We start from the raw sequence: 115,343 nt of genomic DNA on the forward strand, positions 1-115,343 counted from the left end.
CGCTCTACACGCTGATGCTCGATCCGGCCCTGCAGCTGCTGCAGCTCTCGTCGCCGTGGTGGTGGGTGCTCGCGGGAGTCGTGTCGATCTCTCCGATCCTCGCCTGCCTCTTCCCGAGCTCACGCCGATGAGTCATCCCCGGAAGGACATCGATGCGCTCATCCACTCACCCGTGCGCTTCTCCCTGCTCGCGGCCCTCCGCAATCTCGAAGATGTCGACTTCCGCTTCCTCGCCGATCTGCTCGAGGTGAGCGATTCGACGCTGTCGCAGACGCTCACCGTGCTCGCCGACGCGGGTCTGGTCGCGGTGCGGAAAGAAGCGGTCGGCCGGCGCACGCGCACGTGGGTCGGCATCACGGACGCCGGTCGCGAGGCGTTCGCCCGCCACCTGGCGACGCTGCAGGCGATCGTCGAATCCGGCTCCGTGACCCCACCGGCACCGGCGCCCGAACCGGCGCCCGAACACAAGGACATCCCCGCATGACACCTCATCTCCGACTCGCCGCCGAGAACGAACTGGATGCCGCCGCCGACGCGCTCGCGGCGGCGTTCGAGCACTACCCGTGGACGCGCCACGTCATCCCCGACGATGACTACGCGTGGCGACTCCGCGAGCTGCAGCTCGTCTACCTGCGGCACGCCCATGTCCACGGTTTCGTCGCGCTGGCGGGCCCGGCCGACGGCGTGATCGCCGTCTTGCCGCCCGATGCGTCCGAGCCGGAGCCTGCCGCCGTCGACCGCATCGTCCAGCTGCACGGCGACCGGCTCGGGCGGCTCGGCGACTCCGAGGGCGCGTCGCCCGAGCCCGGGTCATGGCGCATCGAGACTGTCGGCGTGCTGCCGGCACGCCAGGGGCGCGGTCTCGCGTCCGAGCTCATCCGATTCGCGCTCGCCGAGGGTGCGCGGCGGGGAGCCGGCCGATTCGCCCTCGACACGTCCGACGAGCGCAACGTGCGGCTGTACGAACGACACGGCTTCACGGTCGTCTCACGGGTCGACCCGCCGGACGGGCCGCCGGTGTGGGGGATGAGCGCCGTCGTCGCCGACGCCGCTCCCGCGAACGGGAGGACCCGGGCGTGACGGCATCCGAGACTCTCGCGCGCTACATCGCCGCGACGAACACGCACGACTTCGACGAGGTGCAGCAGCTGCTCGACGCGAGCGCCGTCTACTACTTCGGCGATGCCACCTGCGCCGGGCTCGCGGCCGTGCGCGCCTACTTCGAGCGGACCTGGGCACTGATCCCCGACGAGGATTACGGCGCGGAGGACATCACGTGGGTCGTGGATGCCGCCGACGCAGCGGTGGCCGTCTACACGTACCGCTGGAGCGGACACATCGACGGACAGACCCGCAGCGGTTCCGGTCGGGCGACCAACGTCTTCCACCGGACCGACTCGGGTTGGCGCCTGGTGCACGAGCACCTGAGCGCGGGCTCCGCGGAGGAGGCTGGCGCAGGCAGCGACGGCGATGACATATGTCACTCCGATCGATGACAGTCGCCTCTCCCGTGGAACTCGGCGCCCTGGTCGACTGAGGGGACACGCCGGGCGCACTCGCCCGGCGGTCCCGTCATCGAGGAAGTCCCGTGAAGAGATCGACCAAGCTCGCCATCATCCTCCCGCCCGTGCTGCTCGTCGCCGCTCTCGCCGGGGCCCTCGCGACGACCGCGACGGTCAACGCCGTCGCCACGCGAGACGAGGCCGGCCGGATCGAGCCGTACGGGCAGCGTGTGCCGGTCGGCGGGCGTGAGCTGAACGTCGTCGTGAGCGGCGACCACGGGCAGACGATCGTGCTCCTCCCCGGGCTCGGAACGGCGGCACCCGGCCTCGACTTCGCCCCGCTCATCGATGAGCTCGACGACACCTACCGCGTCGTCGCGGTCGAGCCGTTCGGGACGGGACTGAGCGATCAGACCGACGTGCCGCGCACCGCTGAGAACATCGCCGCCGAGGTGCACGAGGCGCTGCAGCAGCTGGGCATCGAGCGGTACGTGCTGGCGGGGCACTCGATCTCGGGTGTGTACGCCCTGTCGTACGTCGAGGACTACCGCGACGAGGTGGTCGCCTTCGTCGGGATCGACAGCAGCGTTCCCGGCCAGCCAGGCGCCGATGAGCCCATCGCGACCGACGCCGTCGTGCTGCTGCGAGACCTCGGGATCAGCCGACTTCTGCGGGGCCTCGCTGACGATCCCTACGACGTCGAGGCCTACGACGACACGACGCGGGAGCAGATCCGCATGCTCGAAGCTCGGAACACCGCGGCCCCCACGATGATCGACGAGATGGGACGCGCGGCGGACAACTTCGCCGCGGCGACCGGACGGACCTTCCCGGCGGACCTCCCGGTGCTCCTGTTCGTCGTGGCCGATGATTCCGACGTCGAGGGCTGGGTTGAGCTGCACGAGGCGCAGGCGGCTTCGGTATCGCGGGGTGTGGTGGTCCGGATGGCCGGGGAGCACTACCTGCACCGGACTCTGTCGGCGGAACTCGCCGACGGCATCCGGGCATTCCTCGCAGGGGAGAGCGTGCCGGGCGCCGCGGAGTGACAGCCGCCGTCAGGGAACGAGTGGCTCGGGGGCGGGCTCGGCGGCGACCGCCGGTGCTTCGGTGATCGCCGCAACGTCGGCCGCGAGGCGATCGGCGAGATACGCATGCCCCGCCGTCGAGGGATGGTCGCGGCCCGTGGCGCTGGTGTCGATGACGTCGCCGTAGTTGGCGTCGGTGATCCAGTCCTCCGCAATGGGGGAGAGATACCACCAGCCCCGGGCACCGGCGAGCTCGGCGAGATCCCGGTCGATGCGGGCCGTCTCGGCCTCCACCGGCAGCACCTGCGGTGCGGGCCCGAGCACGACGATGCGCGCGTCGGGATAGATCGCCGCGAGGTCATCCCATGCCGCGTTCACAGCGTCGCGGTATCCGGCCGCGCCTTGCTTGCGATCGTTGATCGATCCTTGCACGATCACGAGGTCGGGGTCGAGCGCGGGGTCGAGAGCGGCGATGCGGTCGCCGAACGAGGGGCCGTCGATACCGGGCTTGAGATACCCGCTGCCCCGAACGCCGTCGACGATCGTCGTCCAGCCGGTTCGCTGTGCGACGACGTACGCGTAGCCGAGCGCCGGATCGAATGCCGCGGAGCCGTAGGTCCACGAGTCGCCGAAGATCAGGACGCGCGCCCCCGTCGGAAGCGAGAGGGGCGGCGCCTCGACGCTGGCGACCGGTCCGTCCGCAGCCGCCACCGGAGCGGCTGTCGGAGCCGACCAGGGGCGCAGGACGGCCGTGAGCGCCAGCGCGACGACCGCAGCCGTGATCGCCGAGACAGCCCACACGGTCCTGCGGCGGGGGCGGGCGCTTCGGGTCTGCACACGCTGAGGGTACGTCATCGGATCGGGTGTGCGGGACGTCCGCGTGGTGACGCGATCCGGTCCCGACGCGCCGGCTCAGTCGCGGACGGCGGCGACCGCTTCGATCTCGACGAGCTGGTCGTCGTACCCCAGCACCGTCACGCCCAGCAGCGTGCTCGGCACGTCATGGTCTCCGAAGGCATCGCGCACGACCTCCCAGGCCGTCACGAGGTCGGCCTGCGAGCTCGAGGCGACGAGCACGCGGGTGCTGATGACGTCCTCGATGCTCGCTCCGGCCGCGCTCAGCGCCACCGTCATGTTCTCGATGCAGGATGCCGCCTGCGCGGCGTAGTCGCCGACGCCGACCGTCGATCCGTCCGCGGCGAGCGGGCAGGACCCGGCGAGGAAGATGAGGCGTGCATCCGCGGGGGCGGTGGCGGCGTACGCGTATTCGGCGGCATCCGAGAGGGACGACGCGCGGATGAGGGTGACGGTCTTCGACATGAGGGCTCCTCGTTTCGTGGCCGAGCACCAGCCTGCCATCGCGTCCGATCCGATCACATCCGTGAGCGGCCCGTCGCCGCTTCGCCGCGTGCGAGGATTACCCGGTGCAGCGCATCCTGACGGCCGAACTCGACCTCCAGCTGACCGGTCCCGTCGATGTCATCCTGCAGATCGCCGCGTCGCGGGCGGCATCCTTTCGCGACGAAGAACTGAGCGTCACGCTCGCCGGCCGCGCGCTCTCCGTCTCCGAGATCGTCGACCCTCCGGCGTCTCCCGCGGGCACCCGCATCCACCGCGTCGCGGGCGACGCGGGGACGATCGCGATCCGTTACCGCGCTGTCGTCGAGGGTGTCGCCACCCCGTCGCCGACGAGCGAGCTCGAGACCATCGCCTACCTGCGGCCGAGTCGCTACGCGCAGTCCGACGAGGTGTTCGCGCACGCGCGCCGACAGTTCCGGGGCCTGCAGGGCCGCGAGCTGGTCTCGGCCGTCAGCGACTTCGTCGCCACCAGCACGACGTATGCGCCGGGACTCAGCCTCGGCACCGACTCGGCGGTCACGACCCTCGCGAGCGGTCAGGGTGTGTGCCGCGACTACGCGCACCTCGTCATCGCGCTGCTGCGCGCGATGGACGTCCCCGCGCGCTACGCCGCCTGCTACGCGCCGGGCCTTCGTCCCATGGATTTCCACGCCGTCGCCGAGGCGTACGTCGACGGCGCATGGCACGTCATCGACGCGACCCGGCTGTCGAACCGGCGCGGTCTCGTCCGTATCGCGACCGGTCGGGATGCCGCCGACTGCGCATTCCTGAGCTACTACGGCGGCAACGTCGCGCTCACGCATCTGCGAGTCGACGCGGAGGTCGACGGGGGAGCCCCCGCCGTCGACGACCCCGCCAGCGACGACCACGAGGCCTGGGTCGTCCTCGCCTGACGCCGGCGGGAGGCGTTCAGCATCGGCGCTGCGGCGCCCGCCTAGAATCGGAGGGCTATGAATCCCGATGCTCTCGCCGAAGCCCTCCTGTCCGTCGTCGCCCCGCTCGCCGAGGCGCGACGCCCCGGGTCGAGCGACGGACTCACCGCCGCCGACTTCGTGTTCGAGCGCCCCAAGAACCGTGACCACGGCGACTGGGCGTCCAACGCGGCGATGAAGCTGGCCAAGCGCGTCGGCGCGAACCCGCGTGAGTTCGCCGCCGAGATCGCGGCAGCGCTCGCCGAGACGCCCGGCGTGGCGTCCGTCGAGGTCGCCGGCCCCGGGTTCATCAACATCCGTCTGGATGCCGCGGCCGCCGGCGCCCTCGCCCGCGAGATCGTCGAGGCGGGCGCTGCCTTCGGCCGCAACGACAGCCAGGCGGGCAACTCGATCAACCTCGAGTTCGTCAGCGCGAACCCCACCGGGCCGATGCACATCGGCCACACGCGGTGGGCGGCCCTCGGCGACGCGATCGCCCGGCTGCTGCTCGCGAGCGGCGCAGAGCTCGTCCGCGAGTTCTACATCAACGACGCCGGCGCGCAGATGCAGCGGTTCGGTCGCTCGGTGCTCGCCAGCGCCAAGGGCGAGCCCACGCCCGAAGACGGCTACCCGGGCGCGTACATCGATGACCTCGCCCAGCGCGTGCTGGCGGCGCGCCCCGACCTGCTGGCCCTCGCCCCCGACGAGCAGGAGCAGGTCGCGCTCGACCTTGGCTACGAGCTTCAGATGGCGGATCTGAAGGACTCGCTCGAGAAGTTCAACGTGCACTTCGACGTCTTCTTCAGCGAGCGGCTGCTGCACGCGACCCCCGCCGACGGTGGGCCGAGCCTCGTCGACCAGGCGGTCGACCGGCTGCGCGCGCAGGGGCACGTCTTCGATCAGGACGATGCCGTCTGGGTGCGGACGACGGATTTCGGCGACGACAAAGACCGGGTCATCCGCCGTTCCAACGGCGAGTACACCTACTTCGCCGCCGATGCCGCCTACTACCTGAACAAGGGCGACCGCGGTTTCGCGCACAAGATCTATCTGCTGGGAGCCGATCACCACGGCTACGTCCACCGTCTGAAGGCCCTCGCGGGCGCAGCCGGCGACGATCCCGAGAAGGACATCGAAGTGCTGATCGGACAGCTCGTCTCGATCAACGGCGCTCGCCTATCCAAGCGCGCGGGCAACATCATCGAGCTCGACGACCTGCGCGACTGGCTCGGCACCGACGCGCTCCGATACTCGCTCGCGCGTTACCCCGCCGACTCGCCGCTGACCCTCGACCCCGAGATCCTGCAGAAGCGCACGAACGACAACCCCGTGTTCTACGTGCAGTACGCGCACGCCCGCACGCACAACGTCGCGCGCAACGCCGCGGACTCGGGCGTCACCCGCGACGCATTCGCCCCCGAGCTGCTCGACCACGAGACCGAATCGGCTCTCCTCGGCGCACTCCAGGAGTTCCCGCGGATCGTGGCGTTCGCCGCCGAACTGCGCGAGCCGCACCGCGTCGCCCGGTACCTCGAAGAGCTCGCGAGCCTCTACCACCGCTGGTACGACACGTGCCGGGTCACGCCGCTCGGCGACGAGGAGGTCACCGACCTTCACCGCACGCGCCTCTGGCTCAACGACGCCACGGGACAGGTGCTGCGCAACGGGCTCGACCTCCTGGGTGTCAGCGCCCCCGAACGGATGTGACCGACGTGAGCGGTGCCACGCAGCCCACCCTCCCGCTCTTCGAGGCGACCGCGGTCCCGCCGAAGCGGCGACGTCGGGCGCTGCCGTGGATCATCGCTCTCGTGGTGGTCGTCGGTCTCGCGGTCGCCGCCTGGTTCGTCGCCGAGAGCATCACGCGCAGCATCCTCACGAACACCGTGCGCGAGCAGGTCATCACCCGGCTCGCGCTGCCCGAGGACCAGCAGATCGACGTCGGATTCGACGAGCCGGTGCTGCCCCAGGTCATCGGCGGGCGGCTCGACCGTCTCGACGTCGCGAGCGACGGCATCCCGCTCGGCGACGTCCTGGCCGATGTGTCCGTGCGCGCGACGGATGTTCCCATTCGCGCCGACGGGGGTGACATCGGATCGGCGGAGGCGACGGTGGTCTTCGCGGAGGACCAGCTCGAGACCCTGCTCTCGCAGGTTTCGGGCGTCTCGGGCGCCGGCGTGCAGCTGGATCCGCCGAACGTGACGGTCGAGGTCGAGATGCCGCTGTTCGCGCTGTCGGTGCCGCTCGGACTGGATCTGACTCCGAGCGCCGTAGACGGCGACATCGTCCTGACGCCCACGGCCGTGCGGCTCGGGGGTGCGGCGCTGACCGGAGACGACCTCCGGCAGCGGTTCGGCTCCGCCGCCGACGGCGTGCTGCGGGACTACTCGATCTGCATCCGCGACCGGTTGCCTGCCGGGCTGACGCTGCGCGAGGTGCGCGTCGAACGCGGTGCGCTGGTGGCCGAGGTCGACGTCGACGGGGCGATCGTCCGCGATCCGGCGCTTCAGGCCGACGGCACCTGCGCCTGAACCCGCCCGCCCGGGGCTCAGTGGCCGTGGGCGAGGAGCAGCGCAACGGCGACCACGGCGACCAGCCCGAGCAGCAGTGCCGATGCAACGAGACGCTGCAACGCGGTCAAGCCCGTGCGCGCGCTGGCGAGAAGCACGACGCCCACCAGCACGGCGGCGTCGGCGATGATCCCGATGATCAGCGCCGTATCGAGGTCGATGAGGTCGAACAGGGCGACAACGAGCGCGAGCAGGGGGAGAGACGCGGTTCCGAGGGCGACCGTGGCCGTCCGCGCCATCACGGCCAGCTCCCGTCCGCTCGGGAACTGACGATGACCGATCTGATGCGCGATGACCTCGGCGACGAAGCCGGCGGCAGCGATCGCGAAGATGCCGACCGCGAGCGCGAAGATCGACTCACCGACCGTGACGTGCTCGGCGGTGAAGAGCCCCGCGAGGATCGCGAGTCCGGTCACCGTCGCGTAGATGCGTTCTTTCAGCGCTCCGATGCGTTCGTCGAGTCCTGCCGACTCGTGCGTGACATTGCCCATGATCGCCTCCTGCGCCAGGCTACAAGCGTGGAGTGCTCATGACTGCCGGCGATGAAGGTCCGGCTCTTCTCGTGGTCGCCGACGCCGTCGCCTGGCGGGCCTGGCTCGATTCGCACGAATCCGACTCCGACGGTGTGAGGTTGGTGCTCGCGAAGAAGAACGTCACCGAGCCGACATCGCTCACCTACGCCCAAGCACTCGATGAGGCGCTGTGCAGCGGCTGGATCGACGGTCGGCGGAACTCGCGGGACGAGACCACGTTCGTGCAGCTGTTCACGCCACGACGAGCGCGCTCGATCTGGTCACAGCGCAACGTGGGGATCATCGAACGGCTGACGGGCGAAGGCCGCATGCGCGAGAGGGGCTGGATCGAAGTCGAGCGTGCGCGCGCGGACGGGCGCTGGGAACGGGCCTATGCCGGACAAGCGGGAGCTGCGGTCCCGGCCGATCTCGAGGCAGCGTTCTCGGCCTCACCCGCGGCAGCCCGCCGATTCGCAGCTCTGCGTGCCGCCGAGCGGTACTCCGTCCTGCACCCGGTGCTCAGCGCTCCCTCGGAGGCCGCACGGGCAGCGCGTATCCGCCGCGTCGTGGCGCGTCTCGAGGGCGATGACGAGGTCTCGTCGTCTCCGTGAGGAGGGTGACGGTGCGGGCCGTCGCCCGCGGTCACACGGGCGGGGCGCGCGCGGCTGGTGTCCTAGACTGGCGGCACCGTCGCGGCCCCGTCTGCCTGACGGTCAGCGTCTCTCCCGATTGGTGTTCCCGTGTCCGCGTCCGACGTCCGCCCCGCCGTGCCGGAATGGCTGCTCCCTCCCGCTGACGTCAACGCGCTGGTCGAAGCCGTCTGGCCGCCCCGCGCCGAGCGCGACGACGACGGCGCGGTGTCGATCGGCGGCATCGCGGCCACCGACCTGGCCGCGCAGTTCGGCACGCCCCTGTACGTCCTCGACCAGGATGCCGTCGTGGCACAGGCGCGACGGGTTCGCGAGGCGTTCGACGGCGCCGCGGCGCGCCACGGCACGACGGCGCGCGTGTACTACGCCTCGAAAGCGTTCTTGAGCACGGAGATCGTGCGCTGGGTGACGGCGGAAGGTCTCGCGATCGACGTCGCAACCGGCGGCGAGCTCGCGGTCGCCCTGGCTGCGGGGGCGGATCCGGCTCGCATCGGGTTGCACGGCAACAACAAGTCGCCGCTCGAGCTGGCGCGCGCCGTCGAGCTGGGGGTGGGGTCCGTCATCGTCGACAGTCTCATCGAGATCGACCGACTCGCCGAGATCGCGGCTGCGCGCGGGGCCGTTCAGCCCGTGCTCGTGCGGGTGAACAGCGGCGTGCACGCCGAGACCCATGACTTCCTGGCCACCGCCCACGAGGACCAGAAGTTCGGATTCGCGCTGACGGATGCCGAAGCCGTGGTCGCTCGGGTCCGCGAGCTGCCGTCACTGCGTTTCGTCGGGCTGCACTGCCACATCGGCTCCCAGATCTTCGGCACCGCGGGCTTCGCCGAGTCGGCGTCGCGGCTCGTCGCCGTCCACGCGCGCCTGCTCGACGACGGCGACGTGCCGGTGCTCAACCTCGGGGGCGGTTTCGGCATCGCTTACACGAGTGTCGACGACCCGACCCCGATCGAGGAGCTGGCCGACGGCATCGTCGCCGCTGTCGCGCGCGAGTGCGCCGCGCACGGCGTCCCGGTCCCGACCCTGGCCTTCGAGCCCGGTCGGGCCATCGTCGGCCGCGCCGGCGTCACCCTGTACGAGATCGGTACCACCAAGCCCGTCCGCGTCAGCGACGAGCTCGAGCGCCTCTACGTGAGTGTCGACGGGGGCATGAGCGACAACGCCCGCCCAGCCCTCTACGGCGCGGCCTATTCGGCGCGGGTGGCCAACCGTCGCAGCGACGCTCCCGCCGCGCTCGCCCGCGTCGTCGGGCGACACTGCGAATCAGGTGACGTCGTCGTCGACGCCGAGTACCTGCCGGCCGACGTCGCGCCGGGCGACCTGCTGGCCGTTGCCGCGACGGGCGCCTACTGCTTCTCGCTCGCCAGCAACTACAACTACGTCCCGCGTCCGCCCGTCGTCGCCGTCTCGAACGGCCTGGCCCGGGTGATCGTTCGCGGAGAGACGATCGACGACCTGCTCGCCCGTGATGCAGGCATCCCCACAGAAGGAGCCGAATGACGGACTACCGCCGCCTGCGTGTGGCCCTGCTCGGAGCCGGCGCCGTCGGCTCGCAGGTCGCCGCCCTGTTGCTCAAGCACGGAGACGAACTGGCCGATCGGGCCGGCGCCGCCCTCGACCTCGTCGGCATCTCGGTGCGCGACATCGATGCGCCGCGTGACGTCGAGCTTCCGCGCGAGCTGCTGACGACCGACCCCGAGCCGCTCCTCGTCGGCTCCGACATCGTCATCGAGCTCATGGGCGGGATCGAGCCGGCCCGGACGAGCATCCTGAAGGCGATCGGTGCCGGTGCCGACATCGTGACAGCGAACAAGGCGTTGCTGGCGACGCACGGCCCCGAGCTGTTCGAGGCGGCCGACCAGGTCGGTGCCTCGATCTATTACGAGGCCGCCGCCGCCGGCGCCATCCCGATCATCCGCCCGTTGCGCGACTCGCTCGCCGGCGACCGGGTGCAGCGCATCATGGGCATCGTCAACGGCACGACGAACTACATCCTCGACCGCATGGACCGCGAGGGGTCCGACTTCGCCGACGTGCTGGCCGACGCGCAGGCGCTCGGCTACGCCGAGGCCGACCCGACAGCCGACATCGAGGGATACGACGCGGCGCAGAAGGCAGCGATCCTCGCCTCTCTCGCGTTCCACACCGCCGTGCCGCTGAACGCCGTCCACCGCGAGGGCATCACGCAGATCGACGCCGACATGATGGATGCCGCCCGCAAGGCCGGCTTCGTCATCAAGCTCCTCGCCGTGTGCGAGCGTCTCGCCGACGCCGAGGTGTCGCCCTCCGGCGAGACGATCTCGGTGCGCGTGTACCCCGCCCTCGTTCCTCGCGAGCATCCGCTCGCGAGCGTGCACGGAGCGAACAACGCCGTCTTCGTCCAGGCGGAGGCTGCGGGCGACCTCATGTTCTACGGTGCGGGCGCGGGCGGTGTGCAGACCGCCTCGGCCGTCCTGGGCGATGTCGTCTCGGCGGCCCGCCGCCACATCGCCGGCGGCGTCGGGGTGGGCGAGTCGACGCGCGCGAATCTGCCGGTCGTCCCGATCGGCCATGTGACGACGCGGTATCAGATCACCCTTGAGGTCGACGACCGCTCCGGCGTCCTCGCCGCGGTGGCGGGGCTGCTCAGCGACGGCAACGTCTCGGTGGCGACGCTCGAGCAGACGATCGTCGCCGACGGCGACGTCCAGACCGCCCGCCTGGTCATCGGCACCCACACCGCGCGCGAGCAGGACCTCAGCGACGCGGTCGCGTCGCTCGGCGAGAGCGGCGTCGTCAAGCGCGTCGTCTCGGTGCTGCGGGTGGAGGGGGACTGACATGGCACACGTGTGGCAGGGAGTGCTCCGCGAGTTCGCCGACCGCCTCGACGTCACCGACTCCTCGACGGTGGTCACCCTGGGCGAGGGCGGTACGCCGCTCGTCCCCGCTCGCGAGCTCTCGCACCGCACGGGCGCTGACGTCTGGGTGAAGTTCGAAGGAATGAACCCGACGGGTTCGTTCAAGGACCGCGGCATGACGGTCGCTCTCTCGCGTGCCGTCGAGCACGGCGCGAAGGCCGTCATCTGCGCCTCGACGGGCAACACGTCGGCGTCCGCGGCGGCCTACGCCGCGCACGCCGGCATCACCGCCGCCGTTCTCGTCCCCGAAGGCAAGATCGCGATGGGCAAGCTGAGCCAGGCCGTCGCCCACGGCGGTCGCCTCATCCAGATCCGGGGCAACTTCGACGACTGCCTCGAGATCGCGCGGGAACTGGCCGACCACTATCCGGTGCACCTGGTCAACTCGGTCAATCCCGATCGCATCGACGGTCAGAAGACCGCGGCGTACGAGATCGTCTCGCAGCTGGGCGACGCCCCGCACTTCCACTTCGTTCCCGTCGGCAACGCCGGCAACTACACGGCGCACGCACGCGGGTACCGCGAGGAAGCGGCCCGTGGGGCTGCGACGCGGGTCCCGCGGATGTTCGGCTTCCAGGCCGCCGGGTCGGCGCCGCTGGTCCGCGGTGAGGTCGTGAAGGATCCCGACACGATCGCGACGGCGATCCGCATCGGCAACCCGGCGTCGTGGCACCTCGCTCTCGAGGCGCGCGACGCGACCCGGGGCTGGTTCGGTGCCATCGACGACGACCGTATCCTCGCGGCGCAGAAGCTCCTCGCGAGCACGGCGGGCGTGTTCGTCGAGCCGGCATCCGCGATCACCGTCGCCGGTCTGCTCGATCGCGCCGAGGCGGGCGTCATCCCCGCGGGCTCGAGAGTCGTCCTGACCGTCACCGGTCACGGGCTCAAGGACCCGCAGTGGGCCCTCCGCAACGCGGACGGCACACAGGCAGAACCGGTCGTCGTCGACGCTTCGACCGCCGAGGTGGCATCCGTGCTCGACCTCGCGCCGGAGGCGACGGCATGACCCGCTCGGTCCAGGTGCGCGTCCCCGCGACCAGCGCCAATCTCGGTCCCGGCTTCGACACCCTGGGGCTCGCGCTCAGCGTCTACGACGAGCTGATCGTCACCGAGCTGCCCGGCCCCGGCCTCGAGATCACCGTCTCGGGCGAGGGGGCCGCCGACGTCCCGACCGACGCGTCGCACCTCGTGGTGCGGGCGATGGCCTACGCCTACGAGGCGTTCGGGCGGACCATGCCCGGCGTGCGTCTCGAGGCGGTCAACGCGATTCCGCACGGGCGCGGGATGGGATCGTCGGGCGCCGCGGTCGTGTCCGGATTGCTGGCGGCGAAGGGGCTCCTCGCGGGCGACGTGGAGATCGGCGCCGACGCGCTGCTCCGACTCGCCACCGAGCTCGAGGGCCACCCCGACAACGTCGCGCCCGCTCTGTTCGGCGGCCTCACCATCGCGTGGGTCGACGAGCACGGGCCGCAGCACAAGAAGCTGCTCGTCCACCGCGGTGTCGCGCCGCTGGTGTTCGTACCCGACTTCACGATGTCGACGTCGGTCGCGCGCGGGTTCGACCCGTTGCAGGTCACGCGCGAGGACGCGATCTTCAATCTCTCGCGGTCGGCGCTGCTGGTCGCGGCCCTCACGCAGAGCCCCGACCTGCTGCTGGCCGCCACCGAAGACAAACTCCATCAGTCGTACCGCGCCCAGGCGATGGTCGAGACCGACAAACTCGTCCGTGCCCTGCGTGCCGAAGGCTTCGCGGCGGTCGTGTCGGGCGCCGGCCCCAGCGTGCTCGTGCTCGCAGACGGTCCGGGCCAGCGTCTGGCAGCCGTCGAGGTCGCCGCGCGTACCACAGACACCCCGTGGGATGCACGGATGCTGGCGGTCGATGTACGCGGTGGTATGGTGAGGGACCATACGGAGGGTTCCACACCCTTGTGATCTGAGCCTCCGTCGCAATTCTGCGAATCACCGCGAACACCCCTGATCCATACCCCGTGCCGTCGGCCGGACGCGTGTGGCAGGTGGATGGCGCCCGCCGTGGACGGCGCTGGACGCGGTTCTGTCATATCCACCGTTTAAGAGGAGCACTCGTGGAGTCCAACTCCGAGAACCTGACGATCGACGAGACTGTCGACGCACCGAACGAAGAGACGCCTGCGCAGCCGGATGCCGTCGTCGAGACCCCCGCCGAGGACGTGCCCGCCGAGGAGGCCTCGCCCGAGGTCGCCCCCGCTGCGGAGGAGGCTGCCGCGCCTGCCGTCGTGGCCGAGCCCGAGGAGAAGCCCGCGAAGGCTCCGCGCAAGCGTGCGCCCCGCCGGGCCAAGAGCACGGATGTCGCGCCCGCCGCCACCGACGAGACCCCGGCTGTCGCCGAGGCTCCTGCCGAGACGCCGGTCACCGATGCGCCGACGAGCACGGATGCGGGCGCCGAGCCTGCTGCTGAGGCGGTTTCGGCCGACGTCGCGGCTGCTGCTGACGAGAGCGCACCCGCTGCCGCTGACGCGGCTGTTGATGAGCCCGCCGATGCCGAGCCCGCCGAGGCACCGAAGAAGCCGGCCCGCGGCCGTGGGCGCGGCCGCAACGCGAAGAAGGATGCCGAGGCCGAGGCCACCCCGAGCCCCGACGCCGCGGCCGAGCCCGGCGACGCTCCGGCGGCCGACAGCGCCGCCGAGACTCCGGCAGAGCAGGCGCCGGAGACGGACGCCTCGTCCGACGAGTCGTCGAAGTCCGACTCCGGTGAGGGCGACGGCGAGTCGTCCGGTCGCTCGCGGAGCCGTTCACGCAACCGCAACCGCAACCGCAACAAGGACAACGCCCAGGGCAACCCGGGCCAGGCCGGCCAGAACCAGGGCGGCAACCAGAACCAGGGCGGCAACCAGAACCAGGCCGGCAATAACGGCCCCGACGACGATGACGCCTCGGGCCAGAACGGCCGTGGCCGCCAGCGCAACAAGCGCCGCGGTCAGGGCGGCGGTGGCGACGAGTTCGAGACCGAGATCAACGAGGACGACATCCTCATCCCGATCGCCGGTGTGCTCGATGTCCTCGACAACTACGCGTTCGTCCGCACGACCGGCTACCTGCCGGGTACTCAGGACGTCTACGTCTCGCTCGGACAGGTCAAGAAGTACAACCTGCGCAAGGGCGACGCCGTCGTCGGCGCGATCAAGCAGCCGCGTGAGGGCGAGCAGTCGAGCCGCCAGAAGTACAACGCGCTCGTCAAGGTCGACTCCATCAACGGCCTGTCGGTCGAGGACGCCGCCGACCGCGTCGAGTTCGGCAAGCTCACGCCGCTGTACCCGCAGGAGCGTCTGCGCCTCGAGACCGGCCCCGAGAAGCTGACCCAGCGGATCATCGATCTCGTGGCTCCGATCGGAAAGGGACAGCGCGGTCTCATCGTCGCGCCGCCCAAGGCCGGCAAGACGATCGTGCTGCAGCAGATCGCGGGCGCGATCGCGCAGAACAACCCCGAGGTCCACCTCATGGTCGTGCTCGTCGACGAGCGGCCCGAAGAGGTCACCGACATGCAGCGCACCGTCAAGGGCGAGGTCATCGCCTCGACCTTCGACCGTCCCGCAGAGGACCACACGACGGTCGCCGAGCTCGCGATCGAGCGTGCCAAGCGTCTGGTCGAGCTCGGCCGCGACGTCGTCGTGCTGCTCGACTCGATCACGCGCCTCGGCCGCGCGTACAACCTGTCGGCCCCGACGTCGGGCCGTGTCCTCACCGGTGGCGTCGACGCGTCGGCGCTGTACCCGCCGAAGCGCTTCTTCGGTGCGGCACGCAACATCGAGAACGGCGGCTCGCTGACGATCCTCGCCACGGCGCTGGTCGAGACCGGTTCCAAGATGGACGAGGTCATCTTCGAGGAGTTCAAGGGCACGGGCAACAGCGAGCTGCGCCTGTCGCGTCAGCTGGCCGACAAGCGCATCTTCCCCGCCGTCGATGTCAACGCTTCCTCGACGCGTCGTGAAGAGATGCTGCTCTCCTCCGACGAGGTCAAGATCACGTGGAAGCTGCGTCGCGCCCTCGCCGGCCTCGACCAGCAGCACGCGCTCGGCGTCATCCTCGACAAGCTCAAGGAGACGCAGTCCAACGTCGAGTTCCTCGTTCAGATGCAGAAGTCGATCCCGGCGCCGACCACGCACTCCGGCGGGCACGACAACAGCATCCGCTGATCGTGTTCGAGTCGGTCCGAGGGCTGCTCGACGAGCACCGCGCGGTTCAGGAGGAGCTCTCCGACCCCGCGGTGCACGCCGACGCCGCGCGCGCCAAGCGCGTGAACCGGCGCTACGCCGAACTGTCGCGGATCGTCGCGGCCCACGATGCGTGGGTCGCGGCATCCGACGACCTCGCTGCGGCGCGTGAACTCGCCCGCGAGGACGACGCGTTCGCGGCGGAGGTCCCGGCTCTCGAGGAGGGGCTGCGTGAGGCGCAGGAGCGGCTCCGGCGCCTGCTCATCCCGCGTGACCCCGACGACGCCCGCGACGTCATCATGGAGATCAAGCAGGGTGAGGGGGGAGCGGAGTCCGCTCTCTTCGCCGCCGATCTGCTGCGGATGTACATGCAGTACGCCGCGTCGCGCGGGTGGAAGACCGAGCTGCTCGAACGCAACGAGTCCGACCTCGGCGGCTACAAAGACGTGCAGGTCGCGATCAAGGGATCGTCGACCGACCCTTCACAGGGCGTGTGGGCGCACCTCAAGTACGAGGGCGGGGTGCACCGCGTGCAGCGCGTGCCCGCGACCGAGTCGCAGGGCCGCATCCACACCTCCACGACGGGCGTGCTCGTGTTCCCCGAGGTCGACGAGCCCGAAGAGATCACGATCGATCCGAACGACCTGAAGATCGACGTCTTCCGTTCGTCCGGGCCGGGTGGACAGTCGGTCAACACGACCGACTCCGCCGTGCGGATCACGCATGTGCCGACGGGCATCGTCGTCTCGATGCAGAACGAGAAGAGCCAGCTGCAGAACCGTGAGGCCGGCATGCGCGTGCTTCGGGCCCGCCTGCTCGCGAAGCAGCAGGAGGAGCGGGATGCCGCGGCATCCGACGCCCGCCGTTCGCAGATCCGGGGCATGGACCGCTCCGAGCGCATCCGCACGTACAACTTCCCCGAGAACCGCATCGCCGACCATCGGACGGGCTACAAGGCATACAACCTCGACCAGGTGATGGACGGCGCCCTCGCGCCGGTCATCGAGAGCTGTATCGCCGCCGACGAAGAGGCGCGCCTAGCCGCTCTGGCCGACGACTGACCCAGCCCCTTCTCGCTTCGGTCCTTCGACTCGCCAAGATCTGCGGGTCCGGCGGGCCTGGCACCCGCCGTTCCTGGCGAGCCGACGGGGGCGTCGGGGGAGTAGTCAGATGTGGTACTCGGGAGCGGTGAGCACCGCGCGGGTGTCCTCGCCCTCGCGGCGGGCACGCGGCCGGGCGGGGACACCGACCAGCACCGAGTCGGCGGGCGCATCCTTGGTGACCACGGCGTTGGCGCCGACGACGCTGCCGGCGCCGATCGTGATCGGACCCAGGATCTTCGCGCCGGCGCCGACCGCGACCCCGTCTTCGAGAGTGGGATGCCGCTTGCCGGCGTGACGGGTGCGGCCGCCGAGCGTCACGCCGTGGTACAGCATGACGTCGTCGCCGATGACGGCGGTCTCGCCGATCACGACGCCCATGCCGTGGTCGATGAAGAACCGCCGGCCGATCCGCGCTCCCGGGTGGATCTCGATGCCCGTGAGCCAGCGGGTCAGCTGCGACCCGGCGCGCGCGAGGAACCGCGCACGCCGGAGCCACAGCCGGTGCATGATGCGATACGACCAGACCGCGTGCAGCCCCGGGTACAGCAACGCGATCTCCAGGCCGCTGCGAGCCGCGGGGTCGCGGAGCTTCGCGGCGGCCAGATCCTCGCGGATGCGTGCGCGGAGCGTTCCCATCAGTCTTCGCGCAGGTCCTCGAACAGCGGGGTCGACAGGTAGCGCTCTCCGAACGAAGGGATGATCACGACGATATTCTTGCCCTCGGATTCGGGGCGTGCCGCCACCTGGAGTGCGGCCCAGACGGCCGCTCCCGACGAGATCCCGACGAGGATGCCCTCCTTCTGCGCCACCTCGCGCGCGACGCGGATCGCGTCGTCGAACGTGACGTCCTGCACCTCGTCGATGACGCCCTGATCGAGGATCGGCGGAATGAAGTTCGGCCCGATGCCCTGGATCTTGTGGGGTCCGGGCTTGCCCTCGGTCAGCAGGGGGGAGTCCTTCGGCTCGACCGCGACGACCTTCACATCGGCGACGCGTTCCTTCAGCACCTGACCGACCCCCGTGATCGTGCCGCCCGTGCCGATGCCGGCGACGAAGTAGCCGACCTGGCCATCGGTGTCGCGGAGGATCTCCTCGGCGGTCGTGCGACGGTGGATGTCGGGGTTGGCTTCGTTGGCGAACTGCTTCGCCAGAACGGCGCCGGGAGTCTCGGCGGCGATCTTCTCCGCCTCGGACACGGCGCCCTTCATGCCCAGCGAGGGGTCGGTCAGCACGAGCTCGGCGCCGTATGCCTTGAGCAGCAGGCGGCGCTCCATCGACATCGACGAGGGCATGGTGAGGATGACGCGGTATCCGCGCGCAGCACCGACCATCGCCAGAGCGATCCCGGTGTTGCCGCTGGTGCCTTCGACGATCGTGCCGCCGGGCTGGAGGGCGCCGGCCTTCTCGGCGGCGTCGACGATGGCGATGCCGAGACGGTCCTTCACGGACGACGCGGGGTTGTAGAACTCGAGCTTGGCGAGCACGGTGCCCGGCAGACCCTCGCTGACGCGGTTCAATCGCACGAGAGGCGTGTTGCCGTACGCGGTGGTGATGTCGGGGTGGATGCCGTGGGTGACCGGGTCGGACATGTCTGCCTTTCAGGTTTTCGAGCGGATGCCGCGTCGCGGCGGGATCGTCGCCCCAGCCTATTGTCGTGCTCCGATGAGGGAGCCGAATGTGACGAATCCGCGAGCGTGATTAGGCTTGTCGGCGCCATGAGCACCGCGTCCCTCCCTGCACCGACCCTGACCGAGGTCCTGCGTGCCGCGACCGCCGAGCTCGAGACCGCCTTCGTGCCGACTCCACAGGTCGATGCCGAGCTCCTCGCCGCGCACGTGCTGGGCATCGGGCGCGGCGAGCTGTCGGCCGCGGTCTTCCGCGGCGATGCGATCGGCTCCGAGGATGCCGCGCGACTGGCCGAACTGGTCGCGCGTCGCGCGGCCCGCGAGCCCCTGCAGCATCTCACCGGGGTCGCGCCCTTCCGTCACCTCGAACTCCGCGTCGGTCCCGGTGTCTTCGTGCCGCGTCCCGAGACGGAGTCGGTCGCCCAGATCGCGATCGACCTGCTGCGCGCGGCCGCCGGCCCCGAGCCCGTCGCGGTCGACCTCGGCACGGGCTCGGGAGCGATCGCCCTGGCGCTGGCGACGGAGGTGCCGCACGCGCGGGTGCACGCGGCGGAGAACTCGGTCGACGCCTTCATCTGGACGAAGGAGAACTTCGCCCTCGTGGGTGCGCCGAACGCGCGCCTCGCCTTCATCGACCTCGAGCACGCGTTCCCGGAACTCGACGGCACCGTGTCAGTGCTCGTCTCCAACCCGCCCTACGTGCCCGATGACGCCATTCCACGTGACCCCGAGGTGCGACTGTGGGACCCGCCGGCGGCGCTGTACGGCGGCGCCGACGGGCTGGACGTCGTCCGCACCCTCTCACGCGTCGGGCTCCGCCTGGTGCACCCGGGGGGCAGCATCGTCATCGAGCACGGCGAGCTGCAGGGGGCCGCCATCCGCGGCATCCTCGCCGCCGACGGATGGTCTGCGACCGCCACGCATCCCGACCTCACGATGCGCGACCGCACCACGACGGCCGTCCGCTCCTGAGAGCGGACGGCCTCCGCCGTACACTGGAGCGGTCATGTCTCCCGTTTTCGACTGCCGCGACGAGACCCAGGTCCTCCCCGGCATGCGCCAGGCGCGCCAGGCCATCGGTCGCGGCGATCTCATCGTCCTGCCCACCGACACCGTCTACGGTGTCGCCGCCGACGCCTTCAGCGCCGCGGCCGTCACCAAGCTGCTCGCCGCGAAGGGGCGGGGTCGCCAGTCGCCGCCCCCGGTGCTGGTCGCCGGCATCGCGACGATGCGCGCGCTCGTGGCCGAGGTGCCCGAGCCCGTCGAGCGGCTCGTCGAAGCGTTCTGGCCGGGAGGTCTGACGATCGTCCTGCCCGCGCAACCTTCACTGTCGTGGGACCTGGGCGAGACCCGGGGAACCGTCGCGGTGCGCATGCCCGCCGACAGGTTCGCCCTCGAGCTCTTGGAGGAGTGCGGGCCCCTGGCGGTCTCGAGCGCCAATCTCACGAAGATGAACGCTGCCGTCACGATCGACGACGCGATACGGATGCTGGGCGACAGTGTCTCGGTCTACCTCGACGGCGGCCCTGCCGCGACCGGTGTGGCCTCGACGATCGTCGACGCGACGACCTTGGTGGGCTCAGACCCGGCCCCGGTGCGCGTACTCCGCGAGGGTGCCGTCAGCCGCGAGGCACTGCGCGACGTGCTCGGCGACCTGCTCGAACCCGACCCCGAGCCCGAGCACGCCGAGGCGGCGAACCGCACCCCCATGGAGCCCGGCTCCGGGGGCGGCACCGGCGAGACCGCCGGCGGCAGCGTCGCGTGAGGCTCTACCTGGCCACCTTCGTGGTCACGGCCCTCGTCACCTTCGGGTTGACGTGGCTCGTCCTCAAGGTGAGTCTGCGGTACAAGCTCTACCCCGAGATCCGCGACCGCGACGTCCACCGGACGCCGACGCCGAGACTCGGCGGCGTCGGGATGTTCCTCGGTGCCACCGCGGTCATCCTGGCCTCGTCGCAGATCCCGTTCTTCGCGATCTTCTGGGCCAAGCCCGAACCGATCTGGGCCATCCTCGCGGCGACCGCGCTCATCGTCGTCGTCGGCGTCGCTGACGATCTGTGGGACCTCGACTGGCTCATCAAGCTCGGTGCGCAGTTCGCCGCCGCGGCCATCGTCGTGGGTTTCGGGGGAGTGCAGATGTACACGATCCCGCTCGGGGGCCAGACGGTGGTCTCGAGCGCCGCGAGCTTCACGATCACGGTGTTCTCGATCGTCGTGGTGATGAACGCCGTCAACTTCATCGACGGCCTCGACGGCCTCGTGGCGGGGGTGGCCCTGATCGCGAACGGCGTGTTCTTCACGTACACCTATCTGCTCGGGCGCGACTTCGGCGCGAGCAGCTACGCGAACCTGGCATCCTTCCTGGCCGTCGTCCTCCTCGGGGTCTGCGCCGGCTTCCTGCCGCTGAACTGGAACCCCGCGAAGCTGTTCATGGGCGACTCGGGAGCCCTCATGATCGGGCTGCTCATGAGCTGCTCGGCGATCCTCGTGACCGGCACCCTCGTCCCGGCCACGGGAGACAACGACGTGTTCGGCCGCTCGCAGCTGCTGGGTGCGTTCATCCCGATCCTGCTGCCGGTCGTCGTCGTCCTCCTGCCGCTGCTCGACTTCGGCATGGCGGTGATCCGCCGCATGTCCCGCGGTAAGTCGCCGTTCTCGCCCGACCGCAAGCACCTGCACCACCGCATGCTCGACATGGGCCACAGCGATCGCGACGCCGTCCTCGTCTTCTATGCCTGGACGACGGTCGTGAGCCTCTCGGTGCTGCTGATGTACATCGGCACGACCGCGGCCTGGCCCGGCGACTACCTCTTCGGACTCGGCTTCCTCGTGCTCGGCGTCGCCGCGTGCCTCGTCGTGACCTTCATCCCCGCGCGCCCTCAGCGCCCGACCACCCTCGTGAAAGAGCCCTCCTCGTGACTGCGAACACCCCCGATCCCACCGCTCGCCGCCGCATCTCCAGCACACCCGTCCTGCGTGCCGCGCTCACGTGGGGGCTGCTCGTCGGCGTCGTCGTCGCGGCAGTCCTCGCGCTCGTCGGCGGGCTCGTCGCGGGGGCGGACGGCGCCTGGAGCGGCGTGCTGGGCGCGCTGGTCGGCATCGTCTTCCCCGCGTTCACCGCCCTCAGCATCCTGATCGGCAACCATTGGTACGGTCACCCGCAGTGGCTCCAGATCTTCTTCGCCGTCGTGCTGGGCGGCTGGCTGCTGAAGTTCGTCCTCGTGATCGTCGCGCTGCTTCTGCTGTTCCAGGTGGAGTGGCTCGAGCGCGGGATCTTCGCCCTCGCTGTCATCGTCGCGGCGGTCGCGTCGCTGGTGGTCGACCTGATCGTCCTGAGCCGGATGCGGCTCTCCGGTGCATCGGATGTCGAACTTCCGACGTCCGACACGATCCAGGATTAGGTCGAGCCGTAACCTTTGGTAGTGTGGGACTACACTCTGCGGCCGGTGTGCAGTGGCGACACTGAGGCCCCGCTGGAGTCGTTCCCCTTCTAAACCCTCACCGAGCTAGTCCTGGCTGGCCCGAGAAGCTGGAGCCAATACGTTGACTCAAGCGACGACGATTGTCGCAGCGGCGGCATCGGACAACGAGTTCCACCCGCCGTCCATCTCCGACTTCTTCCCGCCGGCTCTGCTGTTCGAAGGCACGCCCTTCGAATTCACCCGGATCAGCATGGTCCAGGTCATCGCGACCGTGGCGCTGGTGATCTTCCTGGTGGTCGGCACGCGCCGCCTCTCAGTGGTCCCCGGCCGGTTCCAGAGCGTGGTCGAGTTCGGCTTCGGCTTCGTCCGCGACCAGGTCGTGTACCAGGTCCTGGGCGAGAAGGACGGCCGCCGCTTCCTCCCGCTGCTGACCGCGATGTTCTTCACGATCCTGTTCATGAACCTGACGGGCGTCATCCCCGGCATGAACATCGCAGGAACCTCGGTGGCCGGTGCGCCGCTGGTGTTCGCGCTCGTGGCGTACGTCATGTTCATCTACGCGGGCATCCGCAAGCACGGGGTCGGACACTTCCTCAAGAACTCGCTCGTCCCCAGCGGCGTGCCGGTCTACCTGCTGCCGATCATCGCGCTCGTCGAGCTCATCTCGACCTTCATCGCGCGCCCGGTGTCGCTGTTCCTGCGACTTCTCCTGAACATGATGGTCGGCCACCTCATGCTCGTGCTGTTCTTCGCGGCGACCCAGTTCTTCCTGCTGGGCCTCAACGCCTTCACGCCGCTCGCGGCGGGCACGCTCGCGATGGGCTTCGCCTTCACCCTCTTCGAGATCTTCGTCTCGATCCTCCAGGCCTACGTCTTCACGATCCTCACCGCGGTCTACATCCAGCTCGCGGTCGCGGAAGAGCACTGACGAGCAGCTGACCGGCTGCTCGCCCTACGAAAGGAAAACACCAGTGGACGCAACGACGGTTCTCGCCCAGGTCACCGGCAACATCGCGACCGTGGGTTACGGCCTCGCGGCCATCGGCCCGGCCATCGGCCTCGGCATCATGATCGGCAAGACCATCGAGTCGACCGCCCGTCAGCCCGAGCTCGCCGGCCGCCTGCAGAGCACCATGTTCATCGGTGTCGCGTTCATCGAGATCCTCGCGCTGATCGGCATCGTCACGCCGTTCATCTTCAACGCGCTCTGATCCCGACGCGACCCACAGATAAGGAGACAGGATGCTGAACGCTCTTGTCACGCTTGCGGCGGAGGAGGGATCCAACCAGGTCCCCATCCTCCCGGCGGTCTACGACATCATCTGGTCGGCTGTCTGCTTCCTCGTCATCATCTTCGTGGTGGTGCGCTACGCGATGCCGCGCCTGAACACGGTGCTCGACGCGCGCAGCGCGGCCATCGAGGGCAACATCGCCAAGGCCGATGAAGCCCAGCGCAAGGCCGAGGCGGCGCTCGAGGAGTACACCGCTCAGCTGGCCGAGGCCCGCAAGGAAGCCGGCGAGATCCGCGACGCCGCTCGCGAGGACGGTCGCAAGATCGTCAGCGAGGCGAAGCAGAACGCTTCGGCCGAGGCCGAACGCCTCACCGCAGCCGCGCACACGCAGATCGAGGCCGAGCGCCAGGCGGCCGCCGTATCGCTGCGCAGCGAGGTCGGCACGCTGGCTCTCGACCTCGCCGGCGGCGTCATCGGCGAGACCCTGTCCGACGACCAGAAGGCTCAGGCTGTCGTCGACCGCTTCCTCAGCGAGCTCGAGGCCTCAGAGAAGGCGTCGAACTGATGGGCAGCGCGACCACTCAGGCACTCGTCGCGACGACGTCGGCCATCGCCGAGACCCCCGGGCTCACGCTCGAGGTGTCCGGTGAGCTGTTCGCCGCCGCGCGGGCTCTGGCGGACTCGCCGCAGCTGAGCGGCGCGCTGACGGACAACGCGGCTTCGTCGCAGATTCGCGACAAGGTCGTCGGCGACGTGTTCGGTCCGGCGTTCGCGCCGCAGACCGTGTCGTTGCTGCGCACGGCCGTCGCGCAGCGCTGGTCCTCTGTCGACGACTTCGTCGACGCCGTCGAGGAGCTGGCGATCCGCGCCGCCGCCGTCGCCGATCAGGGCGATCTCGAGAACGAGCTGTTCGGTGTGCTGCACACCGTGTCGGCGAACCCCGAGCTCGAACTCGCTCTCGGCAGCCGGCTGGGGGAGGCCTCGGCCAAGGGGGCTCTCATCGAGCGCCTTCTCGACGGACGCTTCGGCGCCGGTACGCGCCTCATCGCGTCGTCGATCGTGCAGCGTCCGCGTGAACGTCGCGTGCGTCAGCTGCTCGAGCGAGCCATCCGCATCGTCTCGAACCAGCGTGGTCGCGTGGTCGCGAGCGTCCGCACGGCGACCCCGCTCAACGATCAGCAGCGTGCCCGTCTCGCCGAGACCCTCTCGAACCGATACGGCACCGCCGTCGCGCTCAACCTCGTCGTCGACCCCGGGGTCGTCGGGGGTCTGCGCATCGAGATCGGCGACGACGTGATCGACGCCACCGTCGCCTCCCGCCTCTCCGATCTCCGCCAGCGACTGGCGGGCTGACCCACCTCACCGCCCGCAGGGGCGCACCGGCCGGATGCATCCGGACCCTCAGACTCAGGACCGAAGGAACACCATGGCAGAACTGTCCATCAGCCCGGATGTCATCCGTGACGCGCTGAAAGACTTCGTCGCCGCGTACGAGCCCACCGGGGCCGCCGCGACCGAGGTCGGCACCGTCGTCGACGCGGCCGACGGCATCGCCCACGTCGAGGGTCTGCCCGGCGTCATGGCGAACGAGCTCGTCCGTTTCGAGAACGGAATCGAGGGCCTCGCGCAGAACCTCGACGAGCACGAGATCGGTGTCGTCGTCCTCGGCGACTTCGCCGGGATCCAGGCGGGCCAGAAGGTCACGCGAACCGGCGAGGTGCTCTCGGTCGGTGTCGGCGAGGGTTACCTCGGCCGCGTCGTCGACCCGCTCGGCAACCCGATCGACGGCCTCGGCGAGATCGCCACGACCGGCCGACGCGCCCTCGAGCTGCAGGCGCCCGGCGTCATGCAGCGCAAGTCGGTCCACGAGCCGATGCAGACCGGTATCAAGGCCATCGACGCCATGATCCCCGTCGGCCGCGGTCAGCGTCAGCTGATCATCGGCGACCGCCAGACCGGTAAGACGGCCATCGCGATCGACACGATCATCAACCAGAAGGCCAACTGGGAGTCGGGCGACGTCAACAAGCAGGTTCGCTGCATCTACGTCGCCATCGGCCAGAAGGGCTCGACCATCGCTTCGGTGAAGGGCGCGCTCGAGGACGCCGGTGCCATGGAGTACACGACGATCGTCGCGGCTCCGGCATCCGACCCCGCCGGCTTCAAGTACCTCGCCCCCTACACGGGCTCGGCCATCGGCCAGCACTGGATGTACGAGGGCAAGCACGTCCTGATCATCTTCGACGACCTGTCGAAGCAGGCCGAGGCCTACCGTGCCGTGTCGCTGCTGCTGCGTCGTCCGCCGGGCCGCGAGGCATACCCCGGTGACGTCTTCTACCTGCACTCGCGCCTGCTCGAGCGTTGCGCGAAGCTCTCCGACGAGCTGGGCGCGGGCTCGATGACGGGTCTGCCGATCATCGAGACCAAGGCCAACGACGTCTCGGCCTACATCCCGACCAACGTGATCTCGATCACCGACGGCCAGATCTTCCTGCAGTCCGACCTGTTCAACGCCAACCAGCGTCCCGCGGTCGACGTGGGTATCTCGGTGTCGCGTGTCGGTGGTGACGCTCAGGTGAAGTCGATCAAGAAGGTCTCGGGAACGCTGAAGCTCGAGCTCGCGCAGTACCGCTCGCTCGAGGCGTTCGCGATGTTCGCGTCCGACCTCGACGCCGCGTCGCGCCGTCAGCTGGCGCGTGGTGCGCGTCTGACCGAGCTGCTCAAGCAGCCGCAGTACTCGCCGTACCCGGTCGAGGAGCAGGTCGTCTCGATCTGGGCGGGGACCAACGGCAAGCTCGACACGATCGAGGTCGAGGACGTCCTCACCTTCGAGCGCGAGCTGCTCGACTACCTCAAGCGCAACACGTCGATCCTCGACACGCTGCGCGAGACCAATGTGCTGGGCGACGACACCGTCGCCGAGCTCGAGAAGGTCGTCGACGAGTTCGTGCTCGAGTTCCAGGGCGGAAAGGGCCAGGCCATCAACAGGCCGGGCCACGAGGAGACCGCTGCCGCCGAGGCCGATGACGTGAACCAGGAGCAGATCGTCAAGGGCCGCCGCGGCTGACGCGGAGGACGACACACTATGGGCGCACAACTCCGGGTCTACAAGCAGAAGATCAGTTCTGCTCAGACGACCAAGAAGATCACGAAGGCGATGGAGCTCATCGCGGCTTCGCGCATTCAGAAGGCGATGGGGCGCGTCCGCGCATCCTCTCCCTTCGCGCGGGCCGTGACGCGTGCCGTCTCCGCGGTGGCGACCCACTCCGACGTCGAGCACCCGCTGACGACCGAGCGCGAGACCATCCGTCGCTCGGCGGTCGTCATCTTCGCCTCCGACCGCGGCCTCGCGGGCGCGTTCAACTCGCAGATCCTCCGCGAGGGTCTCGAGCTGGCCGAGCTGCTGCGGTCGCAGGGCAAGGAAGTGGACTACTACCTCATCGGCCGCAAGGCCGTCGGGTACTTCCAGTTCCGTCGGATGCGGGCTGCGGGCGAGTGGACGGGCGACACCGACACACCGCACTTCAGCACCGCTGAGCAGGTCGCCGGGGCCCTCCTCGACGCCTACGCTCAGGGCGGCGAAGACGGCGGAGTCGACGAGATCCACCTCGTGTACAACCGCTTCATCAGCATGATGACGCAGACGCCTGAAGCAGTGCGTCTGCTGCCGCTCGAGGTCGTCGAGGCCGACGCTGCGACAGCGGACCAGGCTCCGGTCTACCCGCTGTACGAGTTCGAGCCCGATCCCGAGACGGTGCTCGATGCGCTGCTTCCGGTCTACGTCCAGAGCCGCGTGTTCAACGCGCTGCTCCAGTCGTCCGCCGCGAAGCACGCCGCGACGCAGAAGGCGATGAAGTCGGCGAGCGACAACGCCGACAAGCTCATCACCGATTACACCCGCCTGCGCAACAACGCTCGCCAGGCCGAGATCACTCAGCAGATCGCCGAGATCGTCGGCGGCGCCGACGCTCTGGCGTCGGGCAAGTAAGACCAACCGAAAGAGACAGACATGACCACCGTCACTGCCGAAGCCACGTCGGTCGTCGGCCGCGTTGCGCGCGTCACCGGCCCCGTCGTCGACATCGAGTTCCCGCACGACTCGATCCCCGACATCTACAACGCGCTCAAGACCACCATCACGATCGATGGCGAGTCGACCGAGATCACCCTCGAGGTCGCTCAGCACCTCGGCGACGACCTCGTCCGCGCGATCTCGCTGAAGCCGACCGACGGCATGGTCCGCGGCCAGGAAGTGCGCGACACCGGCGGCCCCATCACGGTGCCCGTGGGCGACGTCACCAAGGGCAAGGTCTTCAACGTCACGGGCGACGTTCTCAACGCCGCCGAGGGCGAGACCATCGAGGTCACCGAGCGCTGGGGCATCCACCGTCAGGCCCCGAGCTTCGACCAGCTCGAGTCGAAGACCCAGATGTTCGAGACCGGCATCAAGGTCATCGACCTGCTCACCCCCTACGTCCAGGGTGGAAAGATCGGCCTCTTCGGTGGTGCCGGCGTCGGCAAGACCGTCCTCATCCAGGAGATGATCCAGCGCGTCGCGCAGGACCACGGCGGTGTGTCGGTGTTCGCCGGTGTCGGTGAGCGCACCCGTGAGGGCAACGACCTCATCCACGAGATGGAGGAGGCGGGCGTCTTCGACAAGACCGCCCTCGTCTTCGGCCAGATGGACGAGCCGCCGGGAACGCGTCTGCGCGTCGCCCTGTCGGCCCTGACCATGGCCGAGTACTTCCGCGACGTGCAGAAGCAGGACGTGCTGTTGTTCATCGACAACATCTTCCGCTTCACGCAGGCCGGCTCCGAGGTCTCGACGCTGCTCGGCCGTATGCCGTCCGCGGTGGGCTACCAGCCCAACCTGGCCGATGAGATGGGTGTGCTCCAGGAGCGCATCACCTCGACCCGTGGCCACTCGATCACCTCGCTTCAGGCGATCTACGTCCCCGCCGACGACTACACCGACCCGGCTCCGGCGACGACCTTCGCGCACCTCGACGCGACGACCGAGCTCTCGCGCGAGATCGCGTCGAAGGGTCTCTACCCGGCCGTCGACCCGCTGAGCTCGACGAGCCGCATCCTCGACCCGCGCTACATCGGCGAGGACCACTACCGCGTCGCGACCGCCGTGAAGCAGATCCTCCAGAAGAATAAGGAACTGCAGGAGATCATCGCGATCCTCGGTGTCGACGAGCTCTCCGAAGAGGACAAGATCGTCGTGTCGCGCGCGCGCCGCATCCAGCAGTTCCTCTCGCAGAACACCTACATGGCGAAGAAGTTCACCGGTGTCGAGGGCTCCACGGTCCCGATCAAGGAGACGATCGAGTCGTTCGACGCGATCGTCAAGGGTGACTTCGACCACGTGGCCGAGCAGGCCTTCTTCAACGTCGGCGGTATCGGCGACGTCGAAGAGAAGTGGGCGAAGATCCAGAAGGAGAACAGCTGACATGGCTCTGACGGTCACGCTCGTCTCCGCCGAGGCGGAGGTCTGGTCGGGTGAGGCATCCCTCGTCGTGGCCAAGACCGTCGAGGGCGAGATCGGCTTCATGGCGGGTCACGAGCCGGTGCTCGCGATCCTCGCCGAGGGCCAGGTGCGCATCACGCAGCCTGGCGGCGAGAAGATCGTCGCCAACGCGCAGGACGGCTTCCTGTCGATGGAGGGCGACGAGCTCACCATCGTGGCCGGGAACGCCGCTCTGGCCTGACCTGTACCGCGTCTACGAGAGACCGCACCCTCCGGGGTGCGGTCTCTCGCGTGTGAAGGGAGACTCCGGATGCTGGTGCTGCTACCGCCCTCCGAGACCAAGCGTGCCGGCGGCACAGGCGGGCCGCTCGTCATGGACGAGCTCGCGCTTCCGCAGCTCGCACCCCAGCGGCGCGCAGCCGTCGACGCGCTGGTCGAGCTGTCGCGCGATCCGGATGCCGCGGCGCGGGTGCTGAAGCTCGGTGCCCGCCAGCTGGGCGAGATCGCCGTGAACGCCGGGCTGAAGACCGCTCCGACGATGCCTGCGGTCGACCGCTACACCGGCGTGCTGTTCGACGCCCTGGACTCGGCGAGCCTCGGCCCCGCGGCGCGCGCCTGGCTCGGCGAGCATGTGCTCATTCAGTCGGCGCCGTTCGGGCCGGTCGCCGCGCTCGACCCGATTCCGGCCTATCGTCTCGCGGCCGGAACAGCGCTTCCCGGCATCCCGCCGCTCCGCCGTCACTGGGCTGCGGCCGGCTCCGCGGCCCTGGGCGAGCTGAACGCGTCGTTCGTGCTCGATCTGCGCTCGGACGCCTACGTCGCGCTCGCTCCCGTGCCCGCGGAGGTGCCGTCGGCCTTCGTTCGCGTCGTCTCGGCGGGTGCCGACGGTACTGTGCGCGCCCTGAACCATTTCAACAAGCACGCCAAGGGCGAGTTCACTCGCGCTCTCGCGTTGTCCTCCGCTGTGGTGGGGTCACAGGTCGATCTCATCGCCTGGGCAGACGTGAACGGATGGGCGCTGCGAGAGGCGGCAGGATCCGCCGAGCTCGAACTCGTCGTCTGATCGGTATCGTGCCCCCGTCAAAGACCACGCGGGGGCGCGTGTTTCGCTAGCATGAGCGGCGACCGATGACGCGAGCGCGTCGTCCAGGTCACGACTGAGGAGGTCGTTCATGCCGGGTTACTACGACGACGGTGCGGGGGCGGGGGCTCTCTTCGCGCTCGTCCTGCTGCTCCTTCCCATCTTCCTGATCCTTCTGCTCGCGGGCTACATCATCAGCTCGTTCTTCTACATGAAGATCTTCGAAAAGGCCGGCGTGCAGGGCAAATGGCGCGCTTGGGTGCCGTTCTACCGCGAGATGGTCTTCGCGAAGCTCGGCGACCTCTCGCCCTGGGTCATGCTGGGCGCGATCATCGCGACAGGCGTGCTGAGCAACATCCCGGCCATCGGCTTCATCTTCGGATACCTCGCCCTCGTCGCCCTGGCTCTCGCGAGCGTCCGCGTCGGGCAGAAGCTCGGCAAGGACTGGCCGCTCGTCCTGCTCTACATCATCCCCGGCCTCGGCTCGCTGATCTGGCTGGGCATCGCAGCCTTCTCGAGCTCGCCCTGGAACCCGAACATCCAGCCGTCGCCGTGGCGTACCTCGTTCCTGCGCGACACGACGGTCTGGCAGGGCATCCCCGTGCAGCCCGACGGGGGAGCCGCGCCCGCTGCGGGCGCCTACGGAGCCGCAGGAGCCGGTTACGCTCCTCCCGCTGCGTCCAGCGCTCCGCCGGCCGGTTCCTACCCGCCTCCCGCAGCGCCGCCGGCGCCCCCGGCAGGTGCCTACCCGCCCCCGGCCGCGCAGCCGCCGGTCACGCCGCCGACGACCGAGCCCCCCGCTCCGGACGCGCCGCGGCAGTGAGCACCCGAGGAGCCCTCGTCGAAAGACGGGGGCTCCTCGTCGTCTCGCGCGCCGAGATCGCGCACGGGGGGTCTAGCGTGGAGGGATGGACGACGCAGTGCAGACCCGCCGACTCGGATCCTCCGGCCTCCTCGTCTCGGCCGTCGGGCTGGGATGCAACAACTTCGGTCGACGCGGGACGCCCACGCAGACGTTGGACGGAACAGTCGAGGTGCTCGACGCGGCCCTCGACGCCGGCATCACCTTCTTCGACACCGCCGACATCTACGGCGGCGAGCCCGGTCTCTCCGAGACGCTGATGGGCGAGGCCCTGCGGGGGCGTCGGGATCGCGTCGTCGTGGCGACGAAGTTCGGCCACAGCGCCGTCGACCTGGGGCTGCCTGGCGCCAAGGGATCGCGCGTGTACGTCCGCCGTGCGGTGGAGGCGTCGCTCGAACGCCTCCAGACGGACTGGATCGACCTCTATCAGTTGCACACCCCCGACCCCGAGACGCCGATCGAAGAGACGCTCGATGCGCTGTCGGAGCTCGTCCGCGAGGGCAAGGTCCGCTACATCGGGCACTCCAATTTCGCGGGGTGGCAGGTCGCTGAGGCCGAGGCCGTCGCGCACGCCCGCGGGGATGTGCCGTTCATCTCGGCCCAGAACCACTACAGCCTGCTCGCCCGCGCCGCCGAGCGCGAGGTGCTCCCGGCCGTCCGGCATTTCGGGCGGGGCTTTCTGCCGTACTTCCCGCTGCACAACGGTCTGCTGACCGGAAAGTTCACGCGCGACCACATCCCGGCCGACTCACGGGTCGCGCGGGAGCGGCGTCACCTGTGGGAGAACGCACCGTGGGATGCGATCGACGCCTACCGGTCGTTCTGCGACGAACGGGGTATCACGATGGTGCAGGCGACGTTCGGCTGGCTTCTGGCGCAGCCGGCGCTGAGCAGCGTGATCGCCGGGGCGACCTCGGCCGAGCAGGTACGCTCGAACGCTGCGGCGGCCTCGGCGTGGCATCCCAGCGTCGATGAGCTGGCCACCATCGACGCGCTCTTCCCGCTGCCGTCGGATCCCGCCGCCGGCTGACCAAATCCCGCTCCACGGGTGCGTCCACTAGAGTGTGACACGCCCATCCGTCGACGAAAGAAGAGTGACAGCGTGCCCGACCCCACGACCCAATCCCGGATCGTGGACGTCCCGTCCGGTGCGATCGAACTCCGGTGGGCCGCCGCGACCGACACCGGACGTCGTCGCGACAGCAACCAGGATGCCGTTCTCGCGCAGTATCCGCTGTTCATCGTCGCCGACGGCATGGGTGGGCATATCGGCGGTGAGATCGCCAGCGCGAGCGCCGTCGAACGCCTGCGCGGCGTCGCCGACCGCGGTGTGGTCACCCCCGAAGACATCGAAGAGGCGCTCGAACGCGCGGTCGGCGACATCGCCGATCACCCCGAGACGACCGACGATGGAACCGGCACGACCGTCACGGGCGTCTACCTCGACATCGTCGACGGCGAACCGCAGTGGACGACGCTCAACATCGGCGATTCCAGGGTTTATCTGCTGCGCGACCAGGCCATCGCCCAGGTCACGACCGACCACTCGGTGGTTCAGGAGCTCGTCGCGGCCGGACGGCTCAGCCCCGAAGAGGCGGAGCAGCACCCGTACGGCAACGTCATCACACGTGCGGTCGGTCCGAGCGATGGCGTGACCCCCGACTATGTGCGCCTCGACGTCGTGGACGGCGATCGTTTCGTCATCTGCAGCGACGGGCTGACGAAAGAGCTCACCGACTACGGCATCCTGCATTTTCTGCTCGAGAACGACGACCCCGCTGCGGCGGTGTCCGCCATGATGACCGCCGCCCTCGAGAACGGCGGTCGCGACAACGTGACGATCATCGTGCTCGACGCGCACGTCGTGGGCGCCTCGGACGATTCGTCCGACGACTCCTCCGACGGCTCCTCCCCGAGCGCGGGCTGAGTCCGGCCTTCCCGCATTCGCGGTGATCAGCCGCGCGCAGGGTGCGGGTGTCGCTTGACTCGCATACGTGCATCCGACGGTCTCGCTCGACGCCCCCATCCGCTTCCCTTCACTGCGGCCCGATCCGCAGCGGCCTCCGTTCCCCGTGTGGGCGCTCGTCGTTCCGGCTGCGGGTGCCGTCATCCTCTGGCAGATCACCGGGTCGCCTACCGTGCTCTGGTTCGCCGCGTTGGGGCCCCTCGTCGCGGTCGCGACGCTCCTCGACGGGGCGCGGGTGGCCCGTCGAGAGAGGCGCCGGTCCGCGGCTCGCGCCGAGGCGGACCTCCGAGCGGCGCACGCGGAGCTCGACGAACGGCATGCGCTCGAGCGAGCGGATCGGTGGCGTGCGACGCCCGGTCTCGCCGGCCTTCTGGTCGCGCCGGATGACCTCTGGCGGCCGAGGCCGGGGCGCGAGGCGCTGGTCGTGGGATCGGGTGATGCGCCGTCGCACACGGGTGTCGAGGGTGACGCGCCGCCGGACTTCCGACGGGCCGCCGCGACGGTTCGGCGGGCCCCGATCACCGTGCCGCTCGAGGTGGGAGTCGCCGTCGTCGGGTCCGTCGCTCCCGCGGCATCGATCGCGCGCGCTCTGGTGCTGCAGATCTGCCTCGTCCACGCGCCCGGCGAGGTCTCGGTCGTCGCCGCGACGGAGGAGTGGGCCCGTGACCTCCCGCACACCTCGACGCCCGGGGGATTGCGGCTCTGGTGGGGGACGGGTGCTCCGCCTCCCGACGCCGACATCGTGATCGTGTGCGCCGATTCCGCTGCTCCGTCGCCCCGGTGCGGGGCCGTCGTGCGGGTGACCGGCGTCGACGACGCAGTGCTCGGGTACGGTGGCTCGTCCACGACCATCCGCCCCGAATCGATCGGGCGCGAGCAGGCGGCGGCGACCGTCGCGCTGCTTCGGGAGCGCGCTGCGGCGGTGGCTGCGGACCACATGGCGAGTCTGACCTTCGATGAGCTGCCGACGCCGCGCGGTGCGGGACTCACCGCCGTCCTCGGCGCGGGCCGTGGCGAGCCGGTCGAGATCGACCTCGTCGAGGACGGGCCGCACGCGGTCGTGGTGGGGGTCACCGGCAGTGGGAAGAGCGAGCTGCTCGTGACCTGGATCGCGGCGCTGGCGCGACGCCTTCCACCGGCACAGGTGAACTTCCTCCTCATCGACTTCAAGGGCGGCCGTGCGTTCGACGCTCTCTCGTGTCTGCCGCATGTGGCCGGTGTCGTGACCGACCTCGATGAACGCAACGCGGTGCGCGCGATCGAGAGCCTCCGCGCCGAGGTCCGGCATCGCGAGCGGGTCCTCGCCGAGCTCGGGGCACGCGACATCGCCGAGACGGACGACGCGCTGCCGCGGCTGGTGGTCGTCGTCGACGAGTACGCCGCGCTGACGGCGGCCCATCCGGCGATGCACGACGTGTTCGCCGATATCGCCGCCCGGGGGCGTGCGCTCGGGATGCACCTCGTGCTGGCGACGCAGCGCGCGGCGGGGTTCCGCGAAGCGGTGCTCGCCAATGCGCCGCTGCGGATCGCGCTGCGCGTGTCGGATGTCGCCGAATCCCGCGCGGTGCTCGGCTCGGCCGAGGCCGCCGCGTTGCCCGGCGGACGCGATGACCGTGGGGCAGCTCTGGTGAGGCGGCCGGCCGACGCGCAACCGCTCCTGGTCCGCGTGAGTCGGTGCCCGCCGGCGGCGATCGAGGACATCGCCCGTGCGGCGGCCGAAGCGCACCCCGCCCGTCGCCCCTGGCTGCCGCCGCTGCCCGAGCGTATCGAGCTCGCCGGGCTGAGGCAGGAGGATGCGGTGGTCCTCGGCCTGGCAGACGAGCCCGCCGAGCAGCGCCGGCGCGCCGTCGTGCTCGATCGGCGTGCGCCGGGGGCCGCCGTCCTCGGCCGCGCGGGCTCGGGGCGGACGACGCTGCTGCGGACTATCGCCGCGCAGGTGTCACCCGGGCAGGTGTGCTGGGTGCCGGCCGACCTCGAGAGCGCGTGGGACGTCATCGCCGTTCTCGACGATGTTCCGGGAGGGTGGGTCATCGTCGTCGACGACCTCGACCGCCTGCTCGGCTCACTGCCCGACGACTACAGCGCTGCCGCTGCCACGATGCTGGAACGTGTCGCACGTGATGCGCGTTCTCGCGGTATCCAGTTCGTGTGCGCGGCACAGCGGGTCACCGGGGCCGTCGGCAGGATCGTCGACCACCTGCCCGATCGTGCCGTACTCACCGCGGTGTCGCGCTCGGAGCACGTCGCCTTCGGCGGCGACGCGTCGCACCACGACCCCTCGGCACCCGCGGGGCGGGGGAGGTGGAGCGGGGCTCTCGTCCAGTTCGCGGATCCCGGCGACTTCCGCCCGCGCCGCGATGACGCGGGGGCGCCCGGTGTGTTCGAGCCGCGTTGCGCCACGGCGTTCGTCGCACCCCCGACGGGCGCCACGCACGCCCTGCTCGCGCGCTGGCGCGAGCAGGGGTTCGAGATCTCCACCGTCGACCAGACGACCTCCCTGCGGGCTGGCAGAGTGGTGTGGGGCACTCCGGAGGCGTGGCTGGGCCGCTGGCGCGCGGCCGCGGTCGGCGCACAGGGACGCTGTCAGCTCGTCGTCGACGCCGCGAGCGCAGGCGACTTCCGCCTCGTCACCGGCAACCGGGAGCTGCCGCCGTACGCTGCTCCCGGTCGCCGACGTGGCTGGGTGATCGATACGCGGACCGATCGCGTCCGACGGGTCGTGCTGCCGCTCAGTGCTGCCGCTCAGCTCAGCGCGTCGGACGACGAGTCCGACGTGATGCCGTGAGCCGCTGCCACGCCGGCGTTGACGACCCGTCCAGCGGTGGTGTTGAGTCCGGCCGCGAGCGCGCCGTCGGCTCGCAGCGCCTGCCGCCAGCCGCGGCGGGCGATCTGCCGAACGTAGGGGAGCGTGGCGTTCGTCAGCGCCGAGGTCGAGGTGTTGGGCACGGCGCCGGGCATGTTGGCCACGCAGTAGAACACCGTGTCGTGCACGCGGAAGGTGGGGTCTGCGTGCGTCGTCGGCCGGGTGTCCTCGAAGCAGCCGCCCTGGTCGACGGCGATGTCGACCAGCACCGAGCCCGGCCGCATGCGTGCGACGGTCTCGTTGCGCACGAGCTTGGGCGCCTTCGCACCGGGGATCAGTACCGAGCCGATCACGAGATCGGAAGCCACGACCGACCGTTCGAGATCGAGCGGGTTGGAGGCGGCGGTCTTGACACGACCCTGGAAGTGATCGTCGAGGAAACGGAGACGCTGGATGTTGGTGTCGAAGATCGTGACATCCGAGCCGAGCCCTGCGGCGATGTACGCGGCGTTCGCCCCCGCCACCCCACCGCCGATGACGGTGACCGTGGCGGGTCGGGTTCCGGGCACCCCGGACATCAGCAGACCGAGACCCCCGGCGGAGCGCAGCAACGTGGAGGCTCCCACCATCGGGGCCAGGCGGCCGGCGACCTCGCTCATCGGCGCGAGGAGCGGCAGGCTCCCGCCGGGGAGCTGCACGGTCTCGTAGGCGATCGCCGTCATGCCGCTCTCGATCAGGCGGTCGGTGAGCGGTCGGTCGGCCGCGAGGTGAAGGTAGGTGAACAGCACCAGATCATCGCGGAAGCGGTGGTACTCGCTCGCGATCGGCTCTTTGACCTTGAGCAGCAGCTCAGCACGGGCCCAGACCTCGTCGGCGTCGTCGAGCAGCACCGCACCCGCGTCTGCGTACTCCGCGTCGGGCAGCGACGAACCCTCGCCGGCGCCACGCTGGACGAACACGTCGTGACCGTTGACGACGAGGTCGTGGACACCCGCCGGGGTGAGTGCGACGCGATACTCGTTGTTCTTGACCTCACTCGGAACGCTGATGCGCATGGCAGTCCTTTCTGCGCTCCCTCGTGAGGAGCCGCTACACCGTCGGCCGGATGATGCCGACGTTCTGTCCGCCGCCGAGCACGGTCAGCGGGAGATGAGAGATCACACGGGCCACGGGAGCGGCTTCGAGCGCCCCGGCCCGCACGAGCAGAGTGAGGGCGATCGCCGACGCCGCGCGGCCGTTGCCGTCGAGCACCTTCAGCGCAGCCGTCGTGCCGTCGGGAGCGACCATCACGAGCACGCCCTCCGCCCCGGTCTTCGCGAAGACGCCGAGTCGTTCGATCGCGACGGTGTCGGGCCGACCGGGACCGTCGATGGTCCACGGGTTCTCACGAACCGCCCGCACGAGAGCGCCCGCCATGCGGTGCAGGGCGAACGGCGATCGTTCGCTCGCGGTGCCGATGCGCTGGATCGCGCGCCCGAGCGCGATGAGGCTCATCGCGTACACCGGGGCGCCGCATCCATCGATCGCCATCGCCGACGCCTTGGTGCCGGTCAGCCGCTCGATCACCTCGCGGGTGTGCACCTGGAGGGGGTGGTCGGGGTCGAGGTACGTCCTGGTGTCCCAACCGCTCGCGACGCATGCGGCGAGCATCGCGGCGTGCTTGCCGGAGCAGTTCATCCGGATGCGGGTGGGGGCACCGAGCTCGCGCACGATCTCATCGCGCGTCGCGGTGTCGCCCGGCCAGGCGGGAGGGCATCCGAGGTCGTCCTCGCCCAGACCGGCTTCGTTCAGGATGTCGCGCACCACGGAGACGTGCCGGTCGGTTCCGGAATGGCTGGCTGTCGCGAGGCCGAGTCGTTCGCCTTCGAGGGTGGCTCCCGCGGTCATGCTGGCGAGCGCCTGCAGGGGCTTCAGGGTCGAGCGGGGGAGGATCGGGGCGTCGACGTCGCCGAGGGTTCGGATCGGGGTGCCGTCCGCACCGAGGACGACCGCTGCGCCGGCGTGGCGCGACTCGATGAAACCGCTGCGCTCGACGACCGCGAGTTCGACGGCGGCGGGAACGGCGAAGGTCTGCGGCACCCCGACAGCCTACCGTCGCGGGCCCCGCCATGCGCCGTGTCAGACTGTCCGCATGTTGGGCGAGCATCGATACTCCGTGCGGGCCGAATGGACCGGGAATCGTGGCACCGGAACCAGCGGTTACCGAGACTACGACCGGGCCGTCACGCTGAGCATCGACGGCAAGCCGGCTCTCGCCGCGTCGAGCGACAAGCCGTTCCGAGGCGACCCGACCCGGTGGAATCCCGAGGACCTCCTCCTCTCTGCGCTCTCCGAGTGCCATCTGCTGTCGTATCTGCACGCCTGCGTGACGGCCGGCGTGGTCGTGGTCGCTTATACGGATGACGCGACGGGGACGATGCGCGAAGACGGGCGTGGCGGTGGGGCGTTCGCGGAGGTCGTGCTGCGGCCCCGGGTCGTCGTCGCCGAAGCGTCGATGCGCGAAGCCGCGTTCGAGGCTCACGCGCAGGCGAACGCGTGGTGCTTCATCGCGAACTCGGTGAACTTCCCGGTGCGACACGAACCGACGATCGTCGTCTCGGGCGCGGAGTGATCGGCCGGGTCAGCGGCGTTCGTGCGGCAGGGCCTGTTTGATCCGCTCGACGGTGTTCTGCGGCGGGGCCTCGTTGTACGCGCCTGCCAGTTCCTGACCCGACAGGGCGTGGATCGCGGCCATGATCTCATCGGTGGCGTTGCGACGAGCGCGACCGGAGTCGGCCGAGCCGTGGTGGCTCAGGTCGAGCGGCGCGCCGAATCGGACGGTCACGCGCGGGCGCAGCCGCGGGAACTTCGCTCCGACGGGCATGATCTCGCTCGTTCCGACGAGTCCGACGGGGATGACGGGCGCACCGGTCTGCAGCGCGAGGAACGCGACACCGGTGCGGCCCTTGTAGAGGCGGCCGTCGAGCGAACGCGTGCCCTCGGGGTAGAGCGCGGTCGACCATCCCGCGTCGAGCATCTTCTTCTGCTGATCCAGGGCATCGAGCGCGGCCTGTCCAGCACCGCGACGGACCGGGAACGCGCCCGCGGCGTAGAAGAACTCTCGCGACAGCCAGCCGCGGAAGCCGGTGCCGTCGAAGTAGCTCGACTTCGCGAGGAACCGCACGGGACGCGGTGAGGCCATCGGGATGATGAAGGAGTCGATGAACGACAGGTGGTTGCTCGCCAGGATGACAGCGCCCTTGCGGGGGAAGTTCTCGCGGCCCTCGATGCGCGGCCGGTAGATCATGCGCGCCAGGGGCGCGAGCACCCACCGTCCGATCACATAGGTGAGTCCGATTCCCGGGACTGCTTCGACGGCGGCTGCGGCTTCGTCGTGCTCGCCGGGCTCGCCGGACTGCGGCTCGGTTGCGTCAGCGTTCACCAGACGAGGCTACTGCGGAACGCATGACTCCGTGGACATGTTGTGCACGCGCGCTCCGCCCCCCGGTCCGCGCACCACGTCTGTGCTGCAGCGGCGCCGATGAACGACGACCCGACGCGAGTGGTCGTGTCGGCATCGGCTGAGGCGCCACTCGCGTCGGCTCGCGCGTTCTCAGCGCACACCGATGCTCGTGCGAGAGGATGAGGACTCCGTCTCCCCGATCGAAGAGGTTCTCCGTGCGTCTGCGCCCGTTCGCCGCTCTGTCCGTCGTCGCCGTCTCGGCGCTTGCGCTCGCCGGCTGCGCGAGTGGCGACTCTGCCACCGAGTCGCCCAGCCCGAACGCTTCCGGCGCATCGGAGCAATGCCTCGTGAACGCCCAGCCGGGGGAGGCCTCCGACAGCATCGAGGTGTCGGGTTCGGCGCCCGAGCTGACCGCGAAGGTCGACCCGGGCCTTGAGCCGACGGAGATCGAGCGCACGCTCACGACCCGCGGCGACGGCGACGACCTCGTCTCCGGCGACCTCGTCTCGGGCTCCTACGCGATCTACGACGGTGCGACCGGTGAGCTGCTCGAGCAGTCGCGCGACACCTCGCCCGACGACTCGGGCCTGGTGCCGGTGCTGCTCGACCCCCAGCAGTATTCGGTGTTCGTCGCGGCCCTCGAATGCGCTCCGCTCGGATCGACCGCGGCGCTCGCGATCCCCGGCTCGGCCTTCGGCGAGGGACGCACAGCCGTCGTCGTCGTGGCGGAGGGCGTCGAGAAGCTTCCGACGCGCGCGACCGGAACCGACCAGGCGCCGGTCGACGGGATGCCGACGGTCGAGCTGGCCGAGAACGGCGCCCCCACCATCACCCTGCCCGGCACCGACGCTCCGACCGAGGTGCAGCTGGCCGACCTCAAGACCGGCGACGGTGCCACCGTTCAGCCGGGTGACACCGCCTTCGTGCAGTACACCGGTGTGAAGTGGTCGGACGGGTCGGTCTTCGACTCCAGCTGGGACCGCGGCCAGCCCGCGGCCTTCCCGACGACCGGTGTGGTCGCCGGATTCCAGCAGGCGCTCGAGGGGCAGCAGGTCGGTTCGCAGGTGCTCGTCGTCATCCCGCCCGCTGCGGGTTACGGTGCGCAGGAGGGCAGCGAGCTCCAGAACGAGACACTCGTCTTCGTCGTCGACATCCTGGGCGTCCAGCGCACCCCCGTTCCCGCCGCAGGCTGACGGCCCCGTCAGCACGGCCGCAGCACCTAGGCTGACGGCATGCGTCGCGTCCTCATCCTCGGCTCCACCGGATCGATCGGGACGCAAGCGCTCGATGTCATCGACTCCCGTCGTGACCGGTTCGAGGTCGTCGGGCTCGCCGCCGGCTCGAACGCTCGGATGCTCGAAGAGCAGGCGGCGCGATTCGGTGTGACCCGAACCGCCCTCGGCGCGGCCGATGCGGAACGTCTCGTCCGTGATGTCGAGGCCGACGTCGTGCTCAACGGCATCACGGGCTCGGTCGGGCTGGGGCCGACCCTGGCCGCGCTCGAGTCGGGTCGCACGCTGGCGCTGGCGAACAAGGAGTCGCTGATCGTCGGGGGCGAGCTCGTCACGTCGCTCGCCGCGCCCGGTCAGATCGTCCCGGTCGACTCGGAGCACTCCGCGATCGCACAGGCGCTGCGATCAGGCACGCCCGACGAGGTGCGACGGCTCGTGCTCACGGCATCCGGCGGGCCGTTCCGCGGCCGGCGTCGCGACGAGCTGGCCACCGTCACCCCTGCCCAGGCCCTCGCCCACCCGACCTGGGACATGGGACGCGTCGTGACCACCAACTCGGCGACCCTCGTCAACAAAGGGCTCGAGGTCATCGAGGCGCACCTGCTGTTCGGTGTGGATTACGACCGCATCGACGTCGTGGTGCACCCTCAGTCGGTCGTCCACTCGATGGTCGAGTTCATCGACGGGTCCACCATCGCCCAGGCCTCGCCGCCCGACATGCGTCTCCCGATCTCGCTCGGCCTCGACTGGCCGCGCCGGGTCGCGGGAGTGGGGGCTCCGCTGGACTGGACCCGCGCGAGCGAGTGGACCTTCGAGTCGCTCGACGACTCCGCGTTCCCGGCGGTCGCGCTCGCGAAACGGGTAGGGCGCGCGGGCGGCACCTACCCGGCGGTGTTCAACGCCGCGAACGAGCAGGCCGTCGAGGCGTTCCACGCGGGCGCCCTGGGCTTCCTCGGCATCGTGGAGACCGTCGAACGCGTGGTCGACGCGCACCGTCCGCCGGGCGAGCTCACCCGGGAGTCGCTCGCGGAGGCGGAGGCGTGGGCGCGGAGCGCCGCAGACCGAGCGATCAGCGTGGTCGAGTGACGCTCACCGTCAGTACACGGTGAGACCGCGATCGGCGAACTGGCCGCGGACCCGCGCGAGCAGTTCCGCATCCGGCGTCGAGCGACCGGCGAGCGGATAGGGGATTCCCAGACGCTCCCACTTCGACGTGCCCATCTGATGGAACGGCAGGACCTCGACCCGCTGCACGTTCTGCCACCGGGCGACGATGTCGGCGACGGCGTCGACGTTCGGGACGGCATCCGTGAGGCCGGGGACGAGCACGAACCTCACCCACACCGGAGTGCCGCGGGCCGCGAGGCGGTCGCCGAACTCGATCGTCGGCTGCAGGTCGCGGCCGGTGACCTCGCGGTAGGTGTCGGGCAGCCCGGACTTCACGTCGAGCAGGACGAGCGAGACGTCGTCGAGCAGCGCATCGGATGCGGCGCGGCCGAGGTTGCCCGATGTGTCGATGGCGACGTGGACACCGAGCTCGGTGGCGGCCCGGGCCAGACGCGTGACGAAGGCCGCCTGTTGCAGCGGCTCGCCTCCGGAGATCGTCAGCCCCCCTCCTGTCGCCCGGAAGACCGGCAGGTACCGGCGCAGACGGGCGACGATGTCATCGAGCGCGGTGAGCTCGCCGTCGCGCTGACGCCACGTGTCGGGGTTGTGGCAGTACTGGCAGCGCAGCGGGCATCCCGCGAGGAAGAGGGTCATCCTGGTGCCGGGGCCGTCCACGGAAGTGACGAGCTCCCAGGAGTGCACACTCGCGACGTGCCCGGACCGTCGTGCGGCGAGACGGTCATGACGGGGATCGCTCAGATCGGCGGTGCAGGCTTCACCCGGCACCAGGATGGCGGACACGGGAGTCAGACCCCCGTGTGGAAGGTGCGGCTGAGCACGTCGAGCTGCTGCTCACGGGTCAGTCGCACGAAGTTGACCGCGTAGCCGGACACTCGGATGGTCAGCTGCGGGTACTTGTCGGGGTTGACCATCGCATCCTCGAGCGTCTCGCGCGTCAGCACGTTGACGTTGAGGTGGTAGCCGTCCGAGGCCATCTGCGCGTCGAGCAGTCCCACGAGGTTGTGCACCCGTTCGTCGGGCGTGCGCCCCAGACCGCTCGGCGTCACCGTCGTGGTCAGCGAGATGCCGTCCTGCGCCTGGTCGAACGGCAGCTTCGCGACCGACAGTGCGGCCGCCAGCATCCCGTGCGTGTCTCGTCCGTTCATGGGGTTCGCGCCCGGGGCGAACGGCTGACCGGCACGGCGGCCGTCGGGGGTGTTGCCCGTGGCCTTGCCGTACACGACGTTCGACGTGATCGTCAGCACGGACTGGGTGTGCACCGCGTCGCGGTACGTCTGGTGCTTGCGGATCATCGACATGAAGTCCGACACGAGCTCGCGGGCGATCTCGTCGACGCGGTCGTCGTCGTTGCCGAAGGTGGGGAAGTCGCCGTGGACGAGGTAGTCGACCACGAGACCCGAGGCGTCGCGGACCGGCTCGACGGTCGCGTACTTGATGGCCGCGAGGGAATCGGCGGCGACGGAGAGCCCGGCGATGCCGCACGCCATGGTCCGGAGGACGTTGCCGTCGTGCAGAGCCATCTCGAGGCGTTCGTATGCGTACTTGTCGTGCATGAAGTGGATGCAGTTGAGCGCGTCGACGTAGGTCTCGGCGAGCCACTCCATCATGACCCGGAAGCGCTCGCGCACGTCGTCGTACCCGAGCACGTCTCCCGAGACCGGGGCGGCGGCCGGCGCGATCTGCTTGCCGCTCACCTCGTCGCGTCCGCCGTTGATGGCGTACAGGAGGGTCTTGGCGAGGTTGACCCGAGCCCCGAAGAACTGCATCTGCTTGCCGACCGTCATCGGCGACACGCAGCACGCGATCGCCGCATCGTCGCCGCACAGCGCGCGGATGTGGTCGTCGGACTCGTATTGGATCGACGAGGTGTCGATCGAGACCTGCGCACAGAACTCCTTGAACCCGTCGGGAAGGGCGTCGGTCCACAGCACCGTCAGGTTCGGCTCGGGGGCGGGGCCGAGGTTGTAGAGCGTCTGCAGGAAGCGGAATGCCGTCTTGGTCACGAGGGTGCGTCCGTCTTCGCCGACGCCGCCGATCGACTCGGTCACCCAGGTGGGGTCGCCCGAGAACAGCGCGTCGTACTCGGGCGTGCGGAGGAACCGCACGATACGCAGCTTGATGACGAGGTCGTCGACGAGTTCCTGCGCCTCCACCTCGGTGAGGATGCCGCGCGCCATGTCGCGCTGGATGTACGCGTCGAGGAACGCGGTGTTGCGACCGAAGCTCATCGCGGCGCCGTTCTGCTCCTTCACCGCTCCGAGGTAGGCGAAGTACAGCCACTGGATCGCCTCGCGGGCGGTGGCGGCGGGCCGGGTGATGTCGAACCCGTACGAGGCGGCCATCTCGGCGAGCTCGTGCAGGGCGCGGATCTGCTCGGCGTTCTCCTCGCGCGAGCGCAGGATGTTCTCCGTCGAGGGGTGCATGTCGAGCTCGGCCCGCTCGACGTTCTTCGCGGCCACGAGCGCGTCGGTGCCGTACAGGGCGACGCGTCGGTAGTCGCCGATGATCCGGCCGCGGCCGTAGGCATCGGGGAGGCCCGTGATGATGTGGCTGCTGCGGGCGCGGCGGACGGCCGGCGGGTAGACGTCGAAGACGCCGTCGTTGTGCGTCTTGCGGTAGCGCGTGAAGATCGTCTCGAGCGTGGGGTCGACGGGGTAGCCGTAGGTCTCGAGGGCTCCCTTGACCATGCGCCACCCGCCGTTGGGCATGATCGCGCGGCGCAGGGGCGCATCGGTCTGGAGGCCGACGATCAGCTCGTCCTCCTGGCGGATGTAGCCCGGAGCATGCGATGTGATGGTCGAGGGGGTGAGAGCGTCGACGTCGTACACGCCGCGCTCGCGCTCGGCGGGGAACATCTCGCTGAGCGTCTCCCAGAGCCCCGTCGTGCGGGCGGTCGGCCCCACGAGGAACGACGCGTCGCCGGTGTAGGGCTCGTAGTTGCGCTGGATGAAGTCACGGACGTCGATGTCGTCCTGCCACGGGCCCGGGGCGAAGCCCGCCCACGCGGTGGGGACCGCGTCGTCGTCGTGTGCTGTCGTGGTCGGGATGACTGTGCTCATCGTGGGTCCTTCGTCCTGTCGGAAGGCCCGCCGGGGAGCGGGGAAGGCGCTGGTCGTGCCTGCCGCGGCGTGCCTGCGGCCGACGCTACGCCGCACTCGCAGGGGGTGGAGGAATCGTGCACGGGAGCGACAGCACGGCGAGAGACCCACGATTTTTCACAGTGGTCCGACCACAAACACGCTCAGTCGGCGTATGGCACGTCCCAGCTGGGTTCGGGCACCGGCCAGCCGGCGTCCCGCAGCGCTCGACGTGCGAGCTCTCGAGCGGAGTACGGGGTGCGGACGCCGCGGATGTCGCGGTAGTCCTGGTGCCCGGGACCGGCCCACAGGATCGCGTCACCGTCGCCGACGAGCGACACGGCTTCGACGATCGCCTTCTCCGGCGGTGACGATTCGCGGATGTCGGCATCCGGGCGCGCTCGCCGAGCACCCTCGAGCAGGGTCGCGCGGATCGCGTCGGGATCCTCGAATCGCGGGTGGTGATCGGTCACGATCAGGATGTCGCTGCCGAGGACGGCCGTCGCGCCCATGTCGTGGCGCTTCGTCTTGTCACGGTCGCCGTCGGCCCCGAAGACCATGACGACGGTTCCGGGGGTGACGCGTCGCACGGCCGCGAGGGTCTTCTCGAAAGCGTCGGGGGAGTGGCCGAAGTCGACGTAGACGGCCGGTCCGCGATCGCCCGACACGCGCTGCGTCCGCCCGGGGAGGTGCGCCTCGATGCGCCGCCCGTCGAGTGCGCCGACGAGCGTCTCCCACGCGTAGCCGCCTTCGAGCAGCATGACGATCGCGAGGCCGGCGTTGGCCGCCATGTGCCGCCCGATGACCGGCACCGTCGTGGTCAGTCGCCGGCCGTCGGCGCCGATGAGCCGGAACTCCGTGCCGTTCTGCCGTTCCTCGACGATCTCGACCGTCCAGTCCGCCGGTGACGAGGGCGTCTCGGCGATCGCGGGCGTGATGATCGTCGTCACCGGGATCTCGGCGCGCGCGACGATCTGCACGCCGGCGTCGGAGTCGAGGCACACCACGCCGCGCCGTGCCCGGTCTGCGCGGAAGAGGGGGAGCTTCGCCTCGAAGTACTCCGCCATGTCGCGGTAGTCGTCGAGGTGATCGTGCGTGAGGTTGGTGAAGCCGGCGACGTCGAAGACGACGCCGTCGACACGGTGCCGGGTCAGCGCCTGTGCGCTCACCTCGACCGCGACCGCTTCGACGCCGCGCTCGCGCATGAGAGCGAGCAACGCGTGGAACTCCGAGGCCTCGGGGGTCGTGAGCCGCGACACGATCACCTCGCCCGCGATGTGACGCTCGGCTGTCGAGGAGAGCCCCGTCACCGCGCCGAGCTGTCCGAGGATGCCTTCGATCAGGTGCGACACGCTCGTCTTGCCGTTCGTGCCGGTCGTCGCGAGCAGCAGCGGCAGCCGGTCCTCGCGGCCGGTGCCGTAGACCCAGGCCGACAGGTCGCCCAAGCGCGCCCGGGGATCGTCGACCACGACGATCGGCAGGCCGGCATCGGCGGCGAGCTCGGCGCCTCGGTCGTCGGTGACGATCGCCGCGGCGCCCGTCTCGGCCGCCTGCTTCGCGAACTCGGCCCCGTGTCGCACGGCGCCTCGGATCGCGACGAACGCTTCCCCCGGGCGCAGGTCCGCCGTCGCGAGCGTGATGCCCGTGACGGATACGTCGGAAGCATCGCCGACGATCCGGCCGCCGACGCGGGCCGCGAGCTCGGTCAGGGATCGGCGCGGCGGACTCTCGGGGCGGAGGACGGGAGGGAGGTTCGGGGCGTCGTTAGGCATTGCCACCATTGTCTCACCCCGGTTCCGGGGCGGCAGCGCCGATTGACGCGCCGCCCCGGGTGTGCCTCAGGCGCGTCGGCGGGCGATCGTCAGGACGAGCGCGGCGGCGGCGACGACGAGGGCGCCGGCGGAGAGCCAGATCGGCAGCGGGTCGGCTGCGGCAGGGGATGCTGCGGCGGTCTCGCCGTCAGCGGCACCGTCGGCCGACGAGTGGCCGCCGTCACCGTGGCCGCCGTGGGAATCGGCCGCAGCCGCGCCGACCACGACGACCGGAGCCGGGTACTCGAGGTCGTCCGGATCCTGGCCGTCCTCGGCGACCTGCACCCAGGCGGCCTCGCCCGTCTCGCACTGCTGCGTGACGGGGAAGGCGAAGCTCTCGCCCTCGGCCGAGCCGGGGAAGATCACGTTCATGCCGGCCGAGGCCGCATACGCGTCGGGGATGGGGGCGACCGCGGTGTAGGTGATGCGGGTGGGGATGCCGTTCTCGCCGGCCTCGGTGGTGATGGTCCATGCACCGTCGACGACGGGCGTCGCACCCTGCGCCTCGGCGGGGACGTCGACGACGAGCGCGGTCGTGGGCGACCCGTCGCAGCCGTGGCTGAACGAGAAGTCGATGCGGGTGGATCCGTTGGCGGCCACCTCTTCCGGCGTCACGTGGACGTGCGCGGAGGCGGCGAGCGGAAGGGCGAGGGCGAGGGCTGCGCCGGCGGTCACGCCGACGGCCAAGCGGGCGCGGCTGTGCGCGGTGATGTTGCGGGTCATTGTCGTCTCTCAGAACATGCGGATGGCACGGTGCCGTCCGCGACGGGAAGGGGGGCTCACACGGTGGTGACCGGTGGACCCCGCAGCGAGAGAGAGGAACGCAGGCGGCGTGCCGGGAGGATGCGCTCGCGGCCGGCAGCGGGGCGCAGCAGAGGAGTCCGTGTGCGCATCGACGGCGACATCAGTCGCGCGAACCGGCGGATGCCGCGGTGGATGAGGCGTACGAGACGCTCGCCGGCGACGAGCGTCGCGACGGTGACCGCCGCCGCGAGAACGTGCGTGGCGGTCATGTTCGTGCCGACGGCGTGCGCATGTGAGAGCGGGGCGACGGCGGGGAGGGCGCCGCCGTGGACATGCGGCACGGGCGCCGTCGGGTCGGCTGCGCCGGCGATGGAGAAGAAGGTGTGGAACAGCCCCTGGCTCGCCAGGACGACGAGTCCGGTCCGCCACGCCGACGGGGCGCGGCCCACGAGCCAGACCGCGGCGGGGGCGGTGAGCAACGTCGCCGCGACGATGAGCCAGAGCGGCGCGAGCCCGCCCGAGATGGTGTGGGCGGTGGCGGCGAAGACGGTGGCGATGGCGGCGGAGGCGGTTCCCCGCACGGCGCGCGCACGCCGCACCGTCGCACTCTGCGCCCGCTCCATGGTTGGAGTTTACGGCCTGGGCCGATTCAAAGACTCGACGGGTACTCTGAGCGGTCGTGACCGTCCTCGCTTTCGTCATCGGCGTCGTGCTGCTCGTCGTCGGGCTCGCCGTCTCGATCGCGTTGCACGAGGTCGGGCACCTCGTTCCCGCGAAGCTGTTCGGCGTGCGCGTCGGCCGGTACATGATCGGCCTCGGTCCGACGCTCTGGTCGCGGCGCTTCGGTGAGACCGAGTACGGCGTGAAGGCACTGCCCGTCGGCGGCTACATCTCGATGTCCGGCATGTACCCGCCGGCTCCCGACGAGCCCGACGCAGCGACCCGACGCAGCGGCCGATTCTTCGGGGCGATGGTGCAGGATGCCCGCCTCGCCAACGCCGAGACGCTCGTCGAGAACGACACGCGCCCGGCGTTCTACCAGCTGTCGGTGTGGAAGCGCATCGTCATCATGGTCGGCGGTCCGTTCATGAACCTCGTGCTCGCCATGGTCCTCTTCGCGATCGCACTCAGCGCGATCGGCATCCCGAGCGTCTCGCCCACCATCGCCGCGGTCAACGAGTGCGTCATCCCGGCGGGCGCCGACCGCACGACGTGCGAGGCCGGTGATCCGGTGTCTCCCGCGGCAGCCGGGGGCATCCGTCCGGGAGACGTCATCGTCGCCGTCGACGGCACCGATGTCTCGGGCTACGCCGAGGCGACCGCGATCATCCAGGCGGCACCGGGGCGCACGATCCCGATCGTGGTCGAGCGTGGCAGCGACCGCGTGACGCTCGAGGTCACCCCGGTCGCCGCCGAACGTCCGGTGATGAACGACGACGGCACGAGCGAGGTCAAAGAGGTCGGGTTCGTCGGCATGACGGGTACCCGGGTCAACGTCCCGCAGCCGATCTGGACCGGACCGCAGGCTGCGGTCGACCGGCTCGGCGCCGTCGCGAGCGTCATCTGGCAGCTCCCGGTCAAGGTGTACCAGACGGGGGTGGCCCTCGTCACCGGCGGCGAGCGCGACCCGAACGGGCCCCTGTCCGTCGTCGGAGCGGGCCGCATCGCGGGCGAGGTCGCCGCGACGGAGGCGCCGATTCAGGATCGCGTCGTCGACCTGCTGAGCCTGCTGGGGTCGCTCAACATAGCGCTGTTCATCTTCAACCTGCTGCCCCTGCTCCCGCTCGACGGCGGACACGTCGTCGTCGCCCTGTGGGACGGCATCAAGCGCGCGTGGGCGAAGCTGTTCCGCCGCCCGTCGCCGCGGCCGGTCGACGCCACGAAGCTCGTGCCCGTCACCTTCGTCGTCGTGATCGGACTCATCGTCATGGGCGGGACGCTCATCCTCGCCGACGTCTTCAACCCGATCTCGATCCTCGGCTGACGTTCGCCGCCGGGGCGGCGCGAGTCAGGCCGCGACGGGTCCCAGCGCGAATCCGATGAGCCGCTCGAGCGTCGGCAGACCGTCGCGCGACAGGATCGACTCGAGGTGTCCCTGCACGGATGCGTACCCGGGACCGCGCAGCGCATAGACGTCACCTGACGAGGGGTCGGCTGCGATCTCGGTGTCGCCGAGCCGGGTGGTGCCCGGGGCGACGCGCGCGGTGAAGGTGTTGTAGAACCCGATGGATGCCGGTTCGCCGAACACGTCGACGCTCTTCTGCAGACCCTGGTGCGGAGATGCGAGGGGAGCCAGACCGATCCCGAGCCGATCGGCGAGGATCTGGTGGCTCAGGCACACCGCGAGCAGCGGCCGCCCCGCCTCGGCCCGGCGGGCGACGAGTTCGCGCATGCGTGCGATGCGAGGGCTCGCGTCGTCTCGCGGATCGCCGGGGCCGGGCCCGAAGACGACGAGCCCCGCGTCGTCGACCGCGGCATCCGTGACCTCGTTCCACGGAGCGATGCGCACCGAGAATCCGAGGTGGCGCAGCTGATGGCCGAGCATGGTGGTGAACCGGTCCTCGGCGTCGACGACCAGCACCTCGCGGCCCGCGTAAGGACCGCCGTGCGCCGCCTGAGGGTCGAGCCAGAACTGCGCGAGCCGCGCGTTGCGCGAGGAGAGGAGGGCGGCGATCGTCGGGTCGTCGCCGAGTCGCGGACGATGCGCCGCGGGCGCGTCTTCGTCGACGGCCGCGGTGTCGGCGATCGAGGCGGGCGCCTCGTCACGGTCGACGGCGCCGATCGCCCCCAGGACACCAGCCGCCTTGCCGTGGGTCTCGCCGACCTCGCCCGCGGGGTCGGAGTGCCGCACGAGCGTCGCGCCCACCGGCACGCGCAGCCGGCCGTCGACGAGGTAGGCGGTGCGGATCAGGATCGGCGCGTCGAGATCGTGGCCCCCACCCGGTGCGGGGGTGAACAGGGCGGCGACACCGGAGTAATAGCCGCGGGGCGTGCGCTCGTGTCGCGCGATGACGGTGCACGCGTTCTGCATGGGCGACCCCGTGACGGTGGGGGCGAACATCGTCTCGCGGAGGATATCGCGGGGATCCATCGTGCTCGATCCACGCAGCATGTACTCGGTGTGGGTCAGACGCGACATCTCTTTCAGATGCGGGCCGGTGATGCGGCCGCCGTCGGAACAGACCGCCGACATCATCTTCAGCTCCTCGTCGACCACCATGAACAGCTCCTCGGTCTCCTTCGTCGAGGAGAGGAACTCCGTCAGGGTCTCGGCCGTCGCGCCGCCGCGGGGGTGGCGGAACGTGCCGGAGATCGGATTCATCGTGACGATGCTGGTGCCCGGCTCGGCGGGCGCGCCGCTGCGGGCGCTGACATGGGCCTCCGGGCTGGCGCCGACCGCGACGTGGCCGTCGGTCACGACGAGGAACGTCCAGTACGCGCCGCGCTCGTGCTGCAGCAACGCCCGGAACCACGTGAGGCCGGCGGTGACGGCATCCGTGTCGACGCTGGCGGTGAAGTCGCGGCGGATGACGAAGTTGGCCCCCTCACCCCGGCCGATCTCATCGGCGATCACGCGTCGGACGATGTCGGCGTAGTCGTCGTCCGAGATGTCGAACCCGGCGTCCTCGAGGGGGACGCGCTCGGACGGCAGCTGGCGGAGCGCCTCGGCCAGCGGCAGCGCGGCGTGGTCGGAGACGCGCAGACAGCGAAGCGGCGCCCGGTCGTCGTGGCAGACGAAGCCACGTTCGACGACCTGTCGGAACGGGACGAGGGCGAGCACCTCGCGCGGGGTCCCGTCCGGGTCGTCCAGCGGGATGTCGGCGAGCAGGTCGACGTCGACGACGTCACCGCGCAGCACCTCGACGCTCGCCCCGTCGCGAGCGATGAGCGCGAACGGCTCACCGCTCGCGGCGAGATCGGTCAGGGTCGGGAGAGAACCGGTCATCGTCGTCTTTCTTCGTCGGAACGCCCGCCCCACGAAGAAGACCGCCGGGCCTTCAACGCCGGGCGGTCTGAAACGTGTGCACGTCGAACACACCGCCTAAGCGGTGTGCCACCAGGAGAGGCGCGTGCGCATGGGGCGAAATTATCACACCCGAGTGGGGGATGCGGCGCTGCGCGGCTCCCAGCCCGTCTGCGGCGGCGCCGCGTAGGCTGTGCGCGTGCCAGCTGTCAATCTCGGGATGCCCCAGGTTCCGGACGTCCTCGCCCCCCGCCGCAAGAGCCGGCAGATCCGCGTCGGAAAGGTGCTCGTCGGGGGCGGAGCCCCGGTCAGCGTGCAGTCGATGACGACCACCCCGACCACCGACATCAACGCGACGCTGCAGCAGATCGCCGAGCTCACGGCATCCGGCTGCGAGATCGTCCGCGTGGCGGTGCCCTCGCAGGACGACGCGGACGTGCTGCACATCATCGCGAAGAAGAGCCAGATCCCCGTCATCGCCGACATCCACTTCCAGCCGAAGTACGTCTTCCAGGCGATCGACGCCGGGTGCGCCGCGGTGCGCGTGAACCCGGGCAACATCCGGAAGTTCGACGACCAGGTCGGGGCGATCGCGAACGCGGCGAAGGCCGCCGGGGTCTCGCTGCGCATCGGCGTCAACGCCGGCTCTCTCGATCGTCGCCTGCTCGAGAAGTACGGCAAGGCGACGCCCGAGGCGCTCGTCGAGAGCGCCGTCTGGGAGGCCTCGCTGTTCGAGGAGCACGACTTCCACGACTTCAAGATCTCGGTCAAGCACAACGACCCGATCGTCATGGTCAAGGCGTATCGGCAGCTCGCCGAGCGCGGCGATTGGCCCCTGCACCTCGGGGTGACCGAGGCAGGACCGGCGTTCCAGGGCACGATCAAGAGCGCCACCGCGTTCGGCATCCTGCTCGGCGAGGGGATCGGCGACACGATCCGTGTCTCGCTGTCGGCGCCGCCGGCCGAAGAGGTCAAGGTCGGGCACCAGATCCTGCAGTCACTCAACCTGCGTGAGCGCAAGCTCGAGATCGTCTCGTGCCCCTCGTGCGGGCGCGCGCAGGTCGATGTGTACACGCTCGCCGACGACGTCACCGCTGGGCTGAAGGATGTCACCGTGCCGCTGCGCGTCGCCGTCATGGGCTGCGTCGTCAACGGTCCCGGAGAGGCGCGCGAAGCCGATCTCGGCGTCGCATCGGGCAACGGCAAGGGGCAGATCTTCGTCAAGGGCGAGGTCATCAAGACCGTGCCCGAGTCGGAGATCGTCGCGACCCTCATCGAAGAGGCCCGCCGCATCGCCGACGAGCTCGGCCCCGATGCACCGCTCGGCACGGCGCAGGTCGTCACCGCCTGAGATCGGTTCGATAACGCTTCGACGAGGATGCCGCGGGGCGCATATCGGTCCTGCCAGGCTGGCGGCGTGCTCCGTCGTCGTGTCGCCCTCGTGCCCCTCGCGCTCGCCGCCGCCCTCGTGGTGGGGTGCGCGCCCGTCGACCGCGCGGCGGAGACGCCCGCACCCGTGCTCCCGGCCGAGGCGGCGCCTTCACCGACGCCCACGCCGACGCCCGACCTCGAGCCGGTCCTGGCGTTCGACGGCGACTGCGACCAGATGCTTACGAGCGAGCAGCGCGACGAGCTCCTGGGAGCCGGGTTACACACGGGCGCGGAGCATCAACGTATGGACGACGCCGACCTTCCCGTGGCGGTCGACTTCGACCCCGTCGGGACGCTGGGCGGCATCGCCTGCTCGTGGTTCGCCGATGAAGGAACGGATCTCCCCGACGGCGTCGACGCCCTGACGGTGACGGTGGTGCCCGCGACCGAGGTGAGCAACGAGTTCGCGGCCCGATACTCCGTCGCGACGTGCGAGCCCAAATACGACTCGACCAGCTGTCGTCTGGGTCGGGTCGTCGGCGATGCATGGATCGGGGCGTCGGCCGGGTGGGGGCCCGCCGAGGCTCCGAATGACCTGCTGACGGCGGCGATCGATGCTGTCTCGGCGAACCTCCCGACGGCGACGCAACCTCGACGCGCGGTGGCCACCGATGACGTGTGGTCGGTTCCCGACTGCATCTGGCTCGGTGAGGCCATGGGGATCGAGGAACTCATCGGTCCCTACCTCCACGGCTACTGGGAAGGTTCCGAGCAACCTGAAGAGGTCCTGTTGGCGGCAGCCGGTGCCTTCCGCACGTGCCCGCTCTTCTCCGACGGTGAGCGGATCGATTACGACACGCAGGAGTTCCACATCCTCGCCCCGCAGGTCGCGCCGGGGCTGAGCTGGCAGTGGGATGAGGTGCGGGCGAGAGCGCAGGAGTCGTCGACGTTCGTCGAGGTGGATGTCGCCGGTGCCGCGGATGCCTTCGCCGTGGACTGGGGGCACGGCTCGCACAAGGCGTTCGCGACCGACGGGACGAACGTCGTAAGCGTCTACGAGAGCGACCTCGATCTGGCGGCTCAGGTCCTGGCTCGCATGCTCACCGCACTCTCCAGCTGAACGAAGCTGCGTCAGTCGATCGTGCCGGCGGCGTACGACGCGTCGACGTCGGTGTCGAGTGCGGTGCGGACCGCGATGCGCAGCGCCCGCACGATGTCATCGAGTGGAAGCGAGGGGCGGTCGTCAGGCGCCGTCTCGCGCGCGTACGGCACGTGGATGAAGCCGGCTCGTCGGACGGTCGGCCCGTCGACGTCGAGGACGGTGAACATCGCGTGGTTGCAGACGAACGTGCCGGCCGAGTGAGAGACGGCGGCGGGGATGCCGGCATCCGCGATCGCCGCGGTGATCGCTTTGACGGGCAGGGTTGCGAAGCGGGCAGCCGGCCCGCCCGGGGATGACGGGACGTCGATCGGCTGGTCACCGGCGTTGTCGGGGATGCGTGCGTCGATGAGATTGATGGCCACGCGCTCGACAGTGATGCCGGTACGCCCGCCTGCGAGGCCCGTCGCGATGACGACGTCGGGTTCGTGCGTCGCGATGAGCTCGAGGAGGCTGCGGTGCGCGCGGTCGAACTCGACCGGAAGCACCGCGGTCACGAGCTTTTCCGGTTCGTCCCACTGGTCAGCGACCATGCGGACGGCGTCGCCCGACGGGTTCGTCACGTCTCCGGCGAACGGCTCGAATCCGGTCAGCAGCACGGTCGTCATCCGCTCAGATTAGTTCGCGCGACCGCGAACCTTCTCGGCGGTGCCGGACACTACAGGGTGTGGGAGATGATGAAGCCGCTGCGTGGCGGCGACTGCGAGCGGGCGATGAGTCCGCGCTGGGTGACCTGTTCGACAGATACGAGTCGCGGCTGTTCCGGCAGGCGAGCCGGCTGCTGACCGATCGCGAGGACGCGAAGGATGCCGTCGCCGTCGCGTTCTTCGAGCTGTGGCGAAAGCGCGCGAGCGTGCGCCTCGTCGACGGTTCGCCGCTGCCGTGGCTGCTGACGACCGTTGCGAACGCGGCCCGCAACCTCGAGCGATCGGGGCGACGGTACCGGGCGCTGCTGGCGAAGACGCCGGCTGCGGCGGTATCCGCGGCACCGTCTGCTCATGATGAGAGCGGTGTGCTCGCCGCACTCAAGCAGTTGCCGGTGGGAGAGCAGAGCGTCGTCGTCCTCAGCGTGCTCGAAGGCTACCCGGAACGCGATGTCGCACAGACCCTGGGGATTCCGGTGGGAACGGTGAAGTCGCGCCTGTCGAGGGCGAAGAGCCGGCTACGCGACGAGATGACGGCGATGGAGGCATCGTGGACCTGAACGATCAGCTCACCCCGAACGAGCATGGCGATCTGCGTGATCGCGTCGTCGGCGGCGTCAAGCGGATGCGGGCCGCCCGCGCGCGCCGGTCGCGGATCGTCGCGGGAGCGGCGGCGTCGGCCCTCGTCGCCGTCGTCGTCGCAGGCGTCGCTTTCGCGGCTCTCCGCCCCGACGACCGCGTCGCGACTCCCGTCGAGACGTCGACGCCGACGCCTACGCCGACCCCGACGCCGACTCCAACCGGGGTCCCCTCACCGTCCCCGACGGCGACCCCGGATCCGGAGCCTGTGCTCTCGGCGCCGACCATCGCCTTCGGCGGCGACTGCACGCAGGTGATCAGTCCAAGTGCGCTCTCGGCTGCCGTCGGGGTCGAGCTCGGCCCGGCGACGGACCTCAGTACTCCCGAGGTGCGCATGCTCGGTGGTATCGACTGCGCGTGGCAATCCGCCACCTTCGAATCCGTGAAGATCTACGCCCTCCCGGCGGACGTCGTTCCCGCGAGCATCGTCTCTACGTACTCCGACACCGTTTGCGAGAGCTTCGGGTACGACGGCGAAGGCTGTCGCAGAGCCCTGTCCGATGGCACCACGTGGATGCTCGTGACCGTCAGCGGAGTGTTCGGTCAGGCCGAGGGGGTGAGCAATGACGTCGTCACGGCCCGGCTCGACGCTGCGGCCACAGTTCTCTCGTCTGCCCTCGCGGGTGCCGGTCACCCGATGCCGGCGGCTCGCACGTCCTCGTGGTGGTCGCCGACGACGTGTGAGGAGCTGCTCAGCCGCGTCTCGGTCGCCGATATTCTCGGCACCTCTGATTTCGTCGAAGGTTACCCATCGGCCTTCGGCACCGACGTGCACATCGAGATCGCGCGCGACGCGGGCCTCGGCACCGTCTGCCGTTGGTACGCGCCGAACTCGTCGCGCCTGGATGCGGTCATCGTGACGCTCTACCCCGGAAGCGCGTGGGAATGGGATCGGTTCGCGTCGGGTGAGTGGCAACGAGACGTGCCGGTGCCGGTAGACGTCGCCGGCGCGACCCAGGCCGTGCAGGGCCTCGGCGGCATCCGCCCCGAGAGCTCGTACCTCCGCGCGACCGACGGGGTGAACGTCGTCGAGATCATGGAGGCGCCGGACGTGGTCGACGCCGCGGAGCGGGTGTTGGCGGCGATGCGGGACGCAGCCGGGTGACGAACGATCGAGCGCACGTCGCGGCCCCGCGGCATCCGTAGACTCGACTCGTGGTCACTCGTATGTCGCACCTGTTCCTCCGCACCCTTCGTGAAGACCCCGCGGGCGCCGAGGTCGCCAGTCACAAGCTGCTGATCCGCGCCGGTTACATCCGACCGCAGGCAGCGGGCATCTTCGCGTGGCTGCCGCTCGGACTGCGCGTCAAGGCGAAGATCGAGCGCGTCGTGCGCGAGGAGATGGCGGCCGCCGGTGCGCAGGAGGTGCACTTCCCGGCCCTGATGCCGCGTGAGGCGTACGAGGCGACGGGACGCTGGGAGGAGTACGGCGATCTGCTGTTCCGCCTGCACGACCGCAAGGGTGGCGACTACCTGCTCGCGCCCACGCACGAGGAGGCCTTCACGCTCCTCGTCAAGGACCTCTACTCGTCGTACAAAGACCTGCCGCTGACGATCTACCAGATCCAGGACAAGTACCGCGACGAGGCGCGTCCCCGTGCCGGACTGCTGCGCGGCCGCGAGTTCACGATGAAGGACGCCTACTCGTTCGACGCGAACGATGCCGGACTCGAGGCGAGCTACCAGGCCCAGCGCGACGCGTACGAGCGCATCTTCCAGCGCCTCGGACTCGAGTACGTCATCGTCCAGGCGGACGCCGGGGCCATGGGTGGCTCGCGCTCGGAGGAGTTCCTGCACCCGACCCCCGTCGGCGAGGACTCGTTCGTCCGATCGGACGGCGGTTACGCCGCGAACGTCGAGGCGTTCACGACGGTCGTGCCCGAAGCGCTGCCGATCGACGGACTGCCCGAGCCGGTCATCTTCGACTCGCCCGACACCCCCACGATCGAGACGCTCGTCGCGCACGTCAACGCGAACCTCGAGGGCGAGTACACCGCGGCGCACACGCTCAAGAACGTCGTGCTGGCCCTCACACACCTCGATGGCACGCGCGAGCTCGTCGTCGTGGGCCTGCCCGGCGACCGCGACGTCGACGACAAGCGCGTCGAGGTCGCCTTCGCGCCGGCCGAGGTCGAGCCGGCGACAGCCGAAGACTTCGCCAAGAACCCGCTGCTCGTGAAGGGCTACATCGGCCCCTGGTCGCCCGAGGGTCCGGTGCTGGGCGAGGAGTCGGCCACGGGCATCCGCTACGTCCTCGACCCCCGCGTCGTCGACGGCACCTCGTGGATCACGGGTGCGAACATCGATCAGATGCACGTGCACTCGCTCGTCGCGGGCCGCGACTTCACGGCCGACGCGTTCGTCGAGGTCGCCACCGTGCGCGAGGGCGACCCGGCCCCCGACGGCTCGGGTCCGGTCTCGATCGCGCGCGGCATGGAGATCGGCCACGTCTTCCAGCTCGGCCGGAAGTACGCCGAGGCGCTGGGGCTGAAGGTCCTCGACGAGAACGGCAAGCTCGTCACCGTCACGATGGGCTCGTACGGCATCGGCGTCACCCGCATCCTCGCGATCATCGCCGAGCTCAACAACGACGAGCGTGGACTCATCTGGCCCGCGTCGGTCGCTCCGTTCGACGTGCACGTCGTGGCGACGGGCCGGGATGCGGCGGCCTTCGAACTGGCCGAGCAGCTCTCGGGCGAGCTCGAGGCGGCGGGCCTGGAGGTCGTCTACGACGACCGCCCGAAGGTATCGCCCGGCGTGAAGTTCGGCGACGCCGAGCTGGTGGGCGTGCCGCGCATCGTCATCGTCGGGCGCGGCGCCGCCGATGGACAGGTCGAGCTGTGGGACCGCCGCACCGGGGAGCGCGAGACCATCCCGGTCGCTGACGCGGTCGCTCGACTCACCGCGCGCTGAGCTTCGTCTCTCGTCGCCGGATGCCGCGCAGGTTGCGGCATCCGGCGCACTTTCTTGTGCGCTCGAGGGGCCGAAGTGCGCCCGAAAGCGGCGAGCGGTCGAACGGCCGGGGCTCAGAGGTCGGCGTAGCGCGCGCGGAAGACGGTGAACACGCCGTAGGCGATGAGCCCGGCGCCGACGACGACCACGATCTCGCGACCGAACGAGAGATCGAGCAACGCCCGGATCGCGGCATCCAGACTGCCCGCCTCATCGGCGCGTGAGCGCACGGCCGCGACGACGAGCACTCCGCCCAGCGATCCGAGGGCGACGCCCTTCGCGATGAACCCGGCGACACCGAGACCCTCGGCGACACGACCGAGGGCCCCGTCGGGGATCGTCATCTTCGAGCGGAACGAACGCCGCACGCCCATCACGACGAAGACGACGCCGGCGACCGCGACACCGACGCCGACGAGCACGATCGCGAACACGCCGCCGGGAAGCGCGAGGATGCCGCGGCTCGCGTCGCGCGCGGTCTCGTCGGCCTGCGGGCGGGCGCCGAGCGCCACGGCGGCCGAGAGCCCGCCGAAGAACAGGAACACGATCGCCTGCCCCCACTCCGAGACGCGCAGCCCCCAGACGGACGCCCCGCGCCGGCGCCGCGAGGCGAGCATGCCCTCGGCCAGGTGCCAGACACCCAGAGCGGCCAAGAGCGTGGCCGCCGCCCAGAGCGCGATGAAACCGAGGGGAAGCTCGGCGACCGCGCGGAACGCCCCCGTCTGGTCGGCGTCGCGCTCGCCACCGAAGGCCACCGCGACGATGAGCGAGCCGATCAGCAGGTGCACGAAACCGTTCGCGACGTAACCGCCCCGAGCCAGCACACGTGCCGCGGGATGCCGTTCGACGGCGCTCGCCGCGTCGTGCACCCCGTGTTCGGCCATCCCGCGAGCCTACGGCCTCCCGCGCCCGGCGAGACGGATCGGGCCGGAGCGCGCATCCATGTGCGTGCTCCGGCCCGATCGGCGTATCCGGTCGGTCAGTCCATGACGAGGACGGCCTTCACCGCCTTGCCCGACTGCGTGTCGGCGATGGCCTGCTCGATCTCGGAGAACGGGTACCTGGTGATGAGCTGGTCGAAGGGGAAGCGGCCGGCCTCGTGCAGCGCGAGCATCTCGGGGATGAACTTCTGCGGCACCGCGTCGCCCTCGATCGCGCCGACGAACGTCTTGCCCGAGCCGGAGATCGATGCGAGTGCGATCTCGGTTCCGGGCTTGGGCACGCCGACCAGGGCGATCTTGGCACCGAACGCGGTGGCGGCGACGATCGTGTCGACGACGGCGGGAACGGCGGTGGTGTCGACGGCGTAGTCCGCGCCGACGCCGCCGGTGATCTCGAGGATGCGGGCGACGGCATCCTCGTCCTTGCTGTTGACGGTGTGCGTCGCGCCGAGCTTGGCGGCGAACTCGAGCCGCTCCGGGAGGATGTCGACCGCGATGATCGTCGTGGCGCCGGCTACCTTCGCGCCCATGATCGAGGAGAGCCCCACGGCTCCCGTGCCGGTCACGATGACCGATGCCCCGGCGGGGACGTCGAGCGAGTTGAGTACGGTGCCGGCGCCGGTCTGCACACCGCAGCCCAGGGGTCCGGCGATCTCGACATCGGCGTTCTCAGGCAGCTTCACCGCGTTGCGGGCCTCGACGATGACGTGGCTGGCGAAGGAGGACTGGCCGAAGAACGACCCGTGCACGGCCGACCCGTCGGCGGCGGTCATGGTGGCCGACCCGTCTTCGCGTGCTCCGCCGAAGTTGAGCGCCATGAAGTTACGGCAATACGCCTCGCGCCCCGTGAGGCAGTTGGTGCAGTGGCCGCACGACGCGAACGACACCGCGACCTTGTCGCCGACGGCGTAGCCGACGACGGCATCGCCGACCTGCTCGACGGTGCCGGCTCCCTCGTGGCCGAGCACGAACGGGAATGCGGCGGGGATGTGGCCCTGCTGCACGGCCAGGTCGGTGTGGCACAGCCCGGTCGCGGCGACCTTCACGAGCAGCTCGTTCGGGCGGATGTCGTCGAGGGTGATCTCCTCGAACGTGAACGGGGCGTCCTGGCCGTGCAGGACGGCGGCGTGCGCGGTGGTGGTCATGTGAGGTTCCTTTCGCGTTGCGGTCACGGCGGCAATGCCGTCGTCGCGACCGATGTCACGATCGGGCGTCGTCTCCCGCACCGCGGGCCGCCCGGTCCTCAAACAGTATGCGCCTGAATCGATACAGGGGAGGCTGTCCGGAACCACGCGGGCCCCAGTGGCAGGATGCTGCGGCCGAGCGTGCGGGCGTAGAACTTCTCGACCAGCATGTACGCCGCGAGCGCGGAGGCCAACAGCAGGGCGACCGAACCCGCCGCTCCGACGGTGGCCGGGCCGCCGAATGCGGTGACGGTCTGCAGACCGAGACCGGCCGCGACCGCGAGCAGGGTCACGGGCAGCACGGTGTTCCGCGAAGCGGCGGAGAGCGCGAACACCAGCGCGAGGATGGCGAACATCAGCGTGAAGACGCCCCGCGCCGGCCCTTCCACCTCGAAGAACCCGAGCTCGCCGCCGAGCAGGAAGCCCGGCATGCAGATCCAGTACCAGCCGAAGGCGTTGTAGACGATGAAGTGGAAGTCGTCGCCCGCAAAGTACGAGAGCATCCCCGCCGTGACCTGCACCACACCGCCGAACACGGCGCCGACCCAGAAGACCGGGCTCTCGTTCTGGAGTCCGAGATGCTCCAGCTGGGCCGTGAGCGTGGCGATCACGAAACCGAGCAATCCGATCAGTCCGGGGTCGGCGAGGCGGGGAGTGCGTTCGGTCATGCTCCCCAGTATCCCGAGATCGCCCGATCGACAGTTCCTCCCCAGCACCGGGCAAACACGTTCCCAGCCCCATCGGGTAACGTTGGATGGATGCCGGGAGCGCGAAACGCACCCGGACAAGAGCTGAATATGGAGGGCCCCCATGGATATCGATCTCTCACTGCTGCGCACCGTCGAGCGAGAGAAGGAGATCCCCTTCGACGAACTCGTCCGCATCATCGAGCAGGCGGTCCTCACGGCGTACGCCAAGCACACCTCGCCCGACGGCGAACTGCCCGAGGGGGCTCGTGCGGAGCTCGACCGCAAGACCGGACACGTCGCCATCTACGTGCCGATGCGCGACGACGAGGGCGTCGTCATCGGTGAGGAGGAGTCGACTCCCGACGACTTCGGCCGTATCGCCGCCTTCGCTGCGAAGCAGGTCATCAGTCAGCGTCTGCGCGACATCGCCGACGACGCCGTGCTGGGGGAGTTCCGCGGCAAGGAGGGCGACATCGTCGCGGGTGTCATCCAGCAGGGGCCTAACCCCCGCATGGTGCACGTCGACCTCGGCACGATCGAGGCCATCCTCCCGCCGGAGGAGCAGGTCGCGGGCGAGGAGTACCGTCACGGTTCGCGTCTGCGCGTGTACGTGACGTCGGTGTCGAAGGGCACCAAGGGGCCGTCGATCACCGTGTCGCGCACGCACCCCGGCCTCGTTCGCAAGCTCTTCGCCATGGAGGTTCCCGAGATCGCCAACGGTCTCGTCGAGATCACCTCGCTGGCTCGCGAGGCCGGCCACCGCACGAAGATCGCCGTCAAGGCCAACGACCCGTCCATCAACGCCAAGGGTGCCTGCATCGGCGAGCTGGGTCGCCGCGTCCGCGCCGTGACCGAGGAGCTCGGCGGCGAGAAGATCGACATCATCGACTACAACGCCGACCTGCCGGCGTTCGTGGCGAACGCGCTGTCTCCGGCGAAGGTCACCTCGAGCTTCGTCCTCGATGCGGCGACGAAGGCCGTCCGGGCGCTCGTCCCCGACTACCAGCTGTCGCTCGCGATCGGCAAGGAAGGGCAGAACGCCCGCCTCGCCGCCAAGCTCACCGGCGCAAAGATCGACATCCAGCCCGACTCGATCCTGGAGTCCTGACGAAACCGGGATGCCGGTCGAGGGGGTAGAATGGAACCTGTTCGAACGTGCGTGGGCTGCCGCGCGCGTGCCTCCCGGTCCTCGCTCCTCCGAGTCGTGGCCCGCGACGGCGTCTTGATCGCAGATCGAGCCGCCTCGCTTCCGGGTAGGGGCGCGTGGGTGCACGAGACGCACGAATGCATGGATGCCGCCCTGCGGCGCCGCGCGTTCGGACGAGCCCTGCGGGTGTCTGGCCCACTGGACACGCAGGATTTCCCGATTGATCACCAGCGCAAAGGCTGAACGGCTATGGACACGAAGTGAACGGCTCGAAATGAGACCCGTCCGCGCTTAAGCGGTCCGCCCTGTCCGAGGGTGGGCCTTCAGACAGGAGAATTGTGGCAAAACCACGCGTACACGAGATCGCTTCCGAACTCGGCGTCGACAGCAAAGTCGCGCTCGCGAAGCTGAAGGAGCTCGGCGAGTTCGTCAAGAGCCCCTCGTCGACCATCGAGCCCCCCGTGGCTCGCAAGCTGCGGGCTGCGCTCGAGGCTGAGGGCGGCTCTGCCGCCGCGGCCCCCGCCCCCGCAGCATCGAACGGCGCCAAGCCCGGTGCCGCCCGTCCGGGCGCAGGCAAGCCCGGTCCCGCCGGCGCGAAGCCCGGCCCGGCTGCCAAGCCCGGTCCGGCCAAGCCCGCCGCACCCGCAGCCCCGGAGGCTCCGGCGGCATCCGCCCCGGCAGCTCCCGCGGCCCCCGCTGCACAGCCCGCCGCCCCCGCGGCGGCGTCCACGCCGTCTGCTCCGGCAGCCGGCGCGGGTAAGCCCGGTCCGGCCAAGCCTGCGGGCCCGACGCCCGGTGGCTCGCAGCCCCCGCGTCCCGGTGGAGCGCGCCCCGGCAACAACCCCTTCGCCCCGTCGCAGGGCATGGGTCAGCGTCCCGCCGGCCCTCGCCCCGGCAACAACCCGTTCGCGTCGGCGCAGGGCATGGGGCAGCGACCCACGCCCGGCAACATCCCGCGTCCGCAGGCTCCGCGCCCCGGCGCTCCTCGTCCCGGCGCCCCGCGTCCGGGTGGTGCCGGTCGTCCCGGTGGCGGCGGTCGTCCCGGAGCCCCCTTCCAGCAGCGTCCCGGCGGTCCCGGTCGTCCCGGCGGTGCCGGCGGCTTCCAGCGTCCGGGTGCTCCCGGCGGCGGTTTCGCCGGTCGTCCCGGTGGCGGCGGTGGTCGCGGTCGCGGCCCCGGCGGCGGTACCGCAGGTGCCTTCGGCAAGGGCGGCGGCAAGTCCAAGCAGCGCAAGTCGCGTCGGGCGAAGCGGCAAGAGTTCGAGATGCGGTCGGCGCCGGTCGTCGGCGGCGTCAACGTCCAGAAGGGTAACGGCGAGATCATCCGCCTGCGCCGCGGTGCGTCGATCGCCGACTTCGCCGACAAGCTCGAGGCGCTGCGCGGCTACACCGTGCAGCCCGGCACGCTCGTGACGATCCTGTTCAACCTGGGCGAGATGGCCACGGCCACCGAGTCGCTCGACGAGGCCACCTTCGAGGTGCTCGGCGAGGAGCTCGGCTACAAGATCCAGATGGTCTCGCCCGAGGACGAGGACAAAGAGCTCCTCGAGGGCTTCGGTCTCGACCTCGACGCCGAGCTGGAGGCCGAGAGCGAGGACGACCTCGAGATCCGTCCTCCGGTGGTCACCGTCATGGGCCACGTCGACCACGGTAAGACGCGACTGCTCGATGCGATCCGTCAGACCAACGTGGTCGCGGGTGAGGCCGGCGGCATCACGCAGCACATCGGTGCCTACCAGGTCTGGACCGAGCACGACGGCATCGAGCGTGCCATCACCTTCATCGACACCCCGGGTCACGAGGCGTTCACCGCCATGCGTGCCCGTGGTGCGCAGGTGACCGACATCGCGATCCTCGTGGTCGCGGCCGACGACGGCATCATGCCGCAGACGGTCGAGGCGCTCAACCACGCCCAGGCGGCCGGTGTGCCGATCGTGGTCGCGGTGAACAAGGTCGACAAGCCCGAGGCCAACCCGGCCAAGGTCCGTCAGCAGCTCACCGAGTACGGCCTGGTCGCCGAGGAGTACGGCGGCGACGTCATGTTCGTCGACGTGTCGGCTCGGCAGGGCACCAACATCCAGGAGCTCCTGGACGCCGTCCTGCTGACCGCCGACGCCGGGCTCGACCTCACGGCGAACCCGAACAAGGCGGCCCGCGGTGTCGCGATCGAAGCGAAGCTCGACAAGGGCCGCGGTTCGGTGGCCACGGTGCTCATCCAGTCCGGAACGCTGCGCGTCGGCGACGCGATCGTCGCGGGAACGGCTTACGGCCGCGTCCGCGCCATGATCGACGAGAACGGCGACCCGGTGGAGGAGGCCTGGCCTTCGCGTCCGGTGCAGGTGCAGGGTCTGAACTCGGTGCCCCGAGCCGGCGACGTGTTCATCGTCACCGAAGAAGACCGTCTGGCCCGCCAGATCGCCGAGAAGCGCGAGGCCGCCGAGCGCAACGCCCAGCTGGCCAAGGCCCGCAAGCGCATCTCGCTCGAGGACTTCACCCGCGCTCTCGAAGAGGGCAAGGTCGAGTCGCTCAACCTCATCATCAAGGGTGACGTCTCGGGTGCCGTCGAGGCCCTCGAGGAGTCGCTGCTCAAGATCGAGGTCGACGATTCCGTGCAGCTGCGGATCATCCACCGCGGCGTCGGCGCCATCACCGAGTCGGACATCAACCTGGCGACGATCGACAACGCGATCGTCATCGGCTTCAACGTCCGTCCCGACACGAAGGCGCGCGAGCGCGCTGCCCGCGAGGGCGTGGATGTCCGGTTCTACTCGGTCATCTACAACGCGATCGACGACGTCGAGCAGTCGCTCAAGGGCATGCTCAAGCCGGAGTACGAAGAGGTCCAGTCGGGTGTGGCCGAGATCCGCGAGGTGTTCCGCTCCTCGAAGTTCGGCAACATCGCGGGTGTCATCGTCCGCTCGGGCACGATCACGCGCAACGCCAAGGCCCGTGTCATCCGCGACGGTGTCGTGCTCGCCGATGGCCTGGCCATCGAGTCGCTGCGCCGCTTCAAGGATGATGTCACCGAGGTGCGCACGGACTTCGAAGCCGGTATCGGCCTCGGCAAGTACAACGACATCCAGATCGGCGACGAGATCGAGACCACCGAGATGGTGGAGAAGCCGCGCGGCTGACACTCGTCAGGCGCACCGGCGTTGGACGTCGCCCGGTGACGGATCCTTCGGGATCTCCGTCGCCGGGCGGACGTCCAACGCCGTCGCTGTCTCTGCCCGCCGCTGCGCGGGCCGGAAGAAGGAGAAGAAGGTATGTCCAGCGAACGTCAGTCGCGCCTGGCCGACCGTATCCGCGTGCTCGTCGCGGAGCGGCTCGAGAAGGGGCTGCGCGACCCGCGCCTCGGATTCGTGACCATCACCGACGTGCGCGTCACGGGTGACCTGCAGCACGCGTCGGTGTTCTACACCGTGTACGGATCCGACCAGGAGCGGGCCGACTCCGCCGACGCCCTGCGGGCGGCGACAGGCATGCTCCGCAGCGAGGTCGGCCGGAAGCTCGGTGTCCGGGTCACGCCGACTCTCGAGTTCATCCTCGATGCCATTCCCGAGAACGCGGGACACATCGAGCACCTGCTCCGCGAGGCGCGCGAGCGGGATGCCGCCACGGCGGCCACCGCGACGGGCGCGAGCTACGCGGGAGAAGCCGACCCCTACGTCAAGCCTCGCGAGGCCGACGAAGACGAGGACTGAGAAGAGGGATGCCGCGGCACAGCGGCATCCCTCTTCTGTTTCGTCAGCGGGGGAGGCACAGCCGGCCGTCGACGGCTTCGACCAAGCCGTCGGAGACGAGCGAGTCGATCGCACGGTCGCGCTGAACCGTGTCGGGCCAGTCGCCGATGACATCGTCCACAGCCACGTCGTGTGTCTGGGCTGACCGCAGAACCTTGAGGATCGCGCCTCGCGTCTGCCGGTCGCTCCCTTCGTAGCGCGCTTGCTTCACGCGGGTGTCGCCGGTGTCGGGGTAGCCGGCGGCACGCCAGGCGCAGCGGTCCGCCAGCGGGCAGAGGTCGCACCGTGGCACCCGGGCCGTGCAGACGAGCGCCCCGAGCTCCATCGCCGCGGCGTTCACGACCGTCGAATCGGTGACGTCGTCGGGCAGGATCTCGGCCATGTCGGCGAGGTCGCGCTTGGCTGCCGGCCCGGGCTGTGATCGACCCTGAACGGCTCTGGCCAGGACTCGACGGGTGTTGGTATCGACGACGGGGTGCCGATCGCCATACGCGAAGACGGCGACGGCACGCGCGGTGTAGTCGCCGATACCGGTCAACGCGAGCAGATCGTCGACGTCGCGGGGCACGACGCCCGTGTGGCGGTCGCGGATCTCGACGGCGGCACGGTGCAGCCAGAGCGCGCGCCGCGGGTATCCGAGGTTGGCCCACTGCCGCACGGCGTCGGCCGGGGCGGCTGCGGCGAGGGCCGCCGGCGTCGGCCATCGCTCGAGCCACGCCTCGAGCAGGGGGATCACCCGTGCCACCGGGGTCTGCTGCAGCATGAACTCGCTCACGAGGATGCCCCAGGCGCCGAATCCCGGGCGTCGCCACGGGAGATCGCGCGCGTTGTCGCGGTACCACGCGATGAGCGGCGAGGCGAGGTCGGGCACCCGTTCAGCCTACGATGTCGCGACCGTGCGCCTCCGCCGTCGTGTCGCTCCGCCGCATCCGCAGGGTGACGGCGCCATCGCCCAGAGCGATGACCCGCCGGGTACCGTCCGCTTGGCCGTGCTCGTCCTCCCACGTGAACCCGGATCCGGTGCGCACGGCCGTCGTGCCGGTGGGGCGGAGCCACGAGGCTGCGGGCAGCCGGCGCAGCTGGGCCGTCGCCCCGCGCTCGTCCCACGACAGCTGATCGATCACGATTCCGCCGCGCGCCCGGAGCCCGGTGATCCTCCCGCTCGGCCATCGTGGCGGCAGCGCCGGCAGCAGCTCCAGCGAGTCCAGCGTCGATCGGCACAGCATCGTGGCGACGACGGCGGGCAGTGCGCCGCTGGCGTCGAGGTTGAAGATGTTGCCGGCGTCGTGAGTGGTCGTCAGCGATGGGCGCCAATGCAGAAGAGCGAGCCACTCGACGCACCGCACCGCCGCTTCCGCATCGCCGAGGGCTGCGGCCGCCTGACCGAGCTGCCCGAGACCGAAGGCCATCTCCATCCGGCCCGGCGGGGGAGCGGGATCGTGTGCTCGCCACGCGATCTTGTCGGCGGTCGTGCGCCGGGCGGCCTGCCGCAGCGCGGCGGCCGACGGACCGTCACCCGTGAACGCCTCGTCGGACTCGTACCAGAGCGGGTACAGCTGCGAGGCGTGCCGGTGAGCGATGTTCTCCGGCGTCGCCGGGTCGAGCCACTCGGCCAGCGTCCCGTCGGGTGCCACGGCGAGGTCGGGGAGGCTGTTCGCCAGCGCCTCCCACCGTTCGTCGAGCGAATCGTCGCCCCGAGCGCGCCCGAGCAGACGGGCCGCGCGGGCGGCGTCGCGGTATGCCGCGATGTCGATGGCGGCATCGATCGCGAGTGGCGTCGCCGATCCGGCGGGGGTGTTCTCGGGCGAGTAGCTCGGCGAGAAATGGCGGACGCCGCCCTCGACGACTGTCGCGGTCTCGCCGAAGGCGAGTACACCGGTGACGAGTCCCCAGAGCCGGCCGTCGACGATCGAGCGATCGCCCGTGAGCGCCACGATGTCCGCCGCTATGCGGAGGACCCACGGGCCGGCGCCTGCCCAGAAGACGTGCGGGTACGCGCGGTCGACGTGGTTCGCGATGCCGTGTGTCGACATGCGAGAGGGAAGCAGCATCCCGGCGGCGCCGTAGATCCGGCGCGCGTTCTCGCGGTAGTCGTCGAGGTGAGGGAGGACCAGTTCGAGGAGCGAGCGGGCGAGTTCGGGGCTTCCCGTCAGGCCGATGCCGGCGAGAGCGCCGTTCTGCACGTTGCCGTTCATGGTGTAGTCCGCCGACCACGCCGGCCTCCAGGTGCCCTGCCAGACGCCCTGCAGGGTCGGGGGTAGCTCTCCGGTGGCGGCGATGATGTTCGACCGCCCCGACACGTAGGCGATCTCGATCGCGTGCCGGACGGCGTCGGCGTTCCCCGACCGCGCTTCGCGCCAGAGCTCACCGGTCGTCGCAGCATCCGCACCGGGTACGCCATGGAGGTCGAGGAGCGAGGAGGTGACGAGTGAGCCGTGGTCGCGTTCCTGCGAGCGGAGACGCTCGTCCCAGTCGGCACCGGGTGCGGGAGCGGGCGATCGTCCGGTGACGGACAGATCGAACCGCACCGTGCGACGGTCGCCGCTCGGGACGTGGATCCGCGCTTCCAGCGCGTCTTCCGCTGCCCGCCAGGCGACGTGGTGCCCGGGGGTCGTGGCGGCGACGGCGGCGACGACCCGGGCGGCCCTGTCGACGATCTCGAGGTGCCCGACCTCGCCCGCGCGCGTCCGTCCCGCGACGGTCCCCGTGTAATCGGGCGCGAACGAGGCGGCGGGAGAGTCATCGGTCGGTGCGAGCCTCAGGCGGATCCGCATCTCGGTGTCGGTGTCTGATTCGAGTGCGAGCTCGACCGTGTCGGTGCCGCGCGCGGCGACGACGCGGACCCGGTGCGTCGCGCCGGAGTCGTCGCACCAGGTCACGCTCGCCATCCCACGCGCGAGGTCGATCTCGCGCGTCGTCGACGCGCATCCGCCCGGGGTCGTCACCGTCAGCGAGCCGCAGAGCGCGAGCGGATCGGTCCAGACGAGGTCGGCGAACCCGGCCTCCGCCAGAGCGGAGTCGAAGATGTCGCCGGCCAGGCGGGAGTCACCGCGAGCGAGAGCGGCCCGCAGCCGTGGCACGGCCTCGCGAAGCAGCGGTGCCGGCGGTCGCGGGTTGGCGGGCAGGAAGAACCTCTCGTGCGCCATCGAGATGCGCAGGTCGTCGCCGGTTCCGTGGATGACGGCGCCGACGCGGCCGCTTCCGACGATGAGGCCGTGCTCCCACGAGTCGGCCGGTTCGGTGCTTCGGAACACCAGATGCGGGTGCGCGCTCACTCCGCCGCCGCGGTCACAGCGATTCCCGGTGGACGAGCGAGGTGGGCAGCACCTGCACGCGCTCGACGGTTTCACCGCGGATGGCGCCGAGCAGCGTGTCGGCGGCGGCGCGACCCATCTCCTCGAGCGGCTGGCGCACGGTCGTCAGCGGGGGATCGTTCGTCGCCGCGAGGAGGACGTCGTCGAAGCCGACGAGTGAGAGGTCGGTCGGCACACGCCTTCCGGCGGCCTGGAGCACGCGCATGGCACCGGCGGCCATGAGATCGGAGCACGCGAACACCCCGTCGAGGGTCGGGACGCGCTGCAGCAGCCGGGCCATCGCCGCCGTCCCGCTGTCGAGGGTGAAGTCGCCGTGGACGATGGGTCCCGGCTCGATGCCGTGGCGCGCGAGCTCGTCGGTCCAGCCGCGGGTGCGTTCGCGGGCCTGTTCCATGTCGAGCGGCCCCGTGATGATGCCGATGTTGCGGCGTCCGTGTTCGACGAGCGCTCGCGCGGCGAGGACCCCGCCCCCGTAGTTGTCGGAGTCGATCACGATCGGGTCGGGGCCGATCTCGCCACGCGGCCGGCCCACCCACGCGATCGGCACGGGCGAGTCGGCGAGCCTGTCGACGAGGTGGGTGATCTCGTGCTGGAGCACCACGATCGCGCCGTCGATCGCGCCGGATCGCAAGAACCGCGGGATGCGATCGAGGTCTTCGTGATCGGCGGGCAGCAGCACGGGCTGCACCTCGCCGGCGGATAGGCCCTTGGCCGCGCCCTTCATGACCGCCGTGAAGAACGTGCCGCTCAGTCCGCCCAGCTCGTCGAACGCGATGACGAGTCCGATCGCGCCGGCTCGTCCGCCGCGCAGCACCCGCGCTGCGAAGTTCGTCTCATAACCCAGGCGCGCGGCCTCGCGGCCGACGGCTGCCGCCATGGCCGGGTCGACGTTCGTCGCTCCGGCCAGGACGCGCGCGGCCGTGGCGCGTGAGACGCCGGCGGCGCGGGCGACGTCGACGATGGTCGGTCGAGACATGGCTTCCTCTTCCTCAATTCCGGATCGGAGCGCGAAAGATCGTTCTCCGACGCGATGATCTTTGCACGACGGTAGCCGCCGTGCGCAACTTTGCGACGGTGACGGGGGTCTCTCCATGCGTGTCACGAAACAGAAGGATGCTGCGGCTTGCCAGGCATTCGAACACGGGATACTGTGTCCCGGCATGAGAGAACGATCTCTCAGTGGGGTATCTGATCGCCCCGCGCACATCACATGTCCCCAAAGAAGAGGAGCAGTTGTGAATCGTCGCAGACTGGCCCTGCCCATCGCAGCTCTCGGCGTCGTCGCGATCGCGATGACCGCGTGCACATCCGGTGGATCCGGCGGCGGGTCGGATGACCCGAACGCCGAGTTCGAGTTCTGGTCGTTCACGGGTATCGGGCAGCAGGACTCCGTCAACCAATATCTCGAGCAGAACCCGGACGCCAAGGTGAAGCTGTCGGAGGTGGGCAGCACCGCCGAGACCGCCACAGCGCTCACCGCGGCCCTCGCCGGCGGACGCGTTCCCGACCTCGTCATGATCCAGAACGACGAGCTGCCGAAGTTCATCGCGAACCCGAGCAACTTCATCGATCTGCGTACCCTCGGGGGTGATGACCTCGGCGAGGGGTATCTCGACTGGGCCATCGCCGAGGCGACCGGCGAGGACGGATCGATCGTCGGCATCCCGACGGATATCGGCGGACTGGGGTTCGCCTACCGTGCCGACCTCTTCGAGGCGGCGGGGCTTCCGACCGACCCGGATGAGGTCGCCGAGATGTGGTCGACGTGGGACGGCTTCATCGAGATGGGCAAGAAGTACACGGCCGCGACCGGAGAGCCCTTCGTCGACAACGTCGAGACGAGCGTCTTCTTCTCGACCGTGAACCAGGTCACCGAGAAGTACTACACCCCCGACGGCGAGCTCATCTTCGACACCAACCCGCAGGTCGAGGAGGCGTTCGACGTCGCGGTGCGCACCTACGAGGCGGGCATCAGTGCCGGTATCGCCGCGTGGTCGTCCGGCTGGGCGCCGGGCAAGGCGAACGGCGCCTTCGCCGTGAGCACGGCACCGTCGTGGATGCTGTCGGGCTACAAGAACGACGCACCCGACACCGAGGGTCTCTGGCGAGTGGCCTCGATCCCGGGCGTCGGCGGCAACTGGGGCGGCAGCGTCATCGCGATCCCGGCCCGCGCGAAGAACCCGCAGGCGGCATGGAAGTACATCGAGACGATGCTCTCGCCCGAAGGCCAGACGGCTCACTTCGCCCGCACCGGCACCTTCCCGGCAGCCAAGAGCGCTCTCGAGAGCACCGAGGTCACCAGCTACACCGACCCGTTCTTCGGGGACTCCCGGATCGGTGAGGTCATCAGCAACTCGGTGCTGCAGTTCCAGTCGTTCCACAACGGACCCGACACGAGCGCGATCGGGGCGGCACTGCTCAACGCGCTCGTCGACATGGAGGCGGGTAACGTCGCGCCGCGCGAAGCGTGGCAGACCGGCGTCGACAGCGCCCGGGCCGCGATCGGCGGTTGACCTTACCCGTTCGGTGGTGGTCCGCCCCTGGGCGGACCACCACCCTCATCGAGGACGCACCATGACTGCGACAGCCACCGCCACCTCCATCACCATCGACAAGAGAACCGCTCGGCGCGAACGTCCGCCCAGACGCGCCATCCGACAGCCGCTCGCCGAGCGCATCGCGCCCTACATCTACATCGCCCCGTTCTTCGTCATCTTCTTGATCTTCGGGCTGTTCCCCCTGCTGTTCACGTTCTACGTGGCCCTGTTCGACTGGAACCCGATCGGCGAGCAGACGTTCGTGGGCCTGGCGAACTTCGAGCGGCTCGTCCAGGACACGCGCTTCTGGAACGCGTTCGTGAACACCTTCGGGATCTTCCTCATCTCCACGATCCCGCAGCTGCTCCTGGCTCTCGGGCTCGCGCACCTGCTGAACCACGCGACCCTGAAGATGGCGAACTTCTTCCGCATGGCGCTGCTGGTTCCCTACATCACATCGGTCGCCGCGACAGCCCTCGTCTTCGCGCAGATCTTCGACAAGAACTTCGGGCTCATCAACTGGGTGCTCGACCTCTTCGGCATCCCGGCGGTGAACTTCCTGTCGTCGCAGGTCGGCTCGTGGATCGTCATCTCGTCGATGGTGATGTGGCGCTGGTTCGGATACAACACGCTGCTCTACCTCGCCGGGCTCCAGGCGCTCCCGCGCGAGATGTACGAAGCGGCCTCGGTCGACGGCGCATCGGGATGGCAGCAGTTCATCCACCTCACCATCCCGTCGCTGCGCCCCATCATCATCTTCACGGTCATCATGTCGACCATCGGCGGTCTGCAGATCTTCACGGAGCCGCTGCTGGTGGCCCCGGAGTCGGGGCTGACCTGCGGCGGCGGGCGCCAGTGCCAGACCCTCGCGCTGTTCCTCTACGAGCAGGGCTTCGGCCAGTTCGAGTTCGGCTACGGCTCGGCGATCGGCGTCGCCCTCTTCGTCGTGGTCGTCGTCGTGTCGGCGATCAACTTCTTCCTGACCACCCGCACCCGAAAGGCCCGATGATGTCCGACGCCGTCGACACAGCTGTGCCGCACCCCCTCGCCCCGGCCGCCCTGAGCGCGCCCCGCAAGCGTCCTCGGCGCGGCGGCGGTCGCGTCGGACGCGTGCCGTGGCCGGTCTACGTCCTGCTCGGGATCGCGGTCGTGATCAGCGTCTTCCCGCTCTACTACATGTTCGTGATCGCCTCGGTGGGGGCCTCCGCCGTCACCTCGATCCCGCCGCGCTTCTACCCCGGACTGAACTTCTTCGACATCGCGACGAAGGTGTTCGACACCGTGCCCTTCTTCCAGTCGCTGCTCAACAGCGCGATCGTCTCGCTCTCGATCGCGGTCATCGCGTCGCTGCTGTGCGCGCTGGCCGGGTTCGCCTTCGCGAAGCTGCAGTTCCGGGGCCGTAACGCCCTGTTCGTCATCGTGCTGCTCACCATGACGGTGCCCGCTCAGCTGAGCGTCATCCCGCAGTACCTGATCATCTCGTGGCTGGACTGGGTCGACACCCTGCAGGCGATCATCGTGCCCGGGCTCGCCAGCGCGTTCGGCATCTTCTGGATGCGGCAGCACATGGCGACCACCCTCAACGACGAGCTCATGCATGCGGCCCGCATCGACGGTGCGAACAGCTGGCAGATCTTCTGGCGTATCGGATTCCCGGTGGTGCGGCCGGCGGCGTTCGTGCTCGGTCTCATCACGTTCACGTCGGTGTGGAACGACTTCATGTGGCCCTTCATCGTGCTGAAGTCGCCCGAGCTGTTCACGGTGCAGATCGCGCTCAAGCAGCTGCAGGCGAACCGCTCGATCGACCTCGCGCTGACGATGGGCGGATCGTTCCTGGCGACACTGCCGCTGCTCATCGTCTTCTTCGTCGTCGGGCGGCGTATGGTGGCGGGCATCATGGACGGGGCGTTCAAGGGGTGACGAGCACAGCGAGCGCCCCCATCCGCGTGCTGGTGTGGGGCGAGAACCATCACGAGAAGCACCACGACATCCCGCGCGCCCTCTACCCCGACACGATGCACGGGACCATCGCCGCCGGGCTTCGGCGACTGCTCGGCGACGATGCCGTCGTCGAGACGGCGACACTCGACGATCCCGAGCACGGTCTGAGCGAGGAGCGGCTCGCGCAGACCGACGTGCTGTTCTGGTGGGGACACCTCCTGCACCACGAGGTCGACGACGTCGTCATCGAGCGGGTGCACCGCCACGTGCTCGGCGGGCTCGGGTTCGTGGCGCTGCATTCGGCGCATTTCTCGAAGGTCTTCGTCCGTCTCATGGGGACGACCTGCGCGCTGCGCTGGCGCCAGGCGCAGGACCGCGAACTCGTGTGGACGGTCTCGCCCACGCATCCGATCGCGGCGGGTGTGCCGCAACCGATCGTCATCCCCGAACAGGAGATGTACGGCGAGTTCTTCGACGTGCCGCAGCCGGACGAGCTCGTGTTCGTCTCCAACTTCTCGGGCGGCGAGGTGTTCCGCTCGGGGATGACGTTCTTCCGCGGCCACGGGCGGGTGTTCTACTTCTCGCCGGGCGACCAGGACTATCCCGTCTACCATCAGCCCGAGATCCAGCTCGTTCTCGCCAACGCGGCACGATGGGCTCGGAACGATCGCCCCCGCGGCACCGCCCGGCTGGCGATGCATCGGACGGGGGAGTGGGACACTCCGCGCGAGTGGAACGGCGAGGAGCAGTCGTGAACGGAGACGCCCGTCGTGTCGTCGTGGTCGGGGCCGGAGCGATGGGGAAGGCGTGGATCGACACGGTCGCCCGCCGTCCCGATCTCGAGATCGTCGGGCTCGTCGATGTCGTCGTCGACGCCGCACGGACCGCTGCGCTCGAGCGGGGCCTCGTCGTGGCGAGCTTCGGCTCGGTCGACGACGCGCTCGCCGCACTCGGCGTTGACCTGGTCGTCAATGTCACGATCCCGCAGGCGCATCTCGAGGTGAGCGCGGCAGCGCTGCGGGCGGGTGTTCCCGTCCTCAGCGAGAAGCCGGTGACGCCGACCGTGGCGGAAGCGCTGCTGCTGTCCGCCATCAGCGCATCGACGGGAACCCTGATGGCGACGAGCCAGTCGCGTCGGCATTCCCGGGGGATCCGGGCCTTCCGTGATGCTCTCGTCGCCCTCGGCGGGGCCGAGCAGCTGGACGTCCGCTTCTTCCAGAACCCGCGGTTCGGGGGCTTCCGCGACGAGATGCCCTCGCCTCTGCTCGTGGACATGGCCATCCACCAGTTCGATCAGGCGCGATACCTGCTCTCGGGCGAACCCGTGTCGGTCTACTGCGAGGAGTTCTCGCCGAGCTGGAGCTGGTACCGCGGTGACGCTGCGGCAGAGGCGGTCTTCCGTTTCGCGGACGGGCGCCGTTTCTCGTACTCCGGCAGCTGGTGCGCCGACGGGCTGACGACGTCATGGAATGGCGACTGGCGGGGGAGCGCCGCCGGCGGATCCGCTGCCTGGGACGGTGAGACAGAGGTCGTGGTCCAGCCCCGAGAGGGCAGCGCGCAGGCCTGCGCGCTGGCGGACGGGGCCGAGGGACTGGATGCCGCGCTCGCCGAGTTCGTCGCGGCCCTCGACAGCGGTCCGGTGCCGTCCGGCGAGATCACGCGGAACATCGGCAGCCTCGCGATGGTCGAGGCGGCCGTGGCGTCCGCGGCCACCGGCGCCCCGGTCAGGTTCGACGACCTGTTCGAGCGGGCATCGGCGCGCGCCGAGGAGCTCGCTCGCGTCGGGGGCTTCGATGACGCCGCCGGCGTGCTCGGGAGCGACCCGCGCCGCGCGTCCTGACGGTCAGCCCGACGCCGGCCCAACGCCGGCCCGACGCCAGTCCGACGCCGGCTCGACGCCAGTCCGACGCCGGCTCGACGCCAGCCCGACGCCGGCCCGACGCCAGCACGACGCCGGCCCGACGTGAATGGTCGTGTCAGCGGCGAGTTGGCAGCCGTTTGCGTCGGCTCGCGTGCCGGAGGGGAGCGCGGGTCGTCGATGGTCGCCGACCCGACGTGAATGGTCGTGTCGGCGGGGGATTGGCAGCCGTTTGCGTCGGCTCGCCGTCGGGCGGGGCCGCGCCGCCCGACGGTCAGCCGAAGACGAGCAGGCGCGTGCCGTGACCGGGCACCGTCAGTATGACGCGTCCTTCGGCGATTTCGACGGGGTCGCCGCTCCACACGTCCGTGCACGAACCCGTCCCCGCGGCACCGACCCCGAGATCGGCGAGGTGGACGACGAGATCCTGAGTGTCGTCGCCGAGCCAGAAGACCGCGCGGTAGGCGCGTGCGCCCACCCGCGCGCTCCAGATGACGAGGTCGCCGTCGCGCACGATCTCGCGCGACTCCTCGCCGTCACGCAGGGCGAGGACCCCGGCGTTGCGCAGGAGGTCGAGCGTCTCGGGCGGGGTGTCGGGGAGGTGGCCGCCCATCATCAACGGAGAGCGCATCATGCTCCACAACGTCATGACGGTGCGCTGCTCCTCGACCGTGAGGCGGCTCAGACGATCCTCGCCGACGTGCCCGCGCACGCCGATGCGGCCGAAGGGGAGCATGTCGGCATCCGCCCATGCCCCGCGCTGCTGGAACGGGGCCCAGCGGGCCGCGCGCTGGAACTGTTCGACCACCTGGGGCCAGTCGTCCCAGAAGTCGTCGGAGATCCGCCACATCTGACCGTGATCCCGGAGGGTGTCGAGGTGCGCGAGCGACAGTCGCTTGCCAGGCGACAGGCTCAGGACCATCGCCCGTCCCGACCGATCGATCGCGCGTGAGATCGCGGCGATCTCGGCCGTCTCGACGGGCGGGTAGAGCACGTCATCGAGCTTGACGAAGTCGACGCCCCAGGCCGCCAGCTGCGCCATGACCGAGTCGTAGTATTCCTGGGCTCCGGGCGCGGTCATGTCGACGCCGTAGTTGTCGGGGTTCCACACGCAGGCATTCGAGCGGTCGGCGATCGCGTCGCACGTCGCGTCGGGGTGACCCGAGACGGGCAGGGCCGCGTCTGCTGCGGCGCGCGGGACGCCCCGCATGAGATGAACGCCGAAGCGCAGGCCGAGCTCGTGGATGCGGTCGGCGAGGGGGCGGAAGCTCCCGTCCGCCGCGGAAGGGAAGCGTTCGGGCGCGGGCAGCGGCCGGCCCCATGCGTCGAGCAGCGGCCGTGAGACCTCTCGATAGTCGTGCGCGCCCGGATCGGGTTCGTACCACTGGATGTCGACGACGATCGTGTCCCACCCGAAGCTGAGCAGATGCTCGGCGGCATATTCCGCGTTCGCCAGGACCTCGGCCTCCGTCACGGACGACCCGAAGCAGTCCCAGCTGTTCCACCCCATCGGGGGTCGGGATGCCGCGGCCCGGCGCTCGGCGATCACGATGGCGTCACCGCCGCGAGGTGCACGACGGCCGCGCGATCGGGGTGGAAGGTCGGGAACTCCAGCCCGACCCGCGAGAGCACGGCACCCGCGATGACCGGGCCGGTTCCGGTCCCGCCACCACCGAGCGGCGGGCTCTCTCGGAGCCAGGCGGGAACCTGCCAGGGCGGTCCGAACGACTCGGAGCCGCTCACCGACACGCGGTAGCTCCGATCGATCGACAGACCGGGGAACCGGACGCGCGCGATCGTGTCGGGCGAGGTCGTCGGAGTGACGATCGTGAACAGCGCCTCGGACCGGTCGGGCGCGACGACCCCGCGCACCTGCGGAGCCGCGGTGTCGAGCTCGCCCGACCCGACGGTTCGCCCCGACGCGATGAGGTCGCGGTGCCGGCGGTACCGCGCGATCCAGTCGCCGAGGACGCGCCGGTCGTGCTCGTCGAGATCGCGGATGTCCCATTCGATGCCGAAGTGGCCGAGGAAAGCCACGGCGCACCGGAACTGCAGGTCGTGGGTGCGTCCCGTGACGCTCGACACGGGGGAGGCGACGTGCGATCCCATCATCTCCGGGGGCACCAGCAGGCCCGTCCACCGCAGGATGCCGAAACGGTCGTGCGGGTCATGGCTGTCGGACGGATGGATCCGGTCGGTCCGCTCGAGGATGCCCAGGTCGACCCGTCCGCCGCCCGAGGCGCAGCTCTCGATCTCGAGGTCGGGGTGACGACGGCGGAGTTCATCGATGAGTCGGTACACCGCAAGGGTCTGCTCGTGGACCGCGGGGGCGCCCGAGGCGGGGTGCCCTGCGGCGATGAGGTCGCGGTTGTGATCCCACTTGAGGTAGCTCACACCGACGTCCTCGATGAGCCCGTCGAGCACTCCCAGGACGTGGTCGAACGCGGCGGGCTGTGTGAGGTCGAGCACCTGCTGGAACCGGTAGCGCGGGGGAAGCTCGGGCCCAGCCCGCAGGATCCATTCGGGGTGCGCGCGGGCGAGGTCGGAGTCCTCGTTGATCATCTCGGGCTCCACCCAGAGCCCGAACTCCATGCCGAGCGCACGGACCTCGTCGGCCAGCGGACGGAGGCCGTCGGGCCAGGCGACGGGGTCGGGTGACCAGTCGCCGAGCCCGGCGCGGTCGTCGTTGCGCCCGCGGAACCAGCCGTCGTCGAGAACGTAGCGTTCGACGCCGAGCTCCGCCGCGCGGCCCGCCAGGTCGACGAGCACACGGTGGTCGTGATCGAAGTACACCGCCTCCCAGACGTTCATCGTGACGGGACGGGGGCGGCGTGAGGAACGCGAGAGTGCGCGCAGGTGAGCGTGGAAGCGAGCTGCAGCGTCGTCGAGACCGTATCCGTAGCTGCCGAACACCCAGGGTCCGGCGTACTCCTCGCCGGGCGCCAACCGGATCTCGCCGGGGAGGAGCGACTCGCCGCCCCGGAAGTGCAGGCGCCCGTCGGTGCGCTCGACGGTGTGCTCGTGGTTCCCGCTGAATCCGACGTGTCCGATCCACACCTCGCCGGCGTCCGCGGAGAAGCCAGGCGTGCCGACGGCCTGCACGAGCGTCGCGTCGAGGCCGGTTCGTCCGCGCCGGGAGGTGCGCGTGTGGTCGCCGCGGACGACCGGATGCCGCTGAGGGATGCGTTCGTGCCCCCACCGACCGGTGAAGTCGAGGACCTCCTGCGCCCATGTCGGCACCGGAAGGGCGACGGCGAGTGCCTGGACCTCGAGGGGCGCGGGGGTCGTCGCGGCGATCGCGGTGTTTCGGACTCGCGCGCGGGTGCGGAGGAGGCCGTCGCGCGTGAGATCGATCTCTAGCGTGAGCTCGATCTCCGCCGTGTCATCGTGAAGGACCGCGCCGACCCGCCCCGCCCCCGCCGAGGTCACGCCCGGTCCGGCTTCGGCACCATCGACGGCGAGCGAGCGCAGTGCGAAGCGCGGCGCCCATCCCGAGCCTCCTCGATGTGCCGAGAGCCCCGGCGCCCCGAACCACCCGCGGCTGTGCTCCGGGAGCACACTCGCGCGGTACGGAACGTCGGAATCGCCGTCGATCCCGCTCCTCCTCTCAGCTGCGACGAACGTGAGGAGGTCGGGCTCCGACGATGTCAGGGCCGCGCCCCAATGGACGATCTCCGGCATCCCATCATCGGTCGTCGCGATCACGACGGAGACGTCCTCGGCACTGAGGTGGATCACGCGCATGGAATCCATGCTCCTATTCTGCTGACATCGCTCGGGCGGTACAGTCAGAGATCGATCTCAGCACATCGAAGGAGATGGCACAACCATGACCACATCCGCTCTCGCGCCGGACAGCGTCCGGCTGCTGCCGGGCACCTACGATCGCCGTCGTCGCGTCAATCGCGACTATCTCGTATCGCTCGACGAACGCGCTCTCGTGCAGAACCACCGCATCGAGGCGGGCATCGGCGATCAGGGCTGGCACCTGAAGCCCTCGGTCACCCCGGGAGTCGAGACCGGCTGGGGACGCCACTGGGGGTGGGAGACGCCCGGTGCCCTCTTGCGGGGACACTTCGTCGGCCACTGGATGTCGGCTGCCGCGCGCGAGGTCGCCGTCACCGGCGACCCGGTGCTGCGCGGCAAGCTGTCAGTGGTGCTCGACGAGCTCCAGGCCTGTCAGGACGCGGGCGAGGGATGGGTGTTCGGTATCCCGCGGACGTTCCTGCGCCGGCTCGCCGAAGGTCGCGAGGTGTGGGCGCCGCAGTACAACATCCACAAGACCTTCATGGGTCTGGTCGACGTCCACCGAGACCTCGGCGACGAGCGCGCCCTGCGTATCGCCCACCGTGCTGCCGGGGTGCTCGCGGAATGGGCTCGGGCGTTCGGGCGCGAGGAGTTCCAGGCCCTCCTCGAAGTCGAGACGGGCGGCATGCTCGAAGTCTGGGCCGACCTGCTCGAAGCCACCGGCGATGACGACCTCTACCGCGACCTGCTCGATCGATACGACCACCGGTCGCTCTTCGACGGTCTGCTGGCGGGCGAGGACATGTTGACCAACATGCACGCCAACACGACGATCCCCGAGGTGCTCGGCGCCGCACGGGCGTTCGAGGTCACCGGCGAGGAGCGCTGGCGCCGCATCGTCGAGGCGTACTGGGACTGGGCCGTCGCCCGCCGCGGGACCTTCTGCACCGGGGGACAGACCTCGGGCGAGATCTGGACGCCGCCGTTCTCCTTCGCTGCACGGCGAGGCGCGAAGACGCAGGAGCACTGCGCGGTCTACAACATGATCCGGCTCGCGGACGTGCTCTACCGATGGACCGGTGATGCGTCGTACCTCGATTACATCGAGGCGAATCTGGTCAACGGCATCCTCGCGCAGCAGCATCCCGGCACCGGCATGGTGAGCTACTTCCTGCCGCTGCAGAGCGGAGCTCGCAAGGAGTGGGGATCGCCCACGGAGGATTTCTGGTGCTGCCACGGCACGCTCGTGCAGGCGCACACGCGCCACGCGTCGCTGGCGGTGTACGCCGACGCCGAAGCCGTCACGATCGCTCAGTACATCCCCGTCCGCGCCGACATCGACACGCCATCCGGCGCACTCGCCGTCGAGGTGCGCACCCTCGACGACGCGCTGTACGTCGGTCCCGATGCGAACGCGGGCCCCGGCGGATCGACGCATCGGCCGCACGCGCTGCGGGTCTCGGTCGTGATCGAATCGGCGCCGACGGTGAGCGGTCGCGTGCGGATGCGCGTGCCCGCCTGGACCGTGGGTGACGTGGATGTCCGGTCGGAAGCGGCCGCGGTGCACCGTGATCGCTTCATCGAGATCGATCATCCCGGCGGGCGAACCGAGGTCGAGCTGGGTTTCGGATTCGAGCTGCGGACGGTGCCGCTTCCCGACGAGCCCGCCACCGTCGCCTTCGTCGAGGGTGGCGTGGTCCTCGCGGGGCTCGTCGACCGGGAGACGCCGCTCGTCGGCGACGTCTGCGACCCGACGACGCTGCTCGCGGCGGACGACGAACGCCAATGGTCGCAGTGGCTCACGCGGTACCGCAGTGTCGGGCGCTCGGCCGGCATCCGTTTCGTGCCGCTGAACGAGGTCGTCGACGAGCGTTTCGCGGTCTACTTCCCGGTCGTCACGCCCGCGTGAGCCGCCTCGGCGGCACGGCCGGTCAGCGCGGGCGGCCGGTCGAGCCGCGGGCTACGAGGACCGTCGGCAGCTCGACCACTTCGTCGGCGAGCTGTGCACCGCCGGCCATCTGCGCCAGGAGCGTGACGGCCGCGGCCGCCATCTCGCGGATGGGCTGGCGGATGGTGGTGAGCGGGGGGTGCAGCCACCGCGCCCCGCGTACGTCGTCGTACCCCACGACGAGGACGTGGCGCCCCACGGCGAGTCCCGCTTCGGCGATGGCCCGGTAGGCGCCGGCGGCCATCTCGTCGGAGCAGGCGAACAGCCCGATGGGACCGTCGCCGCCGAGGTCGTCGAGCGCTGCGGCGCATGCCCGCCGCGCGTCCGCCGCGCCCCAGTCAGCCGTCGTCAGAACGCGAGGCGCCCCCGGCGCCGCCTCGTCGAGCGCCGAGAGGAAGCCCTCGATCCGCGCGCGGCCGTACCGGTACGACGGTGCCCCGCCGATCACGATGAAGCGGCGGGCGCCCTGTGCGAGGAGATGCTCGGCCGCCGCCGAGCCGCCCGCGTGATCGGTGTTCCGCACGCTCGGCACATGCTGGGTGGTACCCGACGGCGGCTCGAGCAGCACGACGGGGATGCCGGCGCCGTGCATGATCTCCAGCTGCGCCGTCGTGGGCAGGATGAGACCGAGCACGACCCCCGCCGACCCTCGGGAGCGGATGCGGGCCGGCCAGTCGTCATCGGGATCGTCGCGCTCGGCGGTGAGGACGAGATCGTAGTTCAGGCGCGAGGCCGCGGTGTGCGCGCCCGCGACGACCTCGTCGGTGTAGGGGTCGTGGAAATGTCCGAGAACCAGATCGAAGATGCGAGACGTCCCGCCGCGGGGTCGGCCCCGCGGGGTGCCGTTGCGCGCGTAGCCGAGCTGCTCGGCGGCTGCGAGCACGCGTGTGCGGGTCTCGGGCGACAGCTCGCCGCGACCGCGCAGCGCCCGCGAGACGGTCGCCACGCTGACCCCGGCTGCTGCGGCGACGTCGGTGAGGCTCGGGCGGGTAGCGGGCATGTTCCCTATTTTGCGCAAACCGCGCCGTCCGCGTCGAGAGGCTGTGACATCGTGGTCCGCGATCACACGCACCGGTGCGGAGGGAGACGAGGATGTCGAGACGATTGCGCATCGCGATCATCGGAACCGGGTTCATGGGACGGATGCACGCGCACGCCTGGCGCACCGCTCCGCGCTTCTTCGACCTGTCGATCGAGCCGGAGGTCGTCGTGCTCGCGGGAAGCGACGCGCAGCGCGCCGCCGACGCCGCGTCACGCTTCGGTATCGCCGAGTCGAGCGACGACTGGCGCAGCGTCATCGCACGCGACGACATCGACGCCGTCGACATCTGCACCCCCGGCGACACCCATGCCGAGATCGCGCTCGCCGCGCTCGACGCCGGTCTGCACGTGCTGTGCGAGAAGCCGCTGGCCAACGACGTCGCCGACGCCGATCGGATGACGGATGCCGCCGCTGCTGCGGCCTCGCGCGGAGTCGTCGCCATGTGCGGCTTCAGCTACCGCCGAACGCCCGCCCTCGCTCTGGCGCGACGCTTGATCGAAGAAGGACGCATCGGCCGGATCCGGCACGTGCGCGCGCAGTACCTGCAGGACTGGCTCACCGATCCGGACGCGCCGTTCACCTGGCGCCTCGATCGCGAACGCGCGGGATCGGGCGCGCTCGGCGACATCGGCGCGCACAGCATCGACACCGCCCAGTGGCTCACGGGAGCGCGCATCACGAGCGTCTCGGGCGTCCTGCGCACCTTCGTCGACGAGCGCCCCGTCCTCGACGAACGCGTCGGGCTCGGCGGTCGTGCGGGTGCCGGTGCCGCGACCGAGCACGTGACCGTCGACGACGCCGCGGCGTTCACGGCATCCTTCTCCGATGGTGCGCTCGGCGTCTTCGAGACGACGCGCATGGCCACGGGACACCGCAACGCCAACCGCATCGAGATCAGCGGTGACCGCGGAGCGGTCGCCTTCGACTTCTCACACCTGAACGACCTGCTCTTCGCCGACGCGACACTGCCCGCCGGTGAGCAGGGTTTCCGGCGCATCGACGCTACCGAGCCCGAGCATCCCTACGCAGGAGCCTGGTGGCCGGCGGGACACGGGCTCGGATACGAGCACCTGTTCACGCATCAGAGCGTCGACTTCGTCCGTGCCGTCGCGGGCGAGGTCGAGGCGCATCCGTCGTTCGCCGAAGCGGCGCAGGTGCAGCGCGTCCTCGCGGCGGTCGAGGAGAGCGCGTCAACCGACAGCAGAAGCATCCGAGTGGAAGGGGTCAGCTCATGACCGCGAGACAGGCGCTCATCGTCCGAGGCGGATGGGAAGGGCACAAGCCCGTCGAGGCCACGAACCTCTTCGTCCCGTTCCTCGAGGAGAACGGCTTCGAGGTCCGCATCGAAGAGGACAACGAGGTCTACACCGACCGCGCGACGATGGAGCGCACCGACCTGATCGTGCAGTCCGTCACAATGTCGAAGATCTCGCGCGAGGCCTTCGCGGGCCTGCGCGACGCGGTCGAGCGGGGAACCGGACTGGCGGGCTGGCACGGCGGCATCGCCGACTCGTACCGCGACAACTCCGACTACCTCCAGCTCATCGGCGGACAGTTCGCGACGCACCCCGCGAAGCACCCCGACGCCCGCGTCGGTGACGAGACCGACAACTACCTCTGCTACACCGTCGACCTCACCGAGGCGGGTCGCCGCTCGGAGATCATGGCCGGTCTCGAAGACTTCACGCTGCGCACGGAGCAGTACTGGGTGCTCTCCGACGACCTCAACGACGTGCTCGCGACGACGACGCATCCCGTGCAGCCCTACCACCCGTGGCACCGCCCCATCACCTCGCCCGCCGTCTGGACGCGCGAGTGGGGACAGGGCCGCATCTTCGTCGCGACGCCGGGGCACAGCCTCGTCGTGCTGCGCGACGTCAACGTCCGCACCATCATCGAAAGGGGGATGCTGTGGGCGAGCCGCACGGCATCGGTGTAGTCGGCCTCGGGGTCATCTCGGGCCAGTATCTCGAGACGCTGGGCGATCACCCCGCCGTCCGTATCGCGGCGGCGGCAGACCTCGACGCCGACCGCGCCCAGGCGGTCGCCGAGAGGTTCCCCGGTGCCCGTGCCCTGTCGGTGGCCGAGCTCGTCGCTGACCCAGCCGTGCAGACCGTGCTGAACCTGACGATTCCCGCGGCGCACGGCGAAGTGGCGCGTGCCGCGCTCGCCGCCGGCAAGAACGTCTACGGCGAGAAGCCGCTGGCCGCCACGTTCGACGAAGCGCTCGGCGTCATGGCCGGCGCGAACGGCGCGTGGGTCGGTGGCGCCCCCGACACCGTGCTCGGGTCCGGTGTGCAGACCGCGCGAGCGGTCGTGGATGCCGGTGAGATCGGCCGACCGGTCGCAGCCGTCGCGACGTGGCTGTCGTCGGGCCATGAGGCCTGGCACCCGCATCCCGACTTCTACTACCGCGAGGGCGGCGGGCCGCTCTACGACATGGGGCCGTATTACCTCACCGCGCTGTTCCACGTGCTGGGGCCCGTCGTCAGCGTGTCGGGTGCGTCGTCGCGATCGCGCGATGAGCGCACGATCGGCTCGGGCCCGCGAGCGGGGGAGCGCATCCCCGTCGAGATCGACACGCATGTCACCGGTGTGCTCGAGCACGCCGGCGGTGCGGTGTCGACGGTCACCTTCAGCTTCGACGCCGCCGCGACGCACGCCGCGCCGATCGAGGTGCACGGTGAGAGCGCGTCGCTGACCCTGCCCGACCCCAACTTCTTCGACGGCGACGTGACCCTGCGTCGACCGCGTGCCGGGGAGTGGACGGCGATCGCGCCGCGCGCGGGATACCGCGGCGCGGGTCGCGGTATCGGGGTCCTCGACTTCGTGCGCGGGGGCCCGGGCGCCGGACGTGCGAGCGGCGAGGTCGCCCTGCACGTCCTCGAGATCATGAGCGCCCTCACCCGATCGGCCCGAGACGGCCGCCGCATCACCCTGACCACGACCGCGGAGCGTCCTCCGCTGGTCCCGCTCACCGAGCACGAGCACTGGAGAACCACATGACCTCGTCCGCCCGTGCGGTCATCGACCTCGACGTCGTCGGCGATCGCATCAGCCGCCACATCTACGGGCACTTCGCCGAGCACCTCGGCCGCTGCATCTACGACGGATTCTGGGTCGGCGAGGATTCGGCGATCCCCAACATCCGCGGCATCCGCACCGACATCGTCGAAGCGCTCCGCGCGCTCGACATCCCGAACCTGCGCTGGCCGGGCGGATGCTTCGCCGACACGTACCACTGGCGCGACGGCATCGGTCCGCGCGAGCAGCGGCCGAAGATCGCCAACACGAACTGGGGCGACGTCGTCGAGAGCAACCACTTCGGAACCCATGAGTTCATGGACCTGTGCGACTTGCTCGGCACCGAGGCCTACGTCAACGGCAACGTCGGCAGCGGCACGGTGCAGGAGATGTCGGAGTGGGTCGAATACCTCACGCGCGACGACGACAGCCCCATGGCGCGTCTGCGCCGCGAGAACGGACGTGACGAGCCCTGGCGCGTGCCGTTCTGGGGCATCGGCAACGAGCCCTGGGGGTGCGGGGGCAATCTGTCACCGGAGTTCTATGCGGAAGAGGCGCGGCGCTACGCGACCTACTGCCACGACCACGGCGAGAACACGTTGACGCTGATTGCCGCCGGTGCCAACGAGGACGACTTCGAGTGGACGCGCGTGCTGGTGAAGTCGCTCGTCGAATCGCACGCCGCGAACCTGTACGACAAGCACCCGTACCAGGCGATCTCGTTCCACTACTACACGCACACCGGATCGGGCATCAACCGCGAGGACGCGACGACCTTCACCGACGCGCAGTTCTACGACACGATGGCCTACGCGCTCGACTTCGAGCGGGTCGTGCGCGGGCACGTCGCGGTCATGGACTCGTACGACCCCGACAACCGGGTGAGCCTCGTCTGCGACGAGTGGGGCACGTGGTGGAACGCCGAGAAGGGGACGAACCCGGGCTTCCTGTTCCAGCAGAATACGATCCGCGACGCGCTCGTGGCCGGCATCCACTTCGACATCTTCCACCGCTATGCGCGGCGCATCTCGATGGCCAACATCGCCCAGACCGTCAACGTGCTGCAGGCGATGATCCTCACCGACGGCGACAAGCTCGTCCTCACCCCGACCTACCACGTGTTCGAGATGAACAAGGGGCACCAGGACGCCCGAGCGCTCGGCGCTCACATGCTCGACGCCCCGACCACGGCGGCGCGAGGCGGGGAGCTGCCGTTGGTGTCGATGTCGGCCTCGACGAAGGAGGGGTCGGCGCTCATCTCGCTCACCCATCTGTCGGCGGATGAGGAGTGCGAGGTGCGCATCGACCTGCGCGGCCGCGGTGCCCGCGTGACGCGCGCCCGTGTACTGGGAGCCGACAGCGCCACGACGTTCAACGATGCCGACCTCCCCGACCGTGTCGAGCCGCGGCCCCTCGCGACCGCCCTCGACGACGGTGAGCTGGTCGTGACGATGCCGCCGCACTCGTTCGCGACCGTCGAGCTGGCGCTGGACTGATCGCGCGGGACCGGCGCGCGTGGGGTGAGGCGCAGTTCCGAGCTTCGGGCGCAGATGAAACCGCGCCCGGTGCGACGAACTGCGCCCGAAGCGTCGGCGGTGGGCGCCGGGCCGAGCCGCGCGAGGCGTCGCCGTAGGCTGGAGGCATGCCCGAAACCGCGCCCCGCGGCATCCTGCTCGTCGACAAGTCGGGCGGGATGACCAGTCACGACGTCGTCTCCCGAGCCCGCCGAGCCCTCGGCACCCGCAAGATCGGCCACGCCGGCACGCTCGACCCGATGGCGACGGGTCTGCTGGTGCTCGGCGTGGGAGCGGCGACCCGCCTGCTGACCTACATCGTCGGCCTCGACAAGACCTACGAGGCGACGATCCGCCTCGGCGTCTCGACGGACTCCGACGATGCCGACGGCGCGGTGACCGGGCACGCGACAGATGCCGCGCTCGCCGCCGTCGACCGTGCGGGCATCGATCGCGGCATCGCGGCGCTCACCGGCGCGATAGATCAGGTGCCGAGTCGGGTGTCGGCGATCAAGGTCGGCGGGAAGCGGGCGTACGACCTGGCGCGCGCGGGGCAAGAGGTCGAGCTGAAGGCGCGACGGGTCACCGTCTCACGCTTCGATGTGCGGGAGGTCCGCGAGGTCGCGCTCGACGTCACTCCCGCCCGCGAAGGCGGGCCATCCCGAGCGATCGACGTCGACGTCGTCGTCGACTGCACGAGCGGCACCTACATTCGCGCCCTGGCCCGCGATCTCGGCGCCGCCCTCGACGTGGGCGGTCACCTCACGGCGCTCCGGCGCACCCGCATCGGACCCTTCGACGTGTCGGATGCCGTGACCGAGATCGTCCCGGACCTCGAACTCCTGCGCGATGCGGATGTCGCCGCGACCGTGCTCGGCGCCTTCGACGTGAGCGCCGACGAGGCCCGCGACCTGCGTCACGGCAAGCGACTCGTCGGAGCAGCCGCGCGCCTGTCGGCGCCGCATCCCGCTGCGATCGATCCCGACGGCCGGCTCGTGGGGATCGTCGAGCGTCGCGGCGATGACGTCAAGAGCCTCATGAACATGGCGGAGGACGCATGATTACGGTCTTCACCATCGTTCAGGTCGCCGTGGCGGTCGCCGCGGGCCTGCTCTGCACGGTGCTCGGTCTCGCGAACCGCCGCCCGAGCGACCTCTCGGTCGGAGCGCTCGCCCTCGTCGAAGTGCTTCTGATCGCCCAGGTCGTCGTCGCGATCATCGCCCCGCTGGCGGGCAATGCGCCGTCGGGCAGCCTGCTGGAGTTCTGGGTGTATCTCGTCTCGGCCGTGCTGCTGCCGCCGGCCGCTGTGTTCTGGGCCCTCATCGAACGCAGCCGCTGGAGCACCGTCATCCTCGGTGTCGCCGCCCTGTCCGTGGCGATCATGGTGTGGCGGATGCAGGTGATCTGGACGGTTCAGGTCGTCTGAAGCCGCCCGCGCGCCGCCTATCATTGGTGAGGTCATGGATCATCCCCGCCCTCGAATGACCGGCATCGGCCGCGTCCTGGTGGTCGTGTACGCCGTCATGGCGCTCGCCGCGACGGGACGCTCATTCGTGCAGATCGTCGAGGACTTCGCCAACGCCCCGCTGGCGTACTCGCTGTCGGCGGCAGCCGCGCTCGTGTACGTGCTGGCGACGGTGGCGCTTGTGAGATCGAGCTCGCGTGCCTGGTACGCCGTCGCGTGGGTCGCGATCTGCTTCGAACTGGTGGGAGTCCTCGTCGTCGGTACGCTCAGCCTCGTGCTGCCCGAACTGTTCTCGCACGACGCCACGGTGTGGTCGGGCTACGGCTTCGGGTACTTCTGGGTTCCACTCGCCCTGCCCTTCGTGGGCATCTGGTGGCTCGTGTCGCATCGCGACGGCGCAGCGGACCGCGACGAGCGTCCGGCCGTCCTGGAGGGATCGTCATGGTGACCGTGTATCGAGACCCCGCCGAGGTGCCCGCGGACTTCGGTCCGAGCGTCGTGGCCATCGGCAAATTCGACGGCGTGCACTCCGGACACCGCGCCGTCATCGACCGGGCCCGGGTCGACGCCGCGGCCCGCGGTGCGCGCGTGGTCGCGGTTACCTTCGACCGCAATCCGCTCAGCCTGCTGCGTCCGGAGCTCTGCCCCGAGCCGCTCGTCGCGCTCGATCAGAAGATCGGTCTTCTCGCTGCGGCGGGTGTCGACGCCGTCCTCGTGCTGCGATTCGACGCCGAGCTCGCCGCGCTCTCGGCACGCGACTTCGTCGAGGGCATCCTCGTGCGCGCTCTCGGCGCCGTCGGAGTGCTCGTCGGCGACGACTTCCGGTTCGGACGCGGCGGCGAAGGGGATCCCGACGTGCTCACCGCTCTCGGGCGTGAGCACGGATTCGACGTCGACGTCGTCACAGACGTCCGCGCACGCGACGCCGGTCGTCGCGTGTCGTCGACCTGGGTGCGCGACCTGCTCGCGGCGGGCGACGTCGCGGGTGCCGCTCGCCTCCTGGGCAGACCCCACGCGGTCGAAGCGGAGGTCGTGCACGGGCTGAAGCGCGGCCGCGAGCTCGGGTATCCGACCGCGAACCTGGCGACCGACGCCGCGGGCTTCATCCCGGCGGACGGTGTGTACGCGGGCTGGCTGGTCGATCTCGGAATGCCCGGAGCCGACGGGATGCTGCCCGCGAGCGTCATCCGCTATCCGGCGGCGATCTCCGTGGGCACCAACCCCACGTTCGACGACGTGCCGCAGCGCCAGGTCGAGGCGTACGTGCTCGACGAGACCGATCTCGACCTCTACGGTCACCGCGTCGAGGTGCGCTTCACAGCCCGTATCCGCGGGATGGTCGCTTTCGCGGGCATTCCCGCGCTGATCGAGCAGATGGACGACGATGTCGTCCGGGTGCGCGAGGCGCTCGCCTGAGGACAGCGCCTCGCGCACCGGAGCGGGCCGGAGCCCGCGAGGGTCAGTACGACGATTCGTCGACTGCGCCGGTGGCCTCGCCACCGGCTTCGAGTCGGCGCGCTTCGCCGAGGATCGTCGCGCTGCCGCTCGTACCGAGGCGCGTCGCGCCCGCATCGAGCATCGCGACGGCATCGGCGAAGCTGCGCACGCCGCCGGACGCCTTGACCTGCACGGCTTCGCCGACGTTCTCGCGCATCAGCCGGACGTGGGCGACCGTCGCGCCGCCGCCGGCGAACCCGGTCGAGGTCTTGACGAAGTCGGCGCCGCCGGCCTCGGTCAGACGGCTGCCGCGTGCGATCTGCTCGTCGTCGAGGAGGCTGGTCTCGAGGATGACCTTGACGATCTTGCCCTCGGCGGCCTCGACCACGGCTCGGATGTCGTCGACGACGACGTCGTCGAAGCCCGACCGCAGCGCGGCGATGTTGACGACCATGTCGAACTCCGAGGCGCCGTCGGCGGCGGCCTGGCGGACCTCGGCGACCTTCGCCGCGGTGGAGGTGGTGCCGTGGGGGAAGCCGATGACGGTTCCGACGGCGACGCCGGTGCCCTCGAGGCGTGCGACGGCATGAGGGATGTCGGAGGGTCGCACGCAGACGGAGAAGACCTGCCACTCGGCGGCGATGTCGAGCTCGGCGTCGACCTGCTCGCGGGTCAGTTCGGGCTTGAGGATGGCGTGGTCGAGGGTCGCGGCGAGCTCGCGCTCGGAGATCGTGGACATGGTTTCAGCGTACGCCGTCCCGATGTCCGAGCATCGACGGGAATACCCCAGGGGGGTATCCTGTTGAGGTCGCTGAACGAAAGAGGATCATCATGACGACTCAGACCTACTCCGTCGAGGGCATGACCTGCGGCCACTGCGCCGCAGCGGTGACCCGCGAACTCGGACTCGTCCCCGGCGTCTCCGACGTCGCCGTCGACGTCGATGCCGGAACCGTCGCGGTCACGGCCGTGCAGCCGCCCGACGACGACGTCGTCTCGGCTGCGGTGGCCGAGGCCGGCTACACGGTGACCGGACGCCGCTGATGTCCGCTGACATCGCCGGGCCGGAGAGCAGCCACGCTGTCCTCGACATCGAGGGGATGACGTGCGCGAGCTGTGTCGCCCGGGTCGAGAAGCGTCTGCAACGCCTGGACGGTGTCCGCGCGACGGTGAACCTCGCGACCGAGACGGCGCGCGTGGAGCATCCTGCAGCCGTGTCGGTCGACGAACTCGTCGAGGCAGTGGGCGAGGCCGGGTACACCGCCCGCGTCCGCGCCCCGCAGCGTCGGCAGCAGCCGCACCCCGCCGGGGAGCACGACCAGCACGCGGACCACGACGCCGACGGCGGCCACCAGCACGACGTCGAGGACGTGCCGGGGCGGACGACCCTGCGCACCCGCCTGATTTGGGGCATCGTGCTGGCGACGCCCGTCGTGGTGCTCGGCATGGTGCCCGCGTGGCAGTTCCCCGGATGGCAGTGGGTGTCGCTCGTCCTCACGGCGCCGGTGGTGTTCTGGGCGGGCTGGCCGTTCCACCGTGCGACGTTCGCGAACGCGCGCCACGGCGCGCTGACGATGGACACGCTCGTCACCCTCGGCACCTTCGCCGCCTTCGCCTGGAGCCTGTGGGCGGTGCTGTTCGGCTCCGCCGGGCGTATCGGCATTCGTCACGACGTCGTCCTCTTCGGGCCCGTGCACGACCCGACATCGCTCGTGTACTTCGAGGTGGCCGCAGCGGTCACGGTACTCATCCTGCTCGGACGGTACATCGAGCAGCGGTCACGGCGGCGCGCGGGAGCCGCCCTGCGCGCATTGCTCGAGCTCGGGGCGACCGACGTCGAGCTGCCGGACGGTCGACGTGTCGGGATCGACACCCTTCGGGAGGGCGACGAGTTCGTCGTGCGGCCCGGTGAGAAGGTCGCGACGGACGGCGTCGTGGTCGACGGTGCGGCAGCGGTCGATGAGAGCATGCTCACGGGCGAATCGGTGCCGGTCGACGTCGGACCCGGCTCGGAGGTGACCGGGGGGACGATCGCCTCCGGTGGACGCCTGCGGGTTCGCGCCACCTCGGTCGGCGACGAGACCCGTCTCGCGCACCTGGCTCGTCTGGTCGACGAGGCGCAGTCGGGCAAGAGTCGCGTACAGCGTCTCGCCGACCGCGTCTCGGCGGTCTTCGTCCCCGTCGTCATCGTCGTCGCCGTGCTGACCCTCGTCGGCTGGATCGTCGCGGGTGCGCCCGTGGCGGCGGGCTTCACCGCCGCCGTGGCGGTGCTCATCATCGCCTGCCCGTGCGCACTCGGGCTCGCCACGCCCATCGCCGTCCTGGTCGGCACCGGGCGCGGCGCCGAGCTCGGCATCCTGATCACCGGCCCCGAGGCCCTCGAAGCGGCCGAGCGCATCGACGTCGTCCTCATGGACAAGACCGGCACCCTGACCGAAGGACGGATGTCGGTCGCGTCGGTCGTCACGGCCGGGGTCGACCGCGACGAGGCGCTGCGGTCGGCCGGCGCCGTCGAATCGGCTTCCGAGCATCCGATCGCACGGGCGATCGTCGCCGCTGCCGGCGCAGTGCCCCCGGTGGCGGAGTTCACGGGGATCGCGGGAGGCGGCGTCCGCGGCTCGGTCGAGGGGCGCGAGATCACCGCGGGAAGCATGGCTTTCGTCACCGAACGCCTGGGGTCTCCGGCCGCCGAGCTCGACGCGGCCGCGCGCGACGCTGCGGAGTCCGGAGCATCCGTCGTCGCCGTCGGGTGGGACGGCGCCGTCCGCGCGGTCATCGCGGTCGCGGATCGCGTCCGCGACGACGCTCGCGATGCCGTGGCGCGACTGCACCGCACCGGAGCATCCGTCGTCCTGGTCACCGGCGACAACGCCGGGGCCGCTGCGGCGGTGGCTCGCGAGCTGGGCATCGACGAGGTCGTCGCGGACGTGCGGCCGGAGGGCAAGCTCGACGAGGTACGTCGGCGCCAGGCAGCGGGGGAGCGGGTCGCGATGGTCGGCGACGGCGTCAATGACGCCGCCGCCCTGGCCGCCGCCGACCTCGGTATCGCGATGGGCGGCGGAACGGATGCGGCCAAGCACGCCAGCGACATCACGCTGACCGCGGGCAGCCCTCGGGCGGTGGCCGAGGCCATCGAACTCAGTCGCCGCACCCTCGGGATCATCCGCGGAAACCTGTTCTGGGCGTTCGCGTACAACGTCGCCGCGGTGCCGCTGGCCGTCGCCGGACTGCTCAACCCGATGGTCGCGGCGGCCGCGATGGCGTTCTCGAGCGTCTTCGTCGTGCTGAACAGCCTGAGGCTGCGATCGGCGCTGCGACCCGCGCGCCGGAGCGCGTAGCCGACCGGTCTCGCCGGCGCGCCCCGCGCCCACCTCGCGGGGCGCGCCGGTCGTGGCATAGAATGGTCGGCGGGGACATCGTCGGGTTCGACGCCGCAGCTCGCTGAAGCGAGTGCCCGCGGCCGGCCGGCGCGATCGCCCTTCGCTCGCATGACGCTTCGGTGTCCGTCCGAGCGGCACCCGTACGTTCCGTCACGACGGAATCCCGGCACTCAGGCTCAGGAGGAGCATGCCGACCATGGCCACCGCCGCAGCGACCGCCAACCGCCGACGAAAGTCCTCGTCCGCCCGACGCGACGACGACGCGCCCTTGATCCCGATCCTCGCGCGCAAGGTGCGCGAGGTCGAGGCCAAGGCGCAGCGCGGCAAGCTCGGACCCACCAATCGCGTGAAGTTCCAGGTCATCGCGTTCCTGGTGCGCGAAGAGCGTGCGCGGGTGAAGGCCGACGAGAACATCTCGACCGCTGCCCGGGCAGAGCTGCTCAAGCGGCTCGACGGTGTCGCGACCATCCTCGCCAAGACCGCCGCGCGAGACACATCGCTCATCCAGCTGCTCGAGGTCGACCAGGCGACGTCGCCGGTCGCGAAGCGCATGCGGCGCGACTGGCTGCTCGAGTCCGGTGCCGAACTGCCCGAGGACGAGCTGATCATCACCGATATGGTGCCGGTGCAGGCTCCCGTCGTACCGGCGGCGCTCGCCGAACGTCAGGTCACGCCGCCCCAGGTGCTCGCACGTCGCGAGTCGAACCCCTTCCTCGCCCCCGATCCCGAACTGCACAAGCCCCACGACACGCCGCGTCGCCGCCTCGACGGCTGGGAGCTGATGGGCCCGCTCTACAAGGCGTTCGAGTCCGGCGCCGGCGGGGCGGCGGCTTCGATGGATCTGCCCCCCGTGCCCGAGTTCGACCGTCTGTCGCCCAAGGGTCTCGAGATCATGCCGCACCAGTCGCGGTTCCTCGAGGCGGTGCGGGCCGGCCACCGCTCGTTCCTCCTCGCCGACGAGCCCGGCCTCGGCAAGACGGCGCAGTCGGTGCTCGCGGCATCCGTCGCCGGCGCTTACCCGCTGCTGGCCGTCGTGCCGAATGTGGTGAAGATGAACTGGGCCCGCGAGGTCGAGCGCTGGACGCCGCAGCGCCGCGCGACGGTGATCTCGGGCGACGGCGATCAGATCGATGCCTTCGCCGACGTCTTCATCGTCAACTACGAGGTGCTCGACCGTCACCTCTCGTGGCTCGGATCCATCGGTCTACGCGGCATGGTCGTCGACGAGGCGCACTTCATCAAGAACCTCGGCTCGCAGCGTTCGCAGAACGTCCTCGCCCTCGCGGGCCGCATCCGCGAGCAGGTCCGCGACCCGCTCATGCTCGCCCTCACCGGAACCCCGCTGATCAACGACGTCGAGGACTTCGACGCGATCTGGCGCTTCCTCGGGTGGACCAACGGCGAGAAGCCCGGGCCCGTCCTCATGGAGCGGCTCGACGAGACCGGCCTCACGCCCGCCGACAAGGCGTTCTACCCGGCTGCCCGCGACGCCGTCATCTCGATGGGCATCGTGCGCCGCAAGAAGAAGGACGTCGCCGCGGATCTTCCCGACAAGCTCGTCGCAGACCTGCCCGTGCAGCTCGACGACGAGTACGGTCGGTCGATCCGCCAGGCCGAGCACGAGCTCGGCGAGCGTCTGGCCGCGCGGTACCGCCGGATCATCGAGGCGCGCGGCGACCGTGTGCTCATCGGTGAGGCCGACTCCGACATCGTGCGCCTCGTCGCGACGCAGGAGCTCGAGGAATCCAAGGCCGCGGGGACCGGTGCTGAGAACGTCTTCACGATGGTCCGCCGCATCGGTCAGGCCAAGGCCGTGCTCGCCGCCGACTACGCGGCGCAGCTCCAGCGCTCGGTCGGCAAGGTCGTGTTCTTCGCCAAGCACATCGACGTCATGGATGCCGCCGAGGCCCACTTCGCGGCCGCCGGGCTGCGGACCGTGTCGCTGCGCGGCGATCAGAGCGCGACCGCACGCCAGGACGCGATCGACGCGTTCAACAACGATCCCGATGTCGCCATCGCGGTGTGCTCGCTGACTGCCGCGGGTGTCGGCGTGAACATGCAGGCAGCCTCGAACGTCGTCCTCGCCGAGCTGTCGTGGACCGCGGCCGAGCAGACGCAGGCGATCGACCGTGTGCACCGCATCGGTCAGGAGGAGCCCGTCACCGCGTGGCGGATCATCGCCGCCCACACCATCGACACCAAGATCGCCGAGCTCATCGACTCGAAGCAGGGGCTCGCGGCCCGCGCTCTCGACGGTGAGGCCGTCGATCCCACCTCGAGCGACTCCGTGCAGCTGTCGGCCCTCATGCACCTGCTCCGCCAGGCGCTGGGTGCGGACTGAGCCGCATCCGCCGACGACGGCCCAGACTCGTCCGACGGCTGGATGAGGCGGTAGTCGAAGGTCGAGTCGTCGACGAACGCGAGCCGCGCCACGACGGCGCCGCCCTGGGCGCGTCTGCCGGTGTCGGTGATGGATGCGACGTCCGCCCGCCCCGCGGCAGCGAGTTCTTCCGGTGGGCTTCGCCTGGCAGCACTCGCGTCGCGACGATAGTCTCGACCTGAGGCAGCGTCGCCACACTCCACCCTGAGCAACAACGAAGGATCTCCCCATGAAGATCGGCATCCTCACCAGCGGCGGCGACTGCCCCGGACTCAACGCTGTCATCCGAGGCGTCGTGCTCAAGGGCACCACCTCGTACAACATCGAGTTCGTCGGCATCCGCGACGGCTGGCGCGGTGTCGTCGATGGCGACTTCTTCCCCCTCACCCGTCACGAGGTGAAGGGTCTGTCCAAGGTCGGCGGCACGATCCTCGGCACGAGCCGCACCAACCCGTACGAAGGCCCCCGCGGCGGCGCCGAGAACATCGCGGCGACCCTCGACAAGCACCGCATCGACGGCATCATCGCCATCGGCGGCGAAGGCACGCTCGCCGCTGCCAACCGTCTCGCGAACGACGGCATCAACGTCCTCGGTGTGCCCAAGACGATCGACAACGACCTGAAGGCGACCGACTACTCGTTCGGCTTCGACACCGCCGTCAACATCGCCACAGACGCGATGGACCGACTGCGCACCACCGGTGACTCGCACCAGCGCTGCATGGTCGCCGAGGTCATGGGTCGCCACGTGGGCTGGATCGCGCTGCACGCCGGCATCGCCGCCGGTGCCCACGTCATCTGCATCCCCGAGGTGCCGATGTCGATCGAGGAGATCACCGCCCAGGTCACCAAGGCCTTCGACCGGGGCCGGGCCCCGCTCGTGGTCGTATCGGAGGGCTTCAAGCTGACGGGCCAGGACGAGGCATACAGCGACAAGGGCCTCGACGCGTTCAACCGTCCGCGTCTCGGCGGTATCAGTGAAGTGCTGGCCCCCGAGATCGAGCGCCTGACCGGCATCGAGACCCGCGCCACCGTGCTCGGCCACATCCAGCGCGGTGGCTCGCCCTCGGCGTTCGACCGCGTGTTGGCCACGCGCCTCGGACTCGCGGCCGCCGATGCGCTCGTCGACGGCGCGTGGGGTCAGATGGTCTCGCTCAAGGGAACCGATATCGTCCGCGTCTCGTTCGACGAGGCCCTCGGCGAGCTCAACACGGTTCCGCTGTACCGCTACGAGGAGGCCGCCGCTCTGTTCGGCTGATCCGCCACGTCGAAACGGCCGCGTCTGCGGCGGGCCCCGCGCCCGCTCGCGACGCGGCCGTTTCGCGTCTCTCGGCTGCTCAGCGCACCCGCGCTCGCGCTCGGATGACCGATCCGAGCGACGCGCGGAGCGGCTGACCGAGGTAGATGCCGAGCGATGCGCCCACCGCGAGCGCGATGCCCACGGTCGCGGCTGCCGCGAGGGTGCTGAACCCGGTCAGCAGCGTCGCGGGGCTGTCGCCCGATTCGACGACGCCGAGGAGGCCGCGGAACACCGCGGCTCCGGGCACCATCGGCAGGATCGCGGCTGTCGTGATCGCGACGGACGGCACGTGCAGACGATAGGCGGCGAGGATGCCGACGAGGCTGCCGGCGAACGCGCCGACACCGCTCGCCGCCGCCGTCTCGAAGCCGAGCGAGGCCGCGGCCACGTAGCCCAGCCAGGCGACGACACTGAGGGCGACGCTGACGACGATGATGCGCAGCCCGGCTCCGTTGATCACGGCGACCGCGAGGGCGATCAGGCCCGCGCCGAGGAACTGCAGCGGCACGGGTCCGAGCGGTAGCGCCTCCGTCGGCGCCTCGAGGCCCAGCCCGATGACGCGGGCCGTCTCGATCCCCGCGAGGATGCCGAGCACGACGCCGAGCGTCTGCGTCACGAGCTCGAGGATGCGGCCCATGGCCGTGAGCGCGAACCCGTCGATGGCGTCCTGAGCCGCGCCGACGACGGTCAGTCCCGCGAGCATCAGCACGATACCGGACGCGACGATGACCGACGGGCGCATGGTCATCGCGGCTTCCCACCCTGTTGCGCGCAGGAGAGGGGATGCTGCTGCCACGATCGTGAGCACGAACGCTCCGGCGATCTGGCTGAAGAAGAACGGAACGCGCGCCCGGCCCAGCAGGAATTGCGTGATCGCCGCGGATCCGGCTGCGAGGAACGACAGCACGATGACGAGCCAGTTCGCCCCGAACATCACCGCGACACCGACCGCCAGCAGCGCCTGCGCGGCGACGGCAACGGGCTGGTGGTATCGGAAGGGCGTCCGACGGATGCCGCGGAAGCGCAGTGCCGCGGCATCCAGGGGGAGTCCCGCGCGGATCTCGGCCACGAGCGCCTGCAGCCGCTGCAGTCGGGAATGGTCGGGCGCGGCGCCGCGGACGACCCGCATGAGCGTGATCGGCCGGTCCTCGCCGCTGCGGTGATGGGCGACCGTGATCGAGTTGTACGTGACGTCGACGTGCACCGGGTCGAGACCGTACACGCCGGCGACCCGCACGATCGTCAGCGTCACCTCGCTCGCGGGCGAGCCCGCCACGAGCATCGTCTCGCCGAGCCGGATCGCCAGATCGAGCACCCGCACGGCGAACGCGTCGTCGATCACGGGCAGCATCTCGGTCGCCGGTCCGGCGGCCGGATCGGGGGTGTGGACGAGCGCATTCAGCGCCGTGAAGAGCGAGCGGCGTCCCATGTGTTCCAGCCTAGGTCCGGGTGCCCGCGGTGCCGCGCGTGAGCGGTCGTCACATGGCGCCCGGTGCATGGGACGCTCCGTAAGATGGTGCGGTGGGCGCGGCATCCGGGCGCCCGTAGCAATCGCGCCGGCACCGGCATCCGGGAGTCCCACATGGCATTGATCGTGCAGAAGTACGGCGGGTCCTCCGTCGCCGACGCGGAGAGCATCAAGCGGGTCGCGAAGCGCATCGTCGACACCCGCCGCGCCGGTCACGACGTCGTCGTCGCGGTGAGCGCGATGGGCGACACGACCGACGAGCTGCTCGATCTCGCGAACGAGGTCGCCCCGATCCCGGCCCCGCGTGAGCTCGACATGCTCCTCAGCTCGGGCGAGCGGATCTCGATGGCGCTCCTGGCGATGGCCATCCACTCGATGGGCTTCGAGGCGCGCTCGTTCACCGGTAGCCAGGCGGGCATGATCACGGATGCGACGCACGGTGCCGCGCGCATCGTCGACGTCACGCCCGTGCGGCTGCGCGAAGCCCTCGACGAGGGGGCGATCGTCATCGTCGCGGGGTTCCAAGGGTTCAACCGCGACACCCGCGACATCACGACGCTCGGCCGCGGCGGGTCCGACACGACCGCCGTCGCACTCGCCGCGGCGCTCTCAGCCGACGTCTGCGAGATCTACAGCGACGTCGACGGCATCTACACCGCCGACCCGCGCGTCGTGCCCAAGGCCCGCAAGCTCGGAGTGGTCTCGGCGGAGGAGATGCTCGAACTCGCCGCGAACGGCGCCAAGGTCCTCTACATCCGTGCGGTGGAGTACGCCCGCCGTCACGGCGTCATGATCAACGCCCGGTCGACGTTCAGCTCCGGATCCGGCACGTTCGTGCTCGGTCCGGGGATGTCGCCGCCCGAAGGCCGAAAGGAAGAAGAGATGGAAGAGCCGATCGTCGCGGGCGTCGCCACCGACCTCAGCCAGGCCAAGATCACCGTCATCGGCGTGCCCGACGTTCCGGGCAAGGCCGCCGAGATCTTCAAGATCGTGGCGAAGTCGGGCGCGAACGTCGACATGATCGTCCAGAACGTCTCGGCCGCGGCGACGGGGCGCACCGACATCTCGTTCACGCTGCCGAAGACCGATGCGACGATGGCGCTCCGTGCCCTCGCGGGCGAGCAGAACGAGGTCGGCTTCGAGAGCCTCGTGCACGACGACCAGATCGGAAAGCTGTCGGTCGTCGGCGCGGGAATGCGAACGCATTCGGGCGTCTCGGCCACGCTCTTCGAAGCGCTGTCGAACGCCGGCGTCAACCTCGAGATGATCTCGACCTCGGAGATCCGCATCTCCGTCGTCGTCCGCGGCGACGAGTTGGCCGAGGCCGCCCGCGTCGTGCACACCGCGTACGGACTCGACGGCGACACCGAAGCCGTCGTCTACGCCGGCACCGGCCGCTGACACCGGCAGGCGCGGCACCTGCGAGAATCGAAAGCCGTCCCCGACCCGTCCCGAGGAGCCCGCGTGCTGTACATCTCGACCCGAGGCGGCGCTGAGCCGCTGCCGTACTGCGACGCGCTCCTCGAGGGGCTCGCGACCGACGGCGGCCTCGCCGTGCCGCAAGAGATGCCCCGTGTCTCGTCCGAGACGCTCGAGCGCTGGCGCGCGCTGACCTACCCGCAGCTGGCCACCGAGGTGCTCGCTCTCTTCGCCACCGACATCGAGCGCGACGACCTCGCCCGCATGACCGAGGCCGCGTATGCGCCCTTCCCCGACGCCGTCGTTCCGCTGCGCCGCATCGGCGGCGGGATGACGCTGGTCGGGCTCTCGGAAGGGCCGACGCTGGCCTTCAAGGACCTCGCGATGCAGTTCCTCGGTCAGGTCGTCGAGCACGCCCTCGCGCGTACCGGCTCGGTTCTCAACGTGCTGGGTGCCACATCGGGCGACACCGGTTCGGCGGCGGAGTACGCGCTGCGCGGCAAGGAGCACATCGCCGTCTTCATGCTGTCGCCGCAGGGCCGCATGAGCCCGTTCCAGCGGGCCCAGATGTTCTCGCTCGATGAGCCCAACATCCACAACATCGCCATCGAGGGTGTCTTCGACGACTGTCAGAACCTCGTCAAAGAGCTCGCGGGCGACCTCGGGGTCAAGCGCGAGCTTCACCTCGGCGCCGTGAACTCGATCAACCTCGCGCGCATCACGGCGCAGGTCGTCTACTACTTCTGGGCATGGCTGCGGGCTACCGACGTGGACGGCCACGCCGAGGTCTCGATCACGGTGCCCTCCGGCAACTTCGGCAACATCCTCTCCGGGTTCTATGCGCGCGAGATGGGCCTTCCGATCCGCCGGCTCGTGCTGGCGGCGAACGAGAACAACGTGCTCGACGAGTTCTTCCGCACCGGCATCTATCGCCCCCGCTCCGCGGCGCAGACGCTGCAGACCTCCAGCCCGTCGATGGACATCTCCAAGGCGTCGAACCTCGAGCGCTTCATCTTCGAGCTCGTCGGCCGCGACCCCGAGCGGGTCGTCGCGGCCTGGCGCGAGCTCGAGTCGCAGGGCTTCGCCGACTTCTCCGCCGACCTCGCTCGCTTCACCGCCGAGTTCGGCATCGTCAGCGGAACCTCGACGCACGCCGATCGCCTCGCGACCATCCGCGAGGTGCACGACGAAACGGGCGAGATCATCGACCCGCACACCGCGGACGGCGTCACGGTGGCCCGCGAGTACGTCGAGCCCGGTGAGATCATGCTCGTCCTCGAGACGGCCAAGCCCGAGAAGTTCGCCGAGACGATCCGCGAGGCCATCGGGGTCGAGCTGAGCTACTCCGACGAGCTGCAGGCCATGCTCGATGCGCCGCAGCACGTCATCGACCTGCCCGACGACGCCGCGGCGCTCACCGCGTTCATCCGCGAGCGCGCGCTCCGCTGACGTCCCGACCGGCGGTGATACATCCGTCGGACCGGTGGTGCTGGTGATGCCCGCACGGCGCCGCGAGTGCTCATGAGCACCGCGTGTCCGACGGATGCATCGCGCTCGGTCCGCTGACGTGCTCAGCCCGCGGCGCGGGCGGCGACGATCGCGTCCCACACCGCACGAGCGACGGTGCTCTTCGGCCCTGAGGCCTCGGCGACGACCGCCCCACCGTCTCCGATGACGGCGACGGTGTTCTCGCCCGCACCGAAGCCGGCATCCCACCCGACCTCGTTCACGACGAGCAGGTCGACGCCCTTGCGTTCGCGCTTGCGTCGGGCGCGTGCGAGCAGGTCCTCGTCGGCGGTCTCGGCAGCGAACCCGACGATGACCTGACCGCCGCGGCGGGAGGCGGCGAGCCCGGCGAGGATGTCGTCGTTGGGAACGAGGTCGATCGTCGCCAGCGGCCCGTCTTCCTTTCGCAGCTTGTGTTCCGACACCCGCGCAGCGCGGTAGTCGGCGACGGCCGCGACCATGATCACGACATCCGCGGTGGCGGCGGCATCCGTCATCGCCTCACCGAGCTGAGCCGCGGTCTCGACGTGCCGGGTCGTGACGCGCGGATGAGCCGCGACGGTGTCGAGGACCCCGGCGTCGACGGATGCCGCGACGAGGGTCACCGTCGCACCGCGTCGGGCGGCCTCCGCGGCGATCTCGGCACCCTGTCGGCCGCTCGATCGGTTGCCGAGGAACCGCACCGGGTCGAGCGGCTCGCGGGTGCCCCCGGTCGAGACCGCGACGTGCACGCCGCTGAGGTCGGCGGTCTCGGGGGAGACGAGCGAGAGCGCGGCCGCCACGATGTCATCCGGCTCTGACATGCGCCCGGGTCCGCTGTCGCCGCCGGTCAGCGGGCCGTCCGCCGGGCCGACGATCAGCACGCCGCGCTCGCGCAGCGTGGCGATGTTCGCCGTCGTCGCCGGATGCCGCCACATCTCGGTGTGCATCGCGGGAGCGACGGCGACAGGGGCCGTCGTGGCGAGGAGCGTCGTGCCGAGCAGATCGGATGCCAGACCCGCGGCCATGGCGGCGATCGTGTTGGCCGTCGCGGGGGCGACGATGACGAGGTCGGCACTCTGTCCCAGGGCCACGTGCCGCACGCGGGCGACGTCGTCGTGCACCGAGGTCGTGACGGGGTTGCGGCTGATGGCCTCCCACGTCGTGAGGCCGATGAAGCGCAGCGAGTCGTCGGTGGGAATGACGTGGACGTCGTGCCCCTCTTGCACCAGCAGACGCACGAGATGGACGCTCTTGTAGGCGGCGATGCCCCCGGTGACCCCGACTACGATGAACATGCCCCCGATCCTCCCACGGCCCCGGGCGGGGTGCGCGGAGCGACCGTCGGGCGCCGAGAGCGAGTGATCACATGTGCACCGTCGTCATCCAGGTGCCCGCCGATCCGACCCGTCCGGTTCGGTTGCTGGCCGTCCGAGACGAGGATCCGGCGCGTGCATGGGATCCGGTCGGTCCGTGGTGGCCCGACGCGTTCCCGGGCGTCGTCGGCGTCCGCGATCGTCGTGCCGGGGGCGCGTGGCTGGCAGCCGACCCCGCTGCCCGTCGTCTCGCGGTCATCCTCAACCGGGCAGATGTGCTGCCGGACGACGCACCCGCGCTCTCGCGCGGCGGCATCGTGCTGGATGCGGTCGCGGGACGCCCTCCCGTGGGCGCCCCGCCCACCCACGGCTTCAACCTCGTCGACGTCTCCGCCGCCGGGGTCCGTGTGTCGATGTGGGATGCCGCGACCCTGCGGACGGTGGATCTGGGCCCCGGTACCCACATGATCGCCCACGACGATGTCGACGATCCGCGTACGGCCCGCATCCGCCGCTGGCTCGGCGAGTTCGCCGCCGCAGCGCCCGAGCTCGACCGCGCGGACGGCCTGCAGCCGTGGCTCGACGTGCTCCAGGACACCGCGGCCACCCCCGCGACCGATGATGCCGCGATCATCCGCGACAATCGCCCGTACGGCGTGCCGACACTGTCGCTGCTCGTCTGCACGGCGTCGGTCGGAACCGACGGCGTCGATCTCGCCTACGGTGCGCTCGAGGTGCCGGGGGAGTGGAACCGCCCCGAGATGGCGTGAATCGCGCGGTCATCGACTGTCACGTGGCCGGACGCCGCATCGGCGCGCCGATAGAATCACCGGAACCCGATCCCGCTTCACGCAAGGAACAGCTATGACCCGCATCTCCGATTCCGGACTCTCCGTCGCCGTCGTCGGCGCCACCGGCCAGGTCGGAAAGGTGATGCGCGAGATCCTCGTCGAACGGAACTTCCCGATCGGTGAGCTGCGTCTGTTCGCCACCGCTCGCTCCGCGGGGACCTCGATCGAGTTCGCCGGCCACGACGTGATCGTCGAGGACATCGCCACGGCCGACCCCGCCGGTATCGACATCGCCCTCTTCTCCGCCGGCGCGACCGGCTCGCGCGCGCACGCCCCGCGTTTCGCCGAGGCGGGCGCCGTCGTCATCGACAACTCCAGCGCCTGGCGCATGGATCCCGAGGTTCCCCTCGTCGTCAGCGAGGTCAACCCCCACGCCACGGTGAACCCGCCCAAGGGCATCATCGCGAACCCCAACTGCACCACGATGGCCGCGATGCCGGTGCTGAAGGTGCTCGACACCGAGGCCGGCCTCGAGCGCCTCATCGTCTCGACCTACCAGGCGGTCTCGGGCTCGGGCCTCGCGGGGGCCGAGGAGCTGCTCGGCCAGGTCGAGGGAGTCCTCGCTCAGGGGCACACCCTCGATCTCGTGCATGACGGCTCCGCGGTCGACTTCCCCCAGCCCGAGAAGTACATCGCGCCGATCGCGTTCGACGTCATCCCGTTCGCGGGCAGTCTCGTCGACGACGGCGACAACGAGACCGACGAGGAGAAGAAGCTCCGCAACGAGAGCCGCAAGATCCTCGAGCTGCCCGACCTGCGGGTCGCCGGTACCTGCGTGCGCGTCCCGGTCTTCACGGGCCACTCGCTGTCGATCCACGCCGAGTTCGCGCGCGACATCACGCCGGAGCGGGCACGAGAGATCCTGTCGGCGGCGCCCGGCGTCGTGCTCGAAGAGGTGCCCACGCCCCTGCAGGCCGCCGGCAACGACCCGAGCTACGTGGGCCGCATCCGCGCCGACCAGTCCGCCCCGGCAGGCAAGGGCCTCGTTCTCTTCATCAGCAACGACAACCTCCGCAAGGGCGCCGCGTTGAACGCGGTGCAGATCGCGGAGATCGTGGCCGAGCGCCTCTGACGCGAAGGCGGGGCCGCGGTGCGGCGGGATGACGCCCGCCGCACCGGGATAGACTGGTGCATCGTGAGTGAAAAGGTCGACGTCGTCCTGATCGGCGGGGGCATCATGAGTGCCACGCTCGGTGTGCTGCTGAAGCAGCTCCAGCCCGATTGGAAGATCGAGGTGCACGAGCGCCTGTCGGATCTGGCGCAGGAGAGCTCGAACCCGTGGAACAACGCGGGCACGGGCCACGCTGCGCTGTGCGAGCTGAACTACACGCCCGAGGCGTCGGACGGCTCCGTCGATCCGGGCAAGGCGATCACGATCAACGAGCAGTTCCAGCAGAGCCGTCAGCTGTGGGCGTCGCTCATCGAGCGCGGCATCCTCGACGAGCCCTCCACGTTCATCAACGCGACGCCTCACATGACCTTCGTCCGCGGTGAGAAGGACGTCGCCTTCCTCAAGCGGCGCTACGAGGCGCTGAAGGACCAGCCGTTGTTCGCGGGCATCGAGTACTCCGAGGACTCCCGTGTCATCAACCAGTGGGCGCCATTGCTGATGCAGGAGCGGCGCAAGGGCGAGCCGTTCGCCGCGACGCGCGTTCCGGCGGGCACGGATGTCGACTTCGGGTCGCTGACCCGTCAGCTGTTCTCCCACCTGCAGGAGCAGGGCGTCGAGGTCATCACCGACCGCGAGGTGCGGACGATGACCCGGCAGAAGGACGGCTCGTGGCGAGTCTTCTGGCGCAATCGCCTGGGCAGGACCCCCGGCCACACCGACGCGCGATTCGTGTTCGTCGGCGCGGGCGGCTGGGCGCTGAAACTGCTGCAGAAGTCGGGGATCCCCGAGATCAAGGGGTACGGCGTCTTCCCGATCGGCGGACAGTTCCTCAAGACCACGAACCCCGCCGTCGTGTCGCAGCACAAGGCGAAGGTGTACTCGCAGGCCTCCGTCGGCGCTCCGCCGATGTCGGTTCCCCACCTCGACACGCGCGTGGTCGACGGTGAAGCCTCGCTGCTGTTCGGACCGTTCGCGACGTTCAGCCCGAAGTTCCTCAAGAACGGTCGCATCACCGACATCGTCGCCCAGGTGCGTCCGCACAACCTGTTGCCGATGCTGAAGGTCGCCGTCGACAATCCGAGCCTGATCTCGTACCTCGTGGGCGAGCTGCTGAAGAACCACCGCAAGAAGGTCGACTCGCTTCGGGTGTTCATGCCGACCGCGAAGGACGAGGACTGGGAGCTGATCCAGGCCGGCCAGCGCGCTCAGGTCATGAAGAAGGACCCCAAGAAGGGCGGCGTGCTGCAGTTCGGCACCGAGGTCGTGACCTCGGCCGATGGCTCGATCGCGGGCCTGCTGGGCGCCTCGCCGGGCGCTTCGACCGCGGCATCCATCATGCTCGGACTGCTGAAGACCTGCTTCCCCGATCGCATCGCTGGCTGGGAGCCCGAGCTGAAGAAGCTCATCCCGAGCTACGGCCAGCCGCTCAACCCGCGCGCCGATGCGGCCCGCGCGTCGATCGCGGCGACGGCCGAAGCGCTCTCGATCAACCCCTGACGGGCATGGCCAAGCTCTACTTCCGTTACGGGGCGATGAACTCCGGCAAGTCGACGGCTCTGCTGCAGGCGGCTTACAACTACGAGGAGCGCGGCCAGCACGTCCTCCTCGCGAAGCCCGAGATCGACACCAAGGGTGCCGGGCAGATCGCCAGCCGGCTGGGTGTCGAGCGCGACGTCGACTTCCTCGTCGGTGCCGACGACGACCTGCGAGCCGTGTTCGGCGTCCATCGCGAGCGTGTGCGGGCGGAGACGGGGGCGGATGTCGCGTGCCTCCTCATCGACGAAGCGCAGTTCCTGACGTCGGAGCAGGTCGACGATCTGCTGCGGACCGTGGTCGAGGAGAACGTGCCGGTGCTCGCCTACGGCATCCGCACCGATTTCCAGACCCGGGCCTTTCCCGGATCCGCTCGTCTGATGGAGCTCGCGCACAGCCTCGAAGAGCTCAAGACGATCTGTCGCTGCGGGCGGAAGGCGCTGTTCAACGCCCGTCTGGTCGGCGGCCGCTTCGTGTTCGAGGGCGACCAGGTGGCGATCGACGAGCTCGCCCGCGACCGCGTCACCTACGAGTCGATGTGCGCCGAGTGCTACCTCCGCGAGTCGGGTGGTCGTCTCGCCTGACGAGTCGGGCCTCTGATACGTTTCACGACGCGCCCGTCTCGGGCTTTGCGCGGTCAGACCACAAGATGTATCGTGGTCCGGCCACCAACGAGAGGGGCGTCATGGCTGACGGAACCCCGGCGCGCGCCTGGCGCGTCGTACTGGAGAAGATCGAGTCCGATCTTCTCGCCGGCAAGCTCGGTCCCGGCGACCGGCTGCCGTCCGAACGCGACCTCGTCGCACAGCTCGGCGTCGGGCGTTCGAGCGTCCGAGAGGCGTTGCGCGTGCTCGAAGTCATGGGCCTCATCCGCACCGCGACCGGTTCGGGCCCCAGCGCCGGCGCGATCGTGGTCGCGCGGCCGACCGGCGGCATGCAGGCTCTGCTGCGCCTGCAGGTCGCCGCGCAGGGCTTCGCGATCTCGGATGTCGTGAACACGCGTCTCCTGCTCGAGGAGTGGGTGGCCGGCGAGCTCGCCGGCTCGTCCGACGTCGACCTCGAACGGGCCCGCGAAGCGCTCCGCGCGATGGATGCCCCGGGCCTCAGTCCCGCCGACTTCCTGGCGCTGGACGCCCAGTTCCACGTCGCCCTGGCCGAGGCGTCGGGAAATGAGGTCGTCGCGGCGATGATGGCTGGCCTTCGCTCCTCGATCGAGGACTACGTGCTCGAAGGCGCTGCGCGCATTCCCGACTGGAACAGCACCGTCGATCGGCTGCGTGACGAGCACAACGCGATCGTGGTCGCGATCGACGAGCGGCGGGTCGCGGATGCCCGCACCGCCGTCCGTGACCACATCACGGGGTACTACGCGTCCGCGAACCCCGTCCGCCCCGAATCCGCCTGAACCATCCGGCCCGACCCCTTCGGCCATCGGCCGGAACAGAGGAGAAACATGGTCACCCGCCAGCTGCCCAAGATCCCCGAGCTGCTCGAACTCATGCAGTTCAAAGCTCCCGACCTCAACGGTCGTCGTCGCCGGCTCTCAGCGGCCCTGACGATCGACGACCTGCGGACGATCGCGAAGCGTCGCACGCCCAAGGCCGCATTCGACTACACCGACGGTGCCGCGGAGGGCGAGATCTCGCTCGCGCGAGCGCGCCAGGCGTTCCAGGACATCGAGTTCCACCCCGACATCCTGCGTCCGGCCGAGTCGGTCGACATGTCGACGGAGATCCTCGGTGGACGTTCGGCGCTGCCCTTCGGCATCGCCCCGACGGGGTTCACCCGCCTCATGCAGACCGAGGGCGAGAGCGCCGGGGCATCTGCGGCGGGAGCCGCCGGCATCCCGTTCACCCTCTCGACGCTCGGGACGACCTCGATCGAGGGTGTGCGCGCCGCCAACCCGCATGGGCGCAACTGGTTCCAGCTCTACGTCATGCGCGATCGCGAGATCTCGTACGGTCTTGTGAAGCGGGCCGCGGAGGCGGGCTTCGACACGCTCATGTTCACCGTCGACACCCCGGTCGCCGGCGCGCGACTGCGTGACAAGCGCAACGGGTTCTCGATCCCGCCCGCCCTGACCGTCGGCACGATCGTCAACGCGATCCCGCGGCCCTGGTGGTGGATCGACTTCCTCACCACACCCAAGCTCGAGTTCGCGTCGCTGACGACGACCGGCGGCACCGTCGGCGAGCTCCTCAACGCCGCGATGGACCCGACGATCAGTTACGACGACCTCGAGGTCATCCGCGGCATGTGGCCTGGAAAGATCGTCGTGAAGGGCGTGCAGAACGTCGAGGACTCCAAGCGTCTCATCGACCTCGGCGTCGACGGCATCGTGCTCTCGAACCACGGTGGTCGCCAGCTCGACCGTGCACCCGTGCCGTTCCACCTTCTGCCCCAGGTCGTGCGCGAAGTCGGCAAGGATGCGACGGTCATGGTCGACACCGGCATCATGAACGGCGCCGACATCGTCGCCTCGGTCGCGCAGGGCGCGAAGTTCACGCTCATCGGGCGCGCGTACCTCTACGGCCTGATGGCGGGCGGTCGCCAGGGCGTCGACCGGACGATCGCGATCCTCCGCAGCGAGATCGAGCGCACGATGCAGCTGCTCGGTGTCTCGAGCCTCGACGAGCTCGAGCCGCGTCACGTCACGCAACTGCAGCGGCTCGTGCCGATCGCAGGCTCAGCGCCGCGCCGCACCGCCGCGCGCGCCAAGACCGCGTCTCGAGCCTGACGGCGGGACGCGCGGCGGGACCGACGGGCAGCAAAGCAACGGGCCCCGGAACCGGCAGTCGGTCGACTGCGGGCTCCGGGGCCCGGATGTGTTCCGCGATGTCGTCCGCGTCAGCGGGTCATCGCAGGGGGAGCGTGGGGATGAGCTGGTCGAGGAAGTCGGCGGTGTCCTCCCAGCCCTCGACCGCGTGACAGGCCACGCCCATCGCGAGCACGGGGTAGTCGTTGCCGTTCTCGTCGAGGCGGTCTCCGACGAACAGGATGTCGTCCTGGGGGATGCCGGACTGCTCGATGAGACGCGTCATGCCGTAGGCCTTGTCGATGCCGCGCTCGGTGATGTCGACGGACGTCGACCCGCCCGCGCGCACCTCGAGGTCGGGGATGCGGTCTGCCACCGCCGCGCGGAGTGCGTTCTTCTTCTCGCCGGTCGGATCCCACGCCATCTTGGCGTCGACGGGAGCCTGCTGACCCAGTGCGGAGAAGGTGATCTGCGATCCGCGGTCCTCGAGAATCGGGCCCCAGGTCTCGCTCTCCCACAGGTCGAGGCGGCGCGCTTCCTCCTCGACCGCGGCGAGGGCGCGCGACTTCTGGTCGTCGGTCAGCGACCGAGCGTAGATCGTCTCGATGCCGGCGGGGGAGAGGCGGTAATACTGCGTGCCGCACGTCGGCAGCAGGTGGAAGTGCGACAGCAGCTCGGCATCCGTCTCCGGCAGCTGGTCGACGACCTGCGCCGTGAACTGCGCGAGCTGTCCGCCCGAGATGATCGCGACCTCGACGCGGGCTGCGAGATCCAGGAGCTGGCGGCCGATGCGGGGATCGATGGCGCTCTTCGAAGGGGCGAGGGTGTCGTCGAGGTCGAAGGCGACCAGGCGGGGGATGGGCATCCGTGCTCCGTTCTCCGGTGGCGTGAAAGAGGCCCCGCCTCGCGGCGGAGCCTCTTCGCTGTCGGGGTGACAGGATTTGAACCTGCGGCCTCGTCGTCCCGAACGACGCGCGCTACCAAGCTGCGCCACACCCCGTGGCAACCCTCCAAGCTTACCCCGATCTCGTCCGGAAGACGAATCGGCTCACGCTCGCGCGCGCAGGGCGAGGACCGATGCCTCGGGGCGGCAGCCGAACCGTACGGGGGCGTAGATCGAGTGGCCGAGGCCGGCGCTGACGTTGAGCGGCACGTCGTCGGGTCCCCACGTGCTGAGCCCCCGCGCCTGGTCGAGCGGGATGTCGCAGTTGGCGACGAGAGCGCGCGACGAGAAGGGGATGCGGACCTGCCCGCCGTGCGTGTGGCCGCCGAAGATCATGTCGGTTCCCAGGTCGACGAAACGGTCGAGCACGCGACGATACGGAGCGTGGGTGACGCCGAGCGTCAGGTCAGCGCGCTTGCGACCTTCCAGAGCCGCCAGGGCGCCGGGGAGGGCGTCGAGGTCGTCCCAGTCGCGGTGCGCGTCGTCGACACCGACACCAGTGATCCGCAGTCCGGAGACGCGCACCGCAGCGGCCGCGTTGTCGAGCTCGGACCAGCCGAGGTCGTCGGTGAAGAAGGCATCCATCGCCTCGGTGTCGAGCTTCGCGGCGGTCTGGGGGTACTTCGAGGGCCCGGTGAAGTAGCGCACGGGGTTTCGCCCGCTCGGCTCGTATACGTCATTCGACCCGTGAACGAAGAACCCGGGCACTCCTCGTAGGGGAGAGAAGGCGCGACGGATGCCGTCGAGACCGCGGGCGTGCCCGAGGTTGTCACCCGTGTTGATCACCAGGTCGGGCTGCGTCTGCTCGGCGAGGTCGGCGATCCACCGCTGCTTGCGCTTCTGCCAGGGCGCCATGTGGGCATCGGAGAGGTGCAGGACGGTGATACTCGGGCTGCCCGGTGGCAGCACGTGGAGCTCGTGGCGCCGTGCGGTGAACAGGTAGCGCTCGATGCCGACTCCCCAGACGATCGCACCGCCGGCGCCCAGGGCGCCGGCGGTGGCGATCGTGGAGAGCGTCTTGTGGACGCCTGCCATCAGCAGTTCTTTGCGGTGTACTCGATGGTGATCTGCGTGCCGCGGCCGACCGCCTCGCCGGCTGCCGGGCTCGTGCCCGTCACCGTCGGCTGCGGTGGGTCGTCCTTCTCGGTACACGCCGTCGTCACGCTCGTGAAGCCCGCGGCTCGCAGTTGGCGTTCCGCCTCCTGCGGGTTGCCCGTGACCGGCGGTACCGTCGCGCCCTGACCGTTGCTCGGGGCGATGGTCACCGTCGTGCCGCCCGGGGCGCGGCCCGCACCCGGGTCCTGCGACACGATCCGGCCCTCGGGCTCGGTCGAGTCGGTGGGCTCGGCGACGTTCACCGTGAAGCCGGCCGCCTCGAGGGTGCCGCGTGCCTCGTCCACGGTCTGCCCCACGACGTTCGGCAGATCCGTCAGGACGTTCTTCGTGAGGTTCGTGTCCGGGGTCGGGAAGCGATCGCCACCGAACTTGGCGTTCGCCGCTCCCTGCATCTTCGGCCAGATCGCGTTTCGGATCTGATCGAGACGCCAGCCGTTGACGCGGTATTCGTTGAGCTTTGCGAAGCCGTCGACGTTGCCGACCCAGACCACGGTGGCGACCTTGGTGCTCGCGCCGTCCATCCACGTGTGCTCGTACTCGTGGATACCGGTCTTGCCGAACACCGGCACGCCGTCGAAGATGCGCGCGCCCTGACCCGTTGCATTCATGACGCCCTCGAGCGCGAAGGCGGCGGTGGCGGCGACGTTGGCCGAGATGGCCTGGTCGCAGCTGGTCTGCGGCGTGATGTCGGTGCCGTCGGACTTCACCGCCCGATCGATGACCTTGGGCTCGCAGCGCATGCCGCCGCCGGCGACTGCGGCGTACGCCTCCGCCATGTCGATGGGCGCGACCGCGGCGGAGCCGAGTACGTCGTAGGGGTTGTTGTTGACGTCCAGCGGGTCGCCGTTGGACTGCATGACACCCATCTTCATCGCGACCTGGTTGGTCGAGCACACCGAGATGCGCTCGGCCATCGCGAGGAAGCCGGAGTTGAGGGAGTCTTCGGTGAACTTCTTGATGGTGCCCGAGTAGCCGTTGCTGCTCTGGAAGTTGCCGATCTCGTTCTGACGGCCGCTGTTGCCGGTGCGGACGTTCTGGGTGGCGCCGTCGCAGCTGGTCAGCACGCGCTTGTTCCCGACACGGCCGTTGATCACTTCGTTGATGGAGTGACCCTGCTCGAGCCAGTTGATGAGGCTGAACACCTTGTAGGTCGAGCCCGCGGAGTGACCACCGCCGCCGTCCTGGTTGCGCACGTTGTAGTTGACGGGCGTGGTGGAGTTGTCCGACGCGACGGGCGCGAACGGACGGTTCTGCACCATCGAGAGCACACGTCCGGTGCCGACCTCGACCTGGACACCCGAGGCGCCGAGGTTCAGGCGGTCATCGGTGGCGGGAACGACCGACATCGCGTCGAGCGCGGCATCCTGCAGCTGCGGGTCGAGCGTCGTGTAGATCTTCATGCCGCCGCGGCGCAGGTTCTGCTGGCGCTCTTCGAGCGACTCGCCGAAGGCCGGGTCGTCGAGGACGATGTTGCGGACGTACTCGCAGAAGAACTCCGCGCCGGCTGCGAGCTGGCAGCCCTGCGGGCGCTCCTGGATGTTGGGGGTGATGGGCTCCGCGACGGCAGCATCCCGCTCTTCCTGCGTGATCTTCCCGTCGGAGAGCATGCGGTTCAGCACGTAGACCTGGCGGTCCTTCGTCAGCTCGTAGCCGTTCGCGGCGCCGTTCGACTCGCTGTCGGGGCGGTCGAGACGGTAGGTGTTCGGCTCCTGCACCATGCCGGCGATCGCCGCGGCCTGGCCGATCGTGAGCTGCGAAGCCGGCACGCCGAAGTAATACTGCGCGGCCGCGCCGATGCCGTAGACGGTGCCGCCGAAGTGCGCGATGTTGAGGTAGCCGAGCAGGATCTCGTTCTTCGGATACCGCTTCTCGAGCTGAATCGCGTACCGCATCTCCTGCAGCTTGCGCTCGATGCCGTCGGTGCCGGAGGAGACGGTGGTCGAGCGGAAGCACGCCTCGACCTCGTCCTGCGACTTGGCCTCCTTCTCGCACGCCTGCTGCAGCACGTTCTTGACGTACTGCTGCGTGATCGACGAGCCACCGCGGGTGTCGCCGCCGCGCAGGTTGCCGAACACGGCGCTGGCGGTGCCGAGCAGGTCGACGCCGCCGTGGGTGTAGTAGTTCTTGTCCTCACTCGAGGTGATCGCGTCGAACATGACCGGCGCGACCTCGTCCCACGTGACCGGGATGCGGTTCTGGTCGTAGAACTGGGTCATGAGGACGTCGTTGCCGTCGGCGTCCTTGCGGTAGAACTCGGTCGGCAGCATGAGCTCGTCGACTTCGAGATAGCTCGGCATGTTGTCGAAGACGTCGATCGCGCTGGTCGCGGCGTAACCCGACACGGCGATGGCGGGGGTCACGGTGGCGGTGACGAGGATCCCGGCCACAGCGCTCAGGCCGACCAGGCCGGCGAGACCGCCGAGCACACCGGTGGCCGTGCGTTTCTTGTGAGGCATAGGGTGATCGTAAGCGAGATACCTGGGCATCCGCCTCAGGACCACCCCTTGCGCGCGTGCCTCCGCGCATGTCGGCGCGCGAGCGACAGCCACAGAACGGAGCCCCGATGACGACGTGGGAGTACCTCACGACGCCCCTGCTGATCCACAACACGGCGGCGATCCTGAACAACTGGGGCAAGCAGGGCTGGGAGCTCGTGCAGGTCGTTCCCGGCCCCGAGGGCGGGCTCGTGGCGTACTTCAAGCGGCCCGTCGGCGGGGGAGCGGCCAACGCCGGTCTCGGTGCCGCCCATCAAGCGGCCCAGCAGTTCGAGGGGACGGGCTCATGAGCGTCTCGGCACGCCTGGCCGAACTCGGCATCCAGCTTCCTCCGGTCGTCCCGCCGGTCGCGGCCTACATCCCGGCGACCGAGCACGACGGACTCGTCTACACCTCGGGGCAGCTGCCCATGATCGACGGTTCGCTTCCCGCGACCGGCAAGGTGGGCGTGGGTGAGGGGCTCGTCACGGCCGACACCGCCAAGCAGCTCGCTCGTCAGTGCGCGCTCAACGCCATCGCCGCCGCGGCGGACGTGGCTGGCGGTGTCGACAACCTCGCTCGGGTCGTCAAGGTGACCGGCTTCGTGGCATCCGTTCCGGAGTTCACGGGACAGCCCGGCGTCATCAACGGCGCGAGCGAAACGCTCGGCGAGATCTTCGGCGACGCCGGACGTCACGCGAGGTCGGCGGTCGGCGTTCCCGTGCTGCCGCTTGATTCGCCCGTCGAGGTCGAGGTCGTCTTCGCGCTCGTCTGATCCTCGGGCGCTCCGCCCATCGCGAACCGAGGGTGAAACACCGCCCGTGGGGTGGTCCGCGGCCCTACGCTCTGGTGTGGACCACGCGGAAAGGCGGTAGGGATGCAGGGACTCGAGGTCACGGTTCTGCTGGGCATCGCCCTTCTGGTCGGAACCGTTCTGGCTCCGCGGCTGCGCGTGGCTACTCCGCTGGTGCTGCTCGTGATCGGGCTGCTGCTCGGCTTCGTGCCCGAGCTGCGGGCGATCGAACTGCCTCCCGAGACGGTGCTGCTGCTCTTCCTCCCGGTGCTGCTGTTCCGCGAGGCCTGGACGACGTCGCTGCGCTCGGTGCGCCGGTCGCTCCGGTACATCGTGCCGATGAGCACTCTGCTCGTCGTCGCCTCGGCGTTCGCCGTCGCGGCGGTCGCGACGTGGCTGGGCGTGCCGTGGGAGGCCGCGCTCGTGCTCGGCGCCGCGGTCGCCCCGCCTGATGCCACCGCTGTGGCCGCCCTCGGACGACTGCTCCCGCCCCGCACGTTCATGAAGCTCAAGGCCGAGAGCCTGACCAACGACGGCACGGCTCTCGTGCTGTACGCCATCGCCGTCTCGCTTCTGCTCGGCGACCAGGTCAGCGCCCTCTCCATCACGGGGATGGTGCTGCTGTCGTACCTCGGCGGGGCAGCGGCGGGCATCGCCGTCGCCGCTCTCGCGTTCCTCGCGCTGCGACGGATGCAGTCGACCCTGACGATCAACCTGACGCTGCTGCTCGTCCCCTTCGTCGCTTTCCTCGTCGCCGAGCTGATCGAGGCATCGGGCGTCCTCGCCGTCGTCTTCGCGGGGCTCATCGTCGCCTGGGTGTCGCCGCGCATCACGACCGCCATGTCGCGCCGCGCAGCCGATGCCACGTGGCCGTTCGGGGTGTACCTGCTCAACGGCGCGCTGTTCGTGCTGATCGGGCTCGAGGTGCAGCTGGTGCTGCATGAGATCTCGCCGTCGGAGATCGGCATCCTGCTCCTCGTCACCGTTGCGGCGTGGATCGCCCTGTTCGTCGTCCGCTACCTCTTCCAGTGGCTGTTCTCGCCCTTCTCGCGGCCGGCGGCCGGGTCGAGCCGATCGCTCCGTCATCGCTCACGGGTCGTGAGCACCGTGTCGGGGTTCCGCGGCGCCGTGTCGCTCGCGATCGCCCTCTCGGTGCCGATCACGACAGCATCGGGTGAACCGGTCGAAGGGCGCGACTCGATCGTGTTCGTCACCGCGGGGGTCATCGTGCTCACCCTGCTCGTGCAGGGGCCGCTGCTTCCCGCCGTCATCCGCTGGGCGAAGCTGCCCGCCGACGACGCGGCGATCGAGGAGTACGAGCTCGCCCAGCGAGCGATCTCCGGTGCCGCCCTGGCCGCCCTCGACGACCTCGCCGCCGAGCACGGGGTCAGCGACCGCGTGCGCGACCGTGCGCGCCATGAGGGGTACGAGCGCCTCGAGCTGGCGAATGCGCGGGCCGTCGCGCGGCTGCGAGCCGCCGAGGAACGCGACGCCGATCCCGATGTCGACGGCGAGCCGGATCACGCGGATGCCTCGCGCATGGGCCCCGTGCCACCCGGGCCGGTCGATGGCGACGGGCACCGGCCCGCGCCGCAGCTGGAGATGCTCGCCGTCAGCGACGACATCGACCTCACGCAGCGCTCGCCGCTCATCCGGCACAAGGAGGCGACGCGGCTCCGACTGGCGATGCTCGATCGCAAGCGCGAGGTGCTGCTGCGCCTGCGGCGCGACGGCACGATCGACGATCTGGTGGCACGCCGCATCCTCGCCGACCTCGACATCGAGGAGATCCGGGCCCGCGGACTCGATCGCGACGCCGAGTGACGCGCCTCGCGCCGCCGTGGGGCGGCGCGAGGCTGCGGGCTACTTCAGCTGAGCGCTGATGACCGACATGACCGCGGTGTCGGCGAGTGTCGTCGTGTCGCCGACCTCGCGACCCTCGGCGACATCCCGCAGCAGGCGTCGCATGATCTTGCCCGATCGGGTCTTCGGCAGCTCGCCGACGATGTAGACGTCGCGGGGCCGTGCGATAGGTCCGATCTGCTCGCCGACCCACTGCCGGAGCGAGGTCGCGAGGCCGTCGGGGGAGTGCGCGTCGAGGTAGCTCTGCTTGATGATGACGAACGCCACGACGGCCTGTCCCGTGGT

The 115,343-nt window shown here is 70.0% G+C and carries 105 protein-coding genes and 1 tRNA gene (2 of these 106 running past the window's edge); 74 read left to right on the forward strand and 32 right to left on the reverse strand.

What is annotated here, in order from left to right; translation table 11 throughout:
* The 5 genes from DEU36_RS13205 to DEU36_RS13225 all read left to right on the forward strand — a co-directional run.
* Positions 1-131: the final stretch of a hypothetical protein gene (locus tag DEU36_RS13205; protein ID WP_120264795.1), read on the forward strand. Its footprint begins 295 nt before the window's first position; 131 of the gene's 426 nt are visible here — the last part of the coding sequence; its start codon lies off the left edge, out of view; its stop codon occupies positions 129-131.
* Complete coding sequence (locus tag DEU36_RS13210; protein WP_120264796.1) at positions 128-484, forward strand: transcriptional regulator; 357 nt, start codon at positions 128-130, stop codon at positions 482-484. Before DEU36_RS13205 ends, DEU36_RS13210 begins: the two co-directional genes overlap by 4 nt.
* On the forward strand, positions 481-1,080 hold the full coding sequence (locus DEU36_RS13215; protein ID WP_120264797.1) for an N-acetyltransferase: 600 nt from the start codon (positions 481-483) through the stop codon (positions 1,078-1,080). The genes DEU36_RS13210 and DEU36_RS13215 overlap by 4 nt, the downstream gene beginning before the upstream one ends.
* Positions 1,077-1,496 (forward strand): nuclear transport factor 2 family protein, encoded by a 420-nt coding sequence (locus DEU36_RS13220; protein WP_120264798.1) that lies wholly within the window; start codon positions 1,077-1,079, stop codon positions 1,494-1,496. Before DEU36_RS13215 ends, DEU36_RS13220 begins: the two co-directional genes overlap by 4 nt.
* A gap of 92 nt (positions 1,497-1,588) precedes the next feature.
* Positions 1,589-2,548 (forward strand): alpha/beta fold hydrolase, encoded by a 960-nt coding sequence (locus DEU36_RS13225; protein WP_120264799.1) that lies wholly within the window; start codon positions 1,589-1,591, stop codon positions 2,546-2,548.
* Positions 2,549-2,557: 9 nt separating this feature from the next.
* Here the strand turns inward: DEU36_RS13225 and DEU36_RS13230 are convergent, their stop codons facing one another.
* Complete coding sequence (locus DEU36_RS13230) at positions 2,558-3,364, reverse strand: SGNH/GDSL hydrolase family protein (RefSeq protein WP_259455378.1); 807 nt, start codon at positions 3,362-3,364, stop codon at positions 2,558-2,560.
* 75 nt (positions 3,365-3,439) lie between these two features.
* Entirely contained in the window at positions 3,440-3,847 is a 408-nt protein-coding gene (locus DEU36_RS13235) for a RidA family protein (protein WP_120264801.1), read from the reverse strand.
* A 104-nt stretch (positions 3,848-3,951) separates the two neighbouring features.
* On the opposite strand from DEU36_RS13235, the gene DEU36_RS13240 reads away from it, so the two are divergent.
* From DEU36_RS13240 to DEU36_RS13250, 3 genes are read left to right on the forward strand one after another with little or no spacing between them, the layout of a single operon-like run.
* On the forward strand, positions 3,952-4,779 hold the full coding sequence (locus DEU36_RS13240) for a transglutaminase family protein (protein ID WP_120264802.1): 828 nt from the start codon (positions 3,952-3,954) through the stop codon (positions 4,777-4,779).
* A gap of 57 nt (positions 4,780-4,836) precedes the next feature.
* A complete protein-coding gene (gene argS, locus DEU36_RS13245; RefSeq protein WP_120264803.1) occupies positions 4,837-6,504 on the forward strand; it encodes an arginine--tRNA ligase in 1,668 nt (555 codons plus the stop codon).
* Between the two features lie 5 nt (positions 6,505-6,509).
* On the forward strand, positions 6,510-7,325 hold the full coding sequence (locus DEU36_RS13250) for a DUF2993 domain-containing protein (RefSeq protein ID WP_120265169.1): 816 nt from the start codon (positions 6,510-6,512) through the stop codon (positions 7,323-7,325).
* 17 nt (positions 7,326-7,342) lie between these two features.
* Here the strand turns inward: DEU36_RS13250 and DEU36_RS13255 are convergent, their stop codons facing one another.
* Positions 7,343-7,855 (reverse strand): hypothetical protein, encoded by a 513-nt coding sequence (locus DEU36_RS13255; RefSeq protein WP_120264804.1) that lies wholly within the window; start codon positions 7,853-7,855, stop codon positions 7,343-7,345.
* Positions 7,856-7,893: 38 nt separating this feature from the next.
* Between DEU36_RS13255 and DEU36_RS13260 the strand changes: the two genes are divergently transcribed.
* The 7 genes from DEU36_RS13260 (at position 7,894) to prfA (ending at position 16,674) form a co-directional block, all read left to right on the forward strand.
* Positions 7,894-8,487: a YdeI family protein gene (locus tag DEU36_RS13260; protein WP_120265170.1), complete on the forward strand. Its 594-nt coding sequence runs from the start codon at positions 7,894-7,896 to the stop codon at positions 8,485-8,487.
* A 129-nt stretch (positions 8,488-8,616) separates the two neighbouring features.
* A complete protein-coding gene (gene lysA / locus DEU36_RS13265) occupies positions 8,617-10,026 on the forward strand; it encodes a diaminopimelate decarboxylase (RefSeq protein WP_120264805.1) in 1,410 nt (469 codons plus the stop codon).
* Positions 10,023-11,342, forward strand: a complete 1,320-nt coding sequence (locus DEU36_RS13270) for a homoserine dehydrogenase (RefSeq protein WP_120264806.1) — start codon at positions 10,023-10,025, stop codon at positions 11,340-11,342. Before lysA ends, DEU36_RS13270 begins: the two co-directional genes overlap by 4 nt.
* A 1-nt stretch (position 11,343) precedes the next feature.
* Positions 11,344-12,429 (forward strand): threonine synthase, encoded by a 1,086-nt coding sequence (gene thrC / locus DEU36_RS13275; RefSeq protein ID WP_120264807.1) that lies wholly within the window; start codon positions 11,344-11,346, stop codon positions 12,427-12,429.
* Positions 12,426-13,355, forward strand: a complete 930-nt coding sequence (gene thrB, locus DEU36_RS13280; protein WP_120264808.1) for a homoserine kinase — start codon at positions 12,426-12,428, stop codon at positions 13,353-13,355. Before thrC (DEU36_RS13275) ends, thrB begins: the two co-directional genes overlap by 4 nt.
* 152 nt (positions 13,356-13,507) lie before the next feature.
* Positions 13,508-15,595: a transcription termination factor Rho gene (rho, locus tag DEU36_RS13285; RefSeq protein WP_120264809.1), complete on the forward strand. Its 2,088-nt coding sequence runs from the start codon at positions 13,508-13,510 to the stop codon at positions 15,593-15,595.
* A 2-nt stretch (positions 15,596-15,597) separates the two neighbouring features.
* Complete coding sequence (gene prfA / locus DEU36_RS13290) at positions 15,598-16,674, forward strand: peptide chain release factor 1 (protein WP_120264810.1); 1,077 nt, start codon at positions 15,598-15,600, stop codon at positions 16,672-16,674.
* Between the two features lie 105 nt (positions 16,675-16,779).
* Here prfA and epsC read toward each other — a convergent pair whose 3' ends face one another.
* A complete protein-coding gene (gene epsC, locus DEU36_RS13295; RefSeq protein ID WP_120264811.1) occupies positions 16,780-17,352 on the reverse strand; it encodes a serine O-acetyltransferase EpsC in 573 nt (190 codons plus the stop codon).
* The gene (cysK, locus tag DEU36_RS13300) at positions 17,352-18,305 is read right to left on the reverse strand and encodes a cysteine synthase A (protein WP_120264812.1); all 954 of its coding nucleotides are present in this window, start codon (positions 18,303-18,305) and stop codon (positions 17,352-17,354) included. The genes epsC and cysK overlap by 1 nt, the downstream gene beginning before the upstream one ends.
* Positions 18,306-18,431: 126 nt before the next feature.
* On the opposite strand from cysK, the gene prmC reads away from it, so the two are divergent.
* The 17 genes from prmC to DEU36_RS13385 all read left to right on the forward strand — a co-directional run bounded on the left by prmC (position 18,432) and on the right by DEU36_RS13385 (position 35,162).
* Positions 18,432-19,313, forward strand: coding sequence for a peptide chain release factor N(5)-glutamine methyltransferase (gene prmC, locus DEU36_RS13305; protein ID WP_120264813.1), 882 nt, complete (start codon positions 18,432-18,434; stop codon positions 19,311-19,313).
* A 34-nt stretch (positions 19,314-19,347) separates the two neighbouring features.
* The gene (locus tag DEU36_RS13310; RefSeq protein ID WP_120264814.1) at positions 19,348-20,106 is read left to right on the forward strand and encodes an L-threonylcarbamoyladenylate synthase; all 759 of its coding nucleotides are present in this window, start codon (positions 19,348-19,350) and stop codon (positions 20,104-20,106) included.
* Complete coding sequence (locus DEU36_RS13315) at positions 20,103-21,260, forward strand: MraY family glycosyltransferase (RefSeq protein WP_120264815.1); 1,158 nt, start codon at positions 20,103-20,105, stop codon at positions 21,258-21,260. Before DEU36_RS13310 ends, DEU36_RS13315 begins: the two co-directional genes overlap by 4 nt.
* Entirely contained in the window at positions 21,257-21,742 is a 486-nt protein-coding gene (locus tag DEU36_RS13320; protein WP_120264816.1) for a hypothetical protein, read from the forward strand. Before DEU36_RS13315 ends, DEU36_RS13320 begins: the two co-directional genes overlap by 4 nt.
* 142 nt (positions 21,743-21,884) lie before the next feature.
* Positions 21,885-22,691 carry a F0F1 ATP synthase subunit A gene (gene atpB, locus DEU36_RS13325; RefSeq protein WP_259455379.1) on the forward strand — a complete coding sequence of 269 codons (807 nt, stop codon included), beginning with the start codon at positions 21,885-21,887 and terminating at the stop codon, positions 22,689-22,691.
* Positions 22,692-22,734: 43 nt separating this feature from the next.
* Positions 22,735-22,974: an ATP synthase F0 subunit C gene (gene atpE / locus DEU36_RS13330; RefSeq protein WP_023955203.1), complete on the forward strand. Its 240-nt coding sequence runs from the start codon at positions 22,735-22,737 to the stop codon at positions 22,972-22,974.
* Positions 22,975-23,005: 31 nt separating this feature from the next.
* The gene (locus DEU36_RS13335) at positions 23,006-23,560 is read left to right on the forward strand and encodes a F0F1 ATP synthase subunit B (protein WP_120264817.1); all 555 of its coding nucleotides are present in this window, start codon (positions 23,006-23,008) and stop codon (positions 23,558-23,560) included.
* Positions 23,560-24,348, forward strand: a complete 789-nt coding sequence (locus tag DEU36_RS13340) for a F0F1 ATP synthase subunit delta (RefSeq protein WP_120264818.1) — start codon at positions 23,560-23,562, stop codon at positions 24,346-24,348. The genes DEU36_RS13335 and DEU36_RS13340 overlap by 1 nt, the downstream gene beginning before the upstream one ends.
* Positions 24,349-24,421: 73 nt before the next feature.
* Positions 24,422-26,062: a F0F1 ATP synthase subunit alpha gene (atpA, locus tag DEU36_RS13345; RefSeq protein WP_120264819.1), complete on the forward strand. Its 1,641-nt coding sequence runs from the start codon at positions 24,422-24,424 to the stop codon at positions 26,060-26,062.
* 18 nt (positions 26,063-26,080) lie between these two features.
* Positions 26,081-26,983, forward strand: coding sequence for a F0F1 ATP synthase subunit gamma (locus DEU36_RS13350; RefSeq protein ID WP_120264820.1), 903 nt, complete (start codon positions 26,081-26,083; stop codon positions 26,981-26,983).
* Positions 26,984-27,004: 21 nt separating this feature from the next.
* Complete coding sequence (gene atpD, locus DEU36_RS13355) at positions 27,005-28,450, forward strand: F0F1 ATP synthase subunit beta (protein ID WP_094260016.1); 1,446 nt, start codon at positions 27,005-27,007, stop codon at positions 28,448-28,450.
* A gap of 1 nt (position 28,451) precedes the next feature.
* On the forward strand, positions 28,452-28,709 hold the full coding sequence (locus DEU36_RS13360; protein ID WP_023955192.1) for a F0F1 ATP synthase subunit epsilon: 258 nt from the start codon (positions 28,452-28,454) through the stop codon (positions 28,707-28,709).
* A 69-nt stretch (positions 28,710-28,778) separates the two neighbouring features.
* Entirely contained in the window at positions 28,779-29,531 is a 753-nt protein-coding gene (locus tag DEU36_RS13365) for a YaaA family protein (protein WP_120264821.1), read from the forward strand.
* 109 nt (positions 29,532-29,640) lie between these two features.
* Positions 29,641-30,372 (forward strand): large exoprotein, encoded by a 732-nt coding sequence (locus DEU36_RS13370; RefSeq protein ID WP_120264822.1) that lies wholly within the window; start codon positions 29,641-29,643, stop codon positions 30,370-30,372.
* A gap of 85 nt (positions 30,373-30,457) precedes the next feature.
* Complete coding sequence (locus DEU36_RS13375; protein ID WP_120264823.1) at positions 30,458-31,441, forward strand: aldo/keto reductase; 984 nt, start codon at positions 30,458-30,460, stop codon at positions 31,439-31,441.
* 72 nt (positions 31,442-31,513) lie between these two features.
* Positions 31,514-32,338, forward strand: a complete 825-nt coding sequence (locus DEU36_RS13380) for a PP2C family serine/threonine-protein phosphatase (RefSeq protein ID WP_120264824.1) — start codon at positions 31,514-31,516, stop codon at positions 32,336-32,338.
* Between the two features lie 67 nt (positions 32,339-32,405).
* Positions 32,406-35,162: an FtsK/SpoIIIE domain-containing protein gene (locus DEU36_RS13385; RefSeq protein WP_147374418.1), complete on the forward strand. Its 2,757-nt coding sequence runs from the start codon at positions 32,406-32,408 to the stop codon at positions 35,160-35,162.
* Here the strand turns inward: DEU36_RS13385 and ald are convergent.
* Positions 35,120-36,235 (reverse strand): alanine dehydrogenase, encoded by a 1,116-nt coding sequence (ald, locus tag DEU36_RS13390; protein ID WP_120264826.1) that lies wholly within the window; start codon positions 36,233-36,235, stop codon positions 35,120-35,122. The genes DEU36_RS13385 and ald overlap by 43 nt on opposite strands.
* Before the next feature lie 34 nt (positions 36,236-36,269).
* A complete protein-coding gene (locus DEU36_RS13395) occupies positions 36,270-37,259 on the reverse strand; it encodes an asparaginase (protein WP_120264827.1) in 990 nt (329 codons plus the stop codon).
* A 52-nt stretch (positions 37,260-37,311) separates the two neighbouring features.
* On the opposite strand from DEU36_RS13395, the gene DEU36_RS13400 reads away from it, so the two are divergent.
* On the forward strand, positions 37,312-37,791 hold the full coding sequence (locus tag DEU36_RS13400; protein WP_120264828.1) for an OsmC family protein: 480 nt from the start codon (positions 37,312-37,314) through the stop codon (positions 37,789-37,791).
* A gap of 9 nt (positions 37,792-37,800) precedes the next feature.
* On the opposite strand, the gene DEU36_RS13405 is transcribed toward DEU36_RS13400, so the two are convergent.
* Positions 37,801-38,604 (reverse strand): lysophospholipid acyltransferase family protein, encoded by an 804-nt coding sequence (locus DEU36_RS13405; RefSeq protein ID WP_396652171.1) that lies wholly within the window; start codon positions 38,602-38,604, stop codon positions 37,801-37,803.
* 233 nt (positions 38,605-38,837) lie between these two features.
* On the opposite strand from DEU36_RS13405, the gene DEU36_RS13410 reads away from it, so the two are divergent.
* Both DEU36_RS13410 and dxr read left to right on the forward strand, forming a co-directional pair.
* On the forward strand, positions 38,838-39,815 hold the full coding sequence (locus DEU36_RS13410; protein WP_183045402.1) for an FKBP-type peptidyl-prolyl cis-trans isomerase: 978 nt from the start codon (positions 38,838-38,840) through the stop codon (positions 39,813-39,815).
* 39 nt (positions 39,816-39,854) lie between these two features.
* Positions 39,855-40,940, forward strand: a complete 1,086-nt coding sequence (gene dxr, locus DEU36_RS13415; protein ID WP_120264830.1) for a 1-deoxy-D-xylulose-5-phosphate reductoisomerase — start codon at positions 39,855-39,857, stop codon at positions 40,938-40,940.
* Between the two features lie 9 nt (positions 40,941-40,949).
* Here the strand turns inward: dxr and pflA are convergent, their stop codons facing one another.
* The 5 genes from pflA to DEU36_RS13440 form a co-directional block, all read right to left on the reverse strand.
* Positions 40,950-41,753 (reverse strand): pyruvate formate-lyase-activating protein, encoded by an 804-nt coding sequence (gene pflA / locus DEU36_RS13420; protein ID WP_259455403.1) that lies wholly within the window; start codon positions 41,751-41,753, stop codon positions 40,950-40,952.
* Positions 41,754-41,767: 14 nt separating this feature from the next.
* Positions 41,768-44,041, reverse strand: a complete 2,274-nt coding sequence (gene pflB, locus DEU36_RS13425; protein WP_120264832.1) for a formate C-acetyltransferase — start codon at positions 44,039-44,041, stop codon at positions 41,768-41,770.
* Positions 44,042-44,223: 182 nt separating this feature from the next.
* On the reverse strand, positions 44,224-45,831 hold the full coding sequence (locus DEU36_RS13430) for a Mur ligase family protein (RefSeq protein WP_120264833.1): 1,608 nt from the start codon (positions 45,829-45,831) through the stop codon (positions 44,224-44,226).
* 66 nt (positions 45,832-45,897) lie between these two features.
* Positions 45,898-46,593: a DUF1775 domain-containing protein gene (locus DEU36_RS13435; RefSeq protein ID WP_120264834.1), complete on the reverse strand. Its 696-nt coding sequence runs from the start codon at positions 46,591-46,593 to the stop codon at positions 45,898-45,900.
* A gap of 56 nt (positions 46,594-46,649) precedes the next feature.
* Positions 46,650-47,237: a hypothetical protein gene (locus tag DEU36_RS13440; protein WP_120264835.1), complete on the reverse strand. Its 588-nt coding sequence runs from the start codon at positions 47,235-47,237 to the stop codon at positions 46,650-46,652.
* 56 nt (positions 47,238-47,293) lie between these two features.
* Here DEU36_RS13440 and DEU36_RS13445 point away from each other — a divergent pair, with 56 nt between their 5' ends.
* Entirely contained in the window at positions 47,294-48,598 is a 1,305-nt protein-coding gene (locus DEU36_RS13445; RefSeq protein ID WP_120264836.1) for an RIP metalloprotease, read from the forward strand.
* 24 nt (positions 48,599-48,622) lie between these two features.
* Here the strand turns inward: DEU36_RS13445 and DEU36_RS13450 are convergent, their stop codons facing one another.
* Positions 48,623-50,560, reverse strand: coding sequence for an anthranilate synthase family protein (locus DEU36_RS13450; RefSeq protein WP_120264837.1), 1,938 nt, complete (start codon positions 50,558-50,560; stop codon positions 48,623-48,625).
* 238 nt (positions 50,561-50,798) lie between these two features.
* On the opposite strand from DEU36_RS13450, the gene ispG reads away from it, so the two are divergent.
* Entirely contained in the window at positions 50,799-51,929 is a 1,131-nt protein-coding gene (ispG, locus tag DEU36_RS13455; RefSeq protein ID WP_023955151.1) for a flavodoxin-dependent (E)-4-hydroxy-3-methylbut-2-enyl-diphosphate synthase, read from the forward strand.
* 66 nt (positions 51,930-51,995) lie between these two features.
* Positions 51,996-53,069, forward strand: coding sequence for a hypothetical protein (locus DEU36_RS13460; protein ID WP_120264838.1), 1,074 nt, complete (start codon positions 51,996-51,998; stop codon positions 53,067-53,069).
* 11 nt (positions 53,070-53,080) lie between these two features.
* Here DEU36_RS13460 and pcp read toward each other — a convergent pair whose 3' ends face one another.
* Positions 53,081-53,716, reverse strand: coding sequence for a pyroglutamyl-peptidase I (pcp, locus tag DEU36_RS13465; RefSeq protein ID WP_183045403.1), 636 nt, complete (start codon positions 53,714-53,716; stop codon positions 53,081-53,083).
* Positions 53,717-53,775: 59 nt separating this feature from the next.
* Between pcp and DEU36_RS13470 the strand changes: the two genes are divergently transcribed.
* From DEU36_RS13470 to DEU36_RS13480, 3 genes are read left to right on the forward strand one after another with little or no spacing between them, the layout of a single operon-like run.
* Positions 53,776-54,312, forward strand: a complete 537-nt coding sequence (locus tag DEU36_RS13470; protein WP_259455380.1) for an RNA polymerase sigma factor — start codon at positions 53,776-53,778, stop codon at positions 54,310-54,312.
* Positions 54,303-55,496 (forward strand): hypothetical protein, encoded by a 1,194-nt coding sequence (locus tag DEU36_RS13475; protein ID WP_120264840.1) that lies wholly within the window; start codon positions 54,303-54,305, stop codon positions 55,494-55,496. Before DEU36_RS13470 ends, DEU36_RS13475 begins: the two co-directional genes overlap by 10 nt.
* Positions 55,497-55,546: 50 nt before the next feature.
* Positions 55,547-57,304: a proline--tRNA ligase gene (locus DEU36_RS13480; protein ID WP_120264841.1), complete on the forward strand. Its 1,758-nt coding sequence runs from the start codon at positions 55,547-55,549 to the stop codon at positions 57,302-57,304.
* A gap of 113 nt (positions 57,305-57,417) precedes the next feature.
* Here DEU36_RS13480 and DEU36_RS13485 read toward each other — a convergent pair whose 3' ends face one another.
* The 3 genes from DEU36_RS13485 to DEU36_RS13495 all read right to left on the reverse strand — a co-directional run bounded on the left by DEU36_RS13485 (position 57,418) and on the right by DEU36_RS13495 (position 60,136).
* Entirely contained in the window at positions 57,418-58,227 is an 810-nt protein-coding gene (locus DEU36_RS13485; RefSeq protein ID WP_120264842.1) for a DUF1206 domain-containing protein, read from the reverse strand.
* Between the two features lie 95 nt (positions 58,228-58,322).
* Complete coding sequence (locus DEU36_RS13490) at positions 58,323-59,429, reverse strand: NAD(P)-dependent alcohol dehydrogenase (protein WP_120264843.1); 1,107 nt, start codon at positions 59,427-59,429, stop codon at positions 58,323-58,325.
* A gap of 98 nt (positions 59,430-59,527) precedes the next feature.
* Positions 59,528-60,136: an acetate uptake transporter family protein gene (locus DEU36_RS13495; RefSeq protein ID WP_120264844.1), complete on the reverse strand. Its 609-nt coding sequence runs from the start codon at positions 60,134-60,136 to the stop codon at positions 59,528-59,530.
* Between the two features lie 142 nt (positions 60,137-60,278).
* Between DEU36_RS13495 and nusA the strand changes: the two genes are divergently transcribed.
* The 4 genes from nusA (at position 60,279) to rbfA (ending at position 65,005) form a co-directional block, all read left to right on the forward strand.
* The gene (nusA, locus tag DEU36_RS13500) at positions 60,279-61,265 is read left to right on the forward strand and encodes a transcription termination factor NusA (protein ID WP_120264845.1); all 987 of its coding nucleotides are present in this window, start codon (positions 60,279-60,281) and stop codon (positions 61,263-61,265) included.
* Positions 61,266-61,295: 30 nt separating this feature from the next.
* Positions 61,296-61,547, forward strand: coding sequence for a YlxR family protein (locus DEU36_RS13505; protein ID WP_112617239.1), 252 nt, complete (start codon positions 61,296-61,298; stop codon positions 61,545-61,547).
* A gap of 95 nt (positions 61,548-61,642) precedes the next feature.
* Entirely contained in the window at positions 61,643-64,435 is a 2,793-nt protein-coding gene (gene infB, locus DEU36_RS13510) for a translation initiation factor IF-2 (protein WP_120264846.1), read from the forward strand.
* A gap of 132 nt (positions 64,436-64,567) precedes the next feature.
* Positions 64,568-65,005 (forward strand): 30S ribosome-binding factor RbfA, encoded by a 438-nt coding sequence (gene rbfA / locus DEU36_RS13515; RefSeq protein WP_071919310.1) that lies wholly within the window; start codon positions 64,568-64,570, stop codon positions 65,003-65,005.
* A 43-nt stretch (positions 65,006-65,048) separates the two neighbouring features.
* Here the strand turns inward: rbfA and DEU36_RS13520 are convergent, their stop codons facing one another.
* Genes DEU36_RS13520 through DEU36_RS13530 form a run of 3 tightly spaced genes read right to left on the reverse strand, consistent with a single transcriptional unit; the run spans position 65,049 to position 69,334 of the window.
* The gene (locus DEU36_RS13520) at positions 65,049-65,915 is read right to left on the reverse strand and encodes an A/G-specific adenine glycosylase (RefSeq protein WP_120264847.1); all 867 of its coding nucleotides are present in this window, start codon (positions 65,913-65,915) and stop codon (positions 65,049-65,051) included.
* Between the two features lie 4 nt (positions 65,916-65,919).
* A complete protein-coding gene (locus tag DEU36_RS13525) occupies positions 65,920-68,298 on the reverse strand; it encodes a glycosyl hydrolase family 95 catalytic domain-containing protein (protein ID WP_183045404.1) in 2,379 nt (792 codons plus the stop codon).
* Positions 68,299-68,332: 34 nt separating this feature from the next.
* A complete protein-coding gene (locus DEU36_RS13530) occupies positions 68,333-69,334 on the reverse strand; it encodes a LacI family DNA-binding transcriptional regulator (RefSeq protein ID WP_120264849.1) in 1,002 nt (333 codons plus the stop codon).
* A 259-nt stretch (positions 69,335-69,593) separates the two neighbouring features.
* On the opposite strand from DEU36_RS13530, the gene DEU36_RS13535 reads away from it, so the two are divergent.
* The 5 genes from DEU36_RS13535 to DEU36_RS13555 all read left to right on the forward strand — a co-directional run bounded on the left by DEU36_RS13535 (position 69,594) and on the right by DEU36_RS13555 (position 74,676).
* Positions 69,594-70,871 carry an ABC transporter substrate-binding protein gene (locus DEU36_RS13535; protein ID WP_220700932.1) on the forward strand — a complete coding sequence of 426 codons (1,278 nt, stop codon included), beginning with the start codon at positions 69,594-69,596 and terminating at the stop codon, positions 70,869-70,871.
* 61 nt (positions 70,872-70,932) lie between these two features.
* Positions 70,933-71,904 (forward strand): carbohydrate ABC transporter permease, encoded by a 972-nt coding sequence (locus tag DEU36_RS13540; protein WP_120264851.1) that lies wholly within the window; start codon positions 70,933-70,935, stop codon positions 71,902-71,904.
* A complete protein-coding gene (locus DEU36_RS13545) occupies positions 71,901-72,815 on the forward strand; it encodes a carbohydrate ABC transporter permease (protein WP_259455381.1) in 915 nt (304 codons plus the stop codon). Before DEU36_RS13540 ends, DEU36_RS13545 begins: the two co-directional genes overlap by 4 nt.
* Positions 72,812-73,591, forward strand: a complete 780-nt coding sequence (locus tag DEU36_RS13550) for a ThuA domain-containing protein (protein ID WP_120264853.1) — start codon at positions 72,812-72,814, stop codon at positions 73,589-73,591. The genes DEU36_RS13545 and DEU36_RS13550 overlap by 4 nt, the downstream gene beginning before the upstream one ends.
* Positions 73,588-74,676 (forward strand): Gfo/Idh/MocA family protein, encoded by a 1,089-nt coding sequence (locus DEU36_RS13555; RefSeq protein WP_183045405.1) that lies wholly within the window; start codon positions 73,588-73,590, stop codon positions 74,674-74,676. Before DEU36_RS13550 ends, DEU36_RS13555 begins: the two co-directional genes overlap by 4 nt.
* Positions 74,677-74,968: 292 nt before the next feature.
* Here DEU36_RS13555 and DEU36_RS13560 read toward each other — a convergent pair whose 3' ends face one another.
* Together DEU36_RS13560 and DEU36_RS13565 are read right to left on the reverse strand one after the other, a co-directional pair.
* Positions 74,969-76,243 carry a glycoside hydrolase family 27 protein gene (locus DEU36_RS13560; protein ID WP_259455382.1) on the reverse strand — a complete coding sequence of 425 codons (1,275 nt, stop codon included), beginning with the start codon at positions 76,241-76,243 and terminating at the stop codon, positions 74,969-74,971.
* Positions 76,240-78,447: an alpha-galactosidase gene (locus DEU36_RS13565; RefSeq protein WP_120264856.1), complete on the reverse strand. Its 2,208-nt coding sequence runs from the start codon at positions 78,445-78,447 to the stop codon at positions 76,240-76,242. The genes DEU36_RS13560 and DEU36_RS13565 overlap by 4 nt, the downstream gene beginning before the upstream one ends.
* Positions 78,448-78,523: 76 nt before the next feature.
* On the opposite strand from DEU36_RS13565, the gene DEU36_RS13570 reads away from it, so the two are divergent.
* A complete protein-coding gene (locus tag DEU36_RS13570) occupies positions 78,524-80,350 on the forward strand; it encodes a beta-L-arabinofuranosidase domain-containing protein (RefSeq protein ID WP_120264857.1) in 1,827 nt (608 codons plus the stop codon).
* Between the two features lie 22 nt (positions 80,351-80,372).
* Here DEU36_RS13570 and DEU36_RS13575 read toward each other — a convergent pair whose 3' ends face one another.
* Positions 80,373-81,389, reverse strand: coding sequence for a LacI family DNA-binding transcriptional regulator (locus tag DEU36_RS13575; RefSeq protein ID WP_120264858.1), 1,017 nt, complete (start codon positions 81,387-81,389; stop codon positions 80,373-80,375).
* A 92-nt stretch (positions 81,390-81,481) separates the two neighbouring features.
* Between DEU36_RS13575 and DEU36_RS13580 the strand changes: the two genes are divergently transcribed.
* From DEU36_RS13580 to DEU36_RS13615, 8 genes are all read left to right on the forward strand, one after another.
* On the forward strand, positions 81,482-82,666 hold the full coding sequence (locus DEU36_RS13580) for a Gfo/Idh/MocA family protein (RefSeq protein ID WP_120264859.1): 1,185 nt from the start codon (positions 81,482-81,484) through the stop codon (positions 82,664-82,666).
* Positions 82,663-83,370, forward strand: a complete 708-nt coding sequence (locus DEU36_RS13585) for a ThuA domain-containing protein (RefSeq protein WP_120264860.1) — start codon at positions 82,663-82,665, stop codon at positions 83,368-83,370. The genes DEU36_RS13580 and DEU36_RS13585 overlap by 4 nt, the downstream gene beginning before the upstream one ends.
* Positions 83,343-84,437, forward strand: a complete 1,095-nt coding sequence (locus tag DEU36_RS13590) for a Gfo/Idh/MocA family protein (RefSeq protein ID WP_120264861.1) — start codon at positions 83,343-83,345, stop codon at positions 84,435-84,437. The genes DEU36_RS13585 and DEU36_RS13590 overlap by 28 nt, the downstream gene beginning before the upstream one ends.
* Entirely contained in the window at positions 84,434-85,951 is a 1,518-nt protein-coding gene (locus DEU36_RS13595) for an alpha-N-arabinofuranosidase (protein ID WP_120264862.1), read from the forward strand. Before DEU36_RS13590 ends, DEU36_RS13595 begins: the two co-directional genes overlap by 4 nt.
* A 146-nt stretch (positions 85,952-86,097) precedes the next feature.
* Entirely contained in the window at positions 86,098-87,030 is a 933-nt protein-coding gene (gene truB / locus DEU36_RS13600; protein WP_120264863.1) for a tRNA pseudouridine(55) synthase TruB, read from the forward strand.
* Entirely contained in the window at positions 87,027-87,395 is a 369-nt protein-coding gene (locus DEU36_RS13605) for a hypothetical protein (protein WP_120264864.1), read from the forward strand. The genes truB and DEU36_RS13605 overlap by 4 nt, the downstream gene beginning before the upstream one ends.
* Before the next feature lie 34 nt (positions 87,396-87,429).
* Positions 87,430-87,882: a hypothetical protein gene (locus DEU36_RS13610; RefSeq protein ID WP_120264865.1), complete on the forward strand. Its 453-nt coding sequence runs from the start codon at positions 87,430-87,432 to the stop codon at positions 87,880-87,882.
* Positions 87,879-88,850 carry a bifunctional riboflavin kinase/FAD synthetase gene (locus DEU36_RS13615; RefSeq protein WP_120265174.1) on the forward strand — a complete coding sequence of 324 codons (972 nt, stop codon included), beginning with the start codon at positions 87,879-87,881 and terminating at the stop codon, positions 88,848-88,850. The genes DEU36_RS13610 and DEU36_RS13615 overlap by 4 nt, the downstream gene beginning before the upstream one ends.
* 43 nt (positions 88,851-88,893) lie before the next feature.
* Here DEU36_RS13615 and deoC read toward each other — a convergent pair whose 3' ends face one another.
* Entirely contained in the window at positions 88,894-89,610 is a 717-nt protein-coding gene (gene deoC / locus DEU36_RS13620) for a deoxyribose-phosphate aldolase (RefSeq protein WP_120264866.1), read from the reverse strand.
* A 92-nt stretch (positions 89,611-89,702) separates the two neighbouring features.
* On the opposite strand from deoC, the gene DEU36_RS13625 reads away from it, so the two are divergent.
* From DEU36_RS13625 to DEU36_RS13640, 4 genes are all read left to right on the forward strand, one after another.
* Positions 89,703-89,915, forward strand: a complete 213-nt coding sequence (locus DEU36_RS13625; protein WP_120264867.1) for a heavy-metal-associated domain-containing protein — start codon at positions 89,703-89,705, stop codon at positions 89,913-89,915.
* Positions 89,915-92,209, forward strand: coding sequence for a cation-translocating P-type ATPase (locus DEU36_RS13630; protein WP_120264868.1), 2,295 nt, complete (start codon positions 89,915-89,917; stop codon positions 92,207-92,209). Before DEU36_RS13625 ends, DEU36_RS13630 begins: the two co-directional genes overlap by 1 nt.
* 229 nt (positions 92,210-92,438) lie before the next feature.
* Positions 92,439-94,592 (forward strand): DEAD/DEAH box helicase, encoded by a 2,154-nt coding sequence (locus DEU36_RS13635; protein WP_120264869.1) that lies wholly within the window; start codon positions 92,439-92,441, stop codon positions 94,590-94,592.
* Between the two features lie 268 nt (positions 94,593-94,860).
* Entirely contained in the window at positions 94,861-95,889 is a 1,029-nt protein-coding gene (locus DEU36_RS13640) for a 6-phosphofructokinase (RefSeq protein ID WP_120264870.1), read from the forward strand.
* 79 nt (positions 95,890-95,968) lie between these two features.
* Here the strand turns inward: DEU36_RS13640 and DEU36_RS13645 are convergent, their stop codons facing one another.
* Positions 95,969-97,360, reverse strand: a complete 1,392-nt coding sequence (locus DEU36_RS13645; protein WP_120264871.1) for a threonine/serine exporter ThrE family protein — start codon at positions 97,358-97,360, stop codon at positions 95,969-95,971.
* Between the two features lie 153 nt (positions 97,361-97,513).
* Between DEU36_RS13645 and DEU36_RS13650 the strand changes: the two genes are divergently transcribed.
* Together DEU36_RS13650 and thrC (DEU36_RS13655) are read left to right on the forward strand one after the other, a co-directional pair.
* Positions 97,514-98,800, forward strand: a complete 1,287-nt coding sequence (locus DEU36_RS13650; protein WP_120264872.1) for an aspartate kinase — start codon at positions 97,514-97,516, stop codon at positions 98,798-98,800.
* A gap of 63 nt (positions 98,801-98,863) precedes the next feature.
* A complete protein-coding gene (gene thrC / locus DEU36_RS13655; RefSeq protein ID WP_120264873.1) occupies positions 98,864-100,267 on the forward strand; it encodes a threonine synthase in 1,404 nt (467 codons plus the stop codon).
* A 122-nt stretch (positions 100,268-100,389) separates the two neighbouring features.
* Here the strand turns inward: thrC (DEU36_RS13655) and coaBC are convergent, their stop codons facing one another.
* Positions 100,390-101,601: a bifunctional phosphopantothenoylcysteine decarboxylase/phosphopantothenate--cysteine ligase CoaBC gene (coaBC, locus tag DEU36_RS13660; protein WP_120264874.1), complete on the reverse strand. Its 1,212-nt coding sequence runs from the start codon at positions 101,599-101,601 to the stop codon at positions 100,390-100,392.
* A gap of 71 nt (positions 101,602-101,672) precedes the next feature.
* Between coaBC and DEU36_RS13665 the strand changes: the two genes are divergently transcribed.
* From DEU36_RS13665 to DEU36_RS13690, 6 genes are all read left to right on the forward strand, one after another.
* Positions 101,673-102,389, forward strand: coding sequence for an NRDE family protein (locus tag DEU36_RS13665; RefSeq protein WP_120264875.1), 717 nt, complete (start codon positions 101,673-101,675; stop codon positions 102,387-102,389).
* Positions 102,390-102,483: 94 nt separating this feature from the next.
* Positions 102,484-103,542, forward strand: a complete 1,059-nt coding sequence (locus DEU36_RS13670; protein ID WP_120264876.1) for an aspartate-semialdehyde dehydrogenase — start codon at positions 102,484-102,486, stop codon at positions 103,540-103,542.
* Between the two features lie 63 nt (positions 103,543-103,605).
* The gene (locus DEU36_RS13675) at positions 103,606-105,078 is read left to right on the forward strand and encodes a malate:quinone oxidoreductase (RefSeq protein ID WP_120264877.1); all 1,473 of its coding nucleotides are present in this window, start codon (positions 103,606-103,608) and stop codon (positions 105,076-105,078) included.
* Between the two features lie 5 nt (positions 105,079-105,083).
* Positions 105,084-105,698 (forward strand): thymidine kinase, encoded by a 615-nt coding sequence (locus DEU36_RS13680; RefSeq protein ID WP_120264878.1) that lies wholly within the window; start codon positions 105,084-105,086, stop codon positions 105,696-105,698.
* A gap of 101 nt (positions 105,699-105,799) precedes the next feature.
* Positions 105,800-106,519: a FadR/GntR family transcriptional regulator gene (locus tag DEU36_RS13685; protein WP_120264879.1), complete on the forward strand. Its 720-nt coding sequence runs from the start codon at positions 105,800-105,802 to the stop codon at positions 106,517-106,519.
* Positions 106,520-106,567: 48 nt separating this feature from the next.
* A complete protein-coding gene (locus DEU36_RS13690; protein ID WP_120264880.1) occupies positions 106,568-107,851 on the forward strand; it encodes an alpha-hydroxy acid oxidase in 1,284 nt (427 codons plus the stop codon).
* A 118-nt stretch (positions 107,852-107,969) separates the two neighbouring features.
* Here DEU36_RS13690 and DEU36_RS13695 read toward each other — a convergent pair whose 3' ends face one another.
* The 4 genes from DEU36_RS13695 to DEU36_RS13710 all read right to left on the reverse strand — a co-directional run bounded on the left by DEU36_RS13695 (position 107,970) and on the right by DEU36_RS13710 (position 112,384).
* The gene (locus DEU36_RS13695; protein WP_120264881.1) at positions 107,970-108,734 is read right to left on the reverse strand and encodes an HAD-IIB family hydrolase; all 765 of its coding nucleotides are present in this window, start codon (positions 108,732-108,734) and stop codon (positions 107,970-107,972) included.
* Positions 108,735-108,795: 61 nt separating this feature from the next.
* Positions 108,796-108,869: transfer RNA gene (locus DEU36_RS13700), tRNA-Pro, on the reverse strand.
* Between the two features lie 48 nt (positions 108,870-108,917).
* Positions 108,918-109,847: a metallophosphoesterase gene (locus tag DEU36_RS13705; protein WP_120264882.1), complete on the reverse strand. Its 930-nt coding sequence runs from the start codon at positions 109,845-109,847 to the stop codon at positions 108,918-108,920.
* Positions 109,847-112,384, reverse strand: a complete 2,538-nt coding sequence (locus tag DEU36_RS13710; RefSeq protein WP_120264883.1) for a transglycosylase domain-containing protein — start codon at positions 112,382-112,384, stop codon at positions 109,847-109,849. The genes DEU36_RS13705 and DEU36_RS13710 overlap by 1 nt, the downstream gene beginning before the upstream one ends.
* 107 nt (positions 112,385-112,491) lie before the next feature.
* On the opposite strand from DEU36_RS13710, the gene DEU36_RS13715 reads away from it, so the two are divergent.
* The 3 genes from DEU36_RS13715 to DEU36_RS13725 all read left to right on the forward strand — a co-directional run bounded on the left by DEU36_RS13715 (position 112,492) and on the right by DEU36_RS13725 (position 115,019).
* Positions 112,492-112,713: a DUF4177 domain-containing protein gene (locus DEU36_RS13715; RefSeq protein ID WP_120264884.1), complete on the forward strand. Its 222-nt coding sequence runs from the start codon at positions 112,492-112,494 to the stop codon at positions 112,711-112,713.
* Positions 112,710-113,177 (forward strand): RidA family protein, encoded by a 468-nt coding sequence (locus tag DEU36_RS13720; RefSeq protein ID WP_120264885.1) that lies wholly within the window; start codon positions 112,710-112,712, stop codon positions 113,175-113,177. Before DEU36_RS13715 ends, DEU36_RS13720 begins: the two co-directional genes overlap by 4 nt.
* 102 nt (positions 113,178-113,279) lie before the next feature.
* Complete coding sequence (locus tag DEU36_RS13725; protein ID WP_120264886.1) at positions 113,280-115,019, forward strand: Na+/H+ antiporter; 1,740 nt, start codon at positions 113,280-113,282, stop codon at positions 115,017-115,019.
* 39 nt (positions 115,020-115,058) lie between these two features.
* Here the strand turns inward: DEU36_RS13725 and acs are convergent, their stop codons facing one another.
* Positions 115,059-115,343, reverse strand: the end of a protein-coding gene (gene acs / locus DEU36_RS13730) for an acetate--CoA ligase (RefSeq protein WP_120264887.1). It continues 1,680 nt past the right edge of the window; 285 of the gene's 1,965 nt are visible here — the last part of the coding sequence; its start codon lies off the right edge, out of view; its stop codon occupies positions 115,059-115,061.

Origin of the sequence: Microbacterium sp. AG238 (assembly GCF_003610405.1) — a bacterium.
Lineage (GTDB): Bacteria > Actinomycetota > Actinomycetes > Actinomycetales > Microbacteriaceae > Microbacterium.

Excerpts from the sequence above, each read along its gene's own strand:
- DEU36_RS13210 (WP_120264796.1), top strand. The coding sequence starts at position 128 with ATGAGTCATCCCCGGAAGGACATCGATGCGCTCATCCACTCACCCGTG.
- DEU36_RS13215 (WP_120264797.1), top strand. The coding sequence starts at position 481 with ATGACACCTCATCTCCGACTCGCCGCCGAGAACGAACTGGATGCCGCC.
- DEU36_RS13235 (WP_120264801.1), bottom strand. The coding sequence starts at position 3,847 with ATGTCGAAGACCGTCACCCTCATCCGCGCGTCGTCCCTCTCGGATGCC.
- argS (WP_120264803.1), top strand. The coding sequence starts at position 4,837 with ATGAATCCCGATGCTCTCGCCGAAGCCCTCCTGTCCGTCGTCGCCCCG.
- DEU36_RS13255 (WP_120264804.1), bottom strand. The coding sequence starts at position 7,855 with ATGGGCAATGTCACGCACGAGTCGGCAGGACTCGACGAACGCATCGGA.
- DEU36_RS13260 (WP_120265170.1), top strand. The coding sequence starts at position 7,894 with ATGACTGCCGGCGATGAAGGTCCGGCTCTTCTCGTGGTCGCCGACGCC.
- DEU36_RS13270 (WP_120264806.1), top strand. The coding sequence starts at position 10,023 with ATGACGGACTACCGCCGCCTGCGTGTGGCCCTGCTCGGAGCCGGCGCC.
- thrC (WP_120264807.1), top strand. The coding sequence starts at position 11,344 with ATGGCACACGTGTGGCAGGGAGTGCTCCGCGAGTTCGCCGACCGCCTC.
- thrB (WP_120264808.1), top strand. The coding sequence starts at position 12,426 with ATGACCCGCTCGGTCCAGGTGCGCGTCCCCGCGACCAGCGCCAATCTC.
- epsC (WP_120264811.1), bottom strand. The coding sequence starts at position 17,352 with ATGGGAACGCTCCGCGCACGCATCCGCGAGGATCTGGCCGCCGCGAAG.
- cysK (WP_120264812.1), bottom strand. The coding sequence starts at position 18,305 with ATGTCCGACCCGGTCACCCACGGCATCCACCCCGACATCACCACCGCG.
- prmC (WP_120264813.1), top strand. The coding sequence starts at position 18,432 with ATGAGCACCGCGTCCCTCCCTGCACCGACCCTGACCGAGGTCCTGCGT.
- DEU36_RS13310 (WP_120264814.1), top strand. The coding sequence starts at position 19,348 with ATGTCTCCCGTTTTCGACTGCCGCGACGAGACCCAGGTCCTCCCCGGC.
- DEU36_RS13335 (WP_120264817.1), top strand. The coding sequence starts at position 23,006 with ATGCTGAACGCTCTTGTCACGCTTGCGGCGGAGGAGGGATCCAACCAG.
- DEU36_RS13340 (WP_120264818.1), top strand. The coding sequence starts at position 23,560 with ATGGGCAGCGCGACCACTCAGGCACTCGTCGCGACGACGTCGGCCATC.
- atpA (WP_120264819.1), top strand. The coding sequence starts at position 24,422 with ATGGCAGAACTGTCCATCAGCCCGGATGTCATCCGTGACGCGCTGAAA.
- DEU36_RS13350 (WP_120264820.1), top strand. The coding sequence starts at position 26,081 with ATGGGCGCACAACTCCGGGTCTACAAGCAGAAGATCAGTTCTGCTCAG.
- atpD (WP_094260016.1), top strand. The coding sequence starts at position 27,005 with ATGACCACCGTCACTGCCGAAGCCACGTCGGTCGTCGGCCGCGTTGCG.
- DEU36_RS13360 (WP_023955192.1), top strand. The coding sequence starts at position 28,452 with ATGGCTCTGACGGTCACGCTCGTCTCCGCCGAGGCGGAGGTCTGGTCG.
- DEU36_RS13365 (WP_120264821.1), top strand. The coding sequence starts at position 28,779 with ATGCTGGTGCTGCTACCGCCCTCCGAGACCAAGCGTGCCGGCGGCACA.
- DEU36_RS13370 (WP_120264822.1), top strand. The coding sequence starts at position 29,641 with ATGCCGGGTTACTACGACGACGGTGCGGGGGCGGGGGCTCTCTTCGCG.
- DEU36_RS13375 (WP_120264823.1), top strand. The coding sequence starts at position 30,458 with ATGGACGACGCAGTGCAGACCCGCCGACTCGGATCCTCCGGCCTCCTC.
- ald (WP_120264826.1), bottom strand. The coding sequence starts at position 36,235 with ATGCGCATCAGCGTTCCGAGTGAGGTCAAGAACAACGAGTATCGCGTC.
- DEU36_RS13400 (WP_120264828.1), top strand. The coding sequence starts at position 37,312 with ATGTTGGGCGAGCATCGATACTCCGTGCGGGCCGAATGGACCGGGAAT.
- dxr (WP_120264830.1), top strand. The coding sequence starts at position 39,855 with ATGCGTCGCGTCCTCATCCTCGGCTCCACCGGATCGATCGGGACGCAA.
- pflB (WP_120264832.1), bottom strand. The coding sequence starts at position 44,041 with ATGAGCACAGTCATCCCGACCACGACAGCACACGACGACGACGCGGTC.
- DEU36_RS13430 (WP_120264833.1), bottom strand. The coding sequence starts at position 45,831 with ATGCCTAACGACGCCCCGAACCTCCCTCCCGTCCTCCGCCCCGAGAGT.
- DEU36_RS13435 (WP_120264834.1), bottom strand. The coding sequence starts at position 46,593 with ATGACCCGCAACATCACCGCGCACAGCCGCGCCCGCTTGGCCGTCGGC.
- DEU36_RS13440 (WP_120264835.1), bottom strand. The coding sequence starts at position 47,237 with ATGGAGCGGGCGCAGAGTGCGACGGTGCGGCGTGCGCGCGCCGTGCGG.
- DEU36_RS13450 (WP_120264837.1), bottom strand. The coding sequence starts at position 50,560 with ATGACCGGTTCTCTCCCGACCCTGACCGATCTCGCCGCGAGCGGTGAG.
- ispG (WP_023955151.1), top strand. The coding sequence starts at position 50,799 with ATGCCCCAGGTTCCGGACGTCCTCGCCCCCCGCCGCAAGAGCCGGCAG.
- pcp (WP_183045403.1), bottom strand. The coding sequence starts at position 53,716 with ATGACGACCGTGCTGCTGACCGGATTCGAGCCGTTCGCCGGAGACGTG.
- DEU36_RS13485 (WP_120264842.1), bottom strand. The coding sequence starts at position 58,227 with ATGGCCGAACACGGGGTGCACGACGCGGCGAGCGCCGTCGAACGGCAT.
- DEU36_RS13490 (WP_120264843.1), bottom strand. The coding sequence starts at position 59,429 with ATGACCACCACCGCGCACGCCGCCGTCCTGCACGGCCAGGACGCCCCG.
- DEU36_RS13495 (WP_120264844.1), bottom strand. The coding sequence starts at position 60,136 with ATGACCGAACGCACTCCCCGCCTCGCCGACCCCGGACTGATCGGATTG.
- nusA (WP_120264845.1), top strand. The coding sequence starts at position 60,279 with ATGGATATCGATCTCTCACTGCTGCGCACCGTCGAGCGAGAGAAGGAG.
- DEU36_RS13505 (WP_112617239.1), top strand. The coding sequence starts at position 61,296 with ATGGAACCTGTTCGAACGTGCGTGGGCTGCCGCGCGCGTGCCTCCCGG.
- rbfA (WP_071919310.1), top strand. The coding sequence starts at position 64,568 with ATGTCCAGCGAACGTCAGTCGCGCCTGGCCGACCGTATCCGCGTGCTC.
- DEU36_RS13530 (WP_120264849.1), bottom strand. The coding sequence starts at position 69,334 with ATGTCTCGACCGACCATCGTCGACGTCGCCCGCGCCGCCGGCGTCTCA.
- DEU36_RS13540 (WP_120264851.1), top strand. The coding sequence starts at position 70,933 with ATGACTGCGACAGCCACCGCCACCTCCATCACCATCGACAAGAGAACC.
- DEU36_RS13545 (WP_259455381.1), top strand. The coding sequence starts at position 71,901 with ATGATGTCCGACGCCGTCGACACAGCTGTGCCGCACCCCCTCGCCCCG.
- DEU36_RS13565 (WP_120264856.1), bottom strand. The coding sequence starts at position 78,447 with ATGGATTCCATGCGCGTGATCCACCTCAGTGCCGAGGACGTCTCCGTC.
- DEU36_RS13570 (WP_120264857.1), top strand. The coding sequence starts at position 78,524 with ATGACCACATCCGCTCTCGCGCCGGACAGCGTCCGGCTGCTGCCGGGC.
- DEU36_RS13575 (WP_120264858.1), bottom strand. The coding sequence starts at position 81,389 with ATGCCCGCTACCCGCCCGAGCCTCACCGACGTCGCCGCAGCAGCCGGG.
- DEU36_RS13580 (WP_120264859.1), top strand. The coding sequence starts at position 81,482 with ATGTCGAGACGATTGCGCATCGCGATCATCGGAACCGGGTTCATGGGA.
- DEU36_RS13585 (WP_120264860.1), top strand. The coding sequence starts at position 82,663 with ATGACCGCGAGACAGGCGCTCATCGTCCGAGGCGGATGGGAAGGGCAC.
- DEU36_RS13595 (WP_120264862.1), top strand. The coding sequence starts at position 84,434 with ATGACCTCGTCCGCCCGTGCGGTCATCGACCTCGACGTCGTCGGCGAT.
- truB (WP_120264863.1), top strand. The coding sequence starts at position 86,098 with ATGCCCGAAACCGCGCCCCGCGGCATCCTGCTCGTCGACAAGTCGGGC.
- DEU36_RS13605 (WP_120264864.1), top strand. The coding sequence starts at position 87,027 with ATGATTACGGTCTTCACCATCGTTCAGGTCGCCGTGGCGGTCGCCGCG.
- DEU36_RS13610 (WP_120264865.1), top strand. The coding sequence starts at position 87,430 with ATGGATCATCCCCGCCCTCGAATGACCGGCATCGGCCGCGTCCTGGTG.
- deoC (WP_120264866.1), bottom strand. The coding sequence starts at position 89,610 with ATGTCCACGATCTCCGAGCGCGAGCTCGCCGCGACCCTCGACCACGCC.
- DEU36_RS13625 (WP_120264867.1), top strand. The coding sequence starts at position 89,703 with ATGACGACTCAGACCTACTCCGTCGAGGGCATGACCTGCGGCCACTGC.
- DEU36_RS13630 (WP_120264868.1), top strand. The coding sequence starts at position 89,915 with ATGTCCGCTGACATCGCCGGGCCGGAGAGCAGCCACGCTGTCCTCGAC.
- DEU36_RS13635 (WP_120264869.1), top strand. The coding sequence starts at position 92,439 with ATGCCGACCATGGCCACCGCCGCAGCGACCGCCAACCGCCGACGAAAG.
- DEU36_RS13640 (WP_120264870.1), top strand. The coding sequence starts at position 94,861 with ATGAAGATCGGCATCCTCACCAGCGGCGGCGACTGCCCCGGACTCAAC.
- DEU36_RS13645 (WP_120264871.1), bottom strand. The coding sequence starts at position 97,360 with ATGGGACGCCGCTCGCTCTTCACGGCGCTGAATGCGCTCGTCCACACC.
- DEU36_RS13650 (WP_120264872.1), top strand. The coding sequence starts at position 97,514 with ATGGCATTGATCGTGCAGAAGTACGGCGGGTCCTCCGTCGCCGACGCG.
- coaBC (WP_120264874.1), bottom strand. The coding sequence starts at position 101,601 with ATGTTCATCGTAGTCGGGGTCACCGGGGGCATCGCCGCCTACAAGAGC.
- DEU36_RS13665 (WP_120264875.1), top strand. The coding sequence starts at position 101,673 with ATGTGCACCGTCGTCATCCAGGTGCCCGCCGATCCGACCCGTCCGGTT.
- DEU36_RS13670 (WP_120264876.1), top strand. The coding sequence starts at position 102,484 with ATGACCCGCATCTCCGATTCCGGACTCTCCGTCGCCGTCGTCGGCGCC.
- DEU36_RS13680 (WP_120264878.1), top strand. The coding sequence starts at position 105,084 with ATGGCCAAGCTCTACTTCCGTTACGGGGCGATGAACTCCGGCAAGTCG.
- DEU36_RS13685 (WP_120264879.1), top strand. The coding sequence starts at position 105,800 with ATGGCTGACGGAACCCCGGCGCGCGCCTGGCGCGTCGTACTGGAGAAG.
- DEU36_RS13690 (WP_120264880.1), top strand. The coding sequence starts at position 106,568 with ATGGTCACCCGCCAGCTGCCCAAGATCCCCGAGCTGCTCGAACTCATG.
- DEU36_RS13695 (WP_120264881.1), bottom strand. The coding sequence starts at position 108,734 with ATGCCCATCCCCCGCCTGGTCGCCTTCGACCTCGACGACACCCTCGCC.
- DEU36_RS13705 (WP_120264882.1), bottom strand. The coding sequence starts at position 109,847 with ATGGCAGGCGTCCACAAGACGCTCTCCACGATCGCCACCGCCGGCGCC.
- DEU36_RS13710 (WP_120264883.1), bottom strand. The coding sequence starts at position 112,384 with ATGCCTCACAAGAAACGCACGGCCACCGGTGTGCTCGGCGGTCTCGCC.
- DEU36_RS13715 (WP_120264884.1), top strand. The coding sequence starts at position 112,492 with ATGACGACGTGGGAGTACCTCACGACGCCCCTGCTGATCCACAACACG.
- DEU36_RS13720 (WP_120264885.1), top strand. The coding sequence starts at position 112,710 with ATGAGCGTCTCGGCACGCCTGGCCGAACTCGGCATCCAGCTTCCTCCG.
- DEU36_RS13725 (WP_120264886.1), top strand. The coding sequence starts at position 113,280 with ATGCAGGGACTCGAGGTCACGGTTCTGCTGGGCATCGCCCTTCTGGTC.